The sequence below is a fragment of the Fonticella tunisiensis genome, from assembly GCF_004364155.1.
Taxonomy (GTDB): domain Bacteria; phylum Bacillota; class Clostridia; order Clostridiales; family Caloramatoraceae; genus Fonticella; species Fonticella tunisiensis.
Genome location: NZ_SOAZ01000010.1, coordinates 1 through 107,521 on the forward strand (window position 1 = coordinate 1; position 107,521 = coordinate 107,521).

Consider the following 107,521-nt stretch of genomic DNA (forward strand, 5'->3'; position numbering starts at 1 on the left):
TTGGCTTTAAATGTAGTTTCAAAGGTAAATCTATATTTCGAACAGATAGAAATCCTCTATCTATGTAATTATATAAGGTCTTAGTAGAAACAATACACGCATTCTTCCAAGCAGGATCTTTTTTACAGGCACCAACGACAGCATCTACAGACCATTTTTCTTGTAGAATTTTTGTTTCAGCATATTTTATAAAAGCTTCCGCTTGGGCTATTTTGAGTTTAGCTCCGCAATTTGAGCGATGTTTTTCATACACAGCCTGACCTGTTTCAGGGAAATAACTTGTAAATGTAGATAAATCACTTTTAAGCTGTAATGTAGTACCACGTTTAATTTCGCGGGAGATAGTACTTGGACTACGTCCTAATTTCCTGGCAATATAGCGAATACTTTTGCCTTCTTTTAGTAATGCATAAATTTCTCCACGTTCATAGCTATTTAGGTGTTTAAAAGAACGTTCAGTTGTGTTAGAATTAATTCTATCAACCATAGTGAAAACCTCCTGTATGTTTGGATTAGACACCTATATCATACATGATTTTCACTATGGTTGCTATTTTTTTATTCTATCTGTTGCATTTAATTTTACAATGAACAAAATTATTTGCAAAATACGTGTTTTCCTATCCTCTTTATTATAGGCCTTGACCATATCCACTTATTAGTTGTTTTAGCAGGATTATAATAGTATAACGCTCCCCCGGATGGGTCCCACCCGTTTAGAGCGTCCTGAGCAGCTTTTTGGGACGTTGGAAGGATTCTAGCATGTATTTGGCCATCAACAATTGCTGTAAAAGCTCCAGGCTGATAAATTACTCCTGGAATCGTGTTTGGAAACCTGGGATCCCTCACTCTGTTCATTATAACCCCACCTACTGCAACCTGACCGATATAAGGCTCCCCTCTGGCCTCACCATTTATCAATCTTGCTAGAAGGTTTAGGTTCTGACTCCCAGCAGCTGTAGTTCTGCTAGATGCAGTTCTGCCTGGATTGATTCCAAGGGCTGCCAGGGTTCTGTTGCCTGCTATTCCATCTGCTCTAAGGCCATTCTTTCTTTGAAATGATTTAACCGCAAGATAGGTCCTATATCCGTATATGCCGTCAACTGAACCTTTATAGTATCCCCATCTTTTCAGCCTCGACTGAATTTCCCTTACAACCTGGCCCCTTGAACCGTATCTGTAGGCAATTGCTGATTGAATTTGTGAATAGTAATTAACAGACAAAGCTGCAAAATAAATCATGCACATTGTCCAAGCAATTATAAATATCTTCTTCATATTTCCTTCCTCCTTCATATAGTATTTTTTCAAATTATGTTTTTTTCATTCATATTTTACAGAATTAAAAGCACGCATATTAAAGGAATGGAAATATGAAATAACAATTAATTATAAGTTTACTTTTCAAGGTCCAGGAGAAACTGTTTAAACTCCATTTTTACTCCCGAAATCTCACCTGCAAAACCACCACTCCATCCTTTCCCCACTACCCTGTGGCAGGGAACTATAACAGGTACAGGATTATGTTTCAATGCCTGCCCTACAGCCCTTGGGGAAGAACACCCGATTACCTTTGCCAGAGCCCCATAGGTTATGGTTGTTCCTCTTTTCGTATTCAATAATGCATCAAAAACCTTCCTTTGGAATTTTGTTACATTTATATTAAGGGAAGGCGTTTGAGGATTCCCCCCTGCAAAATATTCATCGAAATAAGCCTTTACACTGTCATTCTCCATATAAATAGCATCCGGGATTTCTAAATCCTCAAATGGAAGGATTACCCTAACGATTCCATAATCATCATATATTATTTTTATATCTCCCAGAGGAGATTTATATACTAAATAAAATCTCTGCATTCTTTTGTTCCTCCATCTTCATTGCATTATCATATTTTAAGACTATCTTTAATTTCACAAAAAAGATCAATTTTAATAAAACAATATATTTTGCAAAATTTAATATTTTATATTATTCTATATTAGCAGGGAGTGTGATTAAATGGAGCATGAAATATTAAAAATAGCAGGATATCTTGCCTCGTCTAATCCTATCATGGTATATGTTTTCTTTTTTTTAAACTCAACTTTACAAATACTTTTTCCTCCATATCCCGGTGATTCAATAATCGTACTTGGAGGATATTTAAGCAGCACGGGCATTTTAAATACACCTTTGTTTGTTTTATCAACACTTACCGCCACTTATCTCAGCAGCACGTTTTTATATCTTATAAGTTATAAATTTAGTTATAGGATCTTAGCAAATAAATTGATTTCAAAATTTTTTAAAGTAAAAAGAATATATTCATTGGAGTCCTGGTTTAGGAAATATGGTTCCTTCGCCATAATACTTAATAAATTTCTTCCCGGAATAGGTTCCTTAACTTTAATTGCAGCCGGAATATTCAAGCTAAGGCCTTTTTCTGCCTTTATCTCCATTGGCATCGCTTCTATATTACATAATATTTTTCTTATTATAGCAGGCAGAATAACAGGGGATAATATCGTCTTAATAAAGCATTTTCTTGGTGAATATAACAAAATATTTATTGTATCAATGATAATAGTAATTCTTATTTATCTATATGTAAAATTTATTTTTAAAAAACAAAATAGAAATAGATAAATGATATGTATAGTTACTAAAATTAAGAACACCACATTAAAAAATGGTATAAAATATTTCTTAATGTGGTGTTCTTAATCCTTACGGTACAAATATCCTCAATCTTTGGGGAGAAACTGTAATATTAAGTGGGAATGAAGGACCTGTTTCTCCGTCGATATCCGTTTCAATATCATCACTACACTCTATTGTGAATTCCTTTCCCTTAAGATAGATGATGTTGTTACTTCCTAAATGTTCTCCCTTCAACATTCTGATAAAAAGGTTAAAAAGTTCAACGATATTGCAGGCTTTTATGGCTATAAGATTTAGCATGCCATCATTTGCCGTTGAGTCTGGAGCTAGCTTAAATCCTCCTGCAGTTGATCCATTAAGTATTAAGAATAAGTATATCATTTCTTCAATAATTTTTCCTTCATGCCTTATTTTAATTGGGATAGCCCTAAAATTAGGAATTTGTTCTATGCCTTTTATATAATATGCCAGTTTTCCGAGTGTATTTTTCATATTGATATCTATTTTCTGGGAAACATCTGTAAGAAGCCCTGCGGAAGCTACATTAACAAAGTATCTATCGTTAATTATGCCAAGGTCAATCCTGGAAATTTTCCCACCAGTTATTATATCACAGGCTTTGCCAATGTTTTTAGGTATACCAATATGGCCTCCAAAATCGTTGGCCGTTCCAGAGGGTAGTATTCCAACGGGTAAATCAACACCATTTTTTAACATAGCATTTATAACATGATTTATAGTTCCATCTCCACCCGAAGCTAATATACAATCATAATCGTTGGATACTTTTAACGTATTATAAATGTCCTCAACAGACATGGTTCTGTGAATTGTTAATTCATATCCTCCAGCCTGCATTCTTTCAAGTACCTGATCAAGCTCATAGCGAAAGGATCTGTCTCCTGAATATGGGTTATAAATAAGTTTTGCACGTTTCATAATATCCCTCCAGGATATTAATTCTACAGCATTAAAAATGTTCCTGCAAGTGCAGGAACAAAATATTATCGTCTCTTTTAATTATAACAAGGTATGTGTGGGTTTTGATATATCACTTAAAGCCTCTCCTGCATTATCTTCAAGCTTTTCTCTAACTGCTAAATCTCCTATGGCAAGGATTCCAACCAGTTTGCCATTATCAACAACCGGAAGTCTCCTTATCTGCTTATCGGCCATCATTTTAGCAGCTTCATGTATATCTGTTTCGGGAGTGGTAACTGAAAGACCTGTGGACATAACATCCCTGGCTTTCACGTTATTTAATCCCTTTCCCATAGCCACATCCCTTATAACTATATCCCTGTCGGTTACTATTCCAACTGCCCTTTTGTTTTCGCAAACCGGAACAGAACCAATATTCTTTTCCTTCATTATCCTGGCTATCTCTGTAACCGGCGTATCGGGGCTAACATATGCAACGTCGCTGCTCATTACATCTTTGACCTTCATTCATATCATCCTCCCTATTTATATTTTATCCATCAGTACCTTTATAATTCATAAACTAATTATAAATTTTTAGAGATATAACTGTCATGGCGATCAAATCAGTACCTTCCTCTTAATAAACTATATACCTGTGAAGTCCATGAAACCACGAAGTCTTAGTAAATCCTTGTAAAAGCATATATTTTTGTTTATAATAACTGTATTGACTTAATATAATTAAAAGGAGAAGTGTTTATGGCTAGAATACCCATTCGAAAGGAAAGTACTCCGTACATAGTCTTTCTCGCTGCAATAGTTTTGATTTTATACTTTCTATTACCAGTACTAGCAATTATACCTTTTATTCTATTATTGTTTGTTTTATTTTTCTTCAGGGATCCGGATAGGATAATTAATTACAGTAAGGATACCTTTTTATCGCCAGCAGACGGTACTATAATGGATGTTTCAGATATTGTAGAAGAAGCTTTTATAGGTGGAAAGGCAAAAAAAGTTACTATCTTTTTGTCACTATTTAATGTTCATGTCAATAGAAGCCCCATAGATGGCAAAGTAACTTATGCTGCCTATAGACCCGGTAAATATCTTCCTGCTTTTAAAAGCCATGCTTCGGAGCTTAATGAACGTAATTCAATAGGAATAGAAAACGATGTAACTAAAGCCCTTGTTCACCAAATTACAGGATTCGTTGCGCGCCGGATAGTTTGCTGGTCTAAAAAGGGTGACGTATTAAAGCAGGGTGAACGTTTTGGTCTTATAAAGTTTGGCTCCTGCACAGAGCTTATTGTTCCTGATAACGTAGAGATAAAGGTGAAAAAAGGAGATGTTGTTAGGGGTGGCATAACAGTAATAGGGGTGGTTAAATGAGACGAAGCATGATACCTAATTTTTTAACTTTTTTAAATTTATCCTTCGGAATGTTGTCAATATTGCTTACATTGACTGACAAGCCAAATATGGCAGCACTTATGATCGTCTGTGCAGCTTTAGTTGACAGATATGATGGAAGAATAGCGAGGCTGTTTAATGCTGAAAGCCCTTTAGGTAAAGAGCTGGACTCGCTTGCAGACCTTGTTTCTTTCGGAGCTGCTCCTGCTGTTCTTACCTGGAATACTTTTTTAAAGAATTTTGGAATTATTGGTTATATAATAGCAATCATATTTCCAATATCAGGTGCTTTCAGGCTTGCAAGGTATAATGTAACGAAGTTTGAAAATGTGTTCACAGGTGTTCCAATCACCATGGCAGGGTCATTAATGGCATTTGATAACTTAATTGCTTACTATTATAAAGAACATTCAATTGTCTCTATAGCCTTTATGCTTATTTTAAGCTGTCTTATGGTTAGTAAACTAAAAGTCAAAAAAATATAAATAAACCCATAAAATTATGGGTTTATTTTTTATTCTCCGAGTATCTGTTTTCTCAACCTTATTCCAGTAGGTGTTGCCGCCAGCCCTCCCAAGGCAGTTTCCCTGAGGGATTCCGGCAAAGCCTTACCAACTCTATACATGGCCTCTACTACCTCATCAAAGGGTATAATACTTTTAACTCCAGCCAAGGCTAAATCAGCCGATGTCAAGGCATTTATGCTTCCTGATGAGTTTCTCTTAGCACAGGGCGCTTCAACGAGCCCTGCAATAGGGTCGCATACAAGCCCGAGTATATTCTTAATAGCTATGGAAGCAGCATGAAGTGCCATTTCTGGAGTGCCTCCAGCCATTTCCACTACAGCAGCTGCAGCCATTGCTGCAGCTGAACCACACTCAGCCTGACAACCTCCCTCTGCACCTGAGACGGTAGCATTTTTTGCAATTATCTGCCCAATACCTGAGGCAGTAAAAAGTCCATCTACTATACCTTCTTCATCTATTTCCAACACCTCTGCTGCAGTTATAATTACAGCTGGGACTATTCCATTAGAACCCGCTGTTGGTGCAGCAACAATCCTTCCCATTGCTGCATTTACCTCAGAACAGGATAGCGCCCTGGCCATTGCCCTTAAGACGGCATCTCCGCATAAAGTCCTACCCTTTTTCCTGTATTCTTCAACTTTCTTAGCATCTCCGCCTGTAATTCCACTAACGGATTTTGTTTCTCTTTCAAGCCCATAATTTGCCGCTTCAGTCATGACCTTCAGTATTTCCTTCATTCTATTTCTAATCACCTCAACAGGCTGTTCTGACAGTTCACATTCATTTTCAATCACTATGTCGCAAATTCGTAAACCTCTTTCATTTGCCAATCTTAATAATTCCTGTCCACTGTTGTACATTCAAACACCTCTTTACACTGGATTAATAAATCTTGCAGACAGCACCTGTTCAAGTTTTGAAAGCTTCTCTACAACTTCTGAAGATATGACATTGTCACATTCAATAACCGTCAGCGCCTCTTTCCCTTTACCTTTTCGATTTACTTTCATTGTAGCAATATTTATTTCATTTTTAGCAAGCTCAGAAGTTATTTTGCTTACCATTCCCTTTGTGTCTACATGTTTTACAATAAGTGTAGGAAGTGTACCGGTAAACTCAACATTATCCTCATTGATTTTAGTGATGATTATATTCCCTCCACCTATGGAAGATCCAGTAACCTCAACTTCAGTTCCATCCTTCTTTTTAAATACTATTTTCACTGTATTTGGATGTTCATCTCCCAGATCAGTTTCCACAAAATTTATCTTTATGTTTCTTTGACTTGCCATTTCAATAGAATTCCTTAGCCTGCTATCATCGGCGTTCAATCCCAGTATACCTGCAACAAGGGCTCTGTCGGTTCCATGCCCTCTATAGGTTTTTGCAAAGGAACCATGAAGATAAAAAGTAACAGAAGTAAAATCTTTTCCTGCGATACTCATAGCCACTTTGCCAAGTCTGGCTGCACCGGCAGTGTGCGAACTTGATGGTCCAATCATAACAGGCCCTAATATATCAAACACACTATAATTTTTCACGCTGCTCTTTCCTTCCCATAGAAAAACATATTAGATTTATTGCATTTCGACATTTTTAACATTATTTTATCACCGCATTAAATTTTTAACAATACTAATAATTTAATATATTGTGATACTCTGAAAAGCCCATTGAATAAAGCAAAAAATGTCTACCGACTGGCGCTGCGATAAAAAATATTTTCATTCAAAGGCTTTGCATCAAATATCAGGCTTTTTAAATCCCTTTCCATGGACTTCTGCAGCATCTAGTATTGACATGAATGCTGACGGATCGATATCTTCCACTATCTTTTTCATCCTTGTAAGCTGATTAAGAGTAACTATACAATAAAGTATTTTCTTTCTCTCACCTGTGTAAGCCCCCTCTCCATACAGGAAAGTTACTCCTCTTCCAAGATTTTTTAATATGTATTCGCTCACTTCCTTCTCCTTTGATGTCACTATAAGTAAAAGCCTTTTTCTATCGAAACCTTCAATTACCCTTCCCATGACCACAGAAGAAATATACATGGAAATTAACGTATATAGCACAACCTCAATTCCACTTATAAAAGCACCAGAAAGAACAACCAGTGCGTTTAATGTAAATGAAATCGTTGCGATGCTGATTCCCGATTTCTTTTTCAACACAACTGCAATTATATCCGTTCCTCCAAGGGAAGCCCTATTCTTAAAAACGAGCCCCACACCAAGTCCCCCTATAACCCCGGCATATATACTTGAAAGAAGAGGGTCATGTGATGCATTACCAAATAAGTTCATATTCGATGTTAATATTAGAAAAAGCGACAGTGAAAACATGCCTATAAGGCTTAATATCATGAATTCCTTGTCTGCTTCTTTCATTCCAAGTATAAAAATTGGAATGTTAAGAATAAACATAATAAATCCTGATGAAATAGAAGTTATATAGTGAATAATGATTGCAAGGCCTGCCACTCCTCCACTTAAAAATTTATTTGGTATAATAAACATATTAATAGCCACAGCGTTTATAAAGCTTCCTAAAAAAATAAAAAATATTCTTTTGATCATACCCTTTCCATTTTCCATTTTAAGCCACCTCTGTTCTTTAGCTTACCCATTTTGCTAAAAAAATAACAGCCTATCCAGGCTGCAAGGATTTTATTAATGTTTCCTTAACTATTATGCGTAACATTCAAATTTTCTATGTTTTTAAAATGGTTGTTCTGTATACTGCCGCGCCATAAAAAACTTTTCTAAATGCGCCAAATCTATGATTCAAAACAACTGCCGCCAATAAACTCCCGTATAATTGACGTATTAGGTATTATATCCTCCTTTGTATCCTTAAAATAGCTTAAGAAGATTATAAGCCTTTTTGCCTCTAAATATGCGCGGCTTTCCTTCTTTATTTGCTTTAAAAGTGGTTCGGCGTGCTTTTTTAAGACGCTCATTTCATATACAAGTGTAGAATTGAACATTATGTCAGCCTCCTCCTGGTAAGGGAATATATTGAGTTCTTCCCCTGCCCTTACCTGAGGCCATGTAAGTATGGTAGCTTCAGCAGACCTTCCCCTGTACATATTATCCCTGACAATGCGTCTTAAAATTCTAACATCTGTAGTAGGTATTCTATTATGGTCATCTATGTTAAGCTGTGTAAGGGCGCTTACGTATATCTTATATTTATTTTCACGCTGGACGGAGCCTGTAAGCATTTCATTCAATCCGTGTATTCCCTCTATTACAAGTATTGAATCGTCATCCATTCTGTATTTTTTTCCTGTCCATTCTCTTTTTCCTGTAATGAAATTAAACCTTGGCAGTTCAATCTCTTCTCCTTTAAGCAAGTTGATAAGATGCTTGTTAAAAAGCTCTATGTCAAGGGCATAAATAGATTCAAAATCATATTCTCCCTTATCATTTTTGGGCGTAAACTTCCTGTCCACGAAGTAATTATCCAGGGATATTGGATGTGGTTTAAGCCCTAGAACCCTTAACTGTATAGAGAGCCTTCTAGAAAATGTTGTTTTACCTGATGATGATGGTCCTGCTATCAATACAATCTTTATTTTATTCTTGTTTTCGTATATTTTATCTGCAATATTAGCTATTTTCTTTTCATGAAATCCTTCAGCAACCAGTATTATATCCTTAATCTCACCAGTATCAACCTTATCATTTAAAGCTCCCACATCAGCCACATCCATAATCCTTGCCCAATTTTCAGTTTCTTTAAACACCCTTGCAAGTTTTGGCAAATCTTTGAATCCCGGTATTTCATAGGGGCTCTCATCATCAGGGTACATCAGTATGAAACCTGGTTTATAGTATTTAAGGTCAAACATCTTTAAATAACCTGTAGACGGTACCATGGGACCATAAAAATAATCATAAAGGTATCCACATTTATATAAGTTTATATAATCCATATCGATGTGCTTAAAAAGCCTGAGCTTATCCTTCATGCCATAACTTTCAAAAATTTTAATAGCTTCTTGTTTATTCATTTTAAGCTTTTCAATTGGTTCATCCTTATTCGCCAGTTCAACCATTCTTTTTTTGATTAAACCAATATCCTTTTCTGTTATACTCCTATTATAATGTATCTCTCCATAAAGCCCCTTTCCAAGGGAGTGTTCTATTGTTATTCTCGCACCTTGATAAATGTCTTTTACAGCTCTTATAAGTAAAAAAGTAAGACTCCTGACATATGTTCTAACTCCAAGTTGGCTTTTAATGTTGACAGGAATTATATGAACATCATCGTAAATTCTCTTAGACAATTCTTCGAATTCCCCATCCACAATTGCAAGAAGAGGTTCACCAGGTTCTTTGCCCCCTCCTAATATTTCAAGAATTGTACTTCCTTTTTTACATTGTTTTTCTATTCCCTCCGGAAGAGTAACCTTTATCTTCTCTGCCATCGCCATCCCCCCCATCTTCGAAGCAGAATAAAGAGCGTATTTCATTATATGCAAATAAGACATGTTCAGTTACGTATATTATTTTTTCAATGTGTTGATGATTTTTATTCATTTAATCAAACAATAAATCCACATAAAAATAGAGAAAGGCATTACCTTTCTCTATTTCTGCTCAAGCTGCTTTTTACATCTTTCGAGCCTTCGAAGCGTCGATTCTTTTCCAATTATTTCAAATGTGTCGAATAGTGGTGGCGAAACCTTTGAACCGGTTTCCGCAATTCTTAAAAGCATAAAAAGTATTTTAGGCTTGGTACCTAACTTTTCACAGAGAAGCCTCATTCTCTCTTCCAAGTAATCCTTATCCCAGTTTTCTATTGTATTCAGCTCCTCAATGGAAGCACTGATAAGCTCTGCCATTTGAGCCAAATCTACTTTCTTGACACTTTCCTTAAGTAAATCTATATCATACTCCTGAGGTTCAACATAGAATGGCTTAAATGCATCCTTTGCTTCGTCAAGCCTCTTTAACCTTTCCTGCTCAACAGCCGCAACTTTTTTCAGTATTTCAAGATGTTCCTCAGTTCCCTTAAAATAATCTGTCTGCTCAAGAAATGGCTTTATACGTTCTGCAAGGTCATCAACGGATATTCTTCTTATATAGTTTCCGTTAAACCATTCAAGCTTCTTGAAATCGAATACTACATTTGAGTTGTTAATCCTATCCAGGGAAAACTTTTCAATCATATCATCTATGGTCATAAACTCATCTCCGTCACCTGGATTCCATCCCAGAAGAGCGATGAAGTTGGTGACAGCTTCGCGGAGATATCCCATATCCCTGTATTCTCCAATGAATAATGCACCATCCCTTTTGGAAATCTTGGTTCTGTCTTCATTAAGCAATAGAGGAAAATGGACAAACTCCGGGACTTCAGCTCCAAATGCTTCAAAAATCAGCACCTGGTTATAGGTATTTGGTATATGTTCCTGACTTCTCATTACATGGCTTATTTTCATCTGCCAATCATCAATGGCACTTGCAAAGTTGTAAGTTGGAAGTCCATCTGATTTTCTTATAACAAAATCTCCTATAAGCCTTCCATCCCATGCAAGCTCACCTCTAACTGCATCATGGAATTTTATTATCTTATCTGGAACCTTAAACCTGACCGTCGCCTTCATTCCGGCTTCAAGTTTCTCTTTAATCTCTTCAGGGCTTAAATTTCTGCATTTACCTGAATACTTTGGTGCTTCCTTCCTGGCAAGCTGTTCTTTTCTTTCTCTTTCCAGCTCGTCCTCGGTACAGAAGCAGTAGTATGCCTTACCTTCCTGAATTAGCTGGTCAATGTATTTATTGTATATTTCAAGCCTCTCTGATTGTCTGTATGGTCCATAGGGTCCCCCAACATCAGGACCTTCATCCCAATCAATGCCTATCCACTTTAACCCCTCAAAAATTCCCCTTTCAGATTCCTCTGTGTTTCTTCTCATGTCAGTATCATCTATTCTTACAATCATTTTGCCTCCATGCTTTCTGGCAAATATGTAATTATAAAGTGCATTTCTGGCAGTTCCTACATGAAAATTCCCTGTAGGGCTTGGTGCGATTCTTACTCTAACTTCCTTCACATAACCATCCCTTTCTATCGTAGAATTCTTATATCGTGCTCTATAATATTTATTAAATAATGCATACCTGCTTCTTTTGCATCCACCAAAGCTTCCTTTAAGATAGCCTTTGAGATTTTTTTATCCTCAGAGCAGAATATGGCATTATTATATTCAATCATCGCCCAATCATAATTTCTTTTTCTCATATAATATTTTGCCATTTCATATCTTAGCTCATAATCGTAAGGATCACGCCCTCTATACAGCTCCCGTTCAAAATAGTCATCTGAATTTTCCAGGTATCTATCAAGCAAAAGAGCTACTTCTCTATGTACGCCCTCAGGTATCTCAAGGTAGTCCTCCTGCCAGTAGCTGTACCCTGTGCACACCAGAGAAGTTTTCAGTGCCTTTTTAAGATATTCCCTGCCGCCTCTTCCTATGTTTAAAAGAGTTTTCCCTGCCAGATAATAGGGAGCAGTATAAAAATAACAAATATCCTTGGCTGAATCTAAAATATCAAAACCCCTTATATCTTTTTTCTTTAATAATTCTTTCCCCATAAAGCAGAGGCTTTGAAGCGCTTTTTCATCATATTCGATCATAAGCCTGTGATAATCAAATTCACTTTTCATGTTTTTCACTTTTTCAAAATCAAAACCAAATTCTTCACTCAGCACTCTGCACCTTTCAATACTCTCTGCTGAGGCTTCTGCGTATTCTATATCTGAAATATCTTCATTTGGTATTACTGTTGATAGATAATCATCCAGCAAACATTTATACATAAAGCTTTTAAAATTGGATGCAAGTATAACAAAGTTTCTTGTTTCATGAAGCCATATACCAACAAAATAATCGTTTATATTACTGCCATATCTATAGAAACAATAATAGTCGCCATTTCCAACATCACCAAAGGGGATAAGGTGAAAATCCATATACCCCGGAACCCTTAACAGATTGCTGATGATATTTTCAGGATATTCAAAACGACAGCTTCCAAATTGAGTATCTCCGCCATATTTATACATAAAATTTTTAAATTCAACTGGAAAAAAATAGCCATACTTCATTTCAAACTTCTCAAACCTGGGTACATACATGTCGCTTTTCCTTTCTTTATTGTTTACTATTGAAATTATACCCTTAAAAACTCATTACTACAAGAGTATTACGTCATGGAGTGTTTATAAATCTTCTCTGCGTGAAATAATAGCTTTGAGGTGATATAATGGTTGTGTTCATAAGGACGATTATCCTGTACGCCTTTGTAGTTATAGTTATGCGAGTTATGGGTAAACGCCAGATCGGCGAACTTCAGCCCTTTGAACTTGTTATAGCAATCATGCTGTCAGAACTGGCAGCCGTGCCCATGCAGGATACAGGAATTCCTCTCCTCCATGGTATAATACCAATACTCACCCTTATGCTTCTTGAAATTGTTATTTCTTTTCTAACACTCAAATTTCATTTTTTAAGGAAAATTTTTTGTGGAACTCCAAGTATGGTAATTCGACACGGCAGGCTAATAGAAGATGAGTTGAGAAGGCAGAGATTTAACCTTAACGATTTAATGGAAGAATTAAGATTCAATGGCTATCTTAATATATCAGATATTGAATTTGCTATACTAGAAAATGGAGGTAAGCTATCTATAATCCCTAAATCAAATAAAGCACCTTTAACCCGTGAAGATATGAACATTGTAAAACCGGAGGAGGAGCTTCCAATCACACTAATCATGGATGGAAAGGTAAATAAGCATAACCTCAATGTTATAAAAAAGGACCTGGAATGGCTAAACTCCATTTTAAGGGATAACAATATTTCAAACGTTGATGAAGTATTTCTTGCCATGATTGACTCCAATGGAAAAATTTTTATTCAGAGGAGGAGTTGAGGTTGAAGGGAGCAAAAATACTTATACTTTCTTCAATGGTGTTTACTATAATTCTTGTAACGGGTTTATTAATAAGATATTACCTCGAAAAGACCACCTCAAGGCTGCTTACTGATATAAAAAAGGCCGAGGATTTTATAAAAAATGACAACTGGATTGAGGCTCAAAACGCCATCGTACGATTGAATAAAGATTGGGATAATCTTAAAAGTAAGTGGGCCATATTCATAAACCATCATGAAATTGATGACATTACAGTATATTTTAAAACTTCTGAGGAATTTATCATGTGTAGAGATAAGGCTGAAGCACTTGCTTCTTTAGCTTCCCTTTCCCATTATATAAGCCATATACCTATTATGGAGAAATTATCTCTTGAAAATATTTTATAATAAATTGTTTTCAATAGAAATAAAATATACTATAATTGATTTGCCGATTACTTCATGTCCCTATGGGACACAAAAAGTCCCTTAATTTAATTTTGATTTATAATTGTTAAAATGTTACAATTATATTAGCATCATCGTTTTAACTCTTAATTATATTTATATATAAATTTTAGGAGGTTTTAATATGCCATTAGTAACATCCAAAGAATTGTTTAAGAAGGCATATGAAGGTGGATATGCCATTGGCGGATTTAATGTAAACAATATGGAAATCATTCAGGGGATCGTTGATGCTGCAAAGGAAGAAAAGTCTCCGGTAATTCTTCAGGTTTCAGCAGGAGCTAGAAAATACGCTAATCCAATCTATCTTAAAAAGCTTGTTGAGGCGGCAGTTGAGGACACAGGACTTCCAATCGTTCTCCATCTTGATCACGGTGAAAACTTCGACCTGGTGAAGGCATGTATTGAAAATGGCTTTACTTCAGTAATGATAGATGCATCAAAATATCCTTTCGAAGAAAACATTAGAATAACAAAGGAAGTTGTTGACTACGCACACTCAAGGGGAGTTGTTGTAGAGGCTGAACTTGGAAGGCTTGCAGGTGTTGAAGATGCAGTTAAGGTTTCATCAGCTGAGGCTACATACACTGATCCTGATCAGGCGGTTGAATTCGTTGAAAGAACAGGTATCGATTCGCTGGCCGTTGCAATAGGAACAAGCCACGGGGCGTATAAGTTTAAGGGTGAACCAAAGCTTGATTTCGAAAGGCTTGAAACCATAACCAAAAAGCTTGCAGGATTCCCTCTTGTACTTCATGGCGCTTCAACAGTTATGCCTGAATTCGTTGCAAAGTGCAATGAATATGGTGGAAAGCTCCCTGGAGCTCAGGGAGTACCCGAAGACATGCTCAGAAAAGCTGCTAGCCTTGGAGTATGCAAAATAAACATTGATACTGATTTAAGGCTTGCTATGACTGCTTCAATTAGGGAATTCTTTGTAAAGCATCCCGAAGAATTCGATCCTAGAAAGTATTTAGGACCAGCAAGAGAAGCTATTAAGCAAATGGTTAAGCACAAGATTAAAGACGTACTTGGATCAAGCAACAGAATATAATGAAAAACTCTATACTGCTTCATGCAGTATAGAGTTTTTCTATACTTACTTTGTTCTTTCCTGAATTCTTTGATATGTAAAGCATTTTGTCAGCAATTTTTATAGCTTCCTGCAAATCCACTAATGCATTATCCCTTCGTATTTGAAATATGCAAACGCCTGCACTTATTGTAAATTGAAAACCACAGCACATATTCTCTTCACTTTGTTTTCTTATGTTTTCCATCATATCTGCAACTTCCTCATACTCCGGATTATTAATTAGAACAAGAAACTCTTCCCCTCCGAACCTAATTACAGCACCTCTATCTTTGACATTGTTCCTGCATATATTCGAAAGGTTTTTCAAAACTATATCACCTGTTAAATGCCCAAAGGTGTCATTTATTTTTTTGAAATTGTCTATATCAATCATTGCACAGCCTATATAAAAATTATCATCAGGGCTTTCATCTAAAAGCTTAGCCATATAGTCCTTAATGTATGATCTGTTATATGCTCCTGTAAGTACATCGGTTATAGCAAGTTTTTTTATTGTATTATAGGCCTTTTGAAGTTCCTCATTTTTATTTGTTAACTCCAATTGAAGCCTTCTAGTTCTCAGCTGCACTTTTATCCTTGCCAAAAGTTCATCCACATTATAGGGTTTTTTTAAGTAGTCGTCAGCTCCTGAATTCAATGCTTTTATGACGCTTTTTTCATCATCCATTGATGTTAGTATGATAACCGGTATAAGGGAATTATTTTTCTTTATTATTTCACAGAATTCATAACCACTTATACCTGGAAGCACGACATCCAAGAGAACAATGTCATACTGTTCGTACATATTAGTTTTCATGGCATCTTCTGCAGATTCTACACAGGTTACGCTATAACCATTTTTTGTAAGTATATCCTTCGTAATAAAAGCCTGGAATTTGCTGTCCTCAACAACTAAAATTCTTTCCATTCCTATACTATTCCCCCATGTTACCCTCTAATTAATCCATTTAATTGAATATAATCCAGTTTATATTTTAGTGCTTCCATTAATTACAATTATACAACATTTCCTATTGCTTTTCTATGTAATTTCTAATGTGTTTTATAACTATATTGATTGTTCCATCGCCATTCCTCTTTATTTCAAACCTGTCTGAATCTTCATAAACACTGGAGTTAATATATATTTCTATATCTTTGTCTATTTTAAGCCTTTTCCTCTTCAGCTTCTTATCAGCCCATTCCCTGTCAATTGGAACTTCCCTATCTTCAAAACCCACGTCCCTTAATGTATTAAGATAGTCTTCTTTTAACTCAGGATGATCATCAAAGGCGTAGTGTGCCATGGTTTCTATATTAATTACATCGTCGGATTTTAATGTTCTAGAGACGACGTTTCTTACCTTTTCGGCCTTGTCTGCGTCCTCTTTAAGATTTTCTCTTATCCATTTTTCAGAGGTTTTAAGAAGGGTTCTTGTCCTCTCCCTTCTATCACTCAATACAATACAATTTAAAAGATCATTGAGCAGATATGCTGCTATTCCACTCTCATTGTCTTTGCTAGACTGCCTGTCAAGTACAAGCAGGTTGTAATTCTCCTGCAAAAAATTTATAAAGGCGCACTTTTGTAGTTTCTGACCACCGCCAGGCAGCCCTATCATTTGAGGAAGTACAGATATGATCATTTTATCATCCTTATAATCTATGCTGTGAATATAGGTCTTATTGTAATCAAGTTTAAGAATTCCAAGGGTTATACCATATTCACAGTTAAAAAGGCAGATAACCAGATCTCCTGAAGGAATATTTGAATTACTCTTCATAGATCTAAAAAAATACTTCGCTATCTCTCTAGAGTTTTCTAAGAAGGTATCCTGCCTGTTAATGGTATCCTCTGCAATTTCCTTTATTACGTTTCTTCCTTCGTTAAAAACAGCACATTTTGCCTCATCGTCAGATGATGTTTTCATAATGTGTCTTATTAGGAACTCACTTATATCATCGTTAATCTCCAGCTCTGCCTCGCTTAGTACGGGCTCATCCATATTATTGTCCAGAATATGAATAACAGCCTTTTTTATATCTATATTCTTAATATTCCGCATTTTGACCTCCTTTCAATATGGGATACACTTTTTATCGCAGCGTTGGTGTATAAATCACATTGTAATATATATTTTGTATTATAAAGAAAGGAACTTTATATGACAAGCTTCAAACTCAACCTCTTATTTTTAAAGTTTAAAAAATGTGTTAAAAGCAGGAAAAGCATCCAATACTGCTTTTAACACATTTGCCTATTGTTTTTTATTGTGTTGGCTGTTGTGGTTCCGTTGGAACGGTATTTACCTCAGGGCTGGTTTCGCCATTTTGTCTGTCTGTTTGTCCTTCACCATTTGTATTTTCTCCATTTGGTGTTTGGCCAGTTTCATTACCCGTTCCTCCGTTAGTTTTTCCTCCTGTTTCAGTTGTTCCAGTTGAAGCTTTTTTATCTGTAGATGAATTGTTACCCGTATTTTGTTCTTGCTTTGGCTGTGTTACATCATGTTTTTCAGTTTCCTTCGGCTGCTGCTGTACTTCAGGTTTTTCCGTTTCCTTAGGCTTAGGCTTTGGTATCTCAATCTTCATTATACTTCGTTTTTTGCCTCTATTATCCAGAGCAATATCCTTGGAATGAAAGTTGTTAACCATATAGGATGGCATATTCGATGCAACCGTGCCACCGCTTGAATAAATAAATTTATTTAGCATGGCGACATTTTTCGCTAGATCCGGTACAAGGATATCCATCGGAACTCCATTATTTTCTATTACCATATTCTGAAACATCCCATCACCGGGTATTCTTAAATTTTGTATTGCTCCATCGCTAAATTTGTACACTGTATATCCAAGGCTCATCAGTTTTGTTGTAGGCACATTCGTTTTTATATGCGGAAGCAGAGTTGAAAACAGATCAGGAAGTTTCAAAAGGCTTGTTTTTTTTGCTTTATCTATTAGAAGGGAAATAACCCTTCTCTGTCTCTCAGTTCTTTCGTAGTCTCCATTTCCTACCTTCCTTATCCTGCTGTAGGAAAGTGCCTGTTGACCATTTAAATGCTGCATTCCAGCCGATTTGATAAGTGTCGCATTTTTTCCATTAACTTCAATAATGTATTTATTTATTTCATTTACTTCGTAATCTTTAATCTCCAGGTCAATACCGCCAAGCTTATCAACAACGTCCTGAAAGGCTTTGAAATCTATAGAGGCAAAATATTGTATATTGAGCCCAAAATCCTGATTTAATGTCTTTATAAGAAGTTCTGGACCTCCTAACGTATAGGCAGCATTAATTCTGTTGTTTCCATGTCCAGGAATAGGCACATACATATCCCTCATAAATGATGTTAATTTAACCTTTCTGTTATTTGCGTCGATGGTTGCAAGTATTATAGAGTCGGTTCTTCCAGTTTTCTCACCTTCCCTCGAGTCAACTCCTATAAGAAGGATATTGGTTAAGCCCTTTTCCTCCTCAATCTTTGCCTGTTCCTGTTCTTCAGGATTATCAAAAATTTCTTCTAATTGTGTTTTAACGTGAATTTTATTATTAACATAGAAAAAGGTGCCTGAAGCTACCCCTACAATTATCATTACGGGGATTATTATAATAAGCAGTTTTTTTCTCATAGTTTTCAAATCTACCACCTCAATCCAAACAAAAGGTAAATGTTAAAAATTTACTCAAAAGAATTTCAATTTATTATCTCATAAATATAGACGTTTCTCAATATGCAAAAGTTACTATGATACAAATTTAATTTAACTCGTTTTGCTAGATAAATTTACAGATTGACGCTGCGATAAAAAAATATTTCATTCATCAGTACACTTAGCAAAGAAGTTCTAAGGCTTTTGATTTAAAAAATCAAGAACTTTCGTTAAACTCGCCTTACTTAAGTCACGAAAGTTCTAGGATTTTTCTGCATCCCTTCGCCTAGAACTTCTAGCTCTTAGCTTTATTTGAATTTCATATATTCTTTATCGGACCTCGGCCCCTGAACTGGCACAACACGTTAATTTAAAAGCCGTATACACCTTCTGTCTATATGAGTATACGGCTTTTTATATAATTAATATAACTATTTCACTTTCATACGGATATGCTGTACTTTAGATCAAACAGAACATAATAATCGTTTTCCTTCATTTTTAAAAGCTGTTCACAAAATTTATTCATATTACTGCCCGCTGCAAATCCTCCTGTATATGGATTGTCTATATTATTTTCCTTATTATTTTATCCTCCAGGAATATTATTACTTTTGTAAACAAATAATCATAAATAAGAAAAAATACCTGCATAGATATAATTATTATTATAATAGCCTTTGAGTTTAATATGCTTTGATTTAAATAAATTGCATTTTTAAATAAAAGATATAAAATAGTTAGCGTTAGGTTAAACCATATATATTTATAAATGAATTCATTAAGGGTTCCAAACCTTTCACACACAAGTTTAATTAGTGGATATATTCCTAAAAAAACATACCCAGCAGCGTAAAATTTATTAGGAATTAATATAAAACTCAGTATAAAACTTGATAAATACACTATAATTCCCTGTTTAATTCCACCTGTTAAATAGGGAATTACCGATATATAGGTTGCTGCCGTCATAAAAAACAGCTTATTGTTCATTACCAGCGTTCCACCATAAAGACTGAGGACTACAAAGGCAGTGGTAATTCCTCCAATCGCTATATTAAACCCGGTTCTGGAGTTCATGTTATACCTCCTAACAGCAGGATATTAAATCCCCTCCAAGACATTCACAGCATTGATCTCCACAGCAAAGGCAGGCACAGGTAGTACATAGGTCATTATCTGTGCTTCCTCTTCTTTTATATGAATAATTCGTATAACTCCTATTGCTGTTCACTACTCTATTAAGCACATCCCTGTATTCATAGTTTGAAGGATCCATTTCAACCGCCCTTCGCAAATCGTCATATGCCTGACTGTACCAACCCTTCCTTAAGGAAATAAGACCTCTCAAAAAGTACCATTCTGCATTTCTTAAATCTATACTATTGAGTTCATATTCTGCAGCCCTTAAATCATTTCTGCTGATATGTTCCCTTACCCTTCGGAATGCATCATTACTTCCTCTACGTGTCCCATTATCTGAATACCCCCAGCTGCTCCTATATCCATAGTTATGGGAAGTTGGAGCCTCTCGCATCAAATACTGATAAGCCTCATTTATTTCCCTCATTTTCTCCTCAGCCAAATCCCTTAAGGGATTATCGTTGTACTTATCGGGGTGATATTTCTTCACAAGTTCCCTGTATGCTTGCTTTATTTCCTCCTCCGATGCGCCTTCTCTTATACCTAAAACCTCGTAAGGATTTTTCATCTTTACATCCTCCTTCAAATGCAGCCATAGTTCTTCGTTCCATGCCAAGATAAACTATATTTTCAATAATACCACCATTCTTCTTCATTTTCAGAAGCTCAAAGGACTTTGACATTTCATCAAGGCATTTTATGAGTGTAAACTGAATGTTTTCTTTTATCCTGCTCTTAAAATCCCATGGATTTTCTCCCTTATAATTAAAAGCGTAAATACATGGATTATATCTTTTCTTCTGGATATCTTCTATAAGATCATCAAATGCATCAAGTATGTATACCCATTTCCCAATGTTATAGCCCATCACCTTTAAAATTCTACTTTTATCCCCTATAGAGAAAATTTCTGAAGTGATGCAGGCAAAATAATGAGATACTTCATCAATGCTGCTGCATCTTTTCTTTTCAAGAATACTTAATTCCCTCAAATAAAAATCTACCTCTTGTACCTTTTTAGCAGCCAAATCCGATAGATTTTTTGTGTTAACAAACCTTGACAACACCAGTGAAACGTAATTTTTATCATCATTATAGTCGTCCATCAACTTTCTGTTACTTAATATAATGTTCATATCAGCGGCATATTCGATGTATGGATTTGATTTCATTGTAAGAACCTTTTTCATTTTAAAGGGACAAAAACTTTTTACTCCTATTTCCTTATCAAGATATGTAGAAGACAGAAGCACAGCCAGAAAAGCCATGTCATATGTAAGTGTGAACTTTGATACATATGATTTTCTTCCTATCTCACTACAAAGTCCGCAGTAATAGGCCCTAAATACATCATATTCTTTTATTTTCAACTCTCCCTTTAATGGTGTAACATAACCAAACATATAAGCGGTTCCCCCTATAACGATATTTTACATTAAAAAATCCATAGTTAAAAGAATATTTTAATTATTCATTCCCCATTTTAAAGCCCCTCTGTCTAAGTGCCTCGTATAGGAGCACTGCGGCAGAAGTTGAAAGGTTTAGGGATTCAACCCTTTTATCCATTGGTATGTATACAGTTTCATCACACATGGCCATTTTCCCCTTTGAAAGCCCAGTAGCTTCATTACCAAACACAAAAACAGTAGGTCTGGTGTAATCTATTTCTGTATAGAGGTATTTTGCATAGGGGGAGGTTCCAATTATTTGTTTGTCTTCTGATTTTAATTTTTTAATCAGCCCTTCAAAATCTTCAACATATTCTATTTCTGTAATTTCTTCATATCCTACTGCTGATAGCCTTGCCTTTCTATTTGTATGTTTTATACTGTTTCCTGTGAAATAAATTTTAGAATTTGTTGCACAGGCAAGTCTAATGATTACGCCTACATTAATAGGTTTTTTTATGTTGTCCAGTATAATCTCCAATTAAAAAAACCTCCTTATCTTTTGTTTTAAATTTCTATAATGGTATAATCAATGTTACATTAAAAAACAACTCTGTTAACTTCCTGTTGAGTTCTTTGTTTATTATTTCTTTTTTTCTCCAAAATAACCTATAACTATTATTAAAAAGCCTTTGTATCTGATTCAATAGCTAATTAAACTTCATTTTATCCCTCCATCTATGCTTTATAATATATTATAAAGCATAAAAAATTTTTTAACATCAAAAAATCAAGGTTAACGCATTACGCTAGTTTTATTTTCAAAAAACGCTTTAATAAAAAATATATTTCGCTCGCAATTACGTTTACACACAGAGGTCTATTGCTAGCTAAAACAGTTCGCTTCATATATTTTTTATCACAGCGCCTAACTGTATATTTTTCTGCTTTTATTCCAATTGGCTTTTCAGAGTAGCTCTGCATGAAACAAAATTCACCACAATATTATGAAAAAAGTTTATAAATTAATCCGCTTTTCAGTTCAAGAACTAAAGCAGAGATAAAAAATATATGCAGGTGGCATTTTAGCGAGCAATTAGAAGTTCTTGGCACACAGAATGAAGCAGAGCCTTAGAATGGTTCGTGGTGTTTGAGCGAGAGGGAGTTCACAAACCTTCTTATGCTGTGCGAATTCGGTGCCTTAGAACTTCTTTGCGAAGCGTAGCAGCGACCGAAATATATTTTTTATCGCAACGCAATCTGTAAATTTATCTAGCACAACAAGTAAAACTGGTAAAAAGCTTTAGTTTAAACGAATGCAAAATAAAGCTTACAACCCTTCCTTCTGGATTGTAAGCTCATTGACACTATAGATTTTTTACCTTGAAACCTTTTTTTTCTATTACATATTTTATCTTGTCCTCAACAACCTGATTTTGATCAAAATAAACGTTTACACTGCCGTCTTCATAGTTTACATCTACATCTTCAATGCCTCTCATACCAACAATAGCACTTCTTATTTCTTTGGCTGAAGCCTCATCATGCATGGATGGAACCTTAAAAGAATATTCTTTCATGTTCATCCCTCCTGCATTTATCTTTTGCTCTTTTATATCATAATATCCTCACCGGGTCGAAGTTAATTATGTCAGCGGAGGTACATATATACTGTATTTCATTGTATATGCCATTTATACATATGTCCCTGGAATCATAATGTATATGGCCATATATAACCTTCTCGACGGGATATGTAGAAAGAAGATTTAAAAACTCTTCACTTCTGCTTATTTTTGTCACAGGAGGATAATGCAGCATAACTATAAGCTTGTTCTTTCCTTGCTTCAATGCATCATCCATTGACATTTTAAGCCTTAAAATTTCTCTCTTATATATCTTCTCATCGTGTTCCTCCTGGCCATCGATGTTAACCCATCCCCGGGTTCCGCAAATACCATAATCCATATACCCATAGGAGGTATTTTGAATAAAATACATATCATTATATAGAGAATTTAATTTCTTTATTGAACCCCACCAATAGTCGTGATTTCCCTTAATAAATATTTTTTTACCATTAAGATTATGTATAAATTCCAGATCAGGCAGTGCTTCATCAAGCTTCATAGCCCATGAAATATCCCCGGCTATTAGCACTACATCTTCCTCAGAAATTTTATTATTCCAGTTTCCCATTATCCTTATATGATGTTCCTTCCATCTATCTCCAAAAACATCCATAGGTTTGTTAGTTCCTAGAGAAAAATGAAGGTCCGATATTGCAAACAATGCCATTTTATCACATCCTGTATTTTTATTCCTTCACTTTATTTTATTATATTTTTACCGATAATTTAATAGGTGATGTCTATGTACATAAAAAATATTGAGCAGCTCAGTAATAAAAGCTTCTCATCTTCCTTAAATCTATCTCCAGGCGGTACAATATACGGAAAAGTTATTTTCTCATGTGATGGCAGAGAATATTTAAGGTTGTTTAACGGTACCATACTGCCTGTAGAATTTGCTTCAAAAAACAATATTGTGATGGATAAATATATTAAATACAGAATTGAACAGGTTAAAAATGATATCATAATTATAAAAGCCCTCTCAACAAACATAGAAGAAAAAAACATCTTAAAGCATTCATACAACCACATTCTTCAAAAACTAAATATACCATACGCGGAAGGAAAGGGCATAATAGATAGCCTTATAAAATTTAATCTACCTGCGACCGATGAAAATATTTTAAAATATACAAAAATATTTCATTCATAAACAGGCTCAGAGATATTTCAAGGGATGATATTATATCCTTACTAAAGAACTATAATCTTGATAAGGAGAATTTCAGTACAGTAATGAATATTATCTCATCCCTTAAAGAAATGGATACAGATTTTCTTGCTTTTCTCATTGAAAACAATATACCATATAATATAGATAAAATGTTAATGGTTCAAAATCACATAAAATATAATTTTTCTATTAATGATATTCTGGAATTGATAAATATTTCTCTCAGAAAAAATGGTAGAGAAAATACAAGTGATGATTCAAGTAGCAAAAGTTTTCTTATAAACAAAAAGGAGCTATTTAACGAATATGAGATTGATCTTGCTAAAGAAATTATAAGTAAAATTCCTTATGATGAATTAAAAAAACTAATTGATGATGTTGACGTATTAAATCATTTGAAGGATAACTACATAATCTATAATTTCAATACATTACACAAAGATAGTGTTTTTAAACATAAAATATTAATTAAAAATAAATATAAAAATTCCAGGTCCATAGATATAAACGATATAAAACTCTTTATATCAGTCCAGACGCCAAACATTGGCCTCATAGAAGGATATATCACTAAAAAACACGACGATATATCCATTCTCTTTAAAGTTGAACAGAAGTTTTTAAAGGTTTTTGAAAAAGATATCGATATTTTAAAGAATACTTTAATTCAAAAAGGATATAACCCTATTAGTTTATCCGTTGAAAAAATCGTGATACCCAGTAATATAGTTAATCTTTCATCATTTTTTAACAGTAATTCTACAAAGGAATTGGATGTGATGGTGTGAAAAAAAAAGCTGCAGCGTTAAGATATGAGAAAGGCTATATAGCTCCCAAAGTAACTGCTATTGGCTTTGGACATATTGCAGAGAAAATTATTGAAGAGGCCAACAGGAACAACGTGCCTGTAATTTCAAATGAAAAACTGGCTGAAAGCCTGTCATCCCTGACAATAGATCAGGAAATACCTTCTGAATTATACGAGGCCGTTGCTGCAGTCATTGCCTACATATACAGTGTTAATGATAAAGCTAAAACTATTTAAAATTTACTCGAAGGGACTGACAACCATGGATAATGTTAATATAAGTAAAGAATTTCTATATGATAAAACGTATAAATGTCCTGTATGTGAATCATACTTTAAGGCTAAAGCTGTTAGATCAGGAAAGGCACGCCTCATTTCAAAGGATTCAGATTTCATGCCGAGGTACCAGAATATTAACCCACTTTACTATGATGTTATTATATGCCCTAAATGTGGATACGGAGCATTAATTAAATATTTTGATAAGATTAAAAGCTCCCAGTGTCAACTTATAAGAGAAAAAGTAACTTCTAAATTTAAGCCAAGGATATACCCCGACGTCTATGATGTTGATATAGCAATTGAAAGGCATAAGCTTGCACTGGTAAATACCATTGTTAAAAACGCAAGGGTGAGCGAAGAGGCTTATACATGCCTTAAAATAGCGTGGTTATACAGAATCAAAGGGGATAACTTAAATGAATTAAAATTTTTAATGCAGTCCTTAACAAAATTTAAGGAGGCATATGAAAAGGAACCTCATCCTATATGCGGTATGAACACCTTTACACTAACCTATCTTATTGGCGAACTTGAAAGAAGGTGCGGCAATAACGAGAATGCCCTTCAATGGTTTGGAAAGGTTATAGTAAATCCTGGAGTTAATTCAAGATTAAAGGAGCTTGCAAGGGATCAAAAGGATTTAATAAAAGAAAATACCTTAAATAGAGACAAATAAAAGGACTTCAAAGAGCCCTTTTATTCTAAAAAAAATTAAATTGACGATGTTACTGCACTAATAAATGCACTACATGCAATTAATGCAATTACAAATAGTGCCAGAGATATTATGCTGAGCACAACCCCCGTGGTTGCCATTCCAGCACCTCCAAGAGTTCCATTTGATTCATTGATTTTCTTCTTTGCATTGATTCCAAGTATTAGTCCTACGATTGCACAGGCAAGCCCTACCCAGTAAAGTCCTGGAATGATTGAAAGAACAATTGCTACAATCCCAAGTACCATTGATGCAATAGCGGTTCCTTCATTTTTCATGGTTAACCCTCCCACCCAGTAATTTAATTAAAATACCCTTAGGTATTTTTAAACTTTTTATTAATACATTATTAATTTATTATAACGACTGGATTTATATGACAATTTTTTTAAAGATCCTGATTGAAAAGTTATCTTCAGGTAAAGGTTTAAACTAACATACCTCTAAAGAAATATGAAGCACCATCAAACTCAAATGTTTTAATGGTACTTCATATTGATTGTCAAATTATTATTATATAAACAGACTCATATTCGATTGTTCGGCTTCTCCAAGGAAGGTTGCAACTCCACCAATTTCCACTCCATCAATTAGCTCTTCCTTCTTAATCCCCATAACATCCATGGACATCGAACATGCCACAAGCCTAACTCCGTTTTCCTTTGCCTGTTTAATAAGCTCTTCCAGTGAGGATATATTCTTCCTCCTCATTATTCCTCTTATCATTCTAGGTCCTATACCTCCCATATTCATCTTTGACAGCCTTAGCTTTTTGCTTCCCCTTGGCATCATTCTGCCAAACATTCTTTCTATAAAATTCTTGTTAACCTTTGGAGCAACATCCTTTCTCAGAATATTTAATCCCCAGAAGGTAAAGAACATAGTGACGGGCCTTCCCATAGCAGCAGCTCCGTTTGCAATGATAAATGAAGCTATTGCCTTATCGAGGTCACCGCTGAAAACCACCATTGTTTTTCCTTGAGGAAGCTCAACATATGCAGATGGTTGTAATGTTGAACATCTGTTTGAGGTAAGGCTTCCTGAATCACTATCCTTTCTTATATATGCAACAAAGTCACAGGAGGTTTTTTCAACTCCTATCAATGTGTTTCCCGTCCTCTGACACCAAGACTTAATGTCATTTGAAAAGGCAGGATCTGTTACGTGTACTTCAAGGACGTCTCCCACATTTATTTTTTCAATTTCTTTATATACCTTCATGATGGGTCCAGGGCACTGAAGTCCACAGGCATCAACCTTCACTGTTTTGACGTTTGGGTTTATTTCAGACTTTTTTTTACTTTCCTTATAATCTGGCTTTTCCATATGTGTCATCTCATCATTCATCTTTACACCTTCACCATAATGAAAGTTTACCGCCTGATATATATCGTATCCTCCACTGAGATTATAAACGTCAAATCCTTTTTGCGCCAGTATCCTGTAAGCTATATATCCTCTAAGTCCTACTTTACAGTAAACAAGAACTTTCCTATCCTTTGGGATTTCTCTTATTCTCCTTCTTAAATCATCCACAGGTATATTTACGGCTCCCTCAATATGCCCGCCTTCATATTCTATATCTGTCCTTACATCAACTATGAAGAAGCCTTCTTTCTTAATTTCATCCAGTTCATCCCAGTGTTTTATCTTCATATCCCCTCGGAGGATATTTGAAGCTGTAAATCCCGCCATATTTACAGGGTCCTTTGCGGATGAATATGGAGGAGCATAGGCCAGTTCAAGCTCTTCAAGATCATACACTGTAAGTCCATGCCTTATGGCCGTTGCAAGAACATCTATACGTTTATCCACTCCATCCCTTCCGACTATTTGAGCCCCAAGAAGCTTACCATCCTCAGACGAGAACAGTATCTTAATCGTCATGATAAATGCTCCCGGGTAGTAACTGGCATGCGAACCTGAGTGGGTATAGGATTTAATGTATGGTATTCCGGCCCTCTTCAGCGCCTTTTCATTGTTTCCTGTAGATGCAGCAGTTAGATCAAATACCTTTAATATTGAAGTGCCCTGTGAACCTTTATACTTGACGTTTCTTCCACATATATTGTCAGCTGCTATTCTTCCCTGCTTATTTGCAGGACCTGCAAGAGGTATAGTGTTGCTTGTTCCGTTAACAAAATCCTTAAATTCTATCGCGTCTCCAACTGCATATATCGAAGGATCGGAGGTTTTTAAGGTTTCATCCACCTTAATTCCACCTCTTTCTCCTATTTCAAGTCCTGCTTCCCTGGCAAGCTTTATTTCCGGCCTTACACCTATTGACATTATAACCATATCAACGTCGAGGGTCTTTCCACTCTTTAATGTAATTTTAATGTTTTCATTTCCTTCAAACTTTGTAACTGCATCTCCTGTTATAATTGACACACCATTGTCAACCAAGTGTTTTTCTAGAATTTTTGCCATCTCCACATCAAATGGTCCCATTATCTGTTCCATTGCTTCAATAATTGTAACATCCAAGCCAGCATCCTTAAGATTTTCAGCCATTTCAACACCTATAAAACCTGCTCCTATAACGGCAGCTTTCTTTGGCTTTTTATTATCAATAAAAGACTTTATAGCATCTAAATCCGTCATATTTCTTAAGGTAAATATGCCATCCCTGTTTACCCCTTCAATAGGCGGGACAAATGGTGCTGCTCCCGGTGATAAAATTATATAATCATATTTTTCTCTATACACTTTTCCATCAGCAGATAAAACTTCTACCTCTTTAGCTTCTCTATCAATCTTAGTAACCTCTGTTTTTACCCTTATATCAATATTAAATCTCGCTTCCATTCCCTCTTCAGTTTGAACAAGAAGCTTTTCTCTATCATCTATAGTACCTCCAATATAATATGGAAGACCACAATTTGCAAAGGATATATATTCTCCTCTTTCAAACATGATAATTTCAACTGTTTCATCAAGCCTCCTGAGCCTTGCTGCTGCACTGGCCCCTCCAGCTACCCCACCTATGATAATGACCCTTTTTCCCATAAGCTCATCTCCTTATATATTTATATTACAATATTCAAATTCTACAATTTAATGATATGACAAATATTACACAATGTCAATATACCCTGTATAGGTATTTAAATTTATTTTTATTTACAACATCTTTTATTGACTTATAAATCAGTTTTAGTATATCCTTAATTATGTTATTTATAAAACGAGGTGGTTATATGATAAGAGAAATAGAAGCTGTTATATTCGATATGGATGGAACATTAATAGATTCTATGTGGGTCTGGAAACAGGTGGATATCGATTTTTTAAAGAGAAGGGGCATAGAGCTTCCATCTGACCTTCAAAAGTCAATTGAAGGCCTCAGTTTTACTGAGACAGCTATATACTTTAAAAACAGGTTCAACCTTCATGAATCCATAGATGAAATAAAGCAGGAATGGACTGATATGGTAAGGGAATACTATACCTCAGTAATTGAGGCTAAAAGAGGTGTTAAAGAATTTTTGAACTATCTTAAGAAAAAGGGCTATAAAATAGGAATGGCAACAAGCAATTACATGGAGCTGGTTGAAGCAGTGCTTAAAAGAAACGATATTTATAAATACTTTGATGTTATAGTTACAACATGCGAAGTACCCAGGGATAAATCATTTCCAGATGTATTTATTGAAACTGCCAAAAGGCTAAATGTATCTCCTGAAAAATGCCTTGTTTTCGAAGATACACCTTCGGCTATATTAGGTGCAAGGGCAGCCGGCATGAAGGTTATAGGCGTATATGACTGCCATGGCACATGTGCTCCAAAGGAACTTCAGGAGATTGCAGAACATATCATCGAGGATTTTAACGATATCGTTGAACATATGAACATATAAAGACAGGCAATGCCTGTCTTTATATGTTCATATACCTTTCAAGGTATGGATTGATGTTTAGCGTTTCCTTGAGCCTTTTGTATTCCTCTATAGCCTTATGATTTTTGTCAGCTACCTTGACGGCCCTTATAAGAATGTTTTTCGGAGTTTCAAGGGGGGATATATATTCTACTACCGAAACCCTGTATCCCTGCGTTTCCAGAAGAAGAGATCTTATTCCATCGGTAAGCAAATCTGCAAATCTTGCCCTTAATATCCCATGCTTTAATATTGGCTGAAGTTCATCGAACCTGTATTGGCTTAAAAGCTCTCTGTGGCAGCAGGGCACACACATAATAGCTCTTGCATTAACACGAACAGCCTGGCCAAGGGCCATATCAGTTGCTATATCGCAGGCATGGAGGCTTATTACTATATCTATCCTTCTGTCAGGTTTATACTCGTTTAAATCTCCTTCTATGAATTCCATATTTCTATAACCCAGATTTCTTGCCATTTTTCTCGATGCATCAATTACGTTTTTAGAGCGATCAATTCCTATAAAATAGCAATTTTTCTTCTTTTTCTCTTTTATGTAATAGTTCAGCACAAACGTCAGATACGATTTACCGCAGGCACAGTCCAGTATGTTTATGGTGTCTACGTCTGATATTTCATCAATCATTGAATCTATAAGCTCCACGAAATGATCTATCTGATTATACTTTCTTATCATATCGTTTTTAATCTTGCCATCCTTTGTAAGAATACCAATTTCCTTAAGAAGCTCATTTGCCTCCCCAACCTTTACATAATACTCCCTCTTTAAAATTTTAGAGGTTGAAGTTACATGGTCACTCATTTCTTCATCCACTCTGTCAACCTGCCTGGTTTTTACATTTTTATTATCTGCATTCAGTATTGTAGCCCTGCCCCTTTCCTCTAAAATAAATTCAAGGGATTCATAATTCAAAGCTTCCCCTGCGATAAAATCCGGAACTTCATCAACTTCCAACTTTACATTCCTGCCATTAAAATTTAATATACTTTCTTCAGCCTCATATTCGCCTTCATAAACCTTAAGTCCCGACTTAAACTTAAAATTAATTGATTTTATGAAATCCCTGTTCTCTTTTATTCTAGAAATTAGCCCCCAGAGCATAAATTTAATCTTGTCACACGTCTGCTTATTCATACTTCGTCTCCTTCCTGATTTGCTGCAAGCATATTATAACATAAAAAAATTAAATGGGGGATTCGCTCCCCCATAATATATTAAACTGCAATATATTCCGCTTCAATGTCCTTCAAAGCTTCACTCCTGCCTTTAACCCCGAGTATAAGCTTTATACCATAGTCATCGCTTACTTTTTTTGCGAAGCTTAAGAATTTAAACAAAGCTTCACGATCTTCATTTAAAATGCTGGTAAGGTTATCAATCAAAATAACTTCAATATCATAATCCTGGGAAATCACACCGAAGATAAAACCCGTAAAAGAATCATAGGATGAAATGGGGAACTGAGAGGTATCAATAAGACGAACCAATGGACTGAGTTCAAAAATGCCTTCTGAATTATTACTGATGTAAACAAGATGACCCTTTGACTGCTGGGAAAGCTCGTTTGCAATAGAAAAGAGCTTTTTGGTCTTTCCGGCTCCTTTTTCACCGGCTAATACCTGAATCATTTTAATCACCCCATTTTGTTTATTGTACCTTATTATAAGAGTACTATATTCAGAATTTTTTTTCAACTAAAATCCGTACAATATTTTCCTCTCTTTTAGTAGTATTTACCTGTATATTCTTTTTATTCACCTTTATATATAAAAATATAATTATTTTTCAACGTTTCCATATAAGTTAAATATAAAAGCAGAGGAACAGCATTTCGACTTATTCCCCTGCTTCTATATTACTATTCGAGCTCCTCTGACGGAATTATATAAAATTTTCTATCCGGAAGCTTACTTTTTAATTCATAAATTATCCCCGCATCCTTACAATCTTTTGGAGGTTCGCCCAGTATAATATGATCTATTTTTTTGTCCTTTGCAAAATCTATAATCGCCCCGCTTACGTCCTTTGATCTCAATACAGTCATGTCAGCTCCTACTTCCTTTGATTTGTCAAAAAGGTACTCAAGAGCTTCTGCTTCTTTATGATTCCCAAGAAAATTTACTCCATCCCTGGCAACATGAATAACGAAAAGCTCTCCATTTATTTTCTCCTTCAAAATAGCCCCTCTTTTTATAAGACGTCCACATGTTTTTTGTTGTGTAACACAAACCATAATATTGCCTGTATTATTCACACCTATTACCCCTTTCTGGGTATATTATTTCATCTATATTATACTTTATCTTTCTCTTACAGTTACATATTTTATCAGATAATTATACCTTTTACAAATTAATAAATTATGTCTAAAAACCTGCTTTACTATATAAAGTATTGTTTATAGTAAATTCGTGTTTTAAAAAGCGAAGGCCTAACTCCATACTCCACTTCATCTCATCTCTCAATTATTACATCCTCAAACTTTGTCCTGCCAAGGGGGCTTAAATTCATTCCAAGTATGTTTTCTCTTACTGCTTGAGTCCATCTGTATTTCCACATGCTTTGACATATTGTTTATGGTTCCAATTAGATTTTCGGTAGCAAATATCGTATCTTCAACTTTCCTTGATATCTTGTCCACAATACACTTCTGATTATGCTTTAGCAGCCCAAGATGCTCTTTTTTAGTGTCTGCAGCATCTATAGACACGGCTGTTTCTTCCTGATTCTGTATTTGTTTAAGTTTCTTATTTTTCCATATAAGCATATAACCCCTCCCCAAAAATATTATTGTTTACACATCGAACATATTTGAGTTTTATTAACGGACAAATATATTTTTCTTGATAAAAAATTATTAATATTATTTTACCAGATTTGACTTAAAATTTAAAATATTGATTTTAAACCCCATTGTTTTATGCAATTTTTTATTTCAAAATATATAATATAAATGTAAGAGCAATGATAGATAAGGTGAAACATTTGGATACACAAAAAGTATTACTGCTTCTATCCCGAGATGAGGGCCCTAAACTTGATTTCAAGCTAAAATTAAATATAGAAACCGAAGGCAGCAAAAAGGAGCTGGCAAAGGATATATGTGCAATTGCCAACTCCCGGGGAGGAAGAGGATATATTTTATTTGGCGTAGAGGATAAAACCAAAAAACTAGTAGGCATCAACAGACATGAGTTTCTTGAGGAACAAATACAACAGATTGTAAGTACAAGGCTGGATCCTCCTGTTCCGATTTCAGTATCAATAGCAAACATTCACGGTAAGGATATAGGAATTATAACAATATATAATACTGATCAAAAATCTCATCAGATGAGGGAAAATGGTGCTTTTTATACAAGACGAGGCTCCACTACGGATATAATGCACAAGGAAGAAATTGCTTCGATGCTTCAGGAAACGGGCCTTTTAAGCTATGAACTCCTTCCTGTCGTAAGAGCATCAAAAATGGACCTGGATTTTGACAAAATAAAAAAATTCCTTATAAAATCAGGGCTATCATCGGAAGTAGATGATTCCATACTTTTAAATTCAGGGATAATTTCTATGGAAAAGGACTCTAGCGAATTTCATCCAACATGTGGAGGAATTCTTCTTTTTGGAAATCAACCTCAAAATTTTTTACCCCATTCCATAATCAAGATCATAAACATGATAAATAATGACCTTCCCAGGCATTTTATAGCTAAGGGCACTATATTGGATATGCTGAATGATTCTATTGAATTTATAAAAAACTGTATAAATGAAATTATTGACTTTCCCATTGAAATCATGGAGGATCTTCTTGGAAAAGCTGTCATACACAGGGACTATTTTGATATAAACAATTCCATTGAGATTTATCTCGGCAATGATAAATTTGAAATAACAAACCCAGGAGCCGCAGGAAAAAATGAAATCACAAACAGAAACAGGTATATAAGGAGGAATATGTGGCTTTACCTTAAATTGCTGACCATCGACATAAGCAACAGGTATTTCCATAAATCCATAAACCTTTCAAAGCTTATAAAAAAATACGGAAAAATTAAATATTTCAATATACCCTCTAAAAATATTTTTAAAGTTGTGATTAAACCTAAACTTAAAATAAAGAAGTAGAGTTTGGCCTTTCGCCAACTCGAATATACAATTACTGTAAAAAAGGGTGGACGTAAAAAACCACCCCTTCAACTTATTTCTTAATCTCATTGTAAATTCTTTTGATTTCTCCTTCATGAAAGCTTATTATCTCATTCAGTGTATCTTCCATAGGCTGATATTCCTCTGTGTATTCAAATTTAATGCACCATACGGGATTGAATTCATCCTCTACTTCTTCAATATCGTATCCTTTATCGGCAATATATTTCATATTATAATTATCGAATATCTCATTATACTCGTTGTCGTCTACATCCCTGTCGGTAGTTAAAAAAAGATTAACTATACCATCTTCAACATATGCCTTATATACAAATTCAAGCCCTCTTTCAATTTGATAACTTCCAAGTTCATTTGTCAGCATTCCGTCTTCCTTCTCCATGAGTACAAGGCTGGATGCCTCCATAAAATACCTCCTTTTCCAGACTTATTTTTCTTTAAATCCCCTAAATTACTCTTATAAAATATTTGTGCTTTAAAAGAATAGATCAAAACTAAAACTCTATCTTTTCTTCAATATACTTTACAAGCTCATCTATAGGAATTCTCACCTGCTCCATAGAATCCCTTTCCCTCACTGTAACCATATTGTCATTTACAGAGTCAAAGTCATAGGTTACGCAGAAAGGAGTGCCTATTTCGTCCTGTCTCCTATATCGCTTTCCTATGCTTCCGGTTTCATCATAGTCAACCATAAACTTCTTTGACAGCATGCCATATACCCTCTGAGCGCCTTCGGAAAGCTTCTTGGAAAGAGGGAGAACCGCTGCCTTAAATGGTGCAAGTGCAGGATGAAGCCTTAAAACTGTTCTCACGTCCCCGCCTTCAAGGTCCTCTTCGTCATATGCATCAACGAGAAATGCAAGTGCAACTCTGTCCGCACCAACTGAAGGCTCTATACAGTATGGTACAACCTTTTCATTTGTTTGGGGATCAAGATATACAAGCTCCTCACCGGAATGCTTAATATGCTGTTTTAAATCAAAGTCTGTCCTGTCTGCTATTCCCCAGAGCTCACCCCATCCAAAGGGGAAGTTATATTCTATATCTGTAGTAGCATTGCTATAGTGGGAAAGCTCTTCCTTCTCATGATCCCTCAGTCTTATATTTTCTTCCTTCAAACCAAGTTTTAAAAGCCAATCCCTGCAAAAGTTTTTCCAGTAGTTAAACCATTCCAGGTCTTCACCTGGCTTACAGAAAAACTCAAGCTCCATCTGCTCAAATTCCCTGGTTCTAAAGGTGAAGTTTCCTGGTGTAATTTCGTTTCTAAAGGATTTTCCTATCTGGGCTATACCAAATGGAAGTTTCTTTCTTGATGTTCTGAGTACATTTTTAAAGTTTACAAATATACCCTGGGCAGTTTCGGGTCTTAGGTATACAAGGGCCTTTGAATCCTCGGTAACACCCTGATAGGTTTTAAACATCAGGTTAAACTTCCTTATATCGGTAAAGTTCTGACTGCCACATTCAGGACATTTAATGTTATGCTCCCTAATATAGTCGAGCATCTTCTCATTATTCCAGCCATCTACCCCCGCTACTTCAATTCCATGCTCGTGCATATAATCCTCTATCAGCTTATCAGCTCTAAATCTTGATTTACACTCTTTGCAGTCCATAAGAGGGTCGCTGAAACCTCCAACATGCCCGGATGCAACCCATACCTCAGGGTTCATTAAAATTGCACAGTCCACACCAACATTATACGGTGATTCCTGCACGAACTTTTTCCACCATGCCCTCTTTACATTATTCTTAAATTCAACGCCTAAGGGACCATAATCCCAGGTATTTGCAAGACCTCCATATATTTCAGAGCCCGGAAATATAAAACCTCTACTTTTACATAAGGATACTATCTTATCCATTGTTTTCTCAACAGCCATATTCAAACCTCCTTATACAAATATAAAAAACCCTTCATCCCGTAAAGGGACGAAAGGTTTACTTCCGCGGTTCCACCCTTATTGGCTTAAAGCCCTCTTTTATTAAAGTGCTCCGAGACGCCCTTCACTGAGATTCAATACCGGATTCCCACCATCACCGGCTCTCTTAAATTGAACTTGTCAGCTACTCCTTCTCATCACTGCACTCATATTAACTTTTAATGATAATAATACCAAATTATAAGTATTTGTCAAGCATCAACTATTGTTTTTTAGGCCGCATCCCGTGCACCCCCTTCGGCTCCCGCATCCCCCTCCGCAACCTGAGGTAACTGATCTGAGTGACTTTATTATAAAACCTTCCTTTGGATTTGTTACATAATCGATGCTTATTCCATCTGAATACCTTGGCATATATTCACTATCAGTTATAAACTGAATTCCGTTAACCTCTGTAATTTCATCTCCCTCCCTTATATAGTCAAATGCAATTCCAAATCTTGCACCTGAGCAAAATGCTCTTTCAACGTATATCCTTAAAACCGGAACTTCATTGTGAAGTTCAACGACCTCTTTAATCTTTCTTTCAGCCAAAGCCGTAACCTTAAATTCCACAGCATGCCCCCCTTATTAATCTATGGTAATGTATAGTATACCCCTTCAAAGCCATGTAATCAACCGATGGTATTAAATTTTATTTGTAAGATAATATGTTTTTTTGATATACTTATTTTACTATACAATTAAAAGGGTGATGAAAGTGATTCGTCTCTGGGGAAAGATTATTAAAGATAACAAGATAATGGAGCAGCAAGAATATACCTGCTCTGAAGAAATGAACTATCAGCAGCAGCTTAAAAGATGCATTACAGAAATATGCTATAAACTTGATATTCAAAAACCCTACTGGCTTCCTAAGAACCTTGAGGAATACAACAAATATAAAAAAACCTCCTTCTATCAGGATAACTTCATAGAAGAAATAGATTTTGATCGATTTGAAATAATTGTCCTGGAGGAAAAATAAAGGTGTAGAATCTCTTTGAATTCTACACCTTTAATGCTATCTTCCAAGCCTTCTTTCAAGTTCCTCCCTCTGTGCCTCAAAGCCCGGCTTTCCAAGAAGTGCAAACATGTTCTTCTTATATGCTTCAACTCCAGGCTGATCAAATGGATTAACACCATTTAGGTGGCCGCTAATACCGCATGCCTTTTCAAACATATATACAAGCTTACCAAAGTAGAATGGGTTCATTTCAGGTACGTTTATTATAATATTTGGAACTCCTCCATCGTTGTGTGCTAGAACAGTTCCTTCCATAGCCTTTTTGTTTACGAAGTCCATTGTCTTTCCAGCAAGGAAATTAAGACCATCTATGTTGTCCTTATCCTCTTTTATTTCAACATCATATCTAACCTTCTCTATATTAATAACGGTTTCAAAGATATTTCTCATACCCTCCTGTATATACTGTCCCATAGAGTGGAGGTCTGTTGAGAAATCAACTGCTGCAGGGAAAATTCCCTTATTGTCCTTTCCTTCGCTCTCTCCGTAAAGCTGCTTCCACCATTCTGCAAAATAATGCATAGATGGTTCATAGTTAACAAGTATTTCTGTTGTCTTGCCCTTTCTATAAAGTATGTTCCTTACTGCTGCATATGTATAGGCTGTATTCTTTAGTACATCGATTGTGGAATACTCCTCCATGCCGCTTTGAGCACCCTTCATCATCTCAACTATATCTACTCCGCTGACAGCAATAGGAAGAAGCCCAACAGCCGTTAAAACTGAATATCTTCCTCCAACGTCATCCGGTATAACAAATGTTTCATATCCTTCTGCATCTGCAAGCTTCTTTAAAGCACCCTTTGCCCTATCAGTGGTAGCGTATATTCTTTCTCTTGTCCCGTCTTTTCCGTATTTGTTTTCCATGTAATCCTTGAATATCCTGAAAGCTATTGCCGGCTCTGTGGTTGTTCCTGACTTGGATATTACGTTTACCGAAATATCCTTTCCCTCTATAAGAGTTAATAAATCCCTCATATATACAGGGCTTATGTTGTTTCCAACGAAGTATATTTCAGGAGTCTTTCTCTTATCCTTTGGAAGTATATTATAGAAATTGTGATTCAAAGCTTCTATGGCTGCTCTAGCCCCTAGGTATGACCCTCCTATACCTATAACAATAAGAACGTCTGAATTGGATTTAATTTTATCTGCTGCCTTTAATATTCTTTCAAACTCATCCTTATCATAATTTACAGGCAAATCTATCCATCCTAAAAAATCGCTTCCAGGCCCAGTTTTGTTATGTAGCTTTTCATGTGCATCAGTTATTTGTCCCTGAAGATACTTGATTTCATGTTCATTCATAAAATCCAGCACTTTTGAGTAGTCTATTGTTATATTTGCCATAACATACCCTCCAATCATTTCTATAATTCATATTCCATTTTATATTATATATCTTAACACTACAATAACAAAAAAGGTAAAATATTTAAACAAAATAAAAATATTTGTTTTATATACTATATATCATTTGCATAGGCAACAATAATATGCCTATTATTTCTATACAAATTACAAATATCTAGTAATAATATACAATTGAATAATCATAATAACTGGAATACCTATAATAAATTTTAAATGTTTGGTTTTATGTCTAAAACAGTACATTCCAGCAAGTATTCCAAGACTTCCTAATAATACAGCTAAAATAACTAGGGTGTTTTCTGATATTCTCCACCTGTTTTTTATTGCCTTCTGCTTGTCTATATACATGATAACAAATGCAATAATATTTACAAGTAATAAATAATAAACAAATATGTTCATGCTCATTCTCCTTTTAAAAAATTCATTTCAAATCAATTATAATTTTGTTATAGATGGGAATAACTATAATAGAAATTTTAAGGAGGTATGCACATGGTAAAAATCGGATTAAAGGCACCGGACTTTACTCTTGAAAGCACCAAGGGTAAAATATCCCTTAAGGATTACCTTGGAAAATACATTGTACTATTCTTCTATCCACTGGACTTTACGCCGGTTTGAAGTACCGAGGTACCAGAATTTAACCGTAGGTTAAAGGAATTTGAAAAATACAATGCAGCGGTACTTGGTGTAAGCACTGACAGCGTACCAACACATCAAGCATGGGCTAAATCACTTGGTGGAGTTGATTATCCCCTCATTGCAGACTATAACAAAACCCTTGCAAGAGAATATGGCGTTTTACTGGAAGAGCCCGGCATTGCACTCAGAGGAACTTTTATAATAGATCCTGAGGGTATTGTTCAATATATAAATATTAACAATACAAATGTAGGAAGAAATGTAAACGAGTATCTAAGAATTCTTGCAGCCCTTCAAACAAAGCATGCATGTCCTGTAAACTGGGAAGAGGGTAATCCTACACTATAATGAAAATGGCTTGCATTTACAAGCCATTTTCATATATTTAAACCACTTTGATATGCAATATTTAATATATTATCATCTATACTTTCAGTATTTCTATCAATTCCTGCAGCTATAATCCTGCCTACCGTATTTATTCCGTAGCTGTTGAATATGTTTATAACTTCATCTGCAACCCTTCTATAGGCATCCTCCCTCTGATGAGATTGAGTTAAAATAAGTACAGATCTCTTTCCGGAAGGTAGGTTTAAATCATAATGTCCCTTTGAAAAAGCAAACATTCTCTCCAAGAAGCTTTTTCCAATTCCTGTTATGTAACCCATATAAATCGGTGATGCAAACAATATAACATCTGCATCATATATATCCCTGTATATCACCTGCATATCATCTCTCTGGACACATCCTTTTTCGCTTTTACACCCATAGCAACCCATACATCCATTAATCTTCATATTAGCGACTTTGTATTTGTCTATGCTTACTTCCTTATGCCCATCCCTTACTCCGCGCAGAAACTCATCAACTAAAATATCACAACTCCCGCCAACCCTCGGGCTGCAGGAAACGGCAACAACCTTCATAAAATAATCACCCCATTTATAAATTTACCCATTTTTTATATTATAGCACGGGCATGGTAATTTTACTATTATAAAAAACACTAAATTAACCGTTTGCTTCCAAATGCTTTATAATAACGGCTGCCGTGTCCTCTATGGCTCTATTTGTAATGTCTATAACCTTGCATCTGAGCTTTTTCATAGTCTTATCAGCATACTCAAACTCCGTTAATATCCTTTCCGTATTTGCATATTCTATTCCTCCAAGGCCTCCTATCCTTGATATTCTATTTTGCCTTATTTCTATAAGCCTCACTGGATCTATTGTCAGCCCTATTATCTTTTTCCTGTCTATTTCAAAAAGCTCCTTTGGAATGGGAACCTCCGGCACCAGAGGAACGTTGGCAGCCTTTATGCCCTTATTTGCAAGATAAACGCTAAGGGGGGTCTTTGAGGTCCTTGAAAGCCCTATCAAAACTACATCAGCATTTTTTATACCCCTGTCGTCCTTGCTGTCATCATATTTTATTGCAAACTCCATAGCTTCTATCTTTTTATAATAATCTTCATCAAGCTTTCTTACTGCACCTGGCTTAAAGCTTGGAGTTTCACCAGTAATTCGTGCAATAGAACTTATACAGGGTCCAAGTATGTTAACAATGTGAATACCCCTTTCCACCGCCATCTGCATAAGAAAGTCCCTGATGTCAGCCATGACTATTGTTGAAATAATCATGTTATCTTTACCCTGGATTGAATTAATAAAGTTTAAGACCTCTTCTCTATCCTTTAAATAGGGAACTCTCTTAATCTTTATATCCTGATTAAACTGGCTTACTGCCGCTTTTGCAACCTGTTCAGCCGTCTCACCAATTGAGTCTGAAACTGCGTAAATTATCACTTTTATCATCTCCTCTGCTGAAACCTGATGCAACTATTATAGAACATATCATGTGTGATTTAAAACGTTTTTTTACTATCTATACTCTATTTTTATTTGTATAAATTAATTACTATTTTTTCCGATATCGATATTAAACTTACCATAATTTCATCTCGATATGAACTAGAACCACCATTTTTTATTATAAATCATTAGAATATTTAATCGTTGATATTCTCCCTCGAAGATATAATCATCCTATCTATGATAGATTATAACCATTAACCGTGTAATTAAACTTATATCATATAAAATAAGTAAATCATTGAATGAAATATATTATTTTATCGCAGTATCTTTTAGCTACTGGTCTAAAAAATAGAACAGGGACTTACCCCCTGTTCTATTTTTCAACGTACCATTTTTTAAGAAATTTTTCTGCACTTCTATATCCTGAATTAAATAGTATTCTGCTTCTTTCTTTCGTAATATCGAATTCAGTCGTTTTTATTCCCATTGTTGGAATCGGTATAGTCCTTATAAAATCCCTCTTTCTTATATATCTTTCATCGTCCTTTTCTATCATAGTGCTTATTATATCAAGCCCATAGGAAATAACATCGGTTTTTCCAAGTGACGTAAAGCTCGTATCAGGTTCAACAAGCTTAAAACCCAGTGTAGGCATGCTAACAGTTTTTCCTTCGTCAAATATCCATATAGGATAGAGGCTGAGTATTCCACCATCAACAATATAGCTTGTTCCATATTTATAACGAAGTTTTATCGGTTTAAAGTAAAAAGGTATGGCCGTGCTCATTCTTACTGCCCTTGCGATAGGAAATTCTCCTCCGTTTATGCCATAATCTTTAAGGTCATCGGGAATAACAAGCATCTTTTTTCGAGTTATATCTGAGGCTATAATTTTTAATAAGGATTTATTCTTAAACATTATATGTTTGAATTTCGTTTTCCCCTTTGCATCCAGAAGTTTTTGCAGCCATTTTTCAAAAAAATCACCGCTATATAACCCCTTTTCCAGTAAAAAGCCAAGGGATTTTCCTATAAGGGGAAGGGACTGCAATCCATCCCTGTCCTGAAACTTTCGATAATCTAAGCTCATCAATATGTTTTTTATTTCATTTCCACTATATCCTGCTGCAAGCAAAGCTGCAATAGTTGCCCCTGCTGACGTTCCTGCAAAACAGTTCCACGTAAATCCATTATCCTCCAGACAACATACAGCACCTACAAGACCAATTCCTTTTACTCCACCACCTTCAAATACGGCATTAACCTTCATCATCATCCCTCCATGAATCTCTTATATAGATTATGGAGGGATGAGCAAAATTGTGAAAACCACTAAAAGCCCCTATATTCTTCAAGTGCCTTTACAAGAAGTTCAATAGCTCCATTAACATCTTTTATATCAACCATTTCCTGTGGACTGTGAATATATCTGGTTGGAATTGATATTGCACCTGTTGGCACCCCCGCCCTTGATACATGTATTTCAGCCCCATCAGTTGCGCCACCCTCAAGAACCTCAAGCTGGTACTTGATGTTGTGATTTTTTGCGATATCTATAAGGAAATTCTTAACTTTTGGATGGCTTATCATACCTCTGTCCATAATCTTAATTGCAGCGCCCTCCCCAAGTTTAAGGGCCATGGGATGGCAGTTAGGCGTATCTCCTGTATCAGTTACATCAATTACTATTGCACAGTCAGGTTCGATGGCATAGGCTGAGGTTGCTGCACCGCTTAAATAACTTTCTTCTTGAACAGTGAATACGAAGTATACATCGGCATGTGTTTCCTTTAACCTCTTTGCGGCTTCTATAGCAGCATAACATCCAACTCTGTCATCAAGAGCTCCTGTGGATATTCTGTCTCCATTTACAACGAAGTTTGACTTAAACACGCCAAAATCTCCTATGTTAACTCTCTGAAGAGCCTCCTCCTTGCTGGAAGCTCCTATATCTATATACATATCTCCAAGCTTTACATCCTTTATTTCCTTCTTCTCTTCCCTTGAAACTATACCCTCTACTCCATTTTTAAATACAACTGTCTGGGATACTGAAGTGTAGGGGCTTACATAGCCAATATCAGTAAACCTCAAAAATCCATTTTTGTCTATGCTGGTTACCATAACTCCTATCTGATCCATATGAGCTGAAACCATTATTTTCCCAATTCCTTTGCCTTTTTTAATTGCAATTACGTTGCCAAGCCTGTCTCTTCTTATCTGGTCCACATAATTCTTTATTTCGCCTATTATAACCTCCGCTATTTCATCTTCATTTCCTGATGGCCCAAAGGCTTCTGTTAATTTCTTTAAAAGTTCCATTATAAATCCTCCTCCTCAAGGCTCCTTAATACAAGTTTTACCAGGTTAATGGTGTTTTCATAATCCTCTTTATTGATCATGCTTATAGGCGAATGGATATATCTTGTTGGGACTGAAATGGTGGCAGTTAAACATCCTTCCTTTGTCCTGTGTATCCTCCCAGCATCATTTCCTCCAAACTTACCTCTTCTATACTGATATGGTATATTATTTTTTTCAGCTATCTCGACTATTCTTTTTAAAAGCTTTCCATTTGCTGAGGATGTCCTATCCATCAATGATATTGCCGGTCCTTCTCCTGGAGTTGTAACGTAATCCTTTTCGTCCTTTGCTATATCTGCACAGGTTGTGCCTTCAAAAATAAGTGCTATTTCAGGCTCTATTGCAAAGGCCGCAACTCCAGCGCCCCTAAGGCCAACCTCTTCCTGAACAGTAAAGGTACCGTAAATGTCAAGATTAAAATCATCCTTAAGCATCTCGGTGACAACAGCGCATCCAACTCTGTCATCGAGTGCTTTGGCTTTTATGTATTTTCCCATATCCACATACTGACTTTCAAATGTTGCATAGTCTCCAGGCTTTACATACTTCTGTACCTCATCCTTACTTGTTGCACCTATATCTATAAAAAGTTCCTTTATGTCAACGGGTGAATTCCTTTCAGAAGGACTTTGAAGATGTATTGGCTTTGATCCTATAACGCCAACTGTTTTGGTCCTTCCAAAAACAACTCTTTTTGATATTAAAATTCTTGGGTCTATCCCTCCAACTGGCCTAAATATTATTCTGCCGTCATCCTTAATTTTTGTTACTATAAACCCAACCTCATCCATATGGGCTGCAAGCATTACCCTTTTTCCATTTCCCTTTTTGTGCACTATGAGATTTCCAAGCTTATCCACTCTGGTTTCCCCTAATTCCTGAACCTTGGATTTTATAATCTCCCTTATTTCCTTTTCACAACCTGATACACCAAAGGCATCGGTATATTCCTTAAGCATCATATACATCCCTCCAATCCTCAAACCAGGATATAAAGTGGGCTAAAAGCTTTCCAGCCTTTTCAACATCCTTATAATTTAAAACCTCTGTAGATGTATGCATATATTTAACAGGAATTGAAACAAGCAACGTAGGTATCCCTTCCCTTACAGTCTGTATATTCCATGCGTCAGTTCCCGTATGTCCCGGTGCTACGTCTAAAAAATATGGAATGTTGTTCTCATCTGCAATTGCTCTTAGCCTATCCGAAAGCTCAGGATGTATATTAGGTCCAACTGTTATTTCAATACCCTTTCCACACTCGGATGTAATGTTGTCGCTTGCATATTTGTCCCCAAATGTAACATCTATTGCTATTGCAATGTCGGGATTTATCTCATATGTAGGTGGAATAACTCCTCCAAAGCCGGTTTCTTCATTGGTTGATGAAACAAAATAGACGTCTGCGGAGTGCCTCATCTTCTGGAGATATTTTGCACATTCAAACAGTGAGCAAATGCCAGCCCTGTCATCCAGTGCTTTACCCGTAATGTAATCGCCAAGAAGCTTTGTGCAGTTTATTTTTATGGTTATAAAATCTCCAACTGTTACAAGTTCTGAAATTTCTTCCTTAGTCATTCCTGCATCGATTACCATGTCATCCATTGAGATAGCCTTTTTCATATCTTCAGCTGAGAGTACATGCGGCGGCTTTGCACCAATTACGCCATAAACCTCCCTTTTTCCATGTATAATTACCTCCTGTGCCGGAAGAGTCTTAGGATCAACACCTGCTACCCTTGTAAAATGTACAAATCCCCTTTCATCGATATCCTTAACAATTAATCCTATTTCGTCTGCATGGGCCTGAACCATTATTTTATACTTTCCGTTTGAGGTTCCTCTTTTTATTGCAGTAAAGTCCCCCAGTTTACCGATTTTTATTTCATCGGTGTATTTTTTAAAGTATTCTGAGAGTATATTATGTAGATTGTGTTCATTTCCGGATATGCCAAAACTGTCGCTTAACTTAGAAAGCAGTTCCCTTCCTTCCATCTAATACCCTCCTTTTTATCAGATAACATAATTATACCATTAAAGAAAAAAAACAACATAAAAATTATAAAAGAGAGAGGAAAATTATCCTCTCTCCCTTAATGAATATTCAATTATAAGATCAAGCAATCTAGCAAAGGATATTCCCGCAGCTTTGGCACTCTTTGGAAAAAGGCTGTTCTTTGTCATGCCAGGAAGTGTATTAACTTCAAGAACGTAGGGCTCCCCATCTTTCACTATCATATCTACCCTTGAATAAACGCTGCATTTTAAAAGCTCATAGCATTTTACAGCCATATTTTCAACCTTTTTATGAAGTGTTTCTTCAAGCTCAACGACGAACTCATCTGCTCCTCCATCGGTATATTTTGATGTATAGTCAAAGAAGGATGACTTCGGCTTTATCGCAAGAACAGGCAGCATCTTTCCATCGAGTATGGGGCAAGTTATTTCATCTCCCTTTATATACTGCTCTATCATAACTTCCCTGTCATACTTTAAGGCTTCGATTACAGATTCCTTTATTTTCTCTCTGCTGCTGACTATTGTTGTTGCAACACTTGAACCGCCTGAATTTGGCTTTACTACTACAGGATAGCCTAACTTTTCAATGGCATCATAATCAATTTCATCTGCATTTCTAACCATGATCCAGTCAGCTGTATTTATGCCATTCATTCTAAGTATCCTCTTTGTCATATCCTTGTCCATACATATGGCACTGGATAATATTCCACATCCAGTATATGGTATGTTCAATGTTTCAAGAACCCCCTGAACGGTTCCATCCTCTCCAAAATGTCCATGAAGTGCAATAAAAGCAAAATCTACACCCTCCGTCTTTTCCATAAGGTCCTTTTTATCATCTATCACTACAGGAACAACTGAATACTTCGTTTTATCAAGATTGTTTAATATTTCCATGCCAGTATTTAAAGAAACTTCCCTCTCTGAGGAAATTCCACCCATAATAACTCCTATTTTCATTTTAAACCCTCCATATTCTTCAATGCTTTTCCTATCATTTAAAATTCCTTTTCAACATCTTCAATCTCACCATAAAAATCCAGTCCATGTGGTGTCTTGCCTGTCATTGTCTACAAAGAAAACGTCTGTCTTTGTAAAAACCTCCCCTTTATTATAACATTCTCAATGCATTTTTCCAGCGTTTATTTTACTATCCATTCACATTCAACTCTATTCATTCCATATACTTTTTTTCGCAACGTCTTTGAAGGCCAAAACTGGCACAAGAAGCCAATTTATATTTTTAAGCAAAGATAAAACAAATAAAAAAGCCCATCACGTGTATTTTTACTTCCATATGATTATAGAATATTAAAAATCCTGAATAATACTACTTGTATATGGAACAATAATTTTAGAGGTGGTTTAATATGGAAAGAAGGAATTTTTTAAATATGATGAGTCTGACCCTCGTGGTAATAGGAGGGGTTAACTGGGGATTCGTTTCTCTGTTTGGTTTTGATCCCCTTGCCCTTCTCCTTGGAGGATATAATACTCTTCTTGCAAAACTGGTATATGGAGCAGTTGGACTTGGTGCCCTGTGGGTATTTTATGCGTATATGCTAACACCGGGCAATAATGCAAGAAAGATGGATTAATAATTTAATCATAATTTCTAACACTCAAAAATATATTTATACTGTAACCGTATATTATATAGGGGGGTTAACCTTGAAGCTATTGAATAAAATAGCGTTAATCCTTATAATCATCGGGGCTGTTAACTGGGGACTTATTGGTTTATTTAAACTTGACCTTGTTGCAGAACTGTTTGGTGGAATGAAAAGTATACTTTCAAGAATTGTTTACTCCCTTATAGGTCTTTCAGGACTCTATATCATATATGAGAGTCTAAAAAGGAAATAGAGAGAAGGAAGCTTCTCTCTTTTTTATATTTCAGCACCTGTTCAAGTCCTCAACATCCTGCATTTTCAGCCATATATTATACAAACATATTTTTACTGTAAAGGATAATTTCAAAACATAATTTTTATTTGTTGTGCGCACTATATTTTTCATCACAACAACTTTTAAAGCTAAAACTAACGAAGCAAGTAAAGTTTAATTTCTATAAATACCTATGAAGAAAATTTTAATTGAAATTTTCTTCAAAGAAGATTTCAGATTCGGTTTCCCTGCACCACCTTGTAATGATGCACATGCCCATGTTTCGGGGGCAATTTCTGCATATACATTGACTATCTTCACCACCGCATTTTCCGTTTTTAAACTCAGGACACTTTGTACAATTTTTACCTGCCATTTACCCTGCACCTCCCTGGCCATTTATCCTGCCAAATTTTATTATACCAATTTGTTGTACCGGTTCTTTTGTAAAATTTCTGCCTCTAAATATGATTAAACTGTAACAAAGGGAGGTTCAATTAACCCGCCTTTAGATGAAAATATCAACATCCACCCTGGTTGGCGATCTTAAATCCTGTTCCAAACCTTACTATATCGAATCCTTCTATAAGGAATGAAAACTCCTTATCTGCAACAAACTTTACACCGTCTAATTCGTATACTTCATCGTTTTCCCTTTGTTCATCCAGAACAACATCAAAGGTTGGCCCTCCTCATCCAAAACCTCCAAGGTCTATTCTTACAGCACTTTTGTTTCTACTTTTTAAAGCTTCCTTTATGGCATTCAAGACGTCCATCTCTACATTTACTCTCATTGTTAACCTCCAAATTAAAAATCTTTCAAATTCTACAACAGGTCATATCCGTTTGAATTCCCGTTGTAGAAATGAAAATCTATATTTATCTTTTACACTATAATCTTTTTTTAATTATATTTGCACATAAAAAATAATTATTAGATCAACCCAGCATCACATCAAATATCATCATAACTACAAACCCTATAAGAACTCCAAAGGTTGCGCTTCTTGCAGTTGCCTTTGAGTGGGTTTCGGGTATTATTTCGTCACTTATTACAAAGAGCATTGCACCTGCTGCAAAGGCCAGGGCAAATGGGAGTACTGGCCTTGCGATCCTAACGATACCAGCGCCTATAATTCCTCCAACAGGCTCTACTATGCCTGTAAGAAGGGTTATTAAAAATGCCTTCTTCTTACTTGCTCCTCCCCCTAAAAGAGGCAGCGCTACGGCAAAACCTTCAGGTATGTTTTGAAGTCCTATTCCAACGGCAATAGCAATTCCATCCTTCACACTTCCTCCTCCAAAGCTTACGCCAACTGCAAGCCCTTCCGGGAAGTTATGAATAGTTATGGCAATAATAAAAAGCATTAGCTTTGACAATCTTGAATTCCTTCCTTCATATCCGCCTATTGTATGAAAATGGGGTATGTTTTTATCAATTAAATCAATAAAAACTCCTCCAATGATTATCCCTAAAGAAACGATTATAACTGTAAAGAGCTTATTCTCTCCCATTTCAATGGCAGGCAGTATTAGACTGAAGGAGGTGGCCGCAAGCATTACTCCTGCCGCGAATCCTAAAATAGAATCAAGAAATTTTTCATCCACCTTTTTTGTAAAAAATACAGGTATAGCTCCCAATGAGGTTGACAATCCTGCAAGAAGGCTGGCTAAAGCTCCTATCCCAAATATTCCCATGTCACTCCTCCCTTCCAATTTGAACGTTTATAACTTCTGCCCCCTCAATTGCTTCCTTTATTAAGCCTTCCTTATCAAGGGCCTGTTCCGAGGCTTCAATGTCATTTAGCCTTGGTTTCGTTTTTGGATGTTTTGGAACGAAAATCGTACAGCAGTCCTCGTAGGGCAGTATGGAAATATCATATGTACCTATCTGTCTTGATATATCCATTATATCAACCTTATCCATTCCCGCAAGGGGCCTGAATACGGGCATCGATATGCCGCTGTTTGTAACATACATGCTTTCAAGTGTCTGACTTGCAACCTGGCCGAGGCTTTCTCCCGTGATGATAGAAAGAGCGCCCTCATTTATGGCAATCTGCTCCGCTATCTTCATCATAAACCTTCTCATTATAATTGTAAGTTCATCTTCCCTGCATTTTTCGATTATCTCCATCTGGATCTTTGTAAATGGAATAACGTACAACTTCATAGAACCTGTATATTCAGCAAGCTTTCCTGCAAGATCTATCACCTTCTCCTTTGCCCTCTCACTGGTATACGGGTGGCTGTGGTAGTATACCGAAATTATTTCAAGGCCTCTTTTAGCCATCATATAACCTGCAACGGGGCTGTCTATTCCACCTGAGAGAAGTAAAACTCCCTTTCCAGACGTTCTATAAGGCATACCTGCCACACCTTTATATTCCTTTGAATATACATATGCCATATCCCTTATCTCAACGTTTACAACTACATCTGGATTATGAACATCAACTCTGATATCAGGAATATTCCTTAAAATAATTCCTCCAATTTTTCTTGAAAGTTCCATGGAATTTAAAGGAAAGTTTTTATCTGCTCTTTTACTTTCAACCTTAAAGGTCTTAATTCCTTCAATTTCTTTTAACTGCTCTACCGCAGCTGCTCCTATTTTATCTATATCCTTTTCAACCACATCGGCAGGAGCAACTGAAAGTACTCCAAAGACCTTTGTAACCTTATCGATTAATTCATGGGAACAGTCGCCTATAAAAAGCCTTCCAGATCCTTTTTGTACAGTGTATTCCTTTCCGATTCTTTCCCTGATGTTTTTAACAAGGGCATCTTCAAAATTTTTTCTATTTAACCCTTTAAGTGTAATTTCACTTGAAAATTTTATAAGCAATTTTTTCATTTCTTTAACCTCCTTAAAAAGGATAAACTTTTCTTAAGTGCCTCTATGGTATAGTCTACCTCATCAACAGTATTAATATATGAAAAGCTAAATCGTATTGCCCCCTCCACATGGCACTCCTTAAGTCCTATGGATGGAAGGACATAGTTTTTTTCAGAAACCTTTTTAGATGAACAGGCTGAACCCGTTGACACAAATATATTATAATCCTCAAGAGCATGCAACAGCACCTCTCCCCTTACTCCCTCAAAGGAAACGTTCAATATGTTTCCAATATGGTTATCATCATAGGGGCTGTTTATAACAATATTATCTATTTCCTTCAATCTCTCTATAAAGTGTTTTTTTATGCCTTTTACATGTTCTATCTTTTCGTTTAAATTCGACGATATTATTTCAGCTGCAACGCCAAAGCCTGAAATTCCTGGAAGGTTTTCCGTTCCTGACCTTACCTCCCACTCCTGTCCTCCTCCAAGTATAAGTGGCTCAAGTTTTATTCCCTTTCTAACGTAAAGCGCCCCAACTCCCTTTGGTCCGTGTATTTTATGGGCACTTAAAGACATAAGGTCCACATCCAGTTTTTTAATATCTATTGGAATCTTTCCCGCGGCCTGCACTGCATCTATATGCACTTTAACTCTTTTATTTTTTTTCCTAACTATTTCTACTATTTTATCTACAGGTTGAATTGAACCTATTTCATTGTTAACGTACATTATGGTAACAAGCTTTGTGTTATCTTTGATGGAGTTTTCAAGCTCTTCCAGCTTTATTATTCCTCTGCTGTCAACGCTTAAATATGTAACTTCATAACCGCTTTTCTCAAGTTTTTGCAGAACCCTTAATACGCTGGGGTGTTCAATCTTTGATGTTATTATGTGACACCCTGGCGTTATAACCCCTTTTATTGCTGTATTGTTTGCCTCACTACCACCTGATGTAAATATTATTTCCTGTGGTAATGCCCCTATCAGCCTTGCTACCTTTTCCCTTGCCTGCTTCATTTTCTTTTCTGCCCCCAGTCCCAGCCTGTGGGCAGACGAAGGATTCCCAAAATAGTTTTCCATGCAGTCAGATACTTCCTTTACAACTTCCCTATGTGGTCTTGTTGTTGCACTATTATCAAAATATACTAATTTCATTTGATACCCTCCTGAAAGTAACTTAACAAAAATTTATTTTAGCATAAAATACTATACATTTTGCAATAGTTTATATTATTTTTTATAAATTTATTTTTTACTTTGAAGTGATGAAATAATCAATAATCAACTCACATGTCATAGGAAATTTGTTTATTTGAGAAGGAGAAGATTTACAAAAGTTCTTGTTTTTCAAATCTCAGGCATTTGAACTTCCTTGGGAGGTTGCAGTGAATATAATGTTTTTAAAGCGGTGTTATGTAAATTCGATTTATAGCGTACACATAACAATAAAAAAACTTACCACAGGGCTGATATCCCCTGAAGGTAAGTCATAATATAACTTTTATAAATTCAGTTCTTCAATACTTTCAATTGTGCAATTCTTCTGTTCATCGTAAGAAAGGTATATTAAATATTTTTTATTCGAAAAAACATAGGGAAGCAAGTCCTTATCGATTTTATTTAACCTTTCCTCATCTAACCTATCTATATCTACCCATACAAGCTTTCCCTCATTGCTCTCCTTTACCTCTCCGGTAAACTTATCACATATAAATATATACAATATCCAGTTATAATTATCAGGCCCTATTTCAGTCGTTACCACCTTAAGTTCCGGCTCTTTAATATCAATCCCCGTTTCCTCATACATTTCCCTTTTGATACAGCTTAAAATGTCCTCATTATTTTCCTTTTTTCCGCCGGGTGCAACCAGGTACCCTGAAAACGGCTCCTTTACTCTATCGAGCATGAGTGTTTTGCCATATTTAACAATGTAACATATGGCAGCAACCTTCTGAATGCTGCTTCTTCTAATAGTTTCTATCAATCTATCCAAGCCACTTCCCCCCTTTAATATTCTACACGAAACTTAAAAATACTTTTCATTTTAATCAAATAGCTATTTTATTGCTCCACTTGCCGCACCTGTCCCCAAAGCAGCCTACTGTCTCTTTATTATCCTCAATCCTCACAACTTCACATCGGTTAGAACATCCTTCGCATTCAAAGCTTTTTGAAACAAAGTTATTTTCTGCTATTACAAGACCTTTAAAATTAGTACTTCCTTTTTTGACCGCTGCATCCCTTGCTATTATAGCAGCTCCTATTGCTCCCATCATATTATAATGCCTGGGTACGAAAATCTCATGTCCTATAGCGCTTTCAAAGGCAGTTCGCATTCCCCTGTTTGCTGCAACGCCGCCCTGGAAAAATATTTTTGGCTCTATATCCTTTCCTTTTGCAACGTTATTTAAGTAGTTTCTAACAAGGGCCTCGCAGAGCCCTCCTATTATATCCTCCTGATTGTATCCAAGCTGCTGCTTATGAATCATATCCGATTCAGCAAAAACTGCACACCTTCCTGCAATCCTTACAGGATTTTTAGATTTTAAAGCATACTCCCCAAAATCTTCAATTCCTATACCAAGCCTTTCAGCCTGTCTGTCAAGAAAGGACCCTGTTCCTGCGGCACATACCGTATTCATTGCAAAGTCGCTTACTACCCCATCTTTGAGTATAATTATTTTTGAATCTTGTCCCCCTATTTCTATTATTGTCCTTACATCCTTATCTATCTCAAGGGCTGCAACAGCATGGGCCGTTATTTCATTCTTTACAGCGTCAGCACCTATAAGTGCTGATGCAATCTGCCTTCCACTTCCTGTTGTCCCCGCTGCCCCTATCTCTATTTCTCCATATTTATCCTTAAGCATCTTAAGCCCTTCCTGCACTGCCGCAATCGGTTTGCCTCTGGTCCTTAAATAAAGTCCCTCAACTACATTCATGCTTTCATCCAGCAAAACTACATCGGTGCTCACTGAGCCAACATCAACACCCAGATAATACATTTTTTCTTCTCCTTTCAAGTAAATCTATAAATGCCTCAATTCTGGTAACATACCCTGCTTCACCAGTCATCTCATCAACAACAAGGGGTCATAATTGGTTTGTATGAAATTCTGTTCAGCCTCCTGATTAGTTCATCAAAGCCTATATCCGATGGTGCATCCACTACAACAAAGTCTACATGATATCCTAGTTTTTTCAATATATTTATTTGAAATTCACAGTATTCTCCAAATCTACATGGACCACAGCTTCCAGTGATGATTACCGTATCCGCTCCTTGCTGTATACTATGTATGTAATTTCCAATCATAATTTTAAACGGAAGGCATATTTCTTCAGGAGAATAGAGGGAACCTATTTCAATCGCATCTCTGTTATTCAGGGAAGGGATTACATAATCTACCCTAAACCCTCAAAAAGAGCTTTTGCGGCAATGTATACACTGCCAAGATGAGGAATAGCAACTACCAAGCTAACATCTCCTTTCAAGCATATCGGTAAAGGCTTCTATTCTCGTGTCAAAACCCGCCTCTCCAGTATGTTCATCAATTTTCAGCACCAGCAGAGGAATATCAGGTATATTTTGTTTAATTAGTTCTGTAATTACTGAGTCTATTCCACATGCAAAGGAAGATATATATATTATTCCATTTACCTTTTTGTTTCTTGCCATATGGGAAGCAAATCCATAGGAATTCCTTGCAAATGTCCAGAAAGGCCTTTTAAAAAGTCTGGCAACTTCCTCATCAATAAATCTGTCGTCTATGTTTTCCTCGGTAATAACCCCTACTCCAAGATTATTCAATTTTTTAACCAGGTTCATATTGACATAGTTGTCATATATGTTATATGGATGGCCGACAAGAGCTATATTTATCTTAAATCCTTCATCTTTTATGCCGTGTTTATATTCTCTCTGCCTGTTTATGGCCAACTCAAATGCTTTTTCGATTCTTCTCCTACTTGATGTTATCGCTCTTCCAACTTCCTCTGCCCACTCATAAAGCCTTTTAGGCGAATCTGCATATATCGGGGTTCTTGTTACTAAAGGTAAATCGGGTATACTGTTTATTACCATCTCTGGAAGGCCACAAAACTTTGGACAGATAAATTCTCTCTTCCTTATCCTCATAATTCTGGGAATCAAAATTAAGTCACATTTGCCCCTAAGATTCACTACATGACCATGAAAAATTTTAACAGGAAGGCATGCTTCATCTACACAGTATTTTACTCCATCGTCAAGTATATTCTTGCTTGTATCCATTGAGTGCAGTGTTTCAGCACCAAGTTCGTTAAAAAAAGTTTCAAAAAAAGGATTATATTTATAATAAAGCAGCCCTTTGGGAATACCTACAATCATGGCAACCTCCGTAATGAAAATTTTCCATTAATATATTCTGACCAAATAACAATATTAATATACATAAACGAATCGGTTTAACTTTTATCCTGATTCTTTTATTTATATTAAAATTAACTTGTTATGCTGATTTTGGCTTTAAAGGACGCAATAACCTTACATCCTTTAAAAATTTTTAAAAAGCCATATTATTTTGGAACATTTCATGGTCATCAAGTATATATTAATATTGATCGAGTCATAAAGAGGTGAAATCATGCCCCTTTCAGCAAGGGAACTTTTGGCAAGGCTCATTCGCTGTGAAGCTGAGGGAGAAGGCGAAGCAGGCATGAAAGCAGTAGCCACCGTAGTAATGAATAGAGTTCATATAGGATATGGTGAATATGCAAGGGTAGGTCAAGGGAACCTGCGCCGAGTAATTCTTCAGCCAAGACAGTTTACCTGTGCAATGACTACAGTTTATGGCCAGCCAAATCCTCAAAACATTTTTAATATTCCAGCAGAACCTTTACACTATCAAATTGCTGACTGGGCTCTTATTGGAAACAAGCTCCCGGGAATAGAACTTGCTTTATGGTATTACAACCCCTTTGGCCCAATCTGCAGAACCTATTTCCCACCAAGCAGAACTGGAATTTATGTAACCAGGATAAGGGAGCATTGTTTCTATAATCCAACTTCTTTATATGCTAAAACATGATTTTAGGAGGTTATTTATGTCAAAGAAGAACCAGTATGACAATGAGCCAGTTTTTGAACAGCCTACTTCCGGCTACTATTTCCCCCCAATGTTCAGATGTCCCCCTGAAGATGAAAGAAATATAGAAGATATGGATATGCAGCCTCCAACACCAGGACCTATGCCTGACATGGCTCCAGAAGGTGCTGCTCCCTTCATGATGCCGGGTATGCTTGGAACTGACACAGGACCTATGGATGGCCCAATAGCAGAGGAACCTTATCCGATAGAACCTCCACTTACAAACATTGCTTATCTCCAGGCTTATTTAAGAACTCAAATAGGTAAGAGAGTAAGAATTGAATTTCTCATAGGCACAAACACTTTAACAGATAGATCCGGTACATTAACAGATGTCGGCATCAGCTACGTCATCCTCAGGGACCCATCAGGAGCAAGGGTCGTATGTGACCTATACTCAATTAAATTTGTTAATATTTTTGATTAATATTAACAAAAGACTGCATTATGCAGTCTTTTTAATATCCCTTTTTAAAATCAATTACGTTTTTAAGCTCTTCGTTGTTTATGTATCTTCTCATATTCTCATAAATTATTTCAAACCTTCTATCGTTTCTTTTTTCAGAAATCCATGAGTTATGAGGTGTTATAATAACGTTATCCATATCCCACAGTGGGCTGTCACTACATAGGGGTTCCTGTTCAAAAACGTCAAGGGCAGCTCCACCTATTTTTCCACTTTTTAAATTATTAATTAATTCAATCTCATCTACAATGGCACCTCTTGAAACATTTATTAAAAAGGAGCCCCTCTTCATTGCCTTAAATCTATCTTTATTTATAAGCCTGTGTGTCTTTGAAGTATACGGGATTGTAACAACTACGATATCGCATCTTCCCAAAACTTCATCTATTTTTTCTAAACTAAAGCACTCATCCAAGTCTCCAACAGTTCTTCCACTGGTGTTTATCCCTAAAAGCCTAACATCAAAACCTTTAAGCCGCTTTGCCGATTCTAAAGCTATATTACCTGTCCCTATAAATCCTACTGTCTTTCCATAAAGTTCTAATAAAGATGTATTAACCTTCCATATCTTTGTCTGCTGATTTCTATAAAAACTATAGCTTTGTTTTAGAAGCTCCAGAATTTTTAATACAACCCATTCACCAATTGGAATGCCGTATCCTCCTCTGTTATTGGTAAGTATTATTCCCTGCTTTTTAATGTATTCAATGGGAACTTGATCTATTCCAACGCTTGACAGTTGTATCCATTTCAAATTTCTCATTTTTTGAATATCCAGAGTCTTAAATGGATTATAGCATACCATAATCTCTGCATCCCCTATTTCATCGCTGTATGTCAATCCATCCTCTTTTACCACCAAAATATCATACCCCAAACTTCTAAGTCTATCCATTTTCTCCTTACCATAATCATATGTAAAAAGAGCCTTCATTCCCATATCCCCTTTCTTATTTTTAATCATAATAATTGTATGTCATCTTTATCTATTATATATTAATGGAATTCCTCTTTGGAGGAAGGGGACCATAATATTGATAGTAATAGCACAATATTCTTCCGTTGTAGAGCTTTCTATTTTTGTCCGCCTTTCTTCCAAAAAGTTTTTGAAAGTCCGGATGAGCTGTAAGAATAAAATATGACCAGCTTTCAAGCTTTGAGAAAACCCTCCCCATCTCTTTATAAAGCTTTTCTATCTCCTTTATTTCACCAAGCCTTTCGCCATAGGGAGGGTTGCATATTATACATCCATATTTCTTTTTAGAGCTAAACTCCTCCACGGAAAGCTTTTGAAAGGCTATGTACTCTTCAACCCCGGCCTTTAGAGCATTTTTTCTCGCAGTTTTAAGTATCCTTCCATCTATATCTGATGCCAGTATTCTAAATTTTTCCTTATTTATTCTGTTCCTTGCATCCCTTCTAATATCCTCCCACACCTCCTTGGGAATTTGAGGCCAATGCTCAGACACAAAGCTTCTATTGAGCCCAGGCGCAATATTTTTTCCTATAAGTGCAGCTTCTATTGCTATGGTTCCTGAACCGCAGAATGGGTCTGCCAGTATCCTGGATGGGTCCCAGCGGCTTAGAAGAACCAAAGCTGCTGCCAGAGTCTCCTTAAGGGGAGCCTCCCCTGCAAGTTCCCTGTAGCCCCTTTTATGAAGACCTGGTCCTGATGTATCTATTGTAAGAGTAGCAATATCCTTTAGAAGTGCAACCTCTATTTTATAGACAGGACCATCCTCCGGAAACCAGTCGACATTGTATTTTCTTTTCATAGATTCTACTATAGCCTTTTTTACTATAGCCTGACAGTCGGATACACTGAAGAGTGTAGATTTGACGGACTTCCCAACAACATGCATTTTCCCATTTTGAGGTATTATTTCACCCCAATTTATCTTAAGTGTATTCTGAAAAAGCTCTTCAAAGGTTTCCGCCCTGAATTCATCTATTTTTATCAACACCCTGTCGGCTGTCCTTAGCCATATATTGCACAAAGCTATATCCATCTCATTCCCGGTGAAAGTTATTTTTCCATTTTCAACCTTTAAATTATCATACCCAAGGTTCCTCAGCTCCTGGGCTACAATAGATTCAAGTCCAAAGGTGGACGTTGCAATAAGAGTATAGTCCATATCCATTCTCCATTCTTAATCTTATTTTCTCTTTATTTTTTCCAGCATTTCCATTATATAATCCTATAATGAAGTTGGCAAATATACTTTACATATCTCACAACAGCACTTTGATTTAACCTGTTTGCTGCCTCAGCCATTTATTTTTAAAACGTTTTAATTAAGTTTATTTCTATAGATTAATTTTCTAAAAAGTATTAAAATATCTTTGGAGGTGATTTTATGGCAGAGGCTTTATTAGACTATTTTATATTTAATGGCAGAATTTATAGCGTAAATGAATTCAACGAAAAATATATCGATAAGCATCCTTCCATTTATGAAGTAATAAGAATCATTGAAGGAATTCCCCTTTTCCTTGAGGAACATTATGACAGACTTACAAATTCAGCTAAACTGCTGGGATATGATCTCAATATATCATTTGAAAACATAAAAAATAACATCGTTAAGGCAATCCTGTTAAATAAGGTTGATAATTATAACATTAAAATAGTTATTAACAATCTTGGTTTTGAAAGCCCTGACGAATATTTCTATTTTATAAAGAGCAGTTATCCTGATAAGGAAATGTATAAAAAAGGTGTAAACACAATACTCTATAAAGCCGTAAGAGAAAATCCAAATGCCAAGGTAATTAACCAGCGCTTAAGGGACGAAGTAAACAGGGTTTTAAATGAAACAGGATGCTATGAAGCTCTTCTCGTTAACCATGAAGGATTCATAACTGAGGGAAGCCGTTCAAACGTCTTTTTTATAAAGGGAAGCAGTATTTTGACTGCACCTGAAAAGGATGTGCTCTCAGGCATCACAAGACAAAGAATAATTAACCTATGCAGAAAAAATGGTATAGAAGTTGTAGAAGCTCCTATAGCCTCAGACTCGATTAAGGATTTTCAGGCAGCTTTCATAAGCGGCACCTCGCCAAAGGTACTGCCCATTTCGAAAATTGACAATTTTACTTTGGATACACGCAATAATCTGCTTTTAAACATTATGCATATATATGATTTTGAAATTGAAAACTACATAAATGCTCACAAATAAAAATGGCCCCTCTTTTTGAAAACTTTCATCAGAGGGGCATCTTTTTTACTTTGTTCTCCAGAGACCGTGAAGGTTACAGTATTCCCTAGCATATTGTATTTCTTCGTTATCCTGTAATTTAAAGAAAGCTTCCGGCTTTTCACCGGGTTTAAGATGCTGCCTGTATATCCTGCTTCCCGCATGAAGCTCAATCCATTCGATGTAATGAGTGTCCTGCATCGGATGCTCAACGCTCCCAACCTTAACTAAAACTCCACCATCAACCCTTTCAATAACTGGTACATGCTTTTCAGTTGCTGCATCAGTTGAATTTTCATCAAGCACTGCCATGGGTTTTTCACAGCAAATTAAAGTTGCATCCCCTCCGTGTAGCACTTCAACTATCACTCCGCATCCTTCACATTTGTAAACCTGCTTTACTTCAATCATTCATAAATCCTCCTCGCATTTTAAATATAAGTTACTCTTTCTATAATATTTGTCATTTTCATAAATAAATTCATATTTAAACCATATTTAAAGTTTACCAGCTCGATTTCTTTAAACTCGGTATTTCTCCCTTATACACAAGTTCTCTAAAACATATTCTGCAAACTCCGAATTTACTAAGTACAGCATGGGGCCTTCCGCTCTATGAAATAAATTCCATTATTTTAAATCTTCTTTACTTCCCCTTTCGAAGTCTACGAAATTACAATATGTACTTAAAGTCATGTTTTCCATAAAAAACTATTGATTCCATTTTTAAAGATGTATTATATTCTTATAAAAGAAATAATTCGAGGTGTGAATTAATATGTATCAAAAAATTTTTTACAATTTAATTCGTTGTGCTACTCTGAAAAGTCCATTGGAATGAAAGCAGAAAGTTTCTACAGGCCGACGCTGCGATAAAAAATATATTTCATTCACCAGTACGCTTAGCAATGAAGTTCTAAGGCTCGGGATTTGAAAAATCAAGAACTTTCGTTAAACTCGCCTTGCTCAAACAAACGAAAGTTCTAGGATTTTTCTGCATCCCTTCGCCAAGAACTTCCAGTTGCCCGCTTTATGTGAATTTCATATATTTTTTATCTCCGCTTTAGTTCTTGAACTGGAACAACGGATTAATTTACTTTCATTAAATAATTTCTAAGCTTAATTCAAATGAAGGGACTATTTTCTTTAATCTACTTGATAAAATGCTGTCATCCATAACTAATCCCGAAGACTTATTTAAGGAGTGATATAATGAATATACTTTACCTTGAAAAAGTTAGCTATCAAAGGGAAAATAAAACAATACTTAAAAACGTAAATTTGACTGTAAATGAAAGTGACTTTATAATCGTTACAGGGCCCTCTGGGAGTGGAAAAAGTACATTGCTTAAACTCTTAAACAATCTTATATCCCCAACAAAAGGAAGAATAGTATACAGGGGTAAAAGCATGGAAGAATATAACCCTGTAGAACTTCGTCAAAACATAAGCCTGTGCTTCCAGACACCATATTTATTCGGAAGGACAGTTTTTGAAAACATGGTTTTCCCCTTTAACATTCGCAGAAAAAATATTGATAAATCTATGATTCATAGTTTACTTAAAAACCTTGACTTAAAAGAAGAAATCCTCCACAAAGATATTAAAAACCTGTCGGGTGGTGAAAAGCAGAGAGTTTCTCTGGCAAGAACACTTCTTTTTAAGCCTGATATACTTCTTCTGGATGAAATAACTTCAGCACTTGATGAGGAAAACACATTAAAAGTCGAAAATATTATTACCAAATTAAATAATGAGGGCGTTACAATTATATGGGTTACCCATAACAAGGAACAGGCAGAAAGGCTCGGAACAAGAAGAATTCATATAGCAGGCGGAACCGTAAGTGAGGTGAAAGCATGAAAATTACATCCCTTATGTTGGCATCATCCCTTGTGATGGTTTCAATAATATTTTCATATTCTCAAAAGCTCAAACTTGAAAAGGATATAATAGTTGGCGTCCTAAGGGCAATAATACAGCTTATTGTCGTAGGATACATATTAAACTGGATTTTTGGGATTAAAAGCCCCATATTTACAACTATGCTCATTCTTGTGATGCTGTTCAATGCATCCTTAAATTCAGCAAAACGTGGCAGAAACATTGAGGGCACGCTCTGGATTTCCTATGTTGCAATTGGAGCAGGAACCTTTATAACCATTTTAATTCTCGTTCTTGCAGGTACTATAAGCTATTCAGCATATCAGATAATACCTGTAAGCGGCATGGTAATAAGCAATGCAATGGTAGCCATAGGATTATGCTACAGACAGCTTACATCTGATTTTAAAAATAAATATATGGAAGTAGAAACCAAGCTGGCTCTCGGTGCTGATATTCTTCCTTCTTCCATTGAGATAATAAGGGACAGCATTCGAACAGGAATGCAGCCAACCATAGACTCCATGAAAACCCTTGGTGTTGTGGCACTGCCAGGTATGATGACAGGACTGATACTGGCAGGTACAAGTCCTGTAGAAGCTATAAAATACCAGATAATGGTAACTTTTATGTTGCTGTCCTGTACTTCCATAGCATCCTTCTTAGCTTGCTATTTGAGCTATTCCAGATTCTTTAACAATAGAAAGCAGCTTATAAAGTAAAAAATTCCTGTGAAACACAGGAATTTTTTACTCTTGATCAAGCCCCATCAGAACCTTGTCAAAAACATCAATATCGCATCTTGCTCCAGTCCAGTGATTACAGGTCTCACAGCTTCTACCCAAATTAACCATAGCCCCGGATGTAAGACTTTCCCTCGGATCATAATCATGGCAGCTCGTTCCAACTAACTTTAGTTGTTCTCTACTTGCATAATTTTCTCCCATAACAATCCTTCCTTTCTATCACATTTATTTTTTGTTAAAGCTAAAATTTTATACAGGGCTTTTCGTTTAACTTGTTTATAAACCTAACGCTTTATTAAAATCCTGCTCATATAAGTTTTCCCGAAAAGGTACGTTTTTTATGCCTTTTATTTTTAACTGGCAAAGATTATAAAAAAATAAAAGCTGCTGCGTTTTAAAGCAACTTTTATTTTAATTTTATTTTTTATTATTATCCACTAATTATTTTATTAAGCTTGTCAGGATAATTTGTAATTATTCCGTCAATCCCAAGCTCAATGAAATATCTCATGTAGCTAACGTCATTAACAGTATAAGTATTAATAAGTATACCTTCTTTTTTTATTCTTTTTACAATATCCCTGTTTAATGTATAAAAATGGGGATGAAGTGCATCCGCCCCAACCATTTTTGCATACTGTTCAGGCTTATAAAGGCCTTCTGAGTACAATATCCCCGTTTTAATCTCGCCGGATATTTTCTTACATTTCACCAGAGAATAATGATTAAAGCTTGACAATATAACCCTATTCTCCATATTATGCTCATATATTGTTTCTATCAATTTTTGCTCTATGTTTTCATATTGTATTACTCCAGATTTTATTTCAAAATTAATAATTATATCCTTATCCTTTGCAAACAAAAGCAGTTCTTCAACTGTTGGAATTTTAGCACCTTTAAATTCACCGGAAAACCATGATCCTGCATCAAGCTTTGAAAGATCGATATAATTATAATCCTTTACAAACCCGATGCCATTGGTTGTTCTGTTAACCATTTCATCGTGTATTAATACTAAAACACCATCTCTGGTCATATGAACATCCGTTTCAATACCGGTGCATCCCATCTCAACTGCCTTTTCAAAGGCCATCATCGTATTCTCAGGATAATAACCGCTTGCACCCCTATGGGCGTAATTCACCACCATACAACCATCTCCATTAGCTTTTTTCTATGAAAAATATATTCTCCAAAAGTTGCTAAAATCCTTCAAAAACACTTCCATTCACTTTCACTTTTTTCATTCAAAAGCATATATTTATATTGTACCTATTTCAGGGAGGGTTTAATTTTGTATTGTTATGTCCATATTACCAATTTACTTTGTGTTTTCAATGAATTAATCCTATGGACAGAAATCTCAAAGGAACATCCTGTATTTGTTAAAACCGTAGCTCAGCTAACAAATAAAAACCTTTCAAAAAACATACTTGATAAGCTCGACGAAATCAATATAATCTTTTCAAGCCTCCAAAACAAATCCATGGAACTTAAAAAACGGATAACATATAGTATAAAAATTCACTGCAGCTATGTTGTCAAAACTGGAGATCTTATTGAGGAATTTTTAGCATATGACAAACGGAGCCTGTCAGTTTTACAAGAGGTTAAAGAATATGGCAAGGAGGATATGGTGTGGCAGACTCTTCTTCAGCACATAGGTGAAGAGCAAACTTTTATGTATAAACTTTTCACTGATCTTTTGAAACAGTTTAGATAAAGAATAACGGCCTTATTTTAACGGCCGTTATTCTTTACATTTTCAAAATCATTATTTCCCCTGGCTCAAACTCAGCGATTAAATCCCCATCTCTGTTAAGAGAGAAGGCTTCCGCTGCATTTAAATTCCGGTGTGAATATAGAATTTCAATCCTTTCTCCTACTTTTATGCCTCTTTCGTTAAAGGGCAAAAGGTCAACTGTAATAGTGTGATTATTATCAAAGTCAGTATTGGCTATAACTAAAATGATGCTTCCCCCTTCATTCTCCTCGCCTTTTATATCGAATGCGGTGCCAATACCCCATTTATCTTTAAAAGCAACAGGAATATATCTATTTTTATCGGTAATGGCATTTAAAAATCTTTTTCTTACAGCTGTAACCTTCTCAAGGATATTCAACATCTCATCTTTGTTTTCACCGATCCAGTGAAGTGCATACCTGTCAAAAAAGGCAAGCTTTCCATATAACGGATCATCAGGTGAAAGAACAAATCTTGATTCGGAGGTTGCGTCAAGCCCTATATTCATTGGCTGTATTTCATAGATTTCAAACCCTGAACTAATAAAAGGAACGCCATTTGGAAGAAAGTTATTCAACACTGCAGCCAGTCTTGATAGCCTAATTCCTCCCTTTCTTGAAGCTGCTCTTGGAGAATCTGGGGTTTCTGCACAGGCGAATATCGGTACCTTGAGGTCTACCATTTGTTTTAATGTATTGTGGAATTCTCCTTCACTTATCCTCGGCTCTGACCACCATAAGTTTCCTATTATCATATTGTACCCGCTTTCTTTTGCCTTTTCTGCACCATCATTTTCCAGCACTTCTGCAATGAAGCAAAAATCCCTATCTATTTCTCTGGGTCTATTTAATATCATCTTCTCCAGATCGCCTGGAAGAGCATGCCCCATATCTATTCTGGCACCATCTATTCCAAACCTTCTCTGATAATTTGGAATTATATCGGCAATGAGGTTCCAGAGCTCTTCATTTATAACTCTTCCCTGAAACTTGTTGGCTTTGATTATGTCAAATAATATATAAGGTGCCTGTCCTTCTTCAACATATCTCTGCGATTCAACAGGATAATCCATATAAAGTTTCAGAAATGTAACGTCGCTCCATGGCGGCTGAGGGTCATTTATGCAGTCTGAAAATGCAGTGGCTGTAGTTATACCCATTTCCTCCTGTATTAAATTGAAAAAATCGAGGGATTTGTCCTCCTTGCAGCGTCTTCTTATGTCGTTCCATTTTTCAGGATTTAGCTTATCTGGCGACTGACAGAACCTCTCAAGATGCTTTTTAACCTCAAGCGAATCATAAATAATTGACAAATTCTCATTTGTGGGCTTGCTAATGGATGAGATTTCACCAACCCTCGGTGGAGCATAATGTTCAGCTTCTTCAATTTTTATCCAGTAAAACCAGTCTGGATGATCAAGTATCAGGTCGCTGTCCCTTGCAGAGGTACGAGGTATAATATCTATTATAACCCTCATCCCCATTATGTGGCATGCTTCCACGAAGGCTCCGAATTCATCATCTATGCTGAAGTCCTCCCCAAGCATGGGATCCTTTAGACTAGGATCCAGTTCAAAGAAATTTTTTACTGCATAAGGAGAACCCATCTCCCCTTTTCTGAATTTCATGCTGCTCTTTGAAACAGGAAGCATATAAATTACATTTATACCTATTTTTTTTAACATGGGAATTAGTGCAATCGTTTTCATGAAGGTTCCAGTATCCCTCATTCCATATCCATTTATAAGCTCCAGTTCACCGCTCTCATCATGATCCCAGGACGTTGACGTTCTAATTTGAAGTCCATATATTGAGCTTTGAGCTATCCAGTCTCCTCCTAAATACCCCTCTTTTTTGTTTTCCACACCCATTATACTTGATAATGATATGCTGTAATCCATATTTTCATCATAGCTAGATAGTATTGCTTTGTTTATGCATTCAAAATAGAATCTATAGGGGTTAACCCTTATTGTACCATTTGAAGAAAACTTTACTTCTTTTCCGTTATATCCAAAGGTGTTCCATATCTTAGGCACTGCATATTTAATATTTTCCCCTTCAGGAATTCTTTCTCCAAGCCTTTTTGCCAGCCTTAAAAGCCTGCTTCGATTCGTATCAGTCATTTCTTTCCCTCCTTACATAAACACTTGGAAGATAATTTGTTTATTACGTTTCAAATATTTCATAATTGTTTAATTATAATATAAATTCTACCAGATGTCACTAATCTCCTGCATTTTATCTGCAATAATATTGATATGAGAATTATCAGCAATATATTAGTTCCTTTTATCCGTAAAAAGCTATTGAAACAATCTATTTGCTAAAATTTATATTTTATTATATTATGGAGTTATAAGATACGTTAGTTGTTATTTGTTGATAATTATTATTTTTAAATAATTAATGAAGGGTGATGGTTACTATGGAAAATATTAAACTTAAGGAAGGTTCAAAGGCCCCTGATTTCACTCTTCCTGGTTCCGACGACAGGGAACACAGGTTAAGCGATTATTTAGGAAAGAAAGTTTTACTTTATTTTTACCCCAAGGATAACACCCCTGGGTGAATTAATGAGGCAGTTTCCTTCCGTGACAATATGAAGGAGTTAGAAAAATTAAATGCAGTCGTTCTTGGTGTTAGCCGCGATTCTATAATCTCCCACAAAAAATTTATTGAAAAATATGAAATTCCCTTTGTACTTCTATCCGATACTGAAGAAGTAGTATGCAGTCTGTACGGGGTACTCAAAGAAAAGAATATGTATGGTAGGAAGGTTATGGGAATCGAAAGAAGTACATTCATAATAAATGAAGAGGGATACATTGAAAAGATCTTTAGAAAAGTAAGAGTTGATGGACATATTGAAAGCATATTTGACGCTCTAAAGTCCAACAATAAATAATCCTGCAAGGAACAAATGCCCACTAAAGCTTAAGGACATTTGTTCCTTGGTTTTATTATAAAATTTGTGTTGCTGATGCTGCTTTGACTTCTAAAATAGGCCTATTCCAAGTAAATTTATTAATACAAATTTTAAAAATTTTAATTGTACAGGCTCTGCAGCAGGGGGGACAATATACCCATTATTCCTCCCAAAAGTGCACCAAGCCACGTGATTGCACTCAATTCCCTGCTTGCAACATCAAGTATGATTTTTTCTGCAAAGGCAACATCAAAGCTGTTTATTCTTTTTTCAACTATTGATGAAATGTCAATTAACTCTACAACTTGATGTGCATTGCTTCTAACAAGCCCTTCATAAACATCTTCGAAGTATTTTATTATAACATCCATCGAAGAAATGTCTACTACCTCCATAATTAAATACAGTGGTTTATTTATCAGGTTCTCAATTATCGTATTATGCACAAAACTATATACAACTTTTTCGAATTTTTCAGAACCGACCACATCCATTATAAACTTGCCGGCATTATCCATAAATACATTTCTAAAGCCGCCCTGTGTCGATATTATTTTGTTTTCAATTAAATCAAACACTGCATTAGTATTTTCGGGATTTCTTAAATAATCTGCCATCATTTCAGCAATCTCAGCCGAACCATTCCTTCCAGCATCGGAAGATATGCCTGATAATATTTCCGATACGCTTTTTGACATAATCCTATCAATGAAGTTAATAATTATAAAAACAATGTTACTCTGATTTTGAGGATTATCCATATATCTTTCAATTGCATCTATAACCTTTCTTCCTATAACCTCAGGGCTTATAAACATTGTAACAAGTTTACCCAGGTTATCTTCAACAACTTTAAACACAGCAGATTTAATCCTATCCCTGACATTCTCATTCTCAAGTGAATCCTTGATAAACTTTGCTATCTCTTCGCTGTTGTTGTATAAGTATATTTTTAAAGAATCAACCCATGTTTTGGGTACTACTTCGACTAATGGCCTGGTATCATTTTTAAATTCACTAAATTTTTTTTGAAGGAAAATACCTATTTCATCTTTAAAATCTGCAGAGTTCAGTAGATTATAAATAACTTGCTGAATTTTTTTCTTTAATAAGTTATACAGCTTTATTTCATGAATATTTTCACTTCCTTCAAATACCTCTCTATCCAGAATATCAAGGGCAACCTCCTTGAGCTCCTCCCTGCGTAACTGCTCAATGATGATCTTTGCAAGGGTTTTCTCAATCTTTACCTGCAAAGTATCAGCTATGTCGACATTTACTTTGTTAAGCCACTGCCCTAAAGTGATCCTGCTTTCCTTCACTCTCAGAATCCTGTCTTTTAACCATGATCCTACATGCTTTTTTACCTTATCACTACATAGTGCTTCAACAAGCATATCTGAAGTTAAAAGGTGTGTACCTATGGTATCCCCTATGCTTTTTGCTATTCTATCCCTCTCCTTTGGAATTAGCCCTGGAGTAAATGGGATCTTTATTCCAAAAAACCTTTTTTCATAGTGGGGCCTAAACAGCATTTTAATTGCAAGCCAATTAGTTATGTAGCCTATTACAGCGCCAACAATAATCGGTATCACATACTTCATTTACTTCACCTCTTACGATTAAATTTTCTCCACTAAATTATACTGGCCAGTCAGCTTTTTACAATGCAAAATTTATGTCTTACATCTTATGGTTAGTACTATTACCTAATTTTACTTATTTCTGCCGAGCAATTGGAAGTTCTTCCACTACATCCTTGCACAACCGTGTTAGTGAATGGAATATATTCTTACCGCAGCGTATTTTGGGGGAAAAATTAGCACAATAGGTTAATTTATACTATACATAATAAATAATAATTGTATAATATATTATAGCAACAATTAAGGAGGTTAGCCATGAATCAGATAATTGAAACAATCAAAAGCCGAAGAAGTATAAGAAGATATCTTCCAGAACAAATCAAGGATGAGGAGCTGAACCTGATACTTGAAGCCGCCATATATGCTCCAAGCGGACATAACGACCAGCCCTGGCACTTTACAGTTATTCAAAACAAAGAGCTTATCGATTACATAAGCCAGAGGACAAAGGAACTCATGGTCAACGCTTCCACCGATTGGATCGCCAAGATGGGAAGCAGCGAAAAATATCATCTTTTACATAATGCACCGACAGTAATTATCGTATCAGGTGTATCGAATCCAAACCCTGAACTTCCCTATTCTCCTATAGCTGACTGCAGTGCTGCAATACAAAATATGCTTCTTGCTGCACACAGTATAGGTATAGCATCATGCTGGATTGGGCTTACAAGTTTTCTGTTTGAGAGGGAAGAAGAAGTTAAAAGGCTTAATTTAAACATACCTGAAGGATACACTCCTTTGTTTGCCGTTACACTGGGTTATTCAAGTCTATCGAAAAATCCAACCGCCCTTGAAAGAAAAAGCAGTGTCATAAACTACATAAAATAGATAAAAAAGTTCCAGATTCACTGGAACTTTTTATTGTTCTTTTAGAAATTCATTAACGATATCACACTTTAATATGTATCCAAAGTGTTCAAGAGCCCTCTGAAGGGCAAAGAGAGTATAGCTTACCCTATCTATTCTGGCATTTTCCCCCATATGCCCTATTCTTATAACCTTTCCCTCAAGATAACCGAAGGAACCGGAAATAAGCACATTATATTTATCAAGCATATAATTTCTAAGTTTTTTATCGTCTATGCCCTTCGGAACTTCAATTACTGTTACGGTATTTGAGTATCCCTGCTTTACGTACAGACTAAGACCGGCTTTCTCAACTGCTCTTCTTACAGCTTTTCCTATTCTTTTATGCCTGTCTAATATATCTTCATCCTCCAAAAGATTGTCTACAGCTGCCCTAAGACCCATTATATCACTTACAGGAGGAGTATAAGGAAACCACTTATTTTTGTAGTAGTCCTTCCATATAAGAAGATTACAGTAAAAGGATGCAATTGGCGTTCTTCTACTTTCCATTGTTTTAAAGGCATCTTCGCTGATGCTCAGGAAGGTAAGTCCAGGAGGAGCTGAAACGACCTTTTGAGAACCTCCAAGTACAATATCTATTTTCCACTCATCAACCCTTAACTCCTCTCCTCCCATTGCAGATACACTATCTACTACAGTTATTATGCCCTTTTCCTTTAGCAATGGACATATTTTGCTCACATCATTTAAAACTCCGGAAGGCGTATCGCAGTGCACAACAGTAGCATATTTAAAGTTGCTGTCCTTTTCTAAAAACCTTCTAAGTTCATCCACGTCTATTTCCTTTTGCCTGTCTCCTTTAAAGAATATAGGTTCTCCTCCATATATTTTAACTAAATCAGCAAAACCTTCTCCAAATATTCCATTATCAATGACCAACACTCTGTCGCCCACTTCCGTAAGGGATGCACATGCAGCCTCGAGTCCGAGTATTCCCTCTCCACTTAATATTCTCACTTCATTCTTTGTTTTAAGAAATTTCCCTATCCTCTCACAGGTATCGCGGTAATAATCATAAAACTGAAGGTCTAGATCGGGATTCGTTGTTTCCATTGCTCTTGCCATTCTTACATTTTCCCTAACTTGGGTAGGTCCGGGAGTCATGACATATGGTATCTTCATATCAGCACCTCCATTGTTTCGATACATTATATAATACATTTAATTTTTATTATTATAACTCCTTAATTTCATTTTTTCTACATCGAACTTACATAGAATTGCTAATTAAACTTTCTTTCACTGCTCTGTGAGTTTTCTAATCTTTCCATTATTCCCCTCTTAACTAATCTTGAATATTTGTATTTCAACGCATTAACAAAAACAGTATAACTGCATAAAACAATCAGGTTAATAAAAATAAACCTGCGAAATAATGACACAGGTTTATTCATTTACTGCATCTTTTCAAGATAAACCTCATGATCACAGTCCTTGCCGTTCAAAATAAAATCTATGAGTTTCGATGCTTCTTCTTTGGTCAATAAATCTATATCCCTTTTTAACAAATACTTATGTTTCCTTATAAGGTATGACAAAAATGCCCTTTGTTTTGGAGTTATCTTCCTGTTGTAGTCTCTGTATTCAATATTATTAAACACCTTAACGATATCCGGAAGGTTATAGACATCTTCAAAATTATGGAGGAGTATTTTTTCCTTAATGGTACTGTCTCCTGTTCTAAGATATTGATAGTATAGATTTATGCTTTCCCCTCCATCTATCGTATCATTCCTTCTGATATTAAGGTATTTTTCAACACTTTTAAGGCTGCAGCTTGTAAGTCCTAAAATTTGCTTATTGGGCCTTATATGGCAAATTAAGTCAAGATGTTCATGCATTATGGAATATCCGATTGAATACTTTTCAATTCTTTTATTCACAAATGGTACGTCGAAATTCTTACCATTATACGTAACAACCATGTCAAATCTTTCTAATACCTTTATGAAATCCTTTAATATCAATTCCTCTTCATCTAGTCTATCTGCAAAAAACTGTTCAACTATATATTTGTTATTCTCTACATAGGATGCACCCAAAAGTATGATTTTTGAAAATTCAGGATTTAACCCCGTTGTTTCAATATCAAAATAGATAATTTTCCTGTTTTCTATGTGAGGTTTCAGATTATCGGGAATACATATTTTTTTATCATAGACTTTCTTTATATGATCCAAAACAATACCTCCTGCCTTTTTTGCTAATTATATTATACAGCAAAAAAAAGAGGAGGTAAAAACAGTAGTAAAATTTTATAAAAAATTAAGGCTTATAATAAGCCTTAATTTTTTAGTCCTTCTTTGCAAATAACTTTAAAAGGTATAGAAACAGATTTATAAAATCAAGATAGAGCTGTAGAGCCCCTATGATAGAGTATTTTCCAGCAGCCTCCCCATCAAAGTAATATACATTATAATGTACACTCTTGATTTTCTGCATATCATAGGCTGTAAGGGCGCTGAATAAAAGAACTCCAACAAGGGATATCATATAGTCTAAACCTGCACTTCCTACAAATATATTAATAACGCTTGCTGCGATTATTCCTATGAGCATAAGCATAAGGAAATGTCCAAAGGCTGACAGGTCCTTTTTAATTGATATCCCTATAAAACCTGCTCCAAGAAACATCACAGCAGCCGTGATGAAGGCTGAATAAATGTTTGGCAGATCATATGCAAGGAAAATAACGCTTAGTGTTAAGCCGTTTAGCACAGCATAAACATAAAAGCCAAGCCTTGCGCCTGAAAGGCTCATTTTGTCTATTCTGTTGGTTAGATATATAACAAGCCCGATTTCCATAAGGGCAAGAACAAACATGAGTGGTGAACCTGCTATACCTATAGCCAAATAATAGTTTGATGCAGTCAGATATGCAGTTAAAAATGTTATAAGAAGCCCTACTCCCATGTGAGTCATGACCTTTGATATGAAATCGGTCCTGCTTCTTTCATATACCCTCTCCATAAATCCTACCTCCTTACAATTTTTACTTAATTATAGTACTGTTTTTAAGGATTTTCAACCCTACTTCCCCTTTACATATGCCTTTACTATTTCCCCAAAGTAAAGAACATGATAATCCCCTTTCGAGTAGCATTTATCCTTGATACTTTGTTCAAGAGCACTTTCATCCATTGGCTGCTTGTAAACTATTTTGCATTCTATATGTAGGTCACAATCCTCTATAACAGGTGAATTAACGTTTTCACCTTCCTTAAGCGAAAGACCGCACTCCTTAAATTTATCGATATCCCTTCCTGATTTTGTACCGCATATTCCAAGCTCCTTCTTAAGCTGTCCGCTAAGTGGAAAACTTACGGTGTAATCAAGGGCCTTATCAATCAAATCATAAGTATATCTTGAATACCTTACCATAGATATAAATACCGGTCTGTTCCACATATACCCGAGTGCTCCCCATGCTATTGTCATGGTATTTACCCTGTCACCCTCTTTAACCGTTAAAAATGCCCCCTTTTGAAGCTGTTCTAAAAGTTCCTTTGAAAGTTCAGTGAAATTTATTTCCTTATACATAACCCACCTCCAAAAGTATCATTATATTAATTATACTACATAAATTAAACTTAATAATTCACCATGCTAAAAATTAACAAAATATTATTTATCTTTATCATATGTACTGCATCAAATATTTATTAACTTAACTCGTTGTGCTACTCTGAAAAGTCCATTGGAATAAAGGTAGATAATATCTATAGACCGACGCTGCGATAAAAAATATATTTCATTCACCAGTGCGCTTGGCAAAGAAGTTCTAAGGCTTGGAATTTAAAAAACCAAACCCCTTTGAAGCCTGCTTTATACCTAAAACAAAGGGCTACCTCACGATAGCCCTTTATAACATATTTAATATTTCACCTGCAAGTCTGTATCCTCTTTCAAACATGTCCTTGCAGTATTTCCTTTCAAACATTAAAGTCTCCCCTGGCTCAACATGCCTGTCAGGCTCAATAACTATGATATCATCCTTTGAATAGTAATCATATATGTATTCAGGAACCTCATATCCATCTTTAAGTGCTATTATGACTATTTTGTTTACTCTGTCATCTATAAAGGGTGAAACCAAATTATTGTTTAAAATACCTCCATCTAGTCTATAGCCGTCATATACGCCATTTTCAACATCCTCTTTAAAATATTGAAACACCCTCTGGCTATCAAACTTCATAGTCACAGCTTCTTTCCCATAATTTTCTCCTTCAGGAACCCTTAAGGGAAGGAGGGAACTGTATCCAACAAACCTTAAAGCATCTTCCTTATCCATGTTTTTAATATCGACTACTTTCTCAGTCAACCTGCGGCCATTCACTTCAACATAGTTTATATACACGCTTTTCAGATAATCGTTATGTCCATTAAGTCTTGAAAGTTCCTCAAGCAATTTAGAATTATCTATTACTTTATCTATCTTCCCTTGATATCTCGTACTATCCATGTTAAGCCATATATATTCCATTTCTTTAGTCGAATCTTTAAGTATAAAATATGCATTAACAGCTCCTATTGACGTACCTGTCAAAATATAAGGTTTAACTCCATTTTCCAAGAGCCTTTTCAATGCTCCACCCTGAAATGCCCCTTTAGCTCCTCCACCGGGAAGGCATATTCCAAGCCTCACATTACCTCACCTCGTCAGTATAACTAAATTGAAAATTTCCTTATTTAATTATACCCCATCACAGTATTAAATGGAAGAAAAATTAGTCTATTGTATTAATTCAGCCTTTTCAATCGCTTCAATAGAAAATATATTATTAACTTCTATATATAATGTACATTTTATTGCCCCCAAGTGTAATGATTTATAGAAACTCTATTATTAAATAATCGTCATAAAAATCAAAACCCAATGCTTTATACGCTCTCACTGCCGGAGTATTGTTTTTCCTTACCATGAGAGTAGGTACCTTCCCCCTTGCAACTATTCTTCTGCACAGTTCTGAAACGATTGCCTTGCAGTAGCCCTTACTCCTTTCCTCCTCAAGGGTAAATACTCCACCTATCTGGTTTATTTTAGATGTATAGGCCTGAATATTTGCCTGCGCAACTATCCTTCCATTTTTTATTAAAAATATAAAATCTTCCTCCTTTCCTCTTTGCGTCAACTGCTTAATTGCCATTTCCCTGTCCATTTCTCTTCCGAAGCCATTTTTGTTAGCAGTTATTATAAACTCCACTACCTTGTCTATATCGTAGTCTAAAGCGTCTTTAAAAACAGCCCCCTCGACGTAAAAGGGCTTGAATCTTTTATTTATAAAATAACTGTCATCTGAACAGGTATGAATTATCTTATAATCTTTTATTCTTTCATATAATGGTTTTACAATCCTCTCCATACCTAGAAGAGTCTCAAATCTCCTTTCCTTCATTATCTTTGAGAAGGCATCCACTGCACCCTCCGATTCATAGTGGGGTATACAGCTTCCAAGATTATAAAAGGGAAGTACTCCCTTCAACTTTCCATCTTCAAAATAACCATAATAGTCTCCGCATCTTCTCTTTTCATTATCATTTTCCAGGCCAAATTCAGTTACATTTCCAATCAAAAAAGTAGTTTCAATGTGATTTCTCTCCAGATATTCCATAACCTTTTCCCTATCATCATCATTTAAAATCCTCATCATAATAATCCCCCCAAAATATAAACAACCCCACGAAGCCACTTATAAGTGACTCCGCAGGGTTTTCTGCGTGTAGGTTTTCCCCTGTGCCGCTCGGTTTACCTTAGGCACACTCACTTTGTAAATATATATTACCATATGCTAGATAATATGTCAATATATGTTCAAAGAACTATAATCCCAAAGTTTTTCTAACACGAATGTGTTATTATATTTACTTTCAAATCAAAACATTGTAAATTGAAATAAGGGAGGTTTGGAAATGAACAGAAAATTATTAGGAATTTTATTAGCTCTAGCCATTTTCGCATCTTCATTAGCTGGTTTTTCAAAGAATATTTTTAGGCAGTATAACGAATCTATCCAAAAGACAGCTTCAGCCCAGAAGATGAATCAATCCATTGATTTCGAACTTAAAATGGACTCATCTGGTCTTAACCTGCCCTCCGACGAGCAGCAAATACTTAAGCTTTATGGAAGCTCAATCAAAGGTTCAATAACAAGCAAATACGATGCTGACAAAAAATTAGGTTCCTTTGAAGGGAATGTAGGACTAAGCGAAATAATCTTTAATTTTAAAGGCTTCTTTAAGGAGGACAAGCTAATTTTACAATTACCGGTGCTTCCAAAATATTTAGTAATCGATATAAAAGAACTCAATAAGGAAAAGGAAGGGAATGCATTAAAGGTCCAAAATGATTTTCAAAGGAAACTTTTAAACCAATGGAACAGCGTAGTAACTAAAGATAAAATTAAAAAAACTGGAGATAAAAAACTTTCCATTGGTGGTGAGAACGTTGACACAACAGAGTTTGAACTCAATCTAACAGATGGAGATGTTAAAAAGCTCATAACAGGATTATTAGATGCCATGTTAAAGGATGAAAAGTTTAAGAAGATGATCGTTGAATCAATTAAGGAGGAAAATCCTCAAGGAAATGTTTCTGATGCTGATATTCAAAAAGAAATAGACAATACCGTTAGTGAGTTTGAATCAGTGCTTAAGGATGTTGTCATTGAAAATGCAAAGTACACTGGGAATATTGACAAAAATTCGTACCTTGTTCAGGAAAATTATGAGTTTATATTAAGTGCTAATGTCCCTGATGCAGGGAAATTAAAGGAATCTATAAAATTTACTGTAAAAAGATGGAGTATTGGAAAGGATGTTACAGTGGAATTACCCAAGCTTACAAAGGAAAACAGCATGAGTCTTCAGGAACTTATAGAAAACTCCGATTCAGTTTTGGGAGATTATCAAAATCAATAGTTTTTTTAAAGCTTACAGACCTATGTCTTATAGGAATGTAAGCTTTTTTATCAATAACTGCAGGTTTTTACCTTCAACATGGCAATACTAATTTTAAAGCGATTTTACTTTTTGCAGTATAAAATATATGTTAAAATCCACTTATATGAAATAACTTTCCTCAGGAGTGATAATATGTTAACATCATGGATTATTAAAACCTTTATACCTAAAAATATAAACAATAAAAGAAGGGCCTATGGTTATCTTGGAGGTATCGTAGGTATTACTGTTAATATACTTTTATTCATATCAAAGCTTCTCACAGGCATAATTTTAAACAGTATTGCCATAACGGCAGATGCCTTTAACAATCTATCTGACGTTGGTTCATCTGTAATAACGATAATAGGTTTTAAAATTGCAGATAAACCTGCTGATAAGGACCATCCCTTTGGACATGGCAGGGGGGAATATATTGCAGGGCTTATAATTTCCTTCATGGTGCTTCTGGTTGGCTTTCAGTTTATAAAAAGCTCCTACGGCAGGATTGTAAATCCCGTTAGACTATCATTTGATTTGGTCTCCTTTCTCATTCTATTACTTTCAATCATAGCCAAAGCATGGCTTGGAACCTTTAACAGGCGCCTTGCAAAGGAAATTTCCTCAGGAGCACTTAATGCTTCCTCCTTTGACAGCTTTAGCGATGTCATTGTAACCTCAACCGTTGCTTCTTCCCTTTTGATTTCAAGGTTTACCACCTTCCCTGTAGATGGTTACATTGGACTTGTTGTATCAGCATTTATATTATACGCAGGATACAATCTTGTTAAGGAAACCATAAGCCCACTTCTTGGAGAAGCTCCCGATCCTGAGCTTATAAATGCGATACTGGACTCATTCAAAGAGTATAAAGAAATAATCGGAACGCATGAGCTAATTGTTCACAGTTATGGAACCGGAAAGTATATCGCAACTATTCATGCTGAAATACCCTCAAGCATTCCTGTTCTTGAAGCCCATGAGATAATAGATAAGGCAGAAAACAAGATATCTAAAAAACTCGGAATACTTCTTATCATACATATGGATCCTGTTAATACCGATGATGGTGAAATTGAAAAAACCCGCAGCGAAATTGAAGAAATACTTAAGGAATTTCCTGAAGTAATATCCTTTCATGATTTTAGATTTGTTGGCCAAAACAACTACAAAAACATACTCTTTGACATTGTAGTTTCTAACAAAATAAGACCTGAAATGGAAAAGGATTATGTTAATTCAATTAAAAGAAGAATAAAGGAAAAATATCCTGATTACAATGCCATAATAGGACTTGACAGAGATTATCTGCAAATTTAAATATTCTGCAAACCATTAGCAAAACCAAAATATGAATTTGAAAATTTAAACTGAGTTTGGTAAAATATAACGAAGTGATTATTCCATGAATTTCAGGGAGGTTTTTATATGTCAGTTGTTGATATATTGATGGAGAGGGGCTTCATTGAGCAATTTACACATGAAGAGGAAATTAAAGAACTCCTAGAAAAGGAAAAGGTAACCTTTTATATAGGCTTTGACCCTACTGCAGACAGCCTTCACGTAGGCCACTTCGTTACACTTATGGCTATGGCCCACATGCAGAGGGCAGGACACAGGCCAATTGCCCTTATAGGCGGAGGAACTGCTATGATTGGCGACCCGAGTGGCAAAACTGATATGAGAAAAATGCTTACAAGGGAAGAAATTGAACACAACGCCAGGTCCTTTAAAAAACAAATGGAAAAACTTATAGACTTTTCAGATGGAAAGGCTATCATGGTCAATAACGCAGACTGGCTGTTAAACCTTAATTACGTGGATTTTTTAAGGGATATTGGAGTACATTTTTCAGTAAACAGAATGCTCACAGCTGAGTGCTTTAAACTAAGGCTCGAAAGGGGATTGTCATTTCTTGAGTTTAATTATATGCTCATGCAGGGATACGATTTCCTTGAACTTAACAGGAGATATGGCTGTGTCCTTCAGATTGGAGGAAATGATCAGTGGTCGAATATACTTGCAGGAGCTGACCTCATAAGAAGAAAGGAAGGCAAACCTGCATATGGCTTAACCCTTACCCTTCTTACAACCAGCGAAGGAAAGAAGATGGGCAAAACGGAAAAGGGTGCCGTATGGCTTGATCCCGAAAAGACATCTCCCTATGACTTCTATCAATACTGGAGAAACGTTGATGATTCGGATGTTGAAAGATGCCTTGCCCTTCTAACCTTCCTCCCAATGGATGAGGTAAGAAGGCTTGGAGCTCTTAAGGATAAGGAGATAAACGAGGCTAAAAAGGTTCTTGCATACGAAGTAACAAAACTCGTACATGGAGAAACTGAAGCAAAGAAAGCTGCTGAAGCCGCCGAAGCTCTTTTTGGAGGCGGAGGAAATTTAGAAAACGTTCCAACCTCATCAATTCCTTCAGGCCTTTTAGGTTCAAAAATACTTGATGTTTTAATTGAAGCAAATGTCATACCTTCAAAGAGCGAAGGAAGAAGGCTTATACAGCAGGGCGGGCTTTATATAAATAACGAGAAGATAACCGACATAGATACTGAAGTTACGGAAAGCTTCTTTAAAGAAGGTATGATGCTTGTTAGAAAGGGCAAGAAAAACTATCATAAGATAATAATCGAATAAAAAAAACCTGCCAGATAATCATTATCTGGCAGGTTTTTTATTCTCTATCCGTCTATTTACCCTCAAAGTATTTAATTAAATTATGCTCTATTACAGCATCAGAATATTTTAAATACGTGTATACCAGTTCAAAATCCTTTATATAGTCATTCTTGTTTAGTTCTTTTCCAGTATTTATATCGTATACTTTATCGGTGCTTTTTAAATATACAACGTTGTCATGTATCCAGTTTCCCTCCCTCACCATTGAAAAGCCGCTGTTTGAATTTAACAGATCACGCCCTAGGGCATATTTTGCGTCTACCCCAAACAGGTTTGCAAGGGTTGGATACAGGTCCATTTGTCCTGCAATCATTGAATTATGCCCCTTGAACTCCTCTCCTGGAAAATGCATCATCATAACCACCTTCTGAGCATTAAACCATTCCAGTGGGGTTAAATCCTCTTTATTATATAACAGCTTTGCGAGTTGATCGCGCTTTTCAAAGGGAATTGCAGAGTGGTCGCCATAGAACACCACTACTGAGTTGTTCCACAGCCCTGACGCCTTAAGTGCATCAACAAATTCTCCAATTGCTTCATCCGTATATTTAACAGCCTTTAAATAATCCCCCATTGTTGTTCCTTCAAATTCTCCTACATTTAATATATCCTTGATTTTATTATTTTCATCCTTATATGGGAAATGGCTGGACAGGGTTATCATAAAGGTATAAAAGGGCTGCTTATATTCCTTAATCTTTTCAACGGACTGCCTGAAGAAAGATTTATCGCTAAGCCCAAGGCCCTGAATATCATCCTTTACATAGTTGTTTTCATTTACAAAACTATCAAATCCAAGGCTTTTGTACATATTAGCCCTATTCCAGAAACCGGGCCTGTTAGCATGCATTACTGATGTATAATATCCCTGATTCTTAAGTTCTGATATCAACGAATCATATGTGTTGCCGGCATACTGATAATATACGGAACCTTCCCTGGCAGGAAGAAGGGATACATTGGATAAAAACTCTGCATCGGAAGTTCCTCCCCAGGCTGTCTGATAAAAATAATTATCAAATACCAGACTTTCTTTGGAAAGCTTATTAAGGTTTGGGGTTATTTCCTGTCCATTTATACTTCTATTAAGTACAAATCCCTGAAAGGCCTCAAGCTGAACCACAATCAGATTTTTACCCTTCATCATACCACTGTAATTTTTAGCTGTTACACTATTTCTATTATTAAACCATTCTTTAATCATCCGCTTATCACTATCTGACAGCTTTTCTGCATTTAATACTCTATCCGTAATATACCTGTAAAAATCATATATATGGAAATTAATGCCCCCTATTTTACTTACAACATATTTTTTGTCATACATGGTCTTCAAAATATCAGGCTGGTCCCTATTCAGTGCTTTAACGCTGCTGTATGACAACGTATACCCTGCAGCTATGAAGATCATCATCATAGCAAATCTTTTTTTCCACCCGGAAGTTTTTATCACACCAATCCTGTTTCTTAAGATAAAATACAGAGGAATAAAGATAATGATATCAATAATATATTTTAAATCTTCCAAATGTAAAAGGGCCTTTACACTATCCTTAACTTCTCCGGTAATTTTAGCCTGGTAAATTAATGCAACCGATGTAACGTCCATGAAATATCGGTTATAAACCACATCTATTAATACCAGCAGGCTTATTAATATATCCAGAATTATAAACGCCTTATACCTTGATTTACCATTAAAAAGTAAAAGTAAAGCACCTGCCACAAATACCGAACCCATAATCCCCTCAACGAGCGTTTTATCGGCGTTCTGCATTAGGTTTAACGAGTAATTTAGACTTATAACCTTTAAAAATATTATTGCCATAAATAGCAATACATCAAATTCCATTAAAAAGGCTTTAATTTTCCTATACATACTAAACACTTCCTTAGAATCTTTATTTCATATGGTAGTATATTACTGTCAGATAGAACAGTCAAACCTACTAAATTATGTTTTATAAAAGGTTAAAAGTTTATTCACATAATGATAACAAATAGTGAACCTTCTCTGGAATTTCAGATGTTCTTTACAAAGAAAAAATCATTTGATAGCTTTAATATAGGAGGTGTTGATATGGAAAAATATCTTGATTATATGGTTGAACAAATTATTAACCTTGCGAACATTCCAAGCCCTACCGGTTTTACACATGAGGCTGTAAAATACATTAAGTGTATTTTAGACGAACTAAACGCCAATTACCGCGTCACAAACAAAGGCGCTGTTATAGTTTCCTTTGAAGGCAAAAACAACGATAAAGAAAGAACTATTTCAGCACACATTGACACCCTTGGTGCAATGGTTAAAGGCATAAAAAGTAATGGCAGAATATACTTCACCCAAATAGGAGGTTACATGCTTAACTCTGTTGAGGGTGAAAACTGTACTATTGAAACCATTGATGGAAAAAGATACACAGGCACAATACTTACCATTAAGCCATCAGTGCATATTCACAGCGACGCAAAGGAAATCGACAGAAAGATTGAAAATATGGAAATAGTTCTTGATGAAAAAGTAAGTTCAAAAGAAGATGTTGAAAAGCTTGGAATTGGCGTTGGTGATTTTATCTTCTTTGATACAAGAACTTTGGTTACCAAAAGTGGATTTATCAAATCAAGGCATCTTGATGATAAAGCAAGCGCTGGAATTCTCCTTGGCATTATTAAATATATGGTTGAAAATAACGTAACTCCTGAGTATAAAACTAACTTTTTCTTCAGTACCTATGAAGAAGTTGGCCATGGGGCCTCGGCTTCAATTCCTGAAAACACCTTTGAGTTTCTGGCAGTGGATATGGGAGCACCAGGAGAAGGCCAGAATTCAACTGAATTTGATGTATGTATTTGTGCAAAGGATTCTTCAGGTCCCTATGACTATGAATTTAGGAAAAGGCTTGTAAACATATGCAGAGAAAAAAACATAGGTTTTAGAGTAGATATTTATCCAAATTATGGCTCAGATTCCAGTTCAGCCCTTCGTGCAGGATATGATGTTAAAACAGGACTTATTGGCCCCGGAGTATTTGCTTCTCACGGATATGAAAGAACCCATAGGGATGGAGTTTTAAACACAGCAAAGCTTATTATGGAATACATAAACTCAATATCGGAGTAATAAAAAAAAAGGGCCTTTGTCCCTTTTTTTATATCTTTTTTAAGTATTTGCTTAAATCGCTTTTAAGAAACACGTAGAATGAAGGCAATGCAAATAGAAGCATCCCTGCTGTCTCTAGAGGTTCTTCTGCCGATGGAAAGAATTTAACAAGTCCCTCTCCAAACATCTCCGCACCAACAAAAATAAGTACTATACCAAATACTTTAAATACGATCTTTAGATTCAACTTAACTGCAGTTTTAAATATTACAACTGCTGTAGCTATTGCAATTACAATTCCAGACATGCTTCCAAGCGCAACAGAAGTTGACTTCGCTCCTATATTTGACATTGTAAATATCGCTAACTCCAATCCCTCTCTAAAAACTGAAATGAACGAAAGTGTCATCAAGCCTGCTGAATTTGTACTTTTGCTTACTTTTTCTTTTATACTTTGCGATATATTCCTGCTTTGATTACCTATCCATACTACAAAATATGCAATAAGCCCTGACGCGGTAAGCATCATTATACCTTCGAATACCTCCTCTGATGCTTCCTCAAGTTCTTTTGCTTCTTTAAAACCTATAACTCCTCCAATAATGTTTATTAATGCCCCAAGGACTGCTCCAATGTATACAAACCTTGACAGCTCCTTTCTGTTTATTTGAATTAGATATGCAAGTATTATACCTATTACAAGGGCGGCTTCAAGTCCCTCCCTGTATGATAACAAAAAACTGGATAACATAATTAAACTTCTCCTTTTGATAATGATTTTCAATATTATTATAGTTATTTAATTTAATTCAGTCAATTACAATATTCAATTTTTATGCCGTTCAACTTAAAGCTTTTATTTGCAATATAAGAGAAGTGTCATCATAATAAAAATTATATGGTTTTTCAGTTTTATTATGGTAAAATATTTAATGATAATAGTTAGGAGGGGGATTAATATGCAATACAGAAAGTTTGGTAAAACTGGTATTGCTGTATCTGCTCTCGGTTTTGGATGCATGAGATTTCCTGTAATCGACGGCGATAACAGCAAAATTAACGAAGATGAAGCTATTAAAATGGTAAGATATGCAATTGATAATGGAGTAAACTATATAGACACAGCTTATCCCTACCACGGCAAGAACAGCGAGTTAGTTGTTGGAAGAGCCCTGAGGGATGGATACAGAGAGAAGGTTTACCTTGCTACCAAGTCACCCGTTTGGCTTGTTAAAACCTACGATGATTTTAACCAATACCTCAATGAACAGTTGGAAAAGCTTCAAACTGATCACATTGACTTCTATCTCCTTCACGCCCTTGATAAGGAGAGATGGGGGAAACTAAAGGAGCTTAACTTTGAAAAGTTCCTTGATGAAGCTATTAAAGATGGAAGAATAAGATACGCTGGTTTCTCATTCCATGATGAACTTCCGATATTTAAAGAGATAGTTGATGCGTATGACTGGACTTTCTGTCAGATACAATATAACTTCATGGATCAAAATTACCAGGCAGGCAAAGAAGGTTTGAAATATGCGGCGGATAAGGGCCTTGCAGTAGTGATTATGGAGCCACTTAGAGGGGGTAAACTTGTTGTAAATCCACCTGACGTTATAAAGAAGCTCTGGAATAGTGCTGATGTTAAAAGAACTCCAGCTCAGTGGGCATTAAAATGGCTCTGGAACCAGCCTGAAATATCGGTGGTTTTAAGTGGCATGAGTACAATGGAGCAAGTTATCGAAAATGTCAATACCGCATCGGCTGAGGATTCAGTTCCCAATGCCTTCACTGAAAAGGAGCTGGCACTTGTGGAGCAGGTTAGAGAAAAATATCTGTCACTTACAAAGGTGAACTGCACTGGATGTGCATACTGCATGCCCTGTCCCTTCGGAGTTGACATTCCAAGAAACTTTACCCTCTATAACAATGCTTATATGTACAATGACTTTGAAGGTTCGATTTCAAGATATTCAGCCCTTGAAGAAAAGGCATCTAAATGCAAGGAATGCGGAAAATGTGAAACTGTATGCCCGCAGTCCCTTGCAATAAGAGCATATCTCAAGGATGTACACGCTGCCCTTGCAAGATAAAAAAAGCCGTTATGATACTTTGCATCATAACGGCTTTTACTCTTTAATTAGTCCTATAAAATGATAGAGTATCTTTGCAGTAAGCCCCCATATTATATAATCATCATACTTATAAAAATAAATTTTACTTCTGCCCGGGAGAAGCCTGTATGTAACCTTTTTTTCGAAATCCAAGTAGGGGAACTCCTCCTCTATTTCACTAATAAGCTTTATTCCTCTGGCCTCTGGTTCATTTTCCAAAAAAAATTTTAAAGGAACACAAAAAACATGATCAACCTCATCCCTTGATGGATTTATTTTATTAATATCCTTTATATATCCTACATAGGGATATATAATCTTATTATGCTGCGTTATAAGTATATCGGTCCTTCCGATAACTTCTATGTCCTCATTTTTTATTCCAAGCTCTTCAGATGTCTCCCTTATTGCCGCATTTAAGCTGCCTTCACCTTCCTCTATTTTGCCTCCTGGAAAGGATATTTCCCCAGGCTGGTTTCTAAGGTGTCTTGCCCTAACCTGGAACAGAACGTGATTCTCCTCACCCACATTCACTATTGGAATCGTTACTGAATATCTTGTATATTCAGTATTCTCTCCTAGTATTCCTATTCTCTCTCTGGCGAGTCTCTTTTTAATTATATTTATATCCATAACATCACCTTACACTTTCCATATCCAGAGTGAATACATATATATTCTAACATAATAAAAAATAATTTGAAAATATCCACTCTGTTATTGAATACGGAAATAAATAATGTTATAATATCTTTGTAAGATATGAGATTTAACATGATAAGACATATACTCCTTGATATGGGAGGTATTGAGTCTTTGAGTCGTTAAATCCCAACCCATATTTTAGGAGGTATGTAAAATGTCAGACAAGACTTTAGTATGCAAAGATTGCGGTAAGGAATTCATCTTTACTGAAGGAGAACAACAATTCTACAGGGAAAAAGGATTCGAAAACGAACCAAAGAGATGCCCTGAATGCAGAAAGGCTAGAAAAGCTCAAAGAAGACAAAGCGAAGGATTCAGAAGATAATAAGAAAATTATAGGAGAGTTTTAAACTCTCCTTTTTATTTATTCCCTCTCAAATATAATCTTATAATCCTTGTTAATATCCCTAACCTTTACTTTTTTACTATCCTTAGGATAAGTTATAACCTGAGTTACTATTTCATTTGGCCCCGGTATCTTTGCCATGTATTTTACCACAATTGTATCTCTAATTTCCTCTGCGGATAATATCTTTAAAATATATCCACCTGTTGGCTTTCTTCCCCAATCCAGAGTTATAATAATCTCTCCATCTGATTTTGAGGCAGATGCTTTAATCCCTTCTGGAAGGATCAATATTTTTCCTGAGCTTAACTCCCATTGTGCCTTATCTTTAAAACTATCCTTAATTCTCATTTTAAGTACTCCCATCATATCCTGGCTTATTATACCAGTTACATATTGATCGTCTTTCAGATCCTTATAATCCTTCATTTTTGCTAACTCCTTAATAATTTCTTCCCATATATTATATTCCTTCTGCATCTTAAACTTATATGCTTTGTTTATAAGCTCCCTTGCTTCCTCAACCTTAATATTTTCATCTGGATTTATTCTTCTATTAACTGGAGTTATGATCCCGGCATCCACAGCGTTAATAAGTGACATTACATAGTATTCGTCATCTTTTACGTCATCAAAATATTCATGAGCCCTTGGCTCAACGATATATTTTATCTGTATGTCAGCAGCTTTCATTAAGTCGTATATAAACTTTGCTCTTGTGGTATATTCATCGTTTTCTCCTTTTACGGCTGTACTGCCGCATGATGTTAAGATCAGGAGGCATGAAAGTACGATCAATATTTTTTTCATTACATACACCTCCAACTATTATTCATACTTTTAGACTTCATTTGTGGACATATGTTCCGTTTTGAATTATAAAATCCAATTTTGCCATATCATAGGCTTTAAATATGTTTAAAGCCCTGTCAACGTCATGATAAACTTTCCAGTATCCACTTAACAAATAATTTCTTCCTGAATTCTTTATAAATTCTTCTACATCCCTTACTGGAATTCCAAGAAGTACACCGATTTCATGTGGAAACTCCTCATCAAACCTTCTTCTAAGTATCATAATACATTCATCAAGACTCATATTTTTCCTGTAACCATAGTTCTTTAAAAATTCCATGTTCTTTTCATCATAAATTGTACTTTCTAAAATTTTATTATTATAAAACAGAACCAATTCTCTATCATTATTTATATTTATAGTTACAAACTCGATCATATTATTTTTATAGAAATCTGATTTATATCTTTTCCATAATCCATACATATCCTTAAAATTTTTACTAAAATTCAAAACCGATGCAGGTTTTATCCCTTTTTCAACTGGAGCAAGGGCATAATTTACTGCATAAAAAAGATAGTCCTTATCTTTCATGCTCCTTATAATTTCTGCATATCTAATGCCAATTCTACTTTCCAAATCAACCATCCTCTCCATCTTTTGAGTAGTTTTTTTATTTTATGCAGTTTAATAAATTTTATCTATAATATGTTCAATAAAAAAATGCATAATACCTGGGAAGATAAAATATTTTATCTCCCCAGGTATTATGCATAAGATGATGTCACTCTCATACATGCTCGAAACAAGAGACAGGCATGGAATCCTGTCCCTAACAAATTGAAAGACAAAATTGCATAAAAGTATATACTACTCTCTAAACATCTCCTTTAGCGTATGCCATGCAAGTACCGCACACTTAACCCTTGCAGGCATATTTGATATATTTTGAAGAACTATGGCGTCCTCAAGCTTTTCAAGCTCCTCTTCATCCGTTATTTCCTTCTTTATCATGCCTAAAAAGGTTTCAACAAGCTTCATTGCTTCATCCTTTGTTTTTCCCTTTATAAGATCGATCATCATGGAGGTTGATGCCTGGGATATTGCACACCCAGTTCCAGTGAAGGCAGCATCTTCAATAACCTCTCCCCTCAGCTTTATCTCAAGGGTTATTTCGTCACCACAGCTTGGATTGTGTCCTCTTTCCCTGTGGTCGGCGTGTTCAAGACGCCTTTTATTGTGTTGGCTCTGGCTGTGCTCCATTATAAGTTCTGTATATATGGAACTAAGATCCATATCCCAACCACCTCCTTACATTTTTTATATTATCGATAAATATATCTATCTCTTCCGTTGTATTATATAAATAAAAGCTTATTCTGGAAGTTGCAGGTGCTCCAAGAAACCTCATAAGTGGTTGCGCACAATGATGACCTGCACGTATGGCAATACCGTATGCATCAAGTATACTTGCAGTATCGTGGGGATGTACTCCATCTATGCTGAAGGAAATTACTCCCCCCTTATCTTCATCGGCGCTTTTAGGCCCATATATATGAATATAGGGAATTTCCTTCATTTTATCGATTGCATACTCTGTAAGCCTTCTTTCATGTTCGTGGATATTATGAAGTCCAATGTTGCATATATAATCAATTGCCGCACCAAGGCCAACCGCTCCCTCAACGTTTTGAGTACCTGCTTCGAATTTAAATGGAAACTTTGCAAAGGTTGTTTCCTGCTCGTAAACATATTCAATCATGTCTCCACCGGTAAGAAAGGGAGGCATTTTTTCAAGAAGCTCAGCTTTACCATAAAGTACACCAATTCCCATAGGCCCAAGCATTTTATGTCCCGAGAAAGCATAGAAATCCGCATCCATATCCGTGACATCTACTTTAATATGAGGTACACTCTGGGCTCCATCCACAATTACTATGGCTCCCATGCTGTGGGCGTACTCGATAATCTCTTTAACAGGATATATGACTCCGAGAACGTTTGACATATGCCCGATACTTACTACTTTGGTTTTTGAGGTAATTTTGTTCCTTATTTCCTCAGGAGTTATCCTTCCATTACTGTCAACATAGATATATTTAAGAACTGCCCCCTTTGCCTTCGCAACCTGCTGCCAGGGAACTATATTGCTGTGATGATTGGTAATAGAGAGAACTATCTCATCTCCAGGCTCAATATATTTCATACCGTATGTGTAGGACAAAAGATTCAAGGATTCTGTTGTATTTCTTGTAAATATTATCTCCTTTGAAGAAGCCGCATTTATAAATTTCCTTACCTTTTCTCTAACACCTTCATAGGCTTCAGTGGCTGCAACGCTTAAATAATGTGCCCCCCTGTGTGGATTGGCATTTAAGTTTTCATAATAATGCTTCATGGCATCTATAACAGCCACTGGTTTATGAGTTGTAGCTGCATTATCAAGATAAACAAGCCTTTTACCGTTTACCTGCAGTGAAAGTATAGGAAAATCCTTACGAATTTCATTCACATCTAAATTAAACATATACAAGCCTCCTGTGAATCTCTAAATTTATGGATTCTTTTATGTCCTCCACCGGTATGGAATCTATTATAGGTTTAAAGGATGCTTCAACGATAAGTTTTTTAGCTTCCTTTTCATTGAAGCCCCTGCTCATAAGATAAAATAGCTGATTTTCATCTATCTGTCCTGCGCTTGCCGCATGGTTTCCCTGAACATCATCCTCAGCGCAAAAAAGCACAGGTATGGCATCTGCCTTTACAGTGGGATCCAGAAGAAGCGCATATTCAGCTTCCTCTCCCTTTGCCTTTCTTGCCCCTTTTTTAAAATCCAAATTTCCCCTAAATACTTTTCTTGCTTTATCCTTAAGAGCTCCCCTTGTTTCGATATTGCTTATACTTCTCATTCCGATATGGTTCATGGTATACTGCATATCGATTCTGCTCTCGCCATCACCAAAGTATATTGATTTTAAACTGGATTCACTGGCTGTTTTTTCAAGGTTCGTTATAAAGCTTGTGGCACTTATGCCGCTTCCAATTTCCACAGAAATCCAGTTAACCTTTGCCTCACGGCCTATAAAGGCTACATTTGAATCAAAATGATATGCACTATTGCTCATCCTTTGCACCTTCACTATATTAACAACAGCTTTGTCCGCAGCATATACTTTTGTAACTCCATTGTGGAAAAAATTCATATACTCTTCATTTTCACTAAGGGATGAATAATCGATAACAACAGTTATTTCACTGTCCCTTTCAGCAACTATTATGTTATGATCTATAACTACGGAATTTTCATTATCGAGGCTGTAGCTTATGCGCACCGGCTCCTTTAATTTTGAAGCTGCTTTTATAACTACACCTGAATTATAAAAGGCTTCTCCCAGAGTTACAAATTTATCTGAAATCCCAAAACTTTTTTGCACATCTATATATTCTTTGAACTCATCCAGAGCGCTTACATCATTTATGTCTTTAACAAAGATACCTTCTCCATCTATATCATTTTTTAAAAATTCTTTTCTATATTCTTTAAAATCTGGAATTGAAAAGTTTTCTAGCTTTAACCTTTTCCATGACGGAACAGGCAACTTTTCAAATTCCTCAAATTTTCTTAGCCTATAAGCTTTAATCCATTCTTCTTTTTTACATAATAATCCGTTCAATAGTTCAATACTGTACAAGCTTCTCCCTCCTTTAGCCAATGGCCCCTTCAAGTTCAAGCTTAATTAGGTTATTCATTTCTACAGCATATTCAAGAGGCAGTTCCTTAGCTATAGGTTCAACAAAGCCTCTTACTATCATAGCCTTGGCCTCTTCTTCACTGATTCCCCTGCTCATGAGGTAAAAAATAGCTTCATCACTTATTCTTCCAATTTTCGCCTCATGGCCTATGTCTATATTATCATTGCCGAGCTCAATAATTGGCAAAGTATCTGATTTTGATTTGTTATCAAGCATTAGTGACTCACAGGATACAGTTGATTTACAGTGGTGTGCATTCGGGGCAACTCTTAAAAGCCCTCTATAAAAGGCATGCCCTCCATCCTTTGATATGGACTTTGAGTTTATAGTTGAGGTTGTATATGGCGCTGCATGCACAACCTTTGCTCCTGTATCCAGATATTGTCCCTTAGATGCAAATGTAATTCCGGTAAATTCAGCCCTTGCACCTTCTCCCTTCAGGATGCTCATTGGGTAAAGCATTGAAACCTTTGATCCAAAGGAGCCCGATACCCATTCTATTATTCCATTCCTTTCAACTACTGCTCTTTTTGTATTTAAGTTATATATGTTCCTTGACCAGTTTTCTATTGTACTATACCTTAGCCTTGCTCCCTCATTTACGAAGAGCTCAACACATCCTGCATGGAGGTTGTTTACTGAGTGCTTTGGAGCAGAGCATCCTTCGATAAAATGAAGCTTTGCCCCCTTTTCAAGTATTATAAGGGTATGCTCAAACTGTCCCGCGCCTGGAGCATTAAGCCTGAAATAGGATTGAAGAGGAATGTCTACCACAACTCCCTCCGGCACGTACACAAAGGAACCCCCTGACCAAACAGCCCCATGGAGTGCTGCAAATTTATGGTCAGTTGGTGGTACAAGCTTCATGAAGTGCTTTCTAACTATTTCCTCATACTCCCTTACTGCGGTTTCCATATCCGTATATACAACACCTTTTTTTATAAGATCCTCACGCATATTGTGATAAACTACCTCTGAGTCATACTGCGCACCTACACCTGCGAGGGATTCCTGCTCGGCCTTTGGTATTCCAAGAAGATCAAAGGTTTTTTTAATATCCTCAGGAACCTCATCCCAGCTGCTTTTCATATCAGTATCCGGACGTATATAAGTAACAATATTTTCAATATCGAGGTCTGAAAGATCGGCTCCCCATGTAGGTACAGGCTTGCTGTTGTATATCTCAAGGGATTTTAACCTGAACTCCGTCATCCACTCCGGTTCGTTTTTCTCCCTTGAAATAGCCTTTACTATTTCAGGTGTTAATCCCTTTTCAGTCTTAAAACTATAGCGCACTTCGTTTTTTATATCATATATTCCTCTATCTATGTCTTCAACATAGGTTTTCCCTTTTTCCATATCAACACCTCTACTCCCCAAGTTGATTCTTTAAAGCTTCATAGCCTGAAGATTCAATTTCTTTTGCAAGGTTCATATCTCCTGTTTTGACAATCCTTCCATCTATGAGTACATGTACAAAATCCGGCCTTAAGTAATCGAGCATCTTGTTATGATGAGTAATTACAAGAACAGATGTATCTGTATTTTCGATTATCTTCTTAACACCCTCTGCAACAATTCTTATTGCATCAACATCAAGTCCGGAGTCAGTTTCATCAAGTATTGCAAGCTTAGGCTCAAGAACCGCCATCTGAAGTATTTCATTTTTCTTCTTTTCTCCACCTGAAAATCCTTCGTTTAAGTATCTTGATAGGTACTCTTCCTTCATATCAAGCATTTTAATTTTTTCCTTTAAAAGCTTTTTAAAAGCCATTATGCTCATCTGTTTTCCGCTTACTGCCCCTTTTGCAGTACGAAGAAAGTTTTCAACTGTAACTCCAGGTATTTCTTCGGGGTACTGGAATGAAAGAAATATCCCCTTTTTAGCTCTCTCGTCAACCCTAAGATCATTAATTATTTCTCCTTCAAAAATTATATCTCCTTTTACAATGGTATATTTAGGATGGCCCATGAGCGTATTTGCAAGGGTCGATTTACCAGCACCGTTTGGGCCCATTATAACATGCACTTCTCCCTTTCCTATCTCAAGGTTTAAGCCCTTTAATATCTTTTTATCCTCAATCATAGTTTCAAGGTTTTCAATTTTAAGAAGCTTTTCTGACATTTCAATTCTCTCCTTCAATTATTATTCATTTATCAAACTGTTTAAGGGCAAAAATCAATTCCGAGTATTTTACTCTACTTTCTAATAATATCCTACTATTTTACTCTGAATTAGTCAATGGAGTTATTATAGATTTCTAAGCGGGTTATATTTGGGCAAAAATAAAAATCCGGTTTATCCGGATTTTTATTTAACACCTTCTTTATATCTGTAAAGTATTACTTCTATTCCATTTTCTTCATCATAAACTACCTTAGTTTCATCAGTCATCATTCCTACCAGTGAAAGTTCAGTATCAACATCTGAATCGCCTGCCAAAAACCAGTAATACTCCTCCATCTCCTCTCTCTTCCCATATCTTAACAATTTATCAAACCTCTTTACCTCCTCCCGTGACAGTTTTGCACCTCTGCTTTTAAAGCATATTCTGTAATATTCTGGGGTTTCCTTTACATCTATATTCATTTCAAAGGCACCTTTAGAAAAAAAATAATTCATAAGTTCATCAACTATTTTAGATATTTTAAGTTTATTATGCTTCATTTCGTCTCATCCTTTCTGAAAGCCTCTATTATCGGAACAAGAACTGCCGCTACTATTCCTCCAGCAAAACCATTATTGTAGAGGTTAAATCCTGCATGGAGATCAGATACATTCAAAACCACGGAGGAATGGAGAAAACCCGCTAAGATTCCAATTTTCCATCCAAACTCTCCTGCAAGAGGTGCAAGAGTTGTTCCAAACAGTGCCGCAAGCTGTATACTGGGATCGTTAATATTCCATATCTTTGTTATACTTCCCAGGTAAACTCCTATAAATATTGGTAACATATTTTTAGCATGTTTTCCAAAGGAACTAAACCCAGCTATGGTAAATATACCACCAATTGTAGGACCGTTTAAATCTCCCCCTATTATTATAATATAAAGCACTCCCAGTATGCCATTTACACCCATATTAACAAGTGTAACAGAAAACCCTTCCAGCAGAACAAAATCTGTTACAAGCCTTCCTGGATAGGAGTATATTCTTTTTAATTTCATTATTGAACCCTTGTCCAATATCAAGCCTATTGCCATCATTGAAGCAAACATTAAAAATAGAAATAGTGATAGAGTACGGTTGTTTCCTGATGACCAGATAATCCTGCTTTCAATTAAAAAGCCATAGGATTTGAATAATGAAACAATCACTGTACCTAGTATGCCTGCAGTAAACCCGATATTATACAGATTAAAGCCTTGATGCATTCTCATAAGATACGCAGACAATGGCGACAATATAAAACCTGCTCCTATGCCAATTACTATTCCAAGTGGCATACTTATTATTTTTGGTCCCTTCATACCAAAGATAATTTGGGTTACCATTGGGGCAAGGCAGGTCCCAAGAAGTCCGATGTATATATATTTGTTAATTTTATCCTTCTGATATACAGCATAGAGAACCACGCCGATTATTATAAACCAAACATTGAATATGTTTTTTCCAAAGAACGAAAATCCTGAAATCAGCCATACGGTGGATATGGCTGACCCTGTTATGTTTATATTAAGCCAATAGAGCACATATATCGAAATTAGTGTTAAAAGCCCTGAATTTACAAATGCTGCCCCAATACCTCCAACTCCAATATAATCTGTAATCAAAAAATCCGGTTCAACGATTATTCTGTACAAACCCTTTAAAATGTCCTCTATTGAACTCTGAAACAGTCCAAATATTAAAAGAACAATAGCATAAATTGTCATAACAAAATATCTGCCTGAGTTTGTTGTTCCAATCTCCGGATCTATAAACCCCACCCTAATTAATATGTTTTTTATAAAAATCCCCCTCCTAATATATAATGTAAATTATGCCAAGCTCAACGGTAATTAAAGTATGACAATTACTATATAAGAAATGATAAAAAAGACATGTTTTTATTAATACCATGAAAATATAAATAATTGTATTATTAGTATATATTATAAAAAAGTTTATCCACAACTATAATTTTGAATATTTTATCTAATTTTAATAAGAAGATAATTTAGTATATTATTGGAATAATTTTTATTTATAGCTATTGATTATTATTTTCATTTAGTTTATAATATAATCAAGATAAATAATCCAGCTGATAAAAAAGCTGGAATTATATAAAAGTATTATTGAAATTTAAAGTGAAAATTCGAGGAGGTTATATAATGAAACACGTATTACCGGAACTTAAATATTCAAATGATGCTTTAGAGCCATATATAGACAAATTGACTATGGAGATACACCACTCCAAACACCACGGTGCCTACGTAAACAATCTTAATGCAGCACTTGAAAACTACAGTGAACTTCAAGAAAAGAACATTGAAGAACTCCTTACAAATCTTAATCAAGTTCCAGAAGCAATTAAAGCGGCAGTTCGAAATAACGGAGGAGGACATTACAACCATTCTATATTCTGGGATATAATAGGGCCAAATGGGGGAGGCGAACCAAGAGGAAATCTAAAGAAAGCCATCGAAAGGGACTTTGGAAGCTTTGAAAAGTTTAAGGAAGAGTTTTCAAAGGCAGCAGCAGGACGCTTTGGAAGCGGCTGGGCATGGCTTGTTATAAACAAGGAAGGTAAGCTTCAGGTAGTTTCCACTCCAAATCAGGATAACCCAATATCTGAAGGTTTAAAACCGGTTATGGGGCTTGATGTATGGGAACATGCCTACTACCTCAAGTATCAAAACAGAAGGCCTGAATATATAAATGCATGGTGGAACGTGATAAACTGGAAAGCTGTAGAAGAAAGATATGAAAATCTAAAGTAAGCTTTATAGATAAAATAACACCTTCTGATCTTAATTAGAAGGTGTTATTTTCATTTCAAAAATTCTCGAAAAAATTATCAACATTTACAATCCATCTTCCCTTTTAACGGAATGCCATTTCCTGGGAAATAAATTCCAATATACTTTACCAAAAATCCATCGTCTATTAGTAAAACTCTCCTTCACCCTTTTCTTATAATTCTTTAGTCACCCTGCGTTGCTTTCCTCATTCAAGGACACATATAGGCATATTAGAAAGCTTTACTCCTATCTAAATTAACTTATTGTGCTAATTTTGCTTTACTACGCTTGTGCACAGAGGTTCTAAGGTTCGGAGCAGCTAACAAGATAAGTGAATTCGTGAAACTCGCTGTTTTCAAACACCACAAACTCTACTTTGGCTTCTCAGCTATCTACTCACCAAGAGCCTCCAGTTGGTCGCTAAATAGTTCACTTCATACGTTTTTATCTCCATACTTGCAAAATAACTAGCTCTGCATTACCGAGCCTTAGAACTTCTTTGCTAAGCGTACTGGTGAATGAAATATATTTTTTATCGCAGCGCCGGCCTGTAAATATTTTCTGTTTTTATTCCAATGAACTTTTCAAAGTAGTACAACAAGTTAATTTTACAAAATTCAGAAGGATTTTAAGTTATTTTGTAGAATTAATAAAAATGGCATACTATGGCTTCCATAATTTTTTTCTTTATTTTATGTCAAATTTTTAACTATATATATTCAAAGGAGTAAAACAGCTATGGCTTACAGAGATTTACAGGATTTTATAAGAGTACTCGAAGAAAAAAGGCTTTTAAAAAGGATCAAAGTTGAAGTTGACAGCAACCTTGAAATCACGGAGATAACGGACAGAATTTCAAAGGCCTATGGCCCTGCTCTTTTATTCGAAAATGTAAAGGATTCTCCATACCCTGTTCTAATAAATGCCTTTGGAACATATGAGCGCCTTAATTTAGCATTGGAAGTAAATGAAATCGATGACATTGCAAAGGATATTGAAAGCTTTATGGATGTATCCAGCTATCTCGGGCTTATAAATAAAATTAAATCCGTTCCGAAGCTTGCAAGGCTTGCAAGAATTTTTCCAAAAAAAGTAGATAAAGCTCCCTGTCAGGAGGTAGTCGAGGAACCGGACCTTACTAAGCTTCCTGTTTTAAAATGCTGGCCTGAAGATGGAGGAAGATTTATAACCCTTCCCCTTGTGATAACAAAGGATCCTGAAACTGGCCTTCAGAATATGGGAATGTACAGACTTCAGGTTTATGATGAAAAGACAACTGGAATGCATTGGCATCTTCACAAAGACGGAAGAGAAATATATGAAAAATATAAAAAGCTTGGTGGAAAGATGCCTGTTTCAGTTGCTTTGGGATGCGATCCCGCAACAATATATTCTGCAACAGCCCCCCTTCCCAAAGAAATTGATGAAATGATATTTTCAGGCTTTTTAAGAAAGTCTCCCCTTGAGATAGTAAAATGTAAAACTAACGACATTTATGTACCTGCTAACGCAGAGTTTATACTTGAAGGTTATGTAAATATAGATGAGCTTAAGGTAGAAGGTCCCTTCGGAGATCATACCGGTTATTATTCTCTGAAGGACCTATATCCAGTTTTCCATGTGACCTGTATAACAAGACGAAAAAATCCAGTATACCCTGCAACAGTAGTTGGAAAGCCTCCAATGGAGGACTGCTATCTTGGAAAGGCTACAGAGAGAATATTCCTTCCTCTTATAAAGCTCCAGCTTCCAGAAATTGTGGATATGAACTTCCCACTTGAAGGAGTTTTTCACAACTGTGTTATTGTATCGATTAAGAAGAGATATCCCGGACATGCTAAGAAAGTTATGCATGCCCTCTGGGGAATGGGACAGATGATGTACACCAAAATGATAATTATTGTGGACGAACATATAAATCCCCATGATTTATCAACGGTTGCATGGAAGGTTTTCAATAACATAGATGCTGCAAGGGACGTTGTAATCGTAGATGGCCCTCTTGATGCCCTTGATCACGCATCTCCACTTCCACATTATGGGCATAAGATGGGAATAGATGCAACAAAGAAGTGGCCGAGCGAAGGGCATACTCGTGAGTGGCCGGATGATATTGAAATGACCCCGGAAATTAGGGATCTTGTGTCAAGGAGGTGGAGGGAATATGGTTTTGAAGAAGCTTAAAACCTATGGAGAGCTTGTAATGTTCTCCCACACTTTATTCTCTCTTCCATTTGGTCTTATATCCATGTTCTGGGCAGCAGATAAAGGTCTGCCAGAACTTAGGGTGTTTTTCTGGATACTTGTTGCTCTTGCTGGTGCAAGAAATGGTGCAAACGCACTCAACAGGCTTGTAGATAAAAACATTGACGCTAAAAATCCAAGAACAGCTCAAAGGCATATGCCAAGGGGTGTAGTTAAAAACTATGAGGTTATTATAATCGTTTTTATTTGTTTTATACTTTTAACTCTTGCTGCCTATGAGCTTAATCCGCTTTGTCTAAAACTTCTACCTATTGCTTTAATACTATTTGGCATATATTCATATACAAAGAGGTTTACCTGGGCATGCCATGTTATACTTGGTATTGCCTGTGGTGGTGCCCCAGTTGGCGCCTGGATTGCAGTTAAAGGTAGCATAGGATGGCCTGCCCTTGTTCTAGGAGCAGTTGTAACCCTGTGGGTTGCAGGATTCGATATAATTTACGGCACTCAGGATGTGGATTTTGACAGAAGGGAAGGGCTTTACTCCATTCCTGCAGTATTTGGAGTCAAAAATGCCCTTATCATCTCAACCCTTTTTCATATATCTGCAGTTATCCTTTTAATTTATCTTGGCTTTTATATGAATATGGGATGGCTGTATGCCCTTGGGTTATGTATAATATCGGTTCTCCTTTTTATGGAGCACATCATGGTTAAACCTGATAACCTGAAAAACGTTAAAATAGCATCATACAGCATAAACCAGACAGTAAGCGTTGTACTTCTCATGTTTACTGCACTTGACATATTTATATTGAGGTGATTGACTTGGCTAGATACATAGTTGGGATTACGGGGGCAAGCGGGAGCATTTATGGAGTAAGGCTTATGGAAGAACTATTAAAAAGAAATCATGAGATACATCTTGTTTTAACCAATAACGGTGAAAAAGTCCTCTCCTACGAACTGAGGAAAGACCTTAAGAGCATTATTGAAGAACTTAAAATCTTCAATGAAAAGCTTCTTATTCACGATATAAACAACCTCTTTGCCCCTATTGCCAGCGGTTCTTTCAAGGTGGATGGAATGGTTATAATTCCTTGTTCAATGTCAACTCTCGCAGAGGTTTCATCGGGAGCTTCAAAAAATCTTCTTGGAAGGGCTGCGGACGTTTGCATAAAAGAAAAAAGAAATCTAATACTTGTACCAAGAGAAACTCCTTTAAGTCCAATACATCTTAGAAACATGCTTTACCTTAGTGAAATTGGAGTTAAGATACTTCCTGCCATGCCGGGATTTTATCATCATCCTGAATCCATTGACGATATTGTAAATTCTATCGTAGGCAGAGTTCTTGAAGGCCTTGGTATAGAAAACACTTTATATTCAAAATGGTGTGGAGGTAATTTTAATGATTGAAATTAAAAACCTCTCTGTAAAATATAAGTCTAATGATAAAGATTTTTTGGCACTTGATAGGATTAATATAACAATTGAAAATGGTGATATCTGCGCCGTCATAGGGCCATCAGGATGCGGAAAGTCCACCCTATTATATGTATTATCGGGTGTAATAAAAGACTATGAAGGAAGCGTTTTAATAGACGGAAACCCTATAAATCCATCCCTTCACCGCATAGGACTTGTGATGCAAAATTACGGGCTGCTTCCCTGGAAAAGTGTATATTATAATGCAATTGCAGGCTCCAAAATAAAAGATGGAAAGGATAATATAGACAGAATGTATGTGGACTATATATTAAAAAAGCTCGGCCTTAATAAATTTGCCCACAGGCATCCTGGAGAGCTGAGTGGCGGCCAGAGGCAGAGAATTGCAATAGCCAGGGCCTTTATCTTAAAGCCTTCACTGCTGCTTATGGACGAGCCCTTTTCCGCGCTTGATGAAATTATAAGGGAGGAAATGCAGGATTTATTTTTAAAGATATGGTTCGAGAACAGGGTGTCAACTCTTTTCATAACACACAGCATAGATGAGGCTTTATATATAGGGAAAAAAATTGCTATTCTATCTCCATCTCCAGGACGAGTCAAAGAGATTTATGTTAATCCTTTATTTGGCAAAAAAGACTTAAGACTTAATGAAGATTATTATAAATTCAGTATAGAACTTAGAAAAAAAGTTAGAGAGAGTTGGTTAAGATGATGAGTAAAAATTCACAGCGTCTAATTGCCTTTATGTCTGTACTATTAATATGGTTTGTTATTTCTATTGTACTGGATTTGCCTATTATACCGTCTCCTCTTAAGGTTTTTAAAACCCTCTTAATCATATTTCCTTCTAAAATCTCTATCCACTGCCTTTACAGCCTGTGGAGGATATTAGCCGGATTAGCACTATCCATAGTTGCAGGCATACCAATAGGACTTGCTATGGGGTATTTTGACGGGCTGGATAAAATAATTTCTCCATTCATCTACTTCATATATCCAGTTCCCAAAATAGCTCTTATGCCAATAATCATGCTTCTCTTTGGACTCGGAGAAATGTCTAAAATCATCATGATAACGCTAATAGTTATATTTCAAATTATTGTTGCAGCAAGGGACGCTGTTAAGGATATACCTAAGGAAACCTATTATTCATATCATTCCCTTGGAGCCTCAAGAAAGGATATATTCAAAGACATAGTTATTCCTGCCTCCCTCTCAGGGATTTTAACTTCAACAAGGGTTGGCCTTGGAACTGCTATTTCTGTATTGTTCTTTACTGAAACCTTCGGCACAGAGTATGGAATGGGATATTTCATTATGGATTCATGGATGAGGATTAACTACCTTGAAATGTACTCGGGAATAATAGTATTAAGTGTTATGGGCTTTTTGCTTTTTTTAGCCGTAGATAAGCTTGAAGAAAAACTATGCAGTTGGAGATAAAAGACATCATTTTAAAGTTTTTTATAAATAACCCTGCTGCTCTGCAGGGTTATTTAAACTATATATCTTTCCTATATATTCTATATGTTCTGTAGTGCCTTCCACCAGCTTTTTCTGCATCCCTTCTCATTTCAAGGTTGTTTTCTCCTATAGTAGACCCTTCAGCATACCTGAGGTTCTTTCGCTTTGCAGCCTCAAGTCCCTTATAAAACATGGCGCTGCTGACCGCTTTTTTTCTATATTCAGGCACAACAAACAGTACAAAAAGCCTTAATCCATCAATTTTTCTTTTATACCATAAATACTTAAATATACCAATAGGAAATAACCTTCCATTCATCCTTTTGAACACCTGATTGTAATCCGGAAGGCATATTAGAAAACCGATAGGTTCATCTCCTGACCTTGCGATTAGAACAAAATCAGGGTCAGCCATGGACTTTAGCTGTTTAACCTCAGCCCTTATATCCTCTAGAGAAGGAGGAGTTAAGTCTTCCCACTCAGGCATGGCAGCGTCCATTACCTTCTTAATGTCCACCATTTCTTTTTCCAAATTTTTTAAGTTTAAAGGTTCTATTCTAAAGTTGTATCTTTTCATTGCATATTCAACTGGCCTTTTATAATTTTCTATTTCATTATTTTTAGGATCAAAGTAATAAGCATAGAGATCTTCATGCTTTACAAAACCATATTTTTCAAAAAACCTTACATAGTATTCAGGGTTATATGAATTCATAAGCACAGGCGGCCCATCAAAACCTTCAACCAGAAGACCCTTATAATCGTCTCCATTGGTTGGGGAAAAAGGCCCTTTCATGCAATTTATTCCTCTATCCCTAAGCCATTTGGCAGCTGCATCAAACAGCCTTTCAGCTATTTCATAATTTTCAACGCATTCAAAAAGACTTATATATCCATCCTTCTGATTTTTCTTTTTGTTTAAAGTTTCATTTATTCCAACCAGTATACGCCCAAGGGGTTTATTCTTCTCATAGGCCATAAAAAACGTATGGGTTCCATTTAAAAATAATGCGTTATTTTTACCCTTGAGCGTTTTCAATAAATCGTATTTCAATGGAGGCACCCAGTTAGGATCATTTTTGTAAACATCCCATGCAAAATTTATAAACTCCTTTAAGCCTTTACTGTCCTTTATTTCAACTATTTCTATCATAGTTTTCTCTCCTTTTTCTTGTCCAAAGTTAATTTAACTCGTTGTGCTGGATAAATTTACAGATCTTCGCTGCGATAAAAAATACAGATAAAATCATACTAAAAATATATTCTATAAAGCATTTAAAAAAACCTTTTTTAAAATTATTAAATTTTATTTAACCTCCAAAGGCCTGAAGCTAAAAGCTCCAGGCCTGACACGTTATTCCTCTTCCCTCATATATATATTTCTCAAAGTAAACAGTATAATGGTTCTTAAAATAGCCCTTATCTGCTGATCTGGAATTCCAAACCTTTTCATATCGTTTATGATGTCAGCATTTGTTCTCTCAAACTGCCTTAAAAGCTCATCCGCTCTATCCTGTATATTTACAGGCGGCTGGTTGATGTTGCTGTTTCTAAGCGTAAATACTACAACCCTTCTAACAAGAGCAACTATACGGTTTTCAGGAATATCAAACCTTCTTAAATCTCTAAAAACATCCGTCTGGCTTCTAATTAAATTTACAATTCTGTCAGCCCTCTGCTCTATATCCTCCGGAGGTGCTGGAATTGCCCCCAGGACTGAAAGTACAAAGGCAATAACAGTTCTTACTATTTCCTCTACTCTCCTTGCCGGAATCCCAAAGCTTCTCATAATGAAGAAAACCCATGGATACCTCCTTCTAAAATCTGCAAGCATTGCACCGGTTCTCTGCTCAAGGGTTCCAGTAAATCTTGAAGCATTGTTTATTACGTATGATGCAATAACTCTAAAGAGGTACCTTGCAGTATTCCTATTCATTCTATATCTTGCAAGTTCAGTGAAAAGATAGCCAAGCCGGGTATTGATTCTGTTCATGATCTCATTGATTTCCTGAGGTTGTCTCATCATTTCGTCATAATAATCTTCCTCTTCATTGATCAGTTCAAAATCTGTCATTGGATCCATTGGCTGTATATTAGGATAAAAATCATCCCTATAGTCATCATTCCATCTGTAATACCCGTAAAAATATGGACACCTGTACATTGATACACCTCCGATTTATTTACACAATTTTATAATATGTAATTAAAATCATGAGGTGACATTTTGATGAAAACTATTATATGTTTCTTTAATTTTTTCTCCGTTCTTCAGAAACACTCTAACAATCTCCGGATCAAAATGGAAACCGCTTTTCTCTTCTATCATTCGAATAGACTCTTCAAAGCTGAACGGTTTTTTGTAAGGCCTTTTGCTGGTAAGTGCATCAAAAACATCCGCCAGTGCTACAATCCTTGCACTTAAGGGTATTTCCTCTCCCTTCCTTCCATAAGGATACCCTGTTCCATCCCACTTTTCATGATGACCTTCTGCTATTTCTATGCCGAGTTTAAAAACACTTCTTCCACTTTTCTCAATGTTCTCCTCAGCCGCCCTTAGTACCTGGCCTCCATATAACGTATGGGTTTTCATGATTTCGAACTCCTCATCCGTAAGCTTGTCCGGCTTTAAAAGTATTTCATCCCTTATAGCAACTTTTCCTATATCATGGAGAGGGCTGAATCTTTCAATATCGTTTATATAATCCAGATTTATTTTATCTCTGTATATACTGTCCTCATATAGAAACTCTGCAATCATCCTTGAATAAGTTTTCATTCGATTTAAATGTTCTCCCGTATCTATATCCCTGGATTCTGCAAGTTTTGCCAGGGCCAGTATGCTGCTGTAGAGAAGTTCATCAGTAAATATGTTCTTTTCAAAGCTTATTGCTATGCTATTCGCAAGGATTTTAAGAAATTTCTCATGTTTTGACGTATATACATTTTTATTCAGACTTGAGAAGAATATAACCCCAACTGGTCTGTTGTTTATTTTAAGCGGCAGTGTTATAGATGAGCGAATACCTATTTCAAGAAGTTTCTTGTTATAATCCTTAAGCTGTTTACCTCTGGTATATTCTTCAAAATCATTTATAATTCTTGTTCTTCCGGTTTCTATTATCCTTTCAAGACTTGTATTACTTATAGAAACCTTATAGCCTACAAAGCTTTGCGTCTTATCGCTTATGCTCCTGTCAGAAATTGCATAGGCTGCTCTTATGGTTTTTTCATCATCTCCAATCAGTGCAATACCTATATGATTATAGGGTATGAATGATGAAAATGTGGAATATATATATTGAAGTATTTCAGTAAATGATTTGCTATAATTTAAATTCTCAATCAGCTCTATCATGCTATTGAATTTTGAAAATACATCGTTTACTTCCTTAATTACAGGTACAAGCTCCTTTCTTGTCGGTTTTATAATGTCAGGTCTAAAGCCCGCCAGGCCTATTTCAGAAACTCCTCTGTAAAGTTCACTTAAAGGCAGAATCAAATATCTATTAATATTGAATAACAAAATTATAGTAGATATCACTGCAAGCGTTCCAAGGGATGCTGTTAAAAGTATGGAATAAATCATATTCTTTTTTGCTGCCATTACAACAATGCCCGTTATTTTATCACTACTATCAAGCAATTTGTGATTATTTTCATTTATATAGTCGATGTACTGAACGTCAAATCCCCCTTCGGAAGAAATAATTTCATCAATATAACTTCTCAATTTATTCCAGGTTGCATCCGTTTCTTTTAAAGCTGGTTCCAGTTCATTCAGATTCTTTTCAAAATCTAAGATTTTACTTCCAATATTGATTTTTCCACTTTTAATTGATTTAAAAGTTGTGTCAAATTGTCTTTCTGATTCCTGTAATTCCGCTTTGGTCTGCAATATTTTTTCCTTTATTTCATTTTCTGAGCCTTCTGTATCGTTGTTTAACCTGTCATATAAAACATATAGCATGGAGGCATCCTTTGCCATCATCTGACTGTACATCCTCTGTTTACCCAGCACATTTATAAGTTGACGGCTGGTATAGTCTGCTTCAATTGCGTTAAAGGCAAGCCTCCCAAGGCTTGCAACAACTCCAAGAATTAGAAAAGTTATAATAACCATCCTCACCTTTATAAACTTGAGAATTGACATTTTACCACTTACCACATTTTTCACCCCAAAATAAAATTTTAAGTATATTTTAACGCAATTGCTATTCATTTCCCATTATACCTAATAAAACACGTTAAGAAAATAAAAAAAGCATTTTGAATCACATCAAAATGCTTTTTTATCAATAATCCCTTACAAGAAGCTTTTCAGCAATTTCCATCAATATAACCTTTGCCTCACCATCTGGAAGAGATGTAATATCCTTAAATGCTTTATCAGTATATTTTTTTGCGAGAGCCCTTGCCCTTTCGATGCCTCCAAGTTCTTTCGCAAGTTTTACTATATTTTTTATATCTTCATAACATAGAGGCTTTGAAAGCATTCTCCTAATATCTCCTTTATCTGATTCAAGGGCATATATCAGGGGCAATGTATAAATTCCCTGTTTTAAATCGTTGCCAACGGGCTTTCCAACTACCTTTTCATCACCCGTATAATCCAGCAAATCATCTATTATCTGAAAGGCCATACCAATGTTATAACCTATTCTTCCTAGCTTGCTTGCAAGTTTTTTGCTGCATCCGCTTTCCTCTGCTCCAATATAGAGGCTAAGAGAGAACAGTGCTGCTGTTTTGGCTCCAATTCTCTTCAAATACTTCTTTACCGATACATTTTGATTAAACTGTGAAGCAAACTGGTCTATTTCACCTGCACATATTCTTGAAACTGCCTTAGACAGCATTTTCATGTTTTCAATGGATGTATTATTCGAAAGAAGCATAAAACATTTGCTGAACAAATAATCTCCCATGAAAACAGCGTAGTTCTTTCCATATTTTGATTGTATAGTCTGGCTTCCCCTTCTTAAAACTGCATCATCAAGTATGTCGTCATGGACGAGTGTTGCCATATGGAGCATTTCGATAGTGGCTCCTAAAGAACATAACTTTTTCTGGTCATAATAGCCAAACCTTCCTCCTAATAGAAGAAAAGCAGGCCTGAGCAGCTTTCCTCCAGAATCAATTAAATCCAAGAGTGCACTCTCTATTAGCTTCTCATTGCATTTTACACTTTTCCGCATAATATTTTTAACCATTTCCAGGTCTTCCTTAAGCATAGGATATTTATCCCAAAAATTACTCATTTAATCACCCTTGATTTCTATAATAGTTAGTTTATTCCGTAGGAAATTAATTTTTTGACATACGTAATAAGATACCTAGCCGTTAAGCCTATAAAAATTCCTGTTCCAAGCCCGGCAACCATAAGCACAGGCAAATAGGATACAATCCGAATGTTTTGAACAATCATGGACGCTACTAAGACCTGGCCTATATTGTGAAATACTGCCCCTGCTACGCTAACTCCTATTGCACTAACATTTTCTTCTCCAAGCTGCATGACGACAAACATTACAAAAAAGCTCAGAATGCCTCCTGCAATACTGTATAAAAAACTTGAAAGGGAGCCTCCAAGCAGTGCCGCCATTATTATTCTTAATACAACTATTGCAAAAGTTTCCTTAAATCCAAATGTATAAAGGGCTATTACGGTAACCAGGTTCGCAAGTCCAAGCTTTGCCCCCGGCGTAATAAAAGGAACAGGAATAGCCCTTTCAATAACATGGAGAACCAGCGCCTGGGCTACAAGCAAGGATATAAAGGTTAGTTTTCTTGTTTTACTCATTTATATCCTCCTTTAAAACGATAAAGCATCGTTTTCAGAATTACTTTCACCTTTAATTTCAACAACGACTTTATTCGGCAGACAAACAAGCATATCTCCAGGTTTGCTGATTGCTCCATCTTTAATACAAATTTTGTCGGGGCAGTCGGCATCAATTATCCGTACTTTAGCGTTTGAGATATCAATAATATTGAATCCAAGGTTGCTTTTAACCACAACTCTCTCGGTTGTAGTCTTATCAAATGGAATTTTTCTATACAGCCTATTTTCCGAATAAATTTCTACGTATTTCCTGGAATAATTCCCCTGCGGCCTTATAGCAAGAACTCCAAGGGATCCCAGTGCAATAATAACCACAAGTATTATTATAACAATATCAAACCTTTTCATTATACTGCCCCATTCTTTTAAAAATAAATATAGAACAATTATTAAAATCTTATATTGGGTTTATCCACATACAAATAGGTTTTTCTGGCAAAATTAGTTTTATTCCACCATCTCTTCAGCCACGGCATTACATAGTAATCAAGTCCAAATGCTCTTCCTGCTCCACCCATAAGAGCTATTGAAGCAAATATATACCAGAGGCTTTCCTTTCCAGCCATTGCTGAGAGAATAAAGTTTAGGTTCATACCAATTGAAACAACTGAAGCTACGAATGTAAATAATCCTGCTATTAATGCCAATCCTATTCCTATTTCAATGAATACCACAACGTACTGGAATATACCTGAAACTGGCTGAATAAATGTATCAAGGAACCACTGATAAATTGCCGGTGGATGTGCCAGCAGTGGTACCTGACTTGCTACAGCCCCAGCTCCACCTGCCGCAGCCTGTGAGGCTCCTGTTGTTGCTTCAGCAGCCTGTGAGGCTCCTGTTGTTGCCTGAGTTGCGGTAAACATGAAATTAAGTTTATTGCTTCCAGGTACAAGCCATCCTTCCTGAATTTTCTTAATTCCTTCTGTAAGCCACATAACACCTACAAATATTCTGAGTAAAACAAGCCACCATGTATTCGTTTTAGCACCTAAGTGTCCACCCAAGAATGAGCGATTTTCCCTCATATCGAAGAACTCATGCTTTAAATATCCCCAGCAAACGTTAATACCACCAACACCAAATAGATAGTGTAAGTTTACAAGATGTTTCATGGCCATTGCGAAGATTCCAGTAAGCTTCATTCCTGCAACTTCAGCAACTCCATAGCGTCCACCTATTGAAACCATAAAACCATGGTAGTTTGACTTAAACGGCTTCTTTTCTTTTCCTTCTATATCTGCAACTATATTGTGAACCGCCGTTTCTGCTGTTTGAAGCGCCGTTTCAACTATCTGTGGTATTCCCTTGTTTGGTTCCTCTTCAAAGTATGCGTTGTCACCTATAAGATATACATTGCTGTAGTCAACTGACTGCATAAATTCATTGGCTTGGATTCTGTTTCTCTTACCCATTGTTAATCCAAACTTTGCAGCCACTTCATTACCCTGAACACCACATGTCCATATCAATGTATGGGTTTTAATTTCTGTTCCGTCCTTTAATGTTATACCATCCTTATCTACTTTAACTATCGGAGCATTTGTAAGTATTTCCACTCCCTTTTTCCTAAGGTATCTTTCAGCCTTGGCTCTCATATTTTCACCAAGCATTGTTAGTATATTGCCCACGGCTTCAACAACCATAAGCCTTACTTCGCTTTCATCGATGTAGTTTTCTCTGCAGAGCTTTTCCTTCCACTCCAGCAGTTCACCTATCATCTCAATTCCGGTAAAACCTGCACCTGCTACTATGAAAGTGAGCATTTCTCTTCTCTTTTGAAGATTTTTCTCCACTCTAGCCTTTCTAAAAACAGTTTCGATATGCTCTCTGATTTTCATTGCATCTTCAAAGGACCACAACGTAAAGGCATTTTCCCTGCAGCCCGGAACTCCAAAGAAAGCTGGCTCACTGCCTGTACCCAGAATAAGATAGTCATATGAGTATTCTGCGCTGTCGGAGAAGAGCTTTTGAGCTTTGAAATCTATTTTTGTTATATTGTCTGTTACTAAATTAACCTTTGTGGCATTGAATATCTTCTTAAGATCGATTTGAACGCTGTCCGGTTCAACTCTCGAACCCGCAACCTCATGAAGCTCAGTTAACAACGTATGAAAAGTATTTCTGTCAATAAGGGTAATTTCTATTTGTTCGTTTTTCTTAAATCTTTTATTTAGTAACTTAGCCGCATGGACACCACCATATCCAGCACCTAAGATTACTATTCTCTTTGTATTTGACATACTCCCCCTCCTCTTTAATATAGAAATTTTTTGTTAATATATAAACATTCAATTTAATTTTATACAAAAACATAACACATGTCCACCCTTAAAGAATATAAATATGTATAATTTTGAACGAATTTTAATTACTATTTATGATTTCTTTGGATAATTGAGGAAATTGCACAATTCAAATTTATGCAAATCCTAGATTGTGCATAAATTTTTGTAATTTTAGACGCACTTTAATAAGCTATCCAACTTACATGTGGATAACTAAAAAATTAATAAATTTGTATTAAGCAGCTGTGGATATTGATTTTGCTGTGTTTACAGCGATTGTTCCTGCAATTAATGTAATACAGTTTAGCAGTGCCCATGATTTAGCTTTGGCAATTCCTGAAGATCTTAAATTATCGGTATTTAAGTAATCTTTCAGTCTACTGTTGCACCTTTCTATTGAGGTTCTTTTATCATAAATTTTTTCCCATTTTTCTGAACCTCTAATAGGATAGCTGAAGAACCTATGGTTATTTTTGTAGTTTACTTTAAGGCAATAT

General features: G+C 35.9%; 114 protein-coding genes, 3 pseudogenes and 1 other annotated feature. Of the genes and pseudogenes, 36 read left to right on the forward strand and 81 right to left on the reverse strand.

From position 1 onward, the window contains the following. The 4 genes from EDD71_RS07155 to EDD71_RS15720 all read right to left on the reverse strand — a co-directional run. On the reverse strand, positions 1–487 hold a 487-nt coding region (locus tag EDD71_RS07155), incomplete at its 3' end, for a helix-turn-helix domain-containing protein (RefSeq protein WP_133628064.1). 110 nt (positions 488–597) lie between these two features. After that, on the reverse strand, positions 598–1,296 hold the full coding sequence (sleB, locus tag EDD71_RS07160; protein ID WP_423244810.1) for a spore cortex-lytic enzyme: 699 nt from the start codon (positions 1,294–1,296) through the stop codon (positions 598–600). 101 nt (positions 1,297–1,397) lie between these two features. Next, complete coding sequence (locus EDD71_RS07165) at positions 1,398–1,859, reverse strand: methylated-DNA--[protein]-cysteine S-methyltransferase (RefSeq protein ID WP_133628066.1); 462 nt, start codon at positions 1,857–1,859, stop codon at positions 1,398–1,400. Between the two features lie 138 nt (positions 1,860–1,997). Then, on the reverse strand, positions 1,998–2,204 hold the full coding sequence (locus tag EDD71_RS15720) for a hypothetical protein (RefSeq protein ID WP_243116419.1): 207 nt from the start codon (positions 2,202–2,204) through the stop codon (positions 1,998–2,000). On the opposite strand from EDD71_RS15720, the gene EDD71_RS16110 reads away from it, so the two are divergent. Continuing rightward, entirely contained in the window at positions 2,161–2,628 is a 468-nt protein-coding gene (locus EDD71_RS16110; protein ID WP_423244812.1) for a DedA family protein, read from the forward strand. The genes EDD71_RS15720 and EDD71_RS16110 overlap by 44 nt on opposite strands. A gap of 81 nt (positions 2,629–2,709) precedes the next feature. Here EDD71_RS16110 and EDD71_RS07175 read toward each other — a convergent pair whose 3' ends face one another. Both EDD71_RS07175 and EDD71_RS07180 read right to left on the reverse strand, forming a co-directional pair. Beyond that, positions 2,710–3,582, reverse strand: a complete 873-nt coding sequence (locus EDD71_RS07175) for a YegS/Rv2252/BmrU family lipid kinase (RefSeq protein ID WP_133628068.1) — start codon at positions 3,580–3,582, stop codon at positions 2,710–2,712. A gap of 81 nt (positions 3,583–3,663) precedes the next feature. Continuing rightward, complete coding sequence (locus tag EDD71_RS07180) at positions 3,664–4,092, reverse strand: CBS domain-containing protein (protein ID WP_166636383.1); 429 nt, start codon at positions 4,090–4,092, stop codon at positions 3,664–3,666. A gap of 234 nt (positions 4,093–4,326) precedes the next feature. On the opposite strand from EDD71_RS07180, the gene EDD71_RS07185 reads away from it, so the two are divergent. Both EDD71_RS07185 and pssA read left to right on the forward strand, forming a co-directional pair. After that, complete coding sequence (locus EDD71_RS07185) at positions 4,327–4,959, forward strand: phosphatidylserine decarboxylase family protein (RefSeq protein ID WP_133628069.1); 633 nt, start codon at positions 4,327–4,329, stop codon at positions 4,957–4,959. Further along, the gene (pssA, locus tag EDD71_RS07190) at positions 4,956–5,465 is read left to right on the forward strand and encodes a CDP-diacylglycerol--serine O-phosphatidyltransferase (protein ID WP_133628070.1); all 510 of its coding nucleotides are present in this window, start codon (positions 4,956–4,958) and stop codon (positions 5,463–5,465) included. The genes EDD71_RS07185 and pssA overlap by 4 nt, the downstream gene beginning before the upstream one ends. A 29-nt stretch (positions 5,466–5,494) precedes the next feature. Here pssA and sdaAA read toward each other — a convergent pair whose 3' ends face one another. The 6 genes from sdaAA to EDD71_RS07220 all read right to left on the reverse strand — a co-directional run bounded on the left by sdaAA (position 5,495) and on the right by EDD71_RS07220 (position 12,656). Continuing rightward, the gene (gene sdaAA / locus EDD71_RS07195) at positions 5,495–6,367 is read right to left on the reverse strand and encodes an L-serine ammonia-lyase, iron-sulfur-dependent, subunit alpha (protein WP_133628071.1); all 873 of its coding nucleotides are present in this window, start codon (positions 6,365–6,367) and stop codon (positions 5,495–5,497) included. A gap of 12 nt (positions 6,368–6,379) precedes the next feature. Further along, positions 6,380–7,048 (reverse strand): L-serine ammonia-lyase, iron-sulfur-dependent subunit beta, encoded by a 669-nt coding sequence (sdaAB, locus tag EDD71_RS07200; protein WP_133628072.1) that lies wholly within the window; start codon positions 7,046–7,048, stop codon positions 6,380–6,382. A 201-nt stretch (positions 7,049–7,249) separates the two neighbouring features. After that, entirely contained in the window at positions 7,250–8,104 is an 855-nt protein-coding gene (locus EDD71_RS07205; protein ID WP_133628073.1) for a YitT family protein, read from the reverse strand. 182 nt (positions 8,105–8,286) lie between these two features. Beyond that, complete coding sequence (locus tag EDD71_RS07210) at positions 8,287–9,942, reverse strand: nucleoside kinase (RefSeq protein ID WP_133628074.1); 1,656 nt, start codon at positions 9,940–9,942, stop codon at positions 8,287–8,289. A 162-nt stretch (positions 9,943–10,104) separates the two neighbouring features. Continuing rightward, entirely contained in the window at positions 10,105–11,571 is a 1,467-nt protein-coding gene (gltX, locus tag EDD71_RS07215; protein WP_166636384.1) for a glutamate--tRNA ligase, read from the reverse strand. 14 nt (positions 11,572–11,585) lie between these two features. Continuing rightward, complete coding sequence (locus EDD71_RS07220; protein WP_133628076.1) at positions 11,586–12,656, reverse strand: SMI1/KNR4 family protein; 1,071 nt, start codon at positions 12,654–12,656, stop codon at positions 11,586–11,588. A 125-nt stretch (positions 12,657–12,781) separates the two neighbouring features. Between EDD71_RS07220 and EDD71_RS07225 the strand changes: the two genes are divergently transcribed. The 3 genes from EDD71_RS07225 to fba all read left to right on the forward strand — a co-directional run bounded on the left by EDD71_RS07225 (position 12,782) and on the right by fba (position 14,959). Further along, complete coding sequence (locus tag EDD71_RS07225; protein WP_133628077.1) at positions 12,782–13,453, forward strand: YetF domain-containing protein; 672 nt, start codon at positions 12,782–12,784, stop codon at positions 13,451–13,453. Between the two features lie 2 nt (positions 13,454–13,455). Continuing rightward, the gene (locus tag EDD71_RS07230) at positions 13,456–13,845 is read left to right on the forward strand and encodes a DUF4363 family protein (protein ID WP_133628078.1); all 390 of its coding nucleotides are present in this window, start codon (positions 13,456–13,458) and stop codon (positions 13,843–13,845) included. A gap of 184 nt (positions 13,846–14,029) precedes the next feature. Further along, the gene (fba, locus tag EDD71_RS07235) at positions 14,030–14,959 is read left to right on the forward strand and encodes a class II fructose-1,6-bisphosphate aldolase (RefSeq protein WP_133628079.1); all 930 of its coding nucleotides are present in this window, start codon (positions 14,030–14,032) and stop codon (positions 14,957–14,959) included. A 19-nt stretch (positions 14,960–14,978) separates the two neighbouring features. Here the strand turns inward: fba and EDD71_RS07240 are convergent, their stop codons facing one another. The 9 genes from EDD71_RS07240 to EDD71_RS07280 form a co-directional block, all read right to left on the reverse strand. After that, the gene (locus tag EDD71_RS07240; RefSeq protein WP_133628080.1) at positions 14,979–15,911 is read right to left on the reverse strand and encodes a diguanylate cyclase; all 933 of its coding nucleotides are present in this window, start codon (positions 15,909–15,911) and stop codon (positions 14,979–14,981) included. 103 nt (positions 15,912–16,014) lie between these two features. After that, the gene (locus EDD71_RS07245) at positions 16,015–17,049 is read right to left on the reverse strand and encodes a nucleoid-associated protein (RefSeq protein WP_133628081.1); all 1,035 of its coding nucleotides are present in this window, start codon (positions 17,047–17,049) and stop codon (positions 16,015–16,017) included. Positions 17,050–17,251: 202 nt separating this feature from the next. Then, positions 17,252–18,613 carry an LCP family protein gene (locus EDD71_RS07250; protein WP_166636385.1) on the reverse strand — a complete coding sequence of 454 codons (1,362 nt, stop codon included), beginning with the start codon at positions 18,611–18,613 and terminating at the stop codon, positions 17,252–17,254. A 588-nt stretch (positions 18,614–19,201) separates the two neighbouring features. Next, positions 19,202–19,714 carry a hypothetical protein gene (locus tag EDD71_RS07255; protein ID WP_133628083.1) on the reverse strand — a complete coding sequence of 171 codons (513 nt, stop codon included), beginning with the start codon at positions 19,712–19,714 and terminating at the stop codon, positions 19,202–19,204. 10 nt (positions 19,715–19,724) lie between these two features. Beyond that, positions 19,725–20,345, reverse strand: coding sequence for a J domain-containing protein (locus tag EDD71_RS07260; RefSeq protein WP_133628084.1), 621 nt, complete (start codon positions 20,343–20,345; stop codon positions 19,725–19,727). Next, entirely contained in the window at positions 20,245–21,180 is a 936-nt protein-coding gene (locus EDD71_RS07265) for a DUF5685 family protein (RefSeq protein WP_133628085.1), read from the reverse strand. Before EDD71_RS07265 ends, EDD71_RS07260 begins: the two co-directional genes overlap by 101 nt. Positions 21,181–21,244: 64 nt before the next feature. Continuing rightward, positions 21,245–21,706 (reverse strand): TrmH family RNA methyltransferase, encoded by a 462-nt coding sequence (locus EDD71_RS07270; protein ID WP_133628086.1) that lies wholly within the window; start codon positions 21,704–21,706, stop codon positions 21,245–21,247. Between the two features lie 826 nt (positions 21,707–22,532). Then, positions 22,533–22,745 (reverse strand): heavy-metal-associated domain-containing protein, encoded by a 213-nt coding sequence (locus EDD71_RS07275; protein ID WP_166636386.1) that lies wholly within the window; start codon positions 22,743–22,745, stop codon positions 22,533–22,535. 37 nt (positions 22,746–22,782) lie between these two features. Continuing rightward, positions 22,783–23,463, reverse strand: coding sequence for a metallophosphoesterase (locus tag EDD71_RS07280; RefSeq protein WP_133628088.1), 681 nt, complete (start codon positions 23,461–23,463; stop codon positions 22,783–22,785). Between the two features lie 75 nt (positions 23,464–23,538). Between EDD71_RS07280 and EDD71_RS07285 the strand changes: the two genes are divergently transcribed. The 4 genes from EDD71_RS07285 to EDD71_RS07300 all read left to right on the forward strand — a co-directional run bounded on the left by EDD71_RS07285 (position 23,539) and on the right by EDD71_RS07300 (position 25,739). Beyond that, complete coding sequence (locus tag EDD71_RS07285) at positions 23,539–23,952, forward strand: hypothetical protein (RefSeq protein WP_133628089.1); 414 nt, start codon at positions 23,539–23,541, stop codon at positions 23,950–23,952. Between the two features lie 83 nt (positions 23,953–24,035). Next, positions 24,036–24,761 (forward strand): hypothetical protein, encoded by a 726-nt coding sequence (locus EDD71_RS07290; RefSeq protein WP_133628090.1) that lies wholly within the window; start codon positions 24,036–24,038, stop codon positions 24,759–24,761. Continuing rightward, positions 24,758–25,018 (forward strand): EscU/YscU/HrcU family type III secretion system export apparatus switch protein, encoded by a 261-nt coding sequence (locus tag EDD71_RS07295; protein ID WP_133628091.1) that lies wholly within the window; start codon positions 24,758–24,760, stop codon positions 25,016–25,018. The genes EDD71_RS07290 and EDD71_RS07295 overlap by 4 nt, the downstream gene beginning before the upstream one ends. Next, the gene (locus EDD71_RS07300; protein ID WP_133628092.1) at positions 24,996–25,739 is read left to right on the forward strand and encodes a DUF2225 domain-containing protein; all 744 of its coding nucleotides are present in this window, start codon (positions 24,996–24,998) and stop codon (positions 25,737–25,739) included. The genes EDD71_RS07295 and EDD71_RS07300 overlap by 23 nt, the downstream gene beginning before the upstream one ends. A gap of 35 nt (positions 25,740–25,774) precedes the next feature. On the opposite strand, the gene EDD71_RS07305 is transcribed toward EDD71_RS07300, so the two are convergent. Next, a complete protein-coding gene (locus EDD71_RS07305) occupies positions 25,775–26,056 on the reverse strand; it encodes a DUF4190 domain-containing protein (protein WP_133628093.1) in 282 nt (93 codons plus the stop codon). A gap of 235 nt (positions 26,057–26,291) precedes the next feature. Continuing rightward, the gene (locus EDD71_RS07310) at positions 26,292–28,787 is read right to left on the reverse strand and encodes an FAD-dependent oxidoreductase (protein WP_133628094.1); all 2,496 of its coding nucleotides are present in this window, start codon (positions 28,785–28,787) and stop codon (positions 26,292–26,294) included. Between the two features lie 191 nt (positions 28,788–28,978). Here EDD71_RS07310 and EDD71_RS07315 point away from each other — a divergent pair, with 191 nt between their 5' ends. Beyond that, complete coding sequence (locus EDD71_RS07315) at positions 28,979–29,638, forward strand: HAD family hydrolase (protein WP_207669301.1); 660 nt, start codon at positions 28,979–28,981, stop codon at positions 29,636–29,638. A 19-nt stretch (positions 29,639–29,657) separates the two neighbouring features. Here the strand turns inward: EDD71_RS07315 and EDD71_RS07320 are convergent, their stop codons facing one another. The 4 genes from EDD71_RS07320 to EDD71_RS07335 form a co-directional block, all read right to left on the reverse strand. Beyond that, on the reverse strand, positions 29,658–30,812 hold the full coding sequence (locus EDD71_RS07320) for a class I SAM-dependent methyltransferase (protein ID WP_133628096.1): 1,155 nt from the start codon (positions 30,810–30,812) through the stop codon (positions 29,658–29,660). An 80-nt stretch (positions 30,813–30,892) separates the two neighbouring features. Further along, positions 30,893–31,306, reverse strand: coding sequence for a hypothetical protein (locus EDD71_RS07325; protein ID WP_133628097.1), 414 nt, complete (start codon positions 31,304–31,306; stop codon positions 30,893–30,895). Positions 31,307–31,536: 230 nt separating this feature from the next. Then, the gene (locus EDD71_RS07330; protein WP_133628098.1) at positions 31,537–31,932 is read right to left on the reverse strand and encodes a universal stress protein; all 396 of its coding nucleotides are present in this window, start codon (positions 31,930–31,932) and stop codon (positions 31,537–31,539) included. A 222-nt stretch (positions 31,933–32,154) separates the two neighbouring features. Beyond that, positions 32,155–32,445, reverse strand: coding sequence for a hypothetical protein (locus EDD71_RS07335; protein WP_133628099.1), 291 nt, complete (start codon positions 32,443–32,445; stop codon positions 32,155–32,157). A gap of 218 nt (positions 32,446–32,663) precedes the next feature. Between EDD71_RS07335 and EDD71_RS07340 the strand changes: the two genes are divergently transcribed. Then, positions 32,664–33,803, forward strand: a complete 1,140-nt coding sequence (locus tag EDD71_RS07340; RefSeq protein ID WP_166636387.1) for an AlbA family DNA-binding domain-containing protein — start codon at positions 32,664–32,666, stop codon at positions 33,801–33,803. A 73-nt stretch (positions 33,804–33,876) separates the two neighbouring features. Here EDD71_RS07340 and EDD71_RS07345 read toward each other — a convergent pair whose 3' ends face one another. From EDD71_RS07345 to EDD71_RS07355, 3 genes are all read right to left on the reverse strand, one after another. Further along, positions 33,877–34,251, reverse strand: coding sequence for a DUF6762 family protein (locus tag EDD71_RS07345; protein ID WP_133628101.1), 375 nt, complete (start codon positions 34,249–34,251; stop codon positions 33,877–33,879). Between the two features lie 88 nt (positions 34,252–34,339). Next, a complete protein-coding gene (locus tag EDD71_RS07350) occupies positions 34,340–35,731 on the reverse strand; it encodes a glycine--tRNA ligase (RefSeq protein WP_133628102.1) in 1,392 nt (463 codons plus the stop codon). 42 nt (positions 35,732–35,773) lie between these two features. Further along, positions 35,774–35,941 (reverse strand) — a binding site (T-box leader). A 48-nt stretch (positions 35,942–35,989) separates the two neighbouring features. Then, on the reverse strand, positions 35,990–36,346 hold the full coding sequence (locus tag EDD71_RS07355; RefSeq protein WP_133628103.1) for an iron-sulfur cluster biosynthesis family protein: 357 nt from the start codon (positions 36,344–36,346) through the stop codon (positions 35,990–35,992). 139 nt (positions 36,347–36,485) lie between these two features. Between EDD71_RS07355 and EDD71_RS07360 the strand changes: the two genes are divergently transcribed. Continuing rightward, positions 36,486–36,758 carry a hypothetical protein gene (locus EDD71_RS07360; RefSeq protein WP_133628171.1) on the forward strand — a complete coding sequence of 91 codons (273 nt, stop codon included), beginning with the start codon at positions 36,486–36,488 and terminating at the stop codon, positions 36,756–36,758. Positions 36,759–36,794: 36 nt separating this feature from the next. On the opposite strand, the gene EDD71_RS07365 is transcribed toward EDD71_RS07360, so the two are convergent. After that, positions 36,795–38,147, reverse strand: coding sequence for a glucose-6-phosphate isomerase (locus EDD71_RS07365; protein WP_133628104.1), 1,353 nt, complete (start codon positions 38,145–38,147; stop codon positions 36,795–36,797). A gap of 168 nt (positions 38,148–38,315) precedes the next feature. Continuing rightward, positions 38,316–38,573 carry a DUF1294 domain-containing protein gene (locus tag EDD71_RS07370; protein ID WP_133628105.1) on the reverse strand — a complete coding sequence of 86 codons (258 nt, stop codon included), beginning with the start codon at positions 38,571–38,573 and terminating at the stop codon, positions 38,316–38,318. A gap of 93 nt (positions 38,574–38,666) precedes the next feature. Here EDD71_RS07370 and EDD71_RS07375 point away from each other — a divergent pair, with 93 nt between their 5' ends. Then, positions 38,667–39,164, forward strand: coding sequence for a peroxiredoxin (locus EDD71_RS07375; RefSeq protein WP_133628106.1), 498 nt, complete (start codon positions 38,667–38,669; stop codon positions 39,162–39,164). 29 nt (positions 39,165–39,193) lie between these two features. On the opposite strand, the gene EDD71_RS07380 is transcribed toward EDD71_RS07375, so the two are convergent. The 7 genes from EDD71_RS07380 to EDD71_RS07410 form a co-directional block, all read right to left on the reverse strand. Then, positions 39,194–39,745 (reverse strand): flavodoxin family protein, encoded by a 552-nt coding sequence (locus EDD71_RS07380; RefSeq protein ID WP_133628107.1) that lies wholly within the window; start codon positions 39,743–39,745, stop codon positions 39,194–39,196. Between the two features lie 85 nt (positions 39,746–39,830). Further along, positions 39,831–40,625: a pyruvate, water dikinase regulatory protein gene (locus EDD71_RS07385; protein WP_423244807.1), complete on the reverse strand. Its 795-nt coding sequence runs from the start codon at positions 40,623–40,625 to the stop codon at positions 39,831–39,833. Positions 40,626–41,010: 385 nt separating this feature from the next. Continuing rightward, a complete protein-coding gene (locus tag EDD71_RS07390; protein WP_133628109.1) occupies positions 41,011–41,907 on the reverse strand; it encodes a patatin-like phospholipase family protein in 897 nt (298 codons plus the stop codon). Between the two features lie 62 nt (positions 41,908–41,969). Then, a complete protein-coding gene (locus EDD71_RS07395; protein ID WP_133628110.1) occupies positions 41,970–42,959 on the reverse strand; it encodes a M42 family metallopeptidase in 990 nt (329 codons plus the stop codon). After that, positions 42,959–43,963, reverse strand: coding sequence for a M42 family metallopeptidase (locus EDD71_RS07400; protein ID WP_133628111.1), 1,005 nt, complete (start codon positions 43,961–43,963; stop codon positions 42,959–42,961). Before EDD71_RS07400 ends, EDD71_RS07395 begins: the two co-directional genes overlap by 1 nt. Further along, positions 43,953–44,996, reverse strand: coding sequence for a zinc-binding metallopeptidase family protein (locus tag EDD71_RS07405; protein ID WP_133628112.1), 1,044 nt, complete (start codon positions 44,994–44,996; stop codon positions 43,953–43,955). Before EDD71_RS07405 ends, EDD71_RS07400 begins: the two co-directional genes overlap by 11 nt. Before the next feature lie 84 nt (positions 44,997–45,080). Further along, positions 45,081–45,983, reverse strand: coding sequence for a D-alanine--D-alanine ligase (locus EDD71_RS07410; RefSeq protein WP_133628113.1), 903 nt, complete (start codon positions 45,981–45,983; stop codon positions 45,081–45,083). Positions 45,984–46,393: 410 nt separating this feature from the next. Between EDD71_RS07410 and EDD71_RS07415 the strand changes: the two genes are divergently transcribed. Both EDD71_RS07415 and EDD71_RS15520 read left to right on the forward strand, forming a co-directional pair. Continuing rightward, on the forward strand, positions 46,394–46,621 hold the full coding sequence (locus tag EDD71_RS07415; RefSeq protein WP_133628114.1) for a DUF378 domain-containing protein: 228 nt from the start codon (positions 46,394–46,396) through the stop codon (positions 46,619–46,621). Between the two features lie 73 nt (positions 46,622–46,694). Beyond that, the gene (locus EDD71_RS15520) at positions 46,695–46,889 is read left to right on the forward strand and encodes a DUF378 domain-containing protein (RefSeq protein ID WP_243116421.1); all 195 of its coding nucleotides are present in this window, start codon (positions 46,695–46,697) and stop codon (positions 46,887–46,889) included. A gap of 195 nt (positions 46,890–47,084) precedes the next feature. On the opposite strand, the gene EDD71_RS15275 is transcribed toward EDD71_RS15520, so the two are convergent. From EDD71_RS15275 to EDD71_RS07455, 8 genes and pseudogenes are all read right to left on the reverse strand, one after another. Then, positions 47,085–47,309: a hypothetical protein gene (locus EDD71_RS15275; protein ID WP_166636382.1), complete on the reverse strand. Its 225-nt coding sequence runs from the start codon at positions 47,307–47,309 to the stop codon at positions 47,085–47,087. Between the two features lie 540 nt (positions 47,310–47,849). Next, positions 47,850–48,608 carry a ZIP family metal transporter gene (locus EDD71_RS07425; protein ID WP_133628115.1) on the reverse strand — a complete coding sequence of 253 codons (759 nt, stop codon included), beginning with the start codon at positions 48,606–48,608 and terminating at the stop codon, positions 47,850–47,852. A 1-nt stretch (position 48,609) separates the two neighbouring features. Continuing rightward, positions 48,610–49,767, reverse strand: a complete 1,158-nt coding sequence (thiI, locus tag EDD71_RS07430) for a tRNA uracil 4-sulfurtransferase ThiI (protein WP_133628116.1) — start codon at positions 49,765–49,767, stop codon at positions 48,610–48,612. Beyond that, positions 49,764–50,909, reverse strand: coding sequence for a cysteine desulfurase family protein (locus tag EDD71_RS07435; protein ID WP_133628117.1), 1,146 nt, complete (start codon positions 50,907–50,909; stop codon positions 49,764–49,766). The genes thiI and EDD71_RS07435 overlap by 4 nt, the downstream gene beginning before the upstream one ends. A 346-nt stretch (positions 50,910–51,255) precedes the next feature. Then, the gene (locus EDD71_RS07440; protein WP_133628118.1) at positions 51,256–51,750 is read right to left on the reverse strand and encodes an NUDIX domain-containing protein; all 495 of its coding nucleotides are present in this window, start codon (positions 51,748–51,750) and stop codon (positions 51,256–51,258) included. A 55-nt stretch (positions 51,751–51,805) separates the two neighbouring features. After that, positions 51,806–52,762, reverse strand: a complete 957-nt coding sequence (locus EDD71_RS07445) for an acyl-CoA dehydratase activase (protein WP_133628119.1) — start codon at positions 52,760–52,762, stop codon at positions 51,806–51,808. A gap of 104 nt (positions 52,763–52,866) precedes the next feature. Beyond that, a pseudogene (locus tag EDD71_RS15725) lies at positions 52,867–53,234 on the reverse strand (2-hydroxyglutaryl-CoA dehydratase); the annotation flags it as partial. Between the two features lies 1 nt (position 53,235). Then, positions 53,236–54,126: an acyl-CoA dehydratase activase-related protein gene (locus EDD71_RS07455; protein ID WP_133628120.1), complete on the reverse strand. Its 891-nt coding sequence runs from the start codon at positions 54,124–54,126 to the stop codon at positions 53,236–53,238. Positions 54,127–54,382: 256 nt separating this feature from the next. Here EDD71_RS07455 and EDD71_RS07460 point away from each other — a divergent pair, with 256 nt between their 5' ends. Together EDD71_RS07460 and EDD71_RS07465 are read left to right on the forward strand one after the other, a co-directional pair. Beyond that, positions 54,383–54,826 carry a cell wall hydrolase gene (locus EDD71_RS07460; RefSeq protein WP_133628121.1) on the forward strand — a complete coding sequence of 148 codons (444 nt, stop codon included), beginning with the start codon at positions 54,383–54,385 and terminating at the stop codon, positions 54,824–54,826. 16 nt (positions 54,827–54,842) lie between these two features. Next, positions 54,843–55,313 carry a hypothetical protein gene (locus EDD71_RS07465; protein ID WP_133628122.1) on the forward strand — a complete coding sequence of 157 codons (471 nt, stop codon included), beginning with the start codon at positions 54,843–54,845 and terminating at the stop codon, positions 55,311–55,313. A gap of 31 nt (positions 55,314–55,344) precedes the next feature. On the opposite strand, the gene EDD71_RS07470 is transcribed toward EDD71_RS07465, so the two are convergent. Both EDD71_RS07470 and EDD71_RS07475 read right to left on the reverse strand, forming a co-directional pair. After that, positions 55,345–56,292, reverse strand: coding sequence for a phosphoglycerate dehydrogenase (locus EDD71_RS07470; protein WP_133628173.1), 948 nt, complete (start codon positions 56,290–56,292; stop codon positions 55,345–55,347). Positions 56,293–56,341: 49 nt separating this feature from the next. Continuing rightward, the gene (locus EDD71_RS07475) at positions 56,342–57,487 is read right to left on the reverse strand and encodes a THUMP domain-containing class I SAM-dependent RNA methyltransferase (RefSeq protein WP_133628123.1); all 1,146 of its coding nucleotides are present in this window, start codon (positions 57,485–57,487) and stop codon (positions 56,342–56,344) included. Positions 57,488–57,709: 222 nt separating this feature from the next. Here EDD71_RS07475 and EDD71_RS07480 point away from each other — a divergent pair, with 222 nt between their 5' ends. Next, positions 57,710–58,534: an aminotransferase class IV gene (locus EDD71_RS07480; protein ID WP_133628124.1), complete on the forward strand. Its 825-nt coding sequence runs from the start codon at positions 57,710–57,712 to the stop codon at positions 58,532–58,534. Positions 58,535–58,579: 45 nt separating this feature from the next. Here EDD71_RS07480 and EDD71_RS07485 read toward each other — a convergent pair whose 3' ends face one another. Together EDD71_RS07485 and EDD71_RS07490 are read right to left on the reverse strand one after the other, a co-directional pair. Continuing rightward, positions 58,580–58,963 (reverse strand): desulfoferrodoxin, encoded by a 384-nt coding sequence (locus EDD71_RS07485; RefSeq protein ID WP_133628125.1) that lies wholly within the window; start codon positions 58,961–58,963, stop codon positions 58,580–58,582. Between the two features lie 94 nt (positions 58,964–59,057). Further along, positions 59,058–59,162, reverse strand: a pseudogene (locus tag EDD71_RS07490) (type Z 30S ribosomal protein S14); the annotation flags it as partial. A 602-nt stretch (positions 59,163–59,764) separates the two neighbouring features. On the opposite strand from EDD71_RS07490, the gene EDD71_RS07495 reads away from it, so the two are divergent. After that, a complete protein-coding gene (locus tag EDD71_RS07495; RefSeq protein ID WP_133628126.1) occupies positions 59,765–60,415 on the forward strand; it encodes an ABC transporter ATP-binding protein in 651 nt (216 codons plus the stop codon). Then, positions 60,412–61,158: an ABC transporter permease gene (locus tag EDD71_RS07500; RefSeq protein WP_133628127.1), complete on the forward strand. Its 747-nt coding sequence runs from the start codon at positions 60,412–60,414 to the stop codon at positions 61,156–61,158. Before EDD71_RS07495 ends, EDD71_RS07500 begins: the two co-directional genes overlap by 4 nt. A 27-nt stretch (positions 61,159–61,185) precedes the next feature. On the opposite strand, the gene EDD71_RS07505 is transcribed toward EDD71_RS07500, so the two are convergent. Both EDD71_RS07505 and EDD71_RS07510 read right to left on the reverse strand, forming a co-directional pair. After that, positions 61,186–61,383, reverse strand: a complete 198-nt coding sequence (locus EDD71_RS07505) for a hypothetical protein (protein WP_133628128.1) — start codon at positions 61,381–61,383, stop codon at positions 61,186–61,188. Positions 61,384–61,612: 229 nt separating this feature from the next. Then, positions 61,613–62,335, reverse strand: a complete 723-nt coding sequence (locus tag EDD71_RS07510; RefSeq protein WP_133628129.1) for a glycerophosphodiester phosphodiesterase — start codon at positions 62,333–62,335, stop codon at positions 61,613–61,615. Positions 62,336–62,479: 144 nt separating this feature from the next. On the opposite strand from EDD71_RS07510, the gene EDD71_RS07515 reads away from it, so the two are divergent. Then, complete coding sequence (locus EDD71_RS07515; RefSeq protein WP_166636388.1) at positions 62,480–62,908, forward strand: DUF2935 domain-containing protein; 429 nt, start codon at positions 62,480–62,482, stop codon at positions 62,906–62,908. A 34-nt stretch (positions 62,909–62,942) separates the two neighbouring features. Here EDD71_RS07515 and EDD71_RS07520 read toward each other — a convergent pair whose 3' ends face one another. Beyond that, positions 62,943–65,054: an alpha-amylase family protein gene (locus tag EDD71_RS07520; RefSeq protein WP_133628131.1), complete on the reverse strand. Its 2,112-nt coding sequence runs from the start codon at positions 65,052–65,054 to the stop codon at positions 62,943–62,945. Between the two features lie 302 nt (positions 65,055–65,356). Between EDD71_RS07520 and bcp the strand changes: the two genes are divergently transcribed. After that, positions 65,357–65,836 (forward strand): thioredoxin-dependent thiol peroxidase, encoded by a 480-nt coding sequence (bcp, locus tag EDD71_RS07525; protein ID WP_133628132.1) that lies wholly within the window; start codon positions 65,357–65,359, stop codon positions 65,834–65,836. Positions 65,837–65,976: 140 nt separating this feature from the next. Here the strand turns inward: bcp and EDD71_RS07530 are convergent, their stop codons facing one another. Continuing rightward, positions 65,977–67,461: a DUF445 family protein gene (locus tag EDD71_RS07530; RefSeq protein ID WP_133628133.1), complete on the reverse strand. Its 1,485-nt coding sequence runs from the start codon at positions 67,459–67,461 to the stop codon at positions 65,977–65,979. A gap of 297 nt (positions 67,462–67,758) precedes the next feature. Between EDD71_RS07530 and EDD71_RS07535 the strand changes: the two genes are divergently transcribed. Next, positions 67,759–68,334 carry a nitroreductase family protein gene (locus EDD71_RS07535; RefSeq protein WP_133628134.1) on the forward strand — a complete coding sequence of 192 codons (576 nt, stop codon included), beginning with the start codon at positions 67,759–67,761 and terminating at the stop codon, positions 68,332–68,334. A 30-nt stretch (positions 68,335–68,364) separates the two neighbouring features. On the opposite strand, the gene EDD71_RS07540 is transcribed toward EDD71_RS07535, so the two are convergent. The 6 genes from EDD71_RS07540 to EDD71_RS07565 form a co-directional block, all read right to left on the reverse strand. After that, positions 68,365–69,498: a pyridoxal-phosphate-dependent aminotransferase family protein gene (locus tag EDD71_RS07540; RefSeq protein WP_133628135.1), complete on the reverse strand. Its 1,134-nt coding sequence runs from the start codon at positions 69,496–69,498 to the stop codon at positions 68,365–68,367. Positions 69,499–69,770: 272 nt separating this feature from the next. Beyond that, positions 69,771–70,556 (reverse strand): ribonuclease H-like domain-containing protein, encoded by a 786-nt coding sequence (locus EDD71_RS07545; protein ID WP_166636389.1) that lies wholly within the window; start codon positions 70,554–70,556, stop codon positions 69,771–69,773. Positions 70,557–70,668: 112 nt separating this feature from the next. Further along, positions 70,669–71,346: a Bax inhibitor-1/YccA family protein gene (locus EDD71_RS07550; RefSeq protein ID WP_133628137.1), complete on the reverse strand. Its 678-nt coding sequence runs from the start codon at positions 71,344–71,346 to the stop codon at positions 70,669–70,671. Positions 71,347–71,406: 60 nt separating this feature from the next. Then, positions 71,407–71,916: a flavin reductase family protein gene (locus EDD71_RS07555; RefSeq protein WP_133628138.1), complete on the reverse strand. Its 510-nt coding sequence runs from the start codon at positions 71,914–71,916 to the stop codon at positions 71,407–71,409. Between the two features lie 322 nt (positions 71,917–72,238). Then, complete coding sequence (locus EDD71_RS07560) at positions 72,239–73,024, reverse strand: patatin-like phospholipase family protein (RefSeq protein WP_133628139.1); 786 nt, start codon at positions 73,022–73,024, stop codon at positions 72,239–72,241. A 184-nt stretch (positions 73,025–73,208) separates the two neighbouring features. Continuing rightward, positions 73,209–74,030, reverse strand: a complete 822-nt coding sequence (locus EDD71_RS07565; protein WP_133628140.1) for a GNAT family N-acetyltransferase — start codon at positions 74,028–74,030, stop codon at positions 73,209–73,211. A gap of 259 nt (positions 74,031–74,289) precedes the next feature. Here EDD71_RS07565 and EDD71_RS07570 point away from each other — a divergent pair, with 259 nt between their 5' ends. From EDD71_RS07570 to tyrS, 3 genes are all read left to right on the forward strand, one after another. Further along, positions 74,290–75,297, forward strand: a complete 1,008-nt coding sequence (locus EDD71_RS07570; protein ID WP_133628141.1) for a hypothetical protein — start codon at positions 74,290–74,292, stop codon at positions 75,295–75,297. A gap of 174 nt (positions 75,298–75,471) precedes the next feature. Beyond that, positions 75,472–76,638: a cation diffusion facilitator family transporter gene (locus EDD71_RS07575; protein WP_133628142.1), complete on the forward strand. Its 1,167-nt coding sequence runs from the start codon at positions 75,472–75,474 to the stop codon at positions 76,636–76,638. Between the two features lie 108 nt (positions 76,639–76,746). Then, positions 76,747–77,964, forward strand: coding sequence for a tyrosine--tRNA ligase (tyrS, locus tag EDD71_RS07580; RefSeq protein ID WP_133628143.1), 1,218 nt, complete (start codon positions 76,747–76,749; stop codon positions 77,962–77,964). Positions 77,965–78,016: 52 nt separating this feature from the next. Here the strand turns inward: tyrS and EDD71_RS07585 are convergent, their stop codons facing one another. Beyond that, a complete protein-coding gene (locus EDD71_RS07585; protein ID WP_133628144.1) occupies positions 78,017–79,885 on the reverse strand; it encodes an LTA synthase family protein in 1,869 nt (622 codons plus the stop codon). A 201-nt stretch (positions 79,886–80,086) separates the two neighbouring features. On the opposite strand from EDD71_RS07585, the gene EDD71_RS07590 reads away from it, so the two are divergent. Then, entirely contained in the window at positions 80,087–81,130 is a 1,044-nt protein-coding gene (locus EDD71_RS07590) for a M42 family metallopeptidase (RefSeq protein WP_133628145.1), read from the forward strand. Positions 81,131–81,158: 28 nt separating this feature from the next. Here EDD71_RS07590 and EDD71_RS07595 read toward each other — a convergent pair whose 3' ends face one another. Continuing rightward, positions 81,159–81,860 carry an FTR1 family iron permease gene (locus EDD71_RS07595; protein ID WP_133628146.1) on the reverse strand — a complete coding sequence of 234 codons (702 nt, stop codon included), beginning with the start codon at positions 81,858–81,860 and terminating at the stop codon, positions 81,159–81,161. A 208-nt stretch (positions 81,861–82,068) separates the two neighbouring features. On the opposite strand from EDD71_RS07595, the gene EDD71_RS07600 reads away from it, so the two are divergent. After that, positions 82,069–83,202 (forward strand): aldo/keto reductase, encoded by a 1,134-nt coding sequence (locus EDD71_RS07600; protein WP_133628147.1) that lies wholly within the window; start codon positions 82,069–82,071, stop codon positions 83,200–83,202. 36 nt (positions 83,203–83,238) lie between these two features. On the opposite strand, the gene EDD71_RS07605 is transcribed toward EDD71_RS07600, so the two are convergent. After that, entirely contained in the window at positions 83,239–83,856 is a 618-nt protein-coding gene (locus EDD71_RS07605) for an NUDIX hydrolase (protein WP_133628148.1), read from the reverse strand. A gap of 226 nt (positions 83,857–84,082) precedes the next feature. Between EDD71_RS07605 and EDD71_RS07610 the strand changes: the two genes are divergently transcribed. Next, on the forward strand, positions 84,083–84,253 hold the full coding sequence (locus tag EDD71_RS07610) for a zinc-ribbon domain-containing protein (protein ID WP_133628149.1): 171 nt from the start codon (positions 84,083–84,085) through the stop codon (positions 84,251–84,253). A gap of 39 nt (positions 84,254–84,292) precedes the next feature. On the opposite strand, the gene EDD71_RS07615 is transcribed toward EDD71_RS07610, so the two are convergent. From EDD71_RS07615 to EDD71_RS07655, 9 genes are all read right to left on the reverse strand, one after another. Continuing rightward, entirely contained in the window at positions 84,293–85,084 is a 792-nt protein-coding gene (locus tag EDD71_RS07615; RefSeq protein ID WP_133628150.1) for a protease complex subunit PrcB family protein, read from the reverse strand. 37 nt (positions 85,085–85,121) lie between these two features. Further along, positions 85,122–85,718 (reverse strand): DUF3793 family protein, encoded by a 597-nt coding sequence (locus EDD71_RS07620; RefSeq protein WP_166636390.1) that lies wholly within the window; start codon positions 85,716–85,718, stop codon positions 85,122–85,124. 222 nt (positions 85,719–85,940) lie between these two features. Next, entirely contained in the window at positions 85,941–86,366 is a 426-nt protein-coding gene (gene sufU / locus EDD71_RS07625; RefSeq protein ID WP_133628152.1) for a Fe-S cluster assembly sulfur transfer protein SufU, read from the reverse strand. Beyond that, positions 86,356–87,597, reverse strand: a complete 1,242-nt coding sequence (locus tag EDD71_RS07630; RefSeq protein WP_133628153.1) for a cysteine desulfurase — start codon at positions 87,595–87,597, stop codon at positions 86,356–86,358. Before EDD71_RS07630 ends, sufU begins: the two co-directional genes overlap by 11 nt. Next, positions 87,590–88,762, reverse strand: a complete 1,173-nt coding sequence (sufD, locus tag EDD71_RS07635; protein ID WP_166636391.1) for a Fe-S cluster assembly protein SufD — start codon at positions 88,760–88,762, stop codon at positions 87,590–87,592. The genes EDD71_RS07630 and sufD overlap by 8 nt, the downstream gene beginning before the upstream one ends. 13 nt (positions 88,763–88,775) lie before the next feature. Beyond that, positions 88,776–90,182: a Fe-S cluster assembly protein SufB gene (sufB, locus tag EDD71_RS07640; protein WP_133628155.1), complete on the reverse strand. Its 1,407-nt coding sequence runs from the start codon at positions 90,180–90,182 to the stop codon at positions 88,776–88,778. 10 nt (positions 90,183–90,192) lie between these two features. Beyond that, positions 90,193–90,948, reverse strand: a complete 756-nt coding sequence (gene sufC / locus EDD71_RS07645) for a Fe-S cluster assembly ATPase SufC (RefSeq protein WP_133628156.1) — start codon at positions 90,946–90,948, stop codon at positions 90,193–90,195. Between the two features lie 186 nt (positions 90,949–91,134). Next, positions 91,135–91,491 (reverse strand): hypothetical protein, encoded by a 357-nt coding sequence (locus EDD71_RS07650; protein WP_133628157.1) that lies wholly within the window; start codon positions 91,489–91,491, stop codon positions 91,135–91,137. Next, a complete protein-coding gene (locus EDD71_RS07655) occupies positions 91,488–92,753 on the reverse strand; it encodes a DUF1576 domain-containing protein (RefSeq protein ID WP_243116422.1) in 1,266 nt (421 codons plus the stop codon). Before EDD71_RS07655 ends, EDD71_RS07650 begins: the two co-directional genes overlap by 4 nt. 387 nt (positions 92,754–93,140) lie before the next feature. Between EDD71_RS07655 and EDD71_RS07660 the strand changes: the two genes are divergently transcribed. From EDD71_RS07660 to EDD71_RS07685, 6 genes are all read left to right on the forward strand, one after another. Then, entirely contained in the window at positions 93,141–93,752 is a 612-nt protein-coding gene (locus EDD71_RS07660) for a superoxide dismutase (RefSeq protein ID WP_133628158.1), read from the forward strand. Between the two features lie 759 nt (positions 93,753–94,511). Beyond that, entirely contained in the window at positions 94,512–95,957 is a 1,446-nt protein-coding gene (locus EDD71_RS07665; RefSeq protein ID WP_133628159.1) for a menaquinone biosynthesis decarboxylase, read from the forward strand. Then, on the forward strand, positions 95,938–96,801 hold the full coding sequence (locus tag EDD71_RS07670) for a UbiA-like polyprenyltransferase (protein ID WP_133628160.1): 864 nt from the start codon (positions 95,938–95,940) through the stop codon (positions 96,799–96,801). Before EDD71_RS07665 ends, EDD71_RS07670 begins: the two co-directional genes overlap by 20 nt. After that, the gene (locus EDD71_RS07675) at positions 96,798–97,397 is read left to right on the forward strand and encodes a UbiX family flavin prenyltransferase (RefSeq protein ID WP_341472332.1); all 600 of its coding nucleotides are present in this window, start codon (positions 96,798–96,800) and stop codon (positions 97,395–97,397) included. Before EDD71_RS07670 ends, EDD71_RS07675 begins: the two co-directional genes overlap by 4 nt. Beyond that, positions 97,390–98,142, forward strand: coding sequence for an ABC transporter ATP-binding protein (locus tag EDD71_RS07680; RefSeq protein ID WP_133628162.1), 753 nt, complete (start codon positions 97,390–97,392; stop codon positions 98,140–98,142). Before EDD71_RS07675 ends, EDD71_RS07680 begins: the two co-directional genes overlap by 8 nt. Positions 98,143–98,174: 32 nt before the next feature. Next, positions 98,175–98,873 (forward strand): ABC transporter permease, encoded by a 699-nt coding sequence (locus EDD71_RS07685; RefSeq protein ID WP_207669304.1) that lies wholly within the window; start codon positions 98,175–98,177, stop codon positions 98,871–98,873. A gap of 58 nt (positions 98,874–98,931) precedes the next feature. On the opposite strand, the gene EDD71_RS07690 is transcribed toward EDD71_RS07685, so the two are convergent. The 8 genes and pseudogenes from EDD71_RS07690 to EDD71_RS07725 form a co-directional block, all read right to left on the reverse strand. Further along, positions 98,932–100,047 carry a GNAT family N-acetyltransferase gene (locus tag EDD71_RS07690; protein ID WP_133628164.1) on the reverse strand — a complete coding sequence of 372 codons (1,116 nt, stop codon included), beginning with the start codon at positions 100,045–100,047 and terminating at the stop codon, positions 98,932–98,934. A gap of 201 nt (positions 100,048–100,248) precedes the next feature. Beyond that, the gene (locus EDD71_RS07695; RefSeq protein WP_133628165.1) at positions 100,249–101,058 is read right to left on the reverse strand and encodes a hypothetical protein; all 810 of its coding nucleotides are present in this window, start codon (positions 101,056–101,058) and stop codon (positions 100,249–100,251) included. 48 nt (positions 101,059–101,106) lie between these two features. Then, positions 101,107–103,062 carry an HD domain-containing phosphohydrolase gene (locus EDD71_RS07700; RefSeq protein ID WP_166636392.1) on the reverse strand — a complete coding sequence of 652 codons (1,956 nt, stop codon included), beginning with the start codon at positions 103,060–103,062 and terminating at the stop codon, positions 101,107–101,109. A gap of 127 nt (positions 103,063–103,189) precedes the next feature. Beyond that, positions 103,190–104,152: a polyprenyl synthetase family protein gene (locus tag EDD71_RS07705; protein ID WP_133628167.1), complete on the reverse strand. Its 963-nt coding sequence runs from the start codon at positions 104,150–104,152 to the stop codon at positions 103,190–103,192. Between the two features lie 26 nt (positions 104,153–104,178). Beyond that, positions 104,179–104,694, reverse strand: a complete 516-nt coding sequence (locus EDD71_RS07710; protein WP_133628168.1) for a Gx transporter family protein — start codon at positions 104,692–104,694, stop codon at positions 104,179–104,181. Between the two features lie 12 nt (positions 104,695–104,706). Continuing rightward, positions 104,707–105,084, reverse strand: coding sequence for a NusG domain II-containing protein (locus tag EDD71_RS07715; protein ID WP_133628169.1), 378 nt, complete (start codon positions 105,082–105,084; stop codon positions 104,707–104,709). Between the two features lie 41 nt (positions 105,085–105,125). Then, a complete protein-coding gene (locus EDD71_RS07720) occupies positions 105,126–106,979 on the reverse strand; it encodes an FAD-dependent oxidoreductase (RefSeq protein WP_133628170.1) in 1,854 nt (617 codons plus the stop codon). Between the two features lie 280 nt (positions 106,980–107,259). Then, positions 107,260–107,521 (reverse strand): annotated as a pseudogene (locus tag EDD71_RS07725) (IS5/IS1182 family transposase); the annotation flags it as partial.

Bases quoted from the DNA above. Each gene is read 5' to 3' on its own strand.
- sleB (WP_423244810.1), bottom strand. From the start codon at position 1,296: ATGAAGGAGGAAGGAAATATGAAGAAGATATTTATAATTGCTTGGACA.
- EDD71_RS07165 (WP_133628066.1), bottom strand. From the start codon at position 1,859: ATGCAGAGATTTTATTTAGTATATAAATCTCCTCTGGGAGATATAAAA.
- EDD71_RS07175 (WP_133628068.1), bottom strand. From the start codon at position 3,582: ATGAAACGTGCAAAACTTATTTATAACCCATATTCAGGAGACAGATCC.
- EDD71_RS07180 (WP_166636383.1), bottom strand. From the start codon at position 4,092: ATGAAGGTCAAAGATGTAATGAGCAGCGACGTTGCATATGTTAGCCCC.
- EDD71_RS07185 (WP_133628069.1), top strand. From the start codon at position 4,327: ATGGCTAGAATACCCATTCGAAAGGAAAGTACTCCGTACATAGTCTTT.
- pssA (WP_133628070.1), top strand. From the start codon at position 4,956: ATGAGACGAAGCATGATACCTAATTTTTTAACTTTTTTAAATTTATCC.
- sdaAA (WP_133628071.1), bottom strand. From the start codon at position 6,367: ATGTACAACAGTGGACAGGAATTATTAAGATTGGCAAATGAAAGAGGT.
- EDD71_RS07205 (WP_133628073.1), bottom strand. From the start codon at position 8,104: ATGGAAAATGGAAAGGGTATGATCAAAAGAATATTTTTTATTTTTTTA.
- EDD71_RS07210 (WP_133628074.1), bottom strand. From the start codon at position 9,942: ATGGCAGAGAAGATAAAGGTTACTCTTCCGGAGGGAATAGAAAAACAA.
- EDD71_RS07220 (WP_133628076.1), bottom strand. From the start codon at position 12,656: ATGTATGTACCCAGGTTTGAGAAGTTTGAAATGAAGTATGGCTATTTT.
- fba (WP_133628079.1), top strand. From the start codon at position 14,030: ATGCCATTAGTAACATCCAAAGAATTGTTTAAGAAGGCATATGAAGGT.
- EDD71_RS07240 (WP_133628080.1), bottom strand. From the start codon at position 15,911: ATGGAAAGAATTTTAGTTGTTGAGGACAGCAAATTCCAGGCTTTTATT.
- EDD71_RS07245 (WP_133628081.1), bottom strand. From the start codon at position 17,049: ATGCGGAATATTAAGAATATAGATATAAAAAAGGCTGTTATTCATATT.
- EDD71_RS07250 (WP_166636385.1), bottom strand. From the start codon at position 18,613: ATGAGAAAAAAACTGCTTATTATAATAATCCCCGTAATGATAATTGTA.
- EDD71_RS07255 (WP_133628083.1), bottom strand. From the start codon at position 19,714: ATGAACTCCAGAACCGGGTTTAATATAGCGATTGGAGGAATTACCACT.
- EDD71_RS07260 (WP_133628084.1), bottom strand. From the start codon at position 20,345: ATGAAAAATCCTTACGAGGTTTTAGGTATAAGAGAAGGCGCATCGGAG.
- EDD71_RS07265 (WP_133628085.1), bottom strand. From the start codon at position 21,180: ATGTTTGGTTATGTTACACCATTAAAGGGAGAGTTGAAAATAAAAGAA.
- EDD71_RS07275 (WP_166636386.1), bottom strand. From the start codon at position 22,745: ATGAAAGAATATTCTTTTAAGGTTCCATCCATGCATGATGAGGCTTCA.
- EDD71_RS07280 (WP_133628088.1), bottom strand. From the start codon at position 23,463: ATGGCATTGTTTGCAATATCGGACCTTCATTTTTCTCTAGGAACTAAC.
- EDD71_RS07285 (WP_133628089.1), top strand. From the start codon at position 23,539: ATGTACATAAAAAATATTGAGCAGCTCAGTAATAAAAGCTTCTCATCT.
- EDD71_RS07290 (WP_133628090.1), top strand. From the start codon at position 24,036: ATGAATATTATCTCATCCCTTAAAGAAATGGATACAGATTTTCTTGCT.
- EDD71_RS07300 (WP_133628092.1), top strand. From the start codon at position 24,996: ATGATAAAGCTAAAACTATTTAAAATTTACTCGAAGGGACTGACAACC.
- EDD71_RS07305 (WP_133628093.1), bottom strand. From the start codon at position 26,056: ATGAAAAATGAAGGAACCGCTATTGCATCAATGGTACTTGGGATTGTA.
- EDD71_RS07310 (WP_133628094.1), bottom strand. From the start codon at position 28,787: ATGGGAAAAAGGGTCATTATCATAGGTGGGGTAGCTGGAGGGGCCAGT.
- EDD71_RS07315 (WP_207669301.1), top strand. From the start codon at position 28,979: ATGATAAGAGAAATAGAAGCTGTTATATTCGATATGGATGGAACATTA.
- EDD71_RS07320 (WP_133628096.1), bottom strand. From the start codon at position 30,812: ATGAATAAGCAGACGTGTGACAAGATTAAATTTATGCTCTGGGGGCTA.
- EDD71_RS07325 (WP_133628097.1), bottom strand. From the start codon at position 31,306: ATGATTCAGGTATTAGCCGGTGAAAAAGGAGCCGGAAAGACCAAAAAG.
- EDD71_RS07335 (WP_133628099.1), bottom strand. From the start codon at position 32,445: ATGCTTATATGGAAAAATAAGAAACTTAAACAAATACAGAATCAGGAA.
- EDD71_RS07345 (WP_133628101.1), bottom strand. From the start codon at position 34,251: ATGGAGGCATCCAGCCTTGTACTCATGGAGAAGGAAGACGGAATGCTG.
- EDD71_RS07350 (WP_133628102.1), bottom strand. From the start codon at position 35,731: ATGGCTGTTGAGAAAACAATGGATAAGATAGTATCCTTATGTAAAAGT.
- EDD71_RS07360 (WP_133628171.1), top strand. From the start codon at position 36,486: ATGAAAGTGATTCGTCTCTGGGGAAAGATTATTAAAGATAACAAGATA.
- EDD71_RS07365 (WP_133628104.1), bottom strand. From the start codon at position 38,147: ATGGCAAATATAACAATAGACTACTCAAAAGTGCTGGATTTTATGAAT.
- EDD71_RS07370 (WP_133628105.1), bottom strand. From the start codon at position 38,573: ATGAACATATTTGTTTATTATTTATTACTTGTAAATATTATTGCATTT.
- EDD71_RS07380 (WP_133628107.1), bottom strand. From the start codon at position 39,745: ATGAAGGTTGTTGCCGTTTCCTGCAGCCCGAGGGTTGGCGGGAGTTGT.
- EDD71_RS07390 (WP_133628109.1), bottom strand. From the start codon at position 41,907: ATGAAGGTTAATGCCGTATTTGAAGGTGGTGGAGTAAAAGGAATTGGT.
- EDD71_RS07395 (WP_133628110.1), bottom strand. From the start codon at position 42,959: ATGGAACTTTTAAAGAAATTAACAGAAGCCTTTGGGCCATCAGGAAAT.
- EDD71_RS07400 (WP_133628111.1), bottom strand. From the start codon at position 43,963: ATGATGCTTAAGGAATATACCGATGCCTTTGGTGTATCAGGTTGTGAA.
- EDD71_RS07405 (WP_133628112.1), bottom strand. From the start codon at position 44,996: ATGGAAGGAAGGGAACTGCTTTCTAAGTTAAGCGACAGTTTTGGCATA.
- EDD71_RS07410 (WP_133628113.1), bottom strand. From the start codon at position 45,983: ATGAAAATAGGAGTTATTATGGGTGGAATTTCCTCAGAGAGGGAAGTT.
- EDD71_RS07415 (WP_133628114.1), top strand. From the start codon at position 46,394: ATGGAAAGAAGGAATTTTTTAAATATGATGAGTCTGACCCTCGTGGTA.
- EDD71_RS15275 (WP_166636382.1), bottom strand. From the start codon at position 47,309: ATGGCCAGGGAGGTGCAGGGTAAATGGCAGGTAAAAATTGTACAAAGT.
- EDD71_RS07425 (WP_133628115.1), bottom strand. From the start codon at position 48,608: ATGGGAATATTTGGGATAGGAGCTTTAGCCAGCCTTCTTGCAGGATTG.
- thiI (WP_133628116.1), bottom strand. From the start codon at position 49,767: ATGAAAAAATTGCTTATAAAATTTTCAAGTGAAATTACACTTAAAGGG.
- EDD71_RS07435 (WP_133628117.1), bottom strand. From the start codon at position 50,909: ATGAAATTAGTATATTTTGATAATAGTGCAACAACAAGACCACATAGG.
- EDD71_RS07445 (WP_133628119.1), bottom strand. From the start codon at position 52,762: ATGTATTATCTGGGTGTTGATGTTGGCTCAGTGAGCACCGATGTAGTT.
- EDD71_RS07455 (WP_133628120.1), bottom strand. From the start codon at position 54,126: ATGATTGTAGGTATTCCCAAAGGGCTGCTTTATTATAAATATAATCCT.
- EDD71_RS07460 (WP_133628121.1), top strand. From the start codon at position 54,383: ATGCCCCTTTCAGCAAGGGAACTTTTGGCAAGGCTCATTCGCTGTGAA.
- EDD71_RS07465 (WP_133628122.1), top strand. From the start codon at position 54,843: ATGTCAAAGAAGAACCAGTATGACAATGAGCCAGTTTTTGAACAGCCT.
- EDD71_RS07470 (WP_133628173.1), bottom strand. From the start codon at position 56,292: ATGGGAATGAAGGCTCTTTTTACATATGATTATGGTAAGGAGAAAATG.
- EDD71_RS07475 (WP_133628123.1), bottom strand. From the start codon at position 57,487: ATGGACTATACTCTTATTGCAACGTCCACCTTTGGACTTGAATCTATT.
- EDD71_RS07480 (WP_133628124.1), top strand. From the start codon at position 57,710: ATGGCAGAGGCTTTATTAGACTATTTTATATTTAATGGCAGAATTTAT.
- EDD71_RS07485 (WP_133628125.1), bottom strand. From the start codon at position 58,963: ATGATTGAAGTAAAGCAGGTTTACAAATGTGAAGGATGCGGAGTGATA.
- EDD71_RS07495 (WP_133628126.1), top strand. From the start codon at position 59,765: ATGAATATACTTTACCTTGAAAAAGTTAGCTATCAAAGGGAAAATAAA.
- EDD71_RS07500 (WP_133628127.1), top strand. From the start codon at position 60,412: ATGAAAATTACATCCCTTATGTTGGCATCATCCCTTGTGATGGTTTCA.
- EDD71_RS07505 (WP_133628128.1), bottom strand. From the start codon at position 61,383: ATGGGAGAAAATTATGCAAGTAGAGAACAACTAAAGTTAGTTGGAACG.
- EDD71_RS07510 (WP_133628129.1), bottom strand. From the start codon at position 62,335: ATGGTGGTGAATTACGCCCATAGGGGTGCAAGCGGTTATTATCCTGAG.
- EDD71_RS07520 (WP_133628131.1), bottom strand. From the start codon at position 65,054: ATGACTGATACGAATCGAAGCAGGCTTTTAAGGCTGGCAAAAAGGCTT.
- EDD71_RS07530 (WP_133628133.1), bottom strand. From the start codon at position 67,461: ATGAAGTATGTGATACCGATTATTGTTGGCGCTGTAATAGGCTACATA.
- EDD71_RS07535 (WP_133628134.1), top strand. From the start codon at position 67,759: ATGAATCAGATAATTGAAACAATCAAAAGCCGAAGAAGTATAAGAAGA.
- EDD71_RS07540 (WP_133628135.1), bottom strand. From the start codon at position 69,498: ATGAAGATACCATATGTCATGACTCCCGGACCTACCCAAGTTAGGGAA.
- EDD71_RS07550 (WP_133628137.1), bottom strand. From the start codon at position 71,346: ATGGAGAGGGTATATGAAAGAAGCAGGACCGATTTCATATCAAAGGTC.
- EDD71_RS07555 (WP_133628138.1), bottom strand. From the start codon at position 71,916: ATGTATAAGGAAATAAATTTCACTGAACTTTCAAAGGAACTTTTAGAA.
- EDD71_RS07565 (WP_133628140.1), bottom strand. From the start codon at position 74,030: ATGATGAGGATTTTAAATGATGATGATAGGGAAAAGGTTATGGAATAT.
- EDD71_RS07570 (WP_133628141.1), top strand. From the start codon at position 74,290: ATGAACAGAAAATTATTAGGAATTTTATTAGCTCTAGCCATTTTCGCA.
- EDD71_RS07575 (WP_133628142.1), top strand. From the start codon at position 75,472: ATGTTAACATCATGGATTATTAAAACCTTTATACCTAAAAATATAAAC.
- tyrS (WP_133628143.1), top strand. From the start codon at position 76,747: ATGTCAGTTGTTGATATATTGATGGAGAGGGGCTTCATTGAGCAATTT.
- EDD71_RS07585 (WP_133628144.1), bottom strand. From the start codon at position 79,885: ATGTATAGGAAAATTAAAGCCTTTTTAATGGAATTTGATGTATTGCTA.
- EDD71_RS07590 (WP_133628145.1), top strand. From the start codon at position 80,087: ATGGAAAAATATCTTGATTATATGGTTGAACAAATTATTAACCTTGCG.
- EDD71_RS07595 (WP_133628146.1), bottom strand. From the start codon at position 81,860: ATGTTATCCAGTTTTTTGTTATCATACAGGGAGGGACTTGAAGCCGCC.
- EDD71_RS07600 (WP_133628147.1), top strand. From the start codon at position 82,069: ATGCAATACAGAAAGTTTGGTAAAACTGGTATTGCTGTATCTGCTCTC.
- EDD71_RS07605 (WP_133628148.1), bottom strand. From the start codon at position 83,856: ATGGATATAAATATAATTAAAAAGAGACTCGCCAGAGAGAGAATAGGA.
- EDD71_RS07610 (WP_133628149.1), top strand. From the start codon at position 84,083: ATGTCAGACAAGACTTTAGTATGCAAAGATTGCGGTAAGGAATTCATC.
- EDD71_RS07615 (WP_133628150.1), bottom strand. From the start codon at position 85,084: ATGAAAAAAATATTGATCGTACTTTCATGCCTCCTGATCTTAACATCA.
- EDD71_RS07620 (WP_166636390.1), bottom strand. From the start codon at position 85,718: ATGGTTGATTTGGAAAGTAGAATTGGCATTAGATATGCAGAAATTATA.
- sufU (WP_133628152.1), bottom strand. From the start codon at position 86,366: ATGGATCTTAGTTCCATATATACAGAACTTATAATGGAGCACAGCCAG.
- EDD71_RS07630 (WP_133628153.1), bottom strand. From the start codon at position 87,597: ATGTTTAATTTAGATGTGAATGAAATTCGTAAGGATTTTCCTATACTT.
- sufB (WP_133628155.1), bottom strand. From the start codon at position 90,182: ATGGAAAAAGGGAAAACCTATGTTGAAGACATAGATAGAGGAATATAT.
- sufC (WP_133628156.1), bottom strand. From the start codon at position 90,948: ATGTCAGAAAAGCTTCTTAAAATTGAAAACCTTGAAACTATGATTGAG.
- EDD71_RS07650 (WP_133628157.1), bottom strand. From the start codon at position 91,491: ATGAAGCATAATAAACTTAAAATATCTAAAATAGTTGATGAACTTATG.
- EDD71_RS07660 (WP_133628158.1), top strand. From the start codon at position 93,141: ATGAAACACGTATTACCGGAACTTAAATATTCAAATGATGCTTTAGAG.
- EDD71_RS07665 (WP_133628159.1), top strand. From the start codon at position 94,512: ATGGCTTACAGAGATTTACAGGATTTTATAAGAGTACTCGAAGAAAAA.
- EDD71_RS07670 (WP_133628160.1), top strand. From the start codon at position 95,938: ATGGTTTTGAAGAAGCTTAAAACCTATGGAGAGCTTGTAATGTTCTCC.
- EDD71_RS07680 (WP_133628162.1), top strand. From the start codon at position 97,390: ATGATTGAAATTAAAAACCTCTCTGTAAAATATAAGTCTAATGATAAA.
- EDD71_RS07685 (WP_207669304.1), top strand. From the start codon at position 98,175: ATGTCTGTACTATTAATATGGTTTGTTATTTCTATTGTACTGGATTTG.
- EDD71_RS07690 (WP_133628164.1), bottom strand. From the start codon at position 100,047: ATGATAGAAATAGTTGAAATAAAGGACAGTAAAGGCTTAAAGGAGTTT.
- EDD71_RS07695 (WP_133628165.1), bottom strand. From the start codon at position 101,058: ATGTACAGGTGTCCATATTTTTACGGGTATTACAGATGGAATGATGAC.
- EDD71_RS07705 (WP_133628167.1), bottom strand. From the start codon at position 104,152: ATGAGTAATTTTTGGGATAAATATCCTATGCTTAAGGAAGACCTGGAA.
- EDD71_RS07710 (WP_133628168.1), bottom strand. From the start codon at position 104,694: ATGAGTAAAACAAGAAAACTAACCTTTATATCCTTGCTTGTAGCCCAG.
- EDD71_RS07715 (WP_133628169.1), bottom strand. From the start codon at position 105,084: ATGAAAAGGTTTGATATTGTTATAATAATACTTGTGGTTATTATTGCA.
- EDD71_RS07720 (WP_133628170.1), bottom strand. From the start codon at position 106,979: ATGTCAAATACAAAGAGAATAGTAATCTTAGGTGCTGGATATGGTGGT.